We start from the raw sequence: 115343 nt of genomic DNA, 5'->3' as shown, positions 1-115343 counted from the left end.
CGGTATCATCGGCGGTAACGGCGCCGGTAAATCCACCCTGTTCCGAATGATTGCCGGCTACGATCAGCCCGATACCGGCACCATCACCATCGGTGAAACAGTCAAACTTGCCTACGTGGACCAGATGCGCGACCTGGACGACAGCAAAACCGTCTGGGAAGAACTGAGCGATGGCCAGGACATCATCCAGGTGGGCAATTACCAGACCCCTTCCCGAGCCTATGTGGGACGCTTCAATTTCAAGGGTGGCGACCAGCAAAAGCGTGTAGGCGACCTCTCCGGTGGTGAAAGAAACCGCCTTCACCTGGCAAAGTTGCTGAAGGAAGGCGGCAACGTCTTGATGCTGGACGAACCCACCAACGATCTGGACGTGGAGACCCTCCGGGCCCTGGAAGAGGCTCTGCTCAATTTCCCGGGCGCCGCCTTGGTCATTTCCCACGATCGCTGGTTCCTGGACCGGGTCGCTACGCACATCCTGGCCTTTGAAGGTGGCAGTGAGGTGGTGTTCTTTGAAGGCAACTTCACCGAGTACGATGAGGACCACAAGCAGCGCAAGGGCGACTCGGCCCTGGTGCCTGAGCGCATGAAGTACAAGAAGCTGGCCTGATGGCAAAAACCCGGACCGCATACGTCTGCACCGAGTGTGGCGCTGACTACTCCAAATGGCAGGGCCAGTGCACGGCCTGCCAGGCCTGGAACACAATCACTGAAGTACGTGGTGTAAGCGGTTCGTCCGGAGGTTCGGGGGGCAGCCGGGGCGCCCGGTTCGAAGGCTTCGCTGGCAGCCTGGCTGCGGTCCAGACCCTGGGTTCGGTCAGTCTGTCAGAGCAGTCCCGGATCAGTTCCGGCATGCAGGAGCTTGACCGGGTACTCGGCGGCGGGCTGATCAGCGGTTCCACTGTACTCATGGGCGGACAGCCCGGGGCGGGCAAGAGTACCCTGCTACTGCAGACGGTGTGTCATCTCGCCGGAACCCTGCCAGCCCTGTATGTGACCGGTGAAGAATCCCTGCAACAGGTAGCCCTTCGGGCCCAACGACTGGGCCTGCCCACAAGTGACCTGAAGATGTTGTCCGAAACCAGCGTCGAGCGCATCATTCAGATTGCCGAAATCGAAAAACCTCGCATTCTGGTGGTAGACAGCATTCAGGTCATGCACGTCAGTGACATTGAGTCCGCGCCGGGCAGCGTCTCCCAGGTTCGCGAAAGCGCCGCTTTCCTGACCCGCTTTGCCAAGCAGACCGGCACCATCCTGTTCCTTGTAGGCCATGTTACCAAGGACGGCAGCCTCGCCGGCCCCAAGGTGCTGGAACACATGATCGACTGCTCCATTCTGCTGGAAGGCTCCAGTGACAGCCGTTATCGCACTCTCAGGGGCATCAAGAACCGGTTTGGCGCGGTCAACGAGCTCGGCGTCTTCGCCATGCTGGAGCAGGGCCTCAAGGAAGTAAAAAACCCCAGTGCCATTTTCCTGAACCGGGGAGATGAAGCCTCGCCAGGCAGCGTCGTCATGGTGGTCTGGGAAGGCACCCGCCCCATGCTGGTAGAGATCCAGGCCCTGGTAGACACAGCCCAGGGCAGCTATCCACGCCGGGTCGCAGTAGGCCTGGACCAGAACCGGCTGGCCATGCTGTTAGCGGTGCTGCATCGCCACGGCGGGCTCCACTGCGCCGATCAGGACGTGTTCGTCAACGTCGTCGGCGGTGTCAAGGTCAGCGAGACCAGTGCCGACCTTGCGCTTCTGGCGGCGGTAGTATCGTCATTCAGGGACCGCACTCTGCCCCAGGATCTGGTGATTTTTGGTGAGGTGGGTCTGTCCGGGGAAATCCGCCCCGTGCCCAGTGGCCAGGAACGCATCTACGAGGCGGCGAAACACGGCTTCACCAGGGCACTGGTGCCCAAAGCCAATATGCCCCGCAAACCAGTGGAGAACATGAAAGTCATTGCCGTCAACAAGCTAAGCGATGCGCTCACGGCACTTGAGGAGTTCTGACCGGGGCCGTTGGCAGCACACGGTCAGAGTCACTCAAAGCTATTCAGTCCCCGAGCATATGCGCCAGCTCTCGCTCCAGAACCGCTTGATCGCCCAGGTTCAGCTCAACCAGTCGCTTCAGGTGGGATGCGCTTTCCAGGTCAATGTACTGGCACTTGAAACCAAGCCGGCCGTCCTCGATATGCCTGAGCTCAACTGCCATCACAATACCAGTGGCCGCGCCGTCAAGGTGGATGGTAATTTCGAAGGGTTGCTTCAAGGGCGCGGTCCACTGCGCCGGACGCCTTACCAGGACGCCCTTGAGCGAGATGTCGAGCACTTCACTTTGCCACACCTCATCCTGACAGTGTATGTCACAGGGCGCGTCAAACAGTACCCGGTGAAAACGGCGTTTCTCTGATCTTGCATTTACCACACACAATCTCCGCCAACAAAGTAAGAAGCAGGCTGCCCTCGACCAAACTATAGAGCTGCTGCTGCTTCCACGCCAGTGGTTACTGCTGCTTGTGGTAAGCCGGACTCAGTTCGACCACTGCTTCGATAAAGGCGCGGGCATGCTCAGGGTCAACATCCGGCGTGATGCCATGGCCCAGATTAAAGATATGGCCGGTGCCTTCGCCAAAACGGGCAAGGATATCCGCCACCTCCTGGCGGATCCGCTCCGGTGGCGCGTACAGCATGGATGGATCCATGTTGCCCTGGAGCGTTACGCGGTCTCCGACACGGGCACGGGCTTTACCGATATCGGTAGTCCAGTCCAGACCCAGGGCATCGGCCCCGGTCTCCGCCATGGCCTCAAGCCACTGGCCGCCGTTCTTGGTGAACAGTATGACGGGTACGTGGCGGCCGTCCTGCTCCCGGATCAGACCATTGACGATTTTTTTCATGTACGCCAGTGAGAATGCCTCATAGGCCCAGCTGCTAAGCATGCCGCCCCAGGTGTCGAAGATCTGTACAACCTGGGCGCCGGCCCTGATCTGGCAATTGAGATAGTCAGTCACGGCGTCGGCGAGGTGATCAAGCAGCCTGTGCATGACCTCCGGTTCGGAATACATCAGCCGCTTGGCCTCCCGGAAATCCTTGGACGAGCCGCCTTCAACCATATAGGTAGCCAGGGTCCAGGGGCTGCCTGAAAAGCCGATCAGGGGAACGCTGCCATTAAGCTCCTGGCGGATCATGCTGACAGCATTCATGACGTAATCAAGGTCCACATCTGCCTTGAGCACAGGCAGCGCATCCACATCCGCTGCCGATCTCACGGTGCGCCGGAACTTGGGGCCTTCGCCGGTTTCGAAATACAGACCCAGGCCCATGGCGTCGGGGATGGTGAGTATGTCGGAGAACAGAATGGCTGCATCCAACGGATACCTTTCCAGGGGCTGCATGGTCACTTCACAGGCCAGGGGCGTGTTCTTGCACAGGCTGAGGAAGTCGCCCGCTTTGGCCCGTGTCGCCCGGTATTCCGGCAGGTAGCGCCCGGCCTGGCGCATCATCCACACCGGCGTGCGATCAACGGGCTGACGCATAAGGGCGCGCAGGAAACGATCGTTCTTTAGTTCAGTCATGCAAATCCTGTTTAGTCGGGAATAGAAGCTCAGACATCGAGATAATCGAGGATACCTTCGGCTGCCTGGCGGCCCTCCCAGATGGCTGTCACAACAAGATCCGAGCCGCGGACCATATCACCGCCGGCGAAAATCTTGGGATTGGAGGTCTGGAAAGGGAACTCTTCGCCTTCCGGAGCCTGTACCCGGCCAGAATCGTCGGTGGTCACCTCCAGGTCGCCAAGCCAGTCAGCAGGGCTCGGTCTGAACCCGAAAGCTACGAGCACGGCGTCCGCAGGGATCACTTCCTCGCTGCCAGCCACCACCTCAGGACGACGGCGACCATTCTCGTCAGGCTCACCCAGTCGGGTCTGCACAACTTTTACGCCTTCCACCTGATCCTCGCCAATAATGGCAATAGGCTGGCGATTGAACAGGAACTTGACCCCCTCCTCCTTGGCATTGCTCACCTCTCTGCGGGAGCCAGGCATGTTGGCTTCGTCACGACGGTAGGCGCAAGTGACACTGGCGGCCTGCTGCCGAATGGATGTGCGGTTGCAATCCATGGCGGTGTCGCCACCGCCGAGCACCACGACACGCTTGCCTTTCATGTCGATCAGCTCATCCTCCGGCTTGCTATAGCCGAGGCGATGATTGACGTTGGAAACCAGGAAAGGCAGCGCGTCATAAACCCCTGGCAGATCCTCGCCCGGGAATCCGCCTTTCATGTAGGTGTAGGTGCCCATGCCCATGAAGACCGCATCGAACTCGTCATAGATGTCCTGCATCATGATGTCCTTGCCCACTTCCGTGGACAGGCGGAACTCGATACCCATCTCTTCGAAGATCTGGCGACGCCGGGTCATGACCGTCTTTTCCAGCTTGAATTCTGGAATACCAAAGGTAAGCAGACCGCCGATTTCCGGGTAGCGATCGAATACCACCGGCTTGACGCCGTTGCGGGCAAGTACATCGGCACAGCCCAGGCCCGCCGGACCGGCGCCGATAATAGCAACCTTCTTGTCCGTCCACTTGACGTGGGAAAGGTCCGGACGCCAGCCCAGAGCGAAGGCGGTATCAGTAATGTATTTCTCCACCGATCCGATGGTCACCGCGCCGTAACCGTCATTCAGTGTACAGGCGCCCTCACAGAGGCGATCCTGCGGACACACCCGACCACAGACTTCAGGCAGGGTATTGGTCTGGTGGCACAGGTCCGCTGCCTTCATCAGGTTGCCTTCCGCTACCAGCTTTAGCCAGTTGGGAATGTAGTTGTGGACCGGGCATTTCCACTCGCAATAGGGATTGCCACATTCCAGGCAACGGTGGGACTGGACCGCGGCCTCTTCCTGCTTGAATGGCTGGTAGATCTCGCCAAATTCTTTCTTCCGTTTCTTTGCCGGCACTTTTTTGGGGTCTACTCGCCCAACTTCGACAAACTGGAAGTCATTGTTCAGTCTTTCTTTCATCACGATGCTCTCATCAGCTCAATTTCGAAAGGCGCAGTCATGATCAGGCCGATCACCTGTCCGCGCCCCCGACAAAAGGGTCGTTGCTGTCGTTACTCCGGACGGCCGCGGGTGGTCGCCAGCAGACTCCGGAGACTGGCGGCTTTTGGTTTCACCAGCCAGAAACGCCCGATGTAGTCATCGAAATTCTCAAGAATATGACCGGCCCACTCGCTGCCGGTTTCCGAAACCTGCTCCCGCACCACACCCCGCAGGTGGTTCCGGTATGGTTCCATGTCCTCGCTGGATATACGCTGGATTTCCACAAGCTCGTGGTTGTACTTGTCCACAAAGGTATTGTTTTCATCCAGCACGTAGGCAAAGCCTCCGGTCATGCCGGCACCGAAGTTATGACCGGTGGTACCAAGCACGGTCACCAGTCCTCCGGTCATATATTCACAACAGTGGTCGCCAACCCCTTCTACCACAGCATGGGCGCCGGAGTTGCGTACCCCAAAGCGCTCGCCCGCGGTACCGGCAGCAAACAGCTTGCCGCCCGTGGCCCCGTAGAGGCAGGTGTTGCCGACGATAGAGGTTTCCTGGGATTTGAAGCTGCTGACCCTGGGTGGCTTGACCACCAATTTGCCGCCGGTCATGCCTTTGCCCACGTAATCGTTGGCATCACCTTCCAGGTTGAGGTTGAGACCGGAAACGTTCCAGACCCCGAAACTCTGACCCGCAGTACCCGTGAGCTCAAGGGTAATTGGTGCATCGACCATGCCCTGATTACCGTGCAGGGCGGCGATTTCGCCGGACAGCCGGGCCCCGATTGAACGGTCGCAATTGGTCACTCGATAGGTCCAGGTGCCGCCGGCCTTGTTGGCAATGGCGTCAGAGGTATCACGTACCATCTGCTCTGCAAGGCCACCCTGATCGAAAGGCTCATTGCGATCAACCTGGCAGGTATGCGGTTTATCGGCTGGTATGTGCTCGTTGACCAGCAGCCGTGACAGATCCAGTTTCTGCTGCCGGGCAGTGTCGCCAGGCAGGCGCTCGAGCAGATCCGTTCGACCCACCAGCTCTTCCAGAGACTTGACGCCGAGACGGGCAAGCCACTCCCGGGTTTCTTCCGCCACGAAGCGGAAGAAATTCATCGCCATCTCCACCGTACCCTTGAAATGCTCGTCGCGCAGGTACTGGTTCTGCGTAGCCACGCCGGTGGCACAGTTATTCAGGTGGCAGATGCGCAAATACAGGCAGCCAAGAGCCACCATGGGTGTGGTTCCGAACCCGAAACTTTCGGCGCCCAGAATGGCCGCCTTGACCACATCCAGGCCAGTTTTGATGCCACCGTCCGTCTGTAACCGGATCTTGCCACGCAGGTCATTGGAGCGCAGAGCCTGCTGGGCTTCACTGAGGCCCAGCTCCCAGGGCGAACCGGCATATCGGATGGACGTCAACGGACTGGCCGCGGTGCCGCCGTCATAGCCGGAAATGGTGATCAGGTCGGCATAGGCCTTGGCGACGCCGGCGGCGATGGTTCCGACCCCAGGCTCCGATACCAGCTTGACCGACACCAGCGCCTTGGGATTGACCTGCTTGAGGTCAAAGATGAGCTGGGCCAGATCTTCAATGGAATAGATGTCATGGTGAGGCGGTGGCGATATCAGCGTGACCCCGGGCACCGAATAGCGCAGACGTGCGATCAGGTCGTTGACCTTGCCGCCGGGCAGCTGCCCCCCTTCCCCGGGCTTAGCGCCCTGGGCAACCTTGATCTGCATGACGTCGGCACTGCGCAGATACTCTGCGGTTACGCCAAAACGGCCAGACGCTACCTGCTTGATCTTGGAGCGCTTGTCGGTACCGTAGCGGGCCGGGTCTTCGCCACCCTCACCCGAGTTCGAACGGCCACCCAGGGCGTTCATAGCCATGGCCAGCGCTTCGTGGGCTTCCGGCGACAGAGCGCCCAGGGACATGGCCGCTGAGTCAAAGCGCGGGAAGATGGCCTCGACCGGTTCCACCTCAGACAGCTCAATGGCCTTGAGATCCTTACGGATGCCCAGCAGATCCCTCAATGTCGACACCGGCCGCTCATTCACAAGCGCGGCATATTCACGGTAAAGCCCGTACTCACCGCTTCTGACTGCTTGCTGCAGGGTCCGGATCACATCGGGATTAAAGGCATGGTATTCCTGGCCGTGAATGTATTTCAGCAGGCCGCCAGGGCTGATCGGCTTGCGGGGTTTCCAGGCGACGCTGGCAAGCAGTTCCTGATCCTGCTGGAAATCGAAAAAGCTGGCACCCTGAATGCGGCTCGGTACGCCCTTGAAACAGAGATCGACCACATCGTCCGCGATACCGATGGCTTCGAAAAGCTGGGCACCCCGGTAGGAGGTAATGGTCGAGATACCCATCTTGGACAAGATCTTCAGCAGGCCCTTGTTGATACCCTTGCGATAGTTATTCTTGGCTTCGATGGGATCCATCAGAAGCTCGCCGGTACGGATCAGGTCGTTCAGTACCTGATAGGCCAGGTAGGGATAGACCGCCGTAGCACCAAACCCGAACAGCACGGCAAAATGATGCGGATCCCTTGCCCAGCCCGTCTCAACAATAATATTGCAGTCGCAGCGCAAACCCTTGGCAACCAGGTGATGATGCACCGCACCGGTGGCCATAAGCGAGCTGACCGGCAGCTCACCTTCCTTGAGTTTCAGGTCGGTCAGCACCAGCAGCACGCTACCGTTTCGGACGGCTTTTTCAGCCTGCTCACACACCCCCTCTATGGCCTGCTTGAGACCAAGCTCCGGCCGGTAGCCCAGCGGAATCTGGACAACCTCGAAACCGGGGCGGTCGTTGGTGATGATGCGCAGGAATTTTGCAGGCGAAAGCACCGGCGTCGAGAGAATGATGCGATTGGCATGCTCCGGGGTTTCTTCGAACACATTCCGCTCGGCGCCAAGACAGGTCTCCAGCGACATGACGATGGCTTCGCGCAAGGGATCGATCGCCGGGTTGGTGACCTGGGCGAATTTCTGCCGGAAGTAATCGCCTACATGCCGCACGCGGCTGGAAAGCACCGCCATTGGCGTATCGTCACCCATGGAACCCACCGCCTCCTGGCCGTTTTCTGCCAGCGGTCGCAGGATCTGGTCACGCTCCTCATAGGAAACCATGAACATCTTCTGGTGGACCTGCAGCTGGTCCGTATCCATAAGCCTGAACTCGGGTGTGTCCTGGTTCAGGGTCGCCTCGACGCGGAGGCCATTATCCTTCAACCAGCGCTTGTACGGCTGGCTGCTTTTCAGGCGGTCATCTATATCCCGGGTATGGAGCAACTCACCGGATCCGGTGTCGATCGCCAGCATCTGGCCGGGGCCAACCCGGCCCTTGGCCACGACATCCTCAGGCTTATAACCGTAGGTCCCGATCTCGGACGCAACCGTGAAGAAGTCATCCTTGGTGATCACATAGCGGGCCGGGCGCAGGCCATTACGATCCAGCATGCACACTGCATAGCGGCCGTCCGTGAGTACCAGCCCGGCCGGACCATCCCAGGGCTCCATGTGCATGGAGTTGTATTCATAGAAGGCGCGCAGCTGGGAGTCCATGGTGTCGACGTTCTGCCACGCCGGCGGCACCATCATCCGGGCTGCCCGGAACAGATCCACGCCGCCGGCCATCAGCACCTCCAGCATATTATCCATGCTGGACGAATCGGAGCCGGTGAGGTTAACCAGGGGCTGCAGAGTCTGCAGGTCCGGCAGTTCCGGCGAGCTGAACTTGGATGCACGGGCAATGGCCCAGTTGCGGTTGCCCGAAACTGTGTTTATCTCGCCGTTGTGGGCCAGATAGCGGAAGGGCTGCGCCAGAGGCCAGCGCGGCATAGTGTTGGTGGAGAAGCGCTGGTGAAACACACAGATCGCCGTTTCCACCCGTGGATCACCAAGGTCCTGGTAAAAATTGGTGATGTCCGCAGGCATCATCAGACCTTTGTAAGAAAGGGTCCGATGAGAAAGGCTGCAGATATAGAACTCCTCGTCCTCAACCAGAGCCATTTCAGCCTGCCGACGTCCCACGAACAGACTGATCGCGAATTCCCGCTCAGTCTTGCCCGCTGACTCCACGAAAACCTGTTCGATACGCGGCAGGCAATCGAGGGCCATGGGCCCCAGGCAGTTGTTATCGGTTGGAACCTCACGCCAGCCGACCACCTCCAGGCCCTGATCGGTCAAGTGACGCTCAACCGCAGCCCGTGCCGCCTGGGCGCGGCTTTCGTCCGGACTGAGGAAAACCTGACCTATGGCATAAAGGTCGCTCAGGGTCTTGCCGAAGGTTTCGTCAGCAATTTTGCGCAGGAACGTATCCGGCTTCTGGATCAACAAGCCGCAACCGTCACCGGTTTTGCCATCTGCTGCTATACCACCCCGGTGGGTCATGCAGGTCAGAGACTCTATGGCAGTTTGCAACAACTTGTGGCTAGGCTGCCCTTTCATGTGGGCGATGAGGCCAAATCCGCAGTTGTCCCTGAATTCATCGGGATGATACAAACCTGTGGTCATAAGCGTTCTCTCGCAAAGAAATTCTTTTTCAATCAAAGGGATAAGAGCTATTATCGATAAAACTGCCCTTTGACACTGAAAATGGGGGCTGGCTATTTTACACGCGTAGAAGTACCTACTCAAACGATAGAGGAGTAGACAGGGTTTTACGACCTACGGTATCGGGTAGATTCAACCCCGCTCAAAGGCTTGCGGGGGCTTCACCTGGCGGCTCTCAGCCAGTTCACGGCTAGAGCGTGCCGAGCGGCCGAATCCAGGGTTGTTGTTGTCTCAGGGCTGGCGGAAACGTGTCTTGGGCGGCCCGGGCTTCCTGTTCGGAGTCAAACCTGCCATAGAATACCACAAACCATGGCTGGCCTTTCCTTTCGCTAAGCGTGTACTGCAACTGGTCAATATTCTTGTGCCGATTGAGGAAGTCCTCCGCTGTTCCCTCTTCAAAGCCAGCGATGAACTGGGCTGTGAAGGCGGCACTGTCCCGAACCTCTTCTGCCGGTATGAAACGTCCCGGCAAAGCCGGCTCAAAAGAGCCAGGTACCTCTGTCTGCGCCGCTGGAATCGCCTGCTCAAGCGAGAGCTCAACAATGTCACTGCCCGGCTCACTATCGGCCTCAACCGCTTCTGCCTCGGAACCTGCGGACGCCGAGCCAGAATCCGCCGGGCCTGCCCCGAGGGCCAGTGTTTCGACAGCCGACTCCTCCAGCCCAGCCTGGGGCGCCGCCTCAGACGCTGCTGGAGGCACCGCAGTCTGGTCATTATTGTCCCTTGCCAAGGCTTCGTCACTTACCTGTGTTAAGTGGGGCCGATCGTCCTGACGGAGGGGCTCTGGTGCCGGTGGAGGCGCGTTGCCGCCGCTCCCTGACCCCGCAACCGTGTCGTTCGTCCGCCTTTTCCCTTCATCTCCCGTAACTGCTTGCCCAGGCAACTCCCCGACTGAATCAGCACCTGAGGCTGACCGTTCAGGGCCCACGCTGATCATCTTGCGCACCACCACCGGAGCCTCTGCCATCGACTCAGCAGGCTCAGATACGCTGTCGTACTGCTTGGAAACCAGCCACCAAGAGAGCGCGAGTAGAATCAAAGCGAGTGCTGGCCACCTCAAGGCAGCCAACCCCGGCCCCGCCGCCCGCCGAGGCGGTGAGGCCAAGTCAAGCCAGACCGCCGGAGCCACCCGCTTGAGCCTGCCAAAACTGCCCTGACTGAGCTCATGAATACGGGCAAGATTGCGCCCTGACAGCAGCTCTTCTGTCTTACCCCCTGCTACCTGGACCCTCGGCTCCAGGTAGCGTCTGACATCCTCTTTGCTGAGAGGTTTGAGATGGATCTGGTGCACCCCCTGATCAACCATCCCCAGGGCCTGCACCAGATCGTCGGAGCCGCTAAGTACGGGTACGGCAGCGGACGTTGCATCCGCAGCCCGAAACGCTAACGCCAGCAGATTAATAACCTCCTGAGGCACCTGATCAGCGTTATCAACGAGCAGGACCAGACGCTGGCCACGTCGTGTTGAGCTTTCGCTCCAGCGGAAGAAACCGTAGACCGCATCCCGGGGCGAGCTGTTGGCTGGCAATGATTGGTGAGCAATGTTCAGCAACTCTCGTGACAGAGCCTGAGTGCTGGTCAATGCGGCCGACGGCAGGCGATGAAACGACAGGCGGCTGGACTCACCCCGGATCAGCTCTGCCAGAATCCGGGTTTTCCCGGTTCCCTTGGGACCGGTCAGCAGGAGTACCATGTCTCCAAAACCGCAAAGATGCCGAAGCGTTTCCAGGGCGTGCTGGCGCTGGGCATCAGGAAAAAAAGGCGAGTCCATGTCCAGGGGATCTGCACGCAGCCCATAATGGGTCTGCAGGCGTGAAAACAGGCTGCCTGATTCTGTGCCTCCCAGGGTGTCGTCCGTCGCTGCCATGGGGTCTGCTATTCCTGACCGGCGCCGCAGAAAAGCGCCAGCGTTTCATCAAGACAGGCATGATCAAACTCCGAGGTAATCACCGCGTCACCAAGAGCCTGCAGCAGGACCAGCCGCAGTGAACCACTCACGTTCTTCTTGTCCACCGCCATCAGTTTCAGGAAATCGGCAGGCTTCATATCGACAGGTGGACGGGCAGGTAGACCTGCCCTGAGGATAAGGGTTTCGCCCCGAACTCGGTCAGACTCTGGAATCAGCCCGAGCCGGGCGGAGAGGTCCAGGGCCATGAGCATGCCGGTGCCGACGGCTTCACCATGCAGCCACCGGCCATAGCCGGCATAGGTCTCGATAGCGTGGCCGAAGGTATGGCCAAGGTTGAGTATAGCCCGCAGTCCACCCTCTCGCTCATCCAGCGAAACCACCTCTGCCTTGCAGGCACAGGAACGGAATATGGCCTCGACCAGCGCTTCGGTTTCAAGCCGGGAGAGCGCGTCCACTGACTGTTCCAGCCAGCCTAGGAAGGCCTGGTCCCGGATCAACCCGTACTTGATGACTTCTGCCAGGCCAGCCGGTAGTTCCCGTTCGGGCAGGGTCGCCAGAGTGTCGGTATCGATCAGCACGACCTGGGGCTGATGGAATGCACCAATCATGTTCTTGCCCAGGGGGTGGTTAATGCCGGTCTTACCACCTACGGAGGAATCCACCTGGGACAGTAAGGTGGTCGGAATCTGGATGTAAGCCACACCACGCTGATAGCAGGCGGCTGCGAAACCCGCCATGTCGCCTACGACGCCTCCACCAAGGGCAACGATCGTGGTGCTACGGCTGTGCTGACCCTCGAGTAAGGCATCAAAGATCAGGTTGAGGGTCTGCCAGTTCTTATATTGCTCGCCATCGGGCAGAACCACGGAATCTACTTTCTTGCCTGCAAAGCAGCGGCTGGCCTGATCCAGATACAGGGGCGCCACCGTTTCGTTGGTAACGATCATGACCCGGTCGCCAGTAACAAAGGGCCCCAGGTCCCTGATACCCAGCAGACCCTGGCCGATCAGGATCGGATAGCTGCGATCAGCCAGCCCAACTTCAAGGTCACGATGGGTTTCACGCATGTCTGGGCCCTTCCTTTCTAACCTGGCGCTTATGACGAGGTGTTTTCGGGTCCATACGATTGATCAATTGCCGGACCACCAGCCTCGGACTTTTGCGATCGGTGAACATCACTAGGTCGGCCAGCTCGTTATAGAGAGGGTCGCGCATGGTGAACAAATCTCTTAACACGGCTTCAGGATCGTCGTTCTGCAGTAGCGGCCTATTCTTGTCACGACGGGTCCTCTCCACCTGCTGATCAATGGAGGTCTTGAGGTATACCACCAGGGCATCCTGTTTAAGGGTCTCATGGTTTTCGGGCTTCATCACGGCCCCGCCGCCTGTTGCTACGACAACCGCTTGCTGGTGTGCGAGTTCAGCCAGCATGGCGGACTCCCGCTGCCGGAAGCCCTCCTCGCCCTCGACATCAAAAATCCAGGGAATATTGGCACCGCAACGTTCTTCTATCAGCCGGTCTGAATCAACAAAACGATACCCAAGCTCGCGCGCCAAAAGCCGGCCAATGGTGCTTTTTCCAGCACCCATAGGGCCCACTAATACGATGCGTTTTGGCAAAGACATGCTACTCGCTCTTGTTGAACCTGGCGGGTGAGAATAGCACAGAGCCCCGGCAACCATAAGATTGCACCTACCTCGCAGCCAAAAAAAAGCCGCCCTGAGGCGGCTTTCAGACAGTGCCCGACTAGTCGATCAAGTCGCCCTTGAGAATCTTCGGCGTGATGAAGATCAGCAGTTCACTGCGCTCGTCAATGGACGTGTTGCGTGTAAACAGGCGCCCCAGGTAAGGAATGTCGCCAAGGAACGGGGTCTTTACAGTAGTCGTTGAACGCTCTGACTGGAAAATGCCGCCAAGCACTACGGTTTCACCATCCCGTACCAGCACCTGGGTGGTCACTTCGTTGGTGTTGATACTGGGTATACCGGCCGTTTCCTGGCCCCGGGAATCCTGGGCCACGGTCAGATCCATGATGATCTTGTCATCCGGGGTGATCTGGGGAGTGACTTCCAGCGACAGGGCAGCTTCCTTGAAGGATACTGAAGTGGCACCGCTGGAAGAGGCTTCCTGGTAAGGAATCTCTTCACCGGACTTGATTTTGGCCGTCTGACGATCTGCCGTAACAACTTTCGGTTGCGCCACAATTTCGGCCTGACCATCGCTTTCGAAAGCAGACAGCTCCAGATCTACCAGGAAGTCAGAGCCGATATAACCGAAGGATACTGACGAGGTGTTGGCACGGGCGACGCCGAGATCAACGTTCAGCCCACCAAGATCCAGTGGCGATCCACCAATGGGTGTCTGGCCGATGTTACCGCCGAACCCGAGGTTGTTCTCGCCTCCGTTAGCATTGCTTCTTCCTGCAGCACCCCACTGTACACCCAGCTCTTCGGCAAGGTCGGTCTGGGCGCGAACCAGACGGGCTTCAATCAATACCTGGCGGACCGGCACGTCCCAGGTACTGACCAGTCGACGGATCTGCTCAAGCTTGTCTACCGTTTCACGGACGCTGATGGTATTGGTGCGCGCGTCCGATGACACGAAGCCGCGACTGGAGATCAGCTCTTCGTCCGACTGAATCAGACCAACGATGTCTGCGGCCTTGGCATAATTAACCTGAATAATGTCCAAGCTCACTGGCGCCAACTCAGCGATCTGCTTGTTGGTTTCCAGTTCCAGGCGCTCCCTGGCTGCAATTTCATCAGCAGGGGCAACCAGAAGGACGTTACCGATCTGACGCTTGTCCAGACCCTTGGTCTTCAGGATCAGGTCCAGGGCCTGGTCCCAGGGCACGTTCTGCAGGCGCAGTGTGATGCTGCCGCTGACGGTGTCACTGGCAACCAGGTTGAGCCCGGTAAAGTCAGCAATCAACTGCAAAACAGAACGCACTTCGATGTCCTGGAAGTTCAGGGAAAGCTTGTCGCCGGTGTAGGGGAACTTGTCTTCGCGCCGGCTCTCGGCCTCCTCTTCTGACAATGGCTCGACACTGACCGTAAAGGTGTTGTCTGCCTGGTATGCAAGGTAGTCATAGGCGCCCTGGGGACGGATCTCGACGACCGCATCATTGCCTTCCATAAAGGTGTCCACCCGGGTGACGGGGGTGGCAAAGTCAGTCACATCAAGACGCCGGCGGAGATCTGCAGGCACTGGCGTGTCTTCCATCACCAGCCGAATCCGGCCCCCTGACTCGGACAGATCCACTGGTGTCTTGCTGTCGGCAAGTTGGACCACGATCCGTCCCTCACCGTTTTCGCCACGACGGAAGTCAACATTGGTCACGCCTTGACTCCGGGCGTTCGAAGACCGCGACATTGCCTGGCCCGAGGCAGAAGAGGCAGAGGATGCCGATGCTGCTGTGGCGCCAGAGCCGTCACCGATGGTCAGGATGATGGAGTCACCACTGCGGGACGAGGTATAGGTAGTGAGTTCCACCAGGTTGAAAATCAGCCGGGTCCGGTCATTGGTCTCAACCACCGTCATACTCTGGGCATTACCTGAGCCCAGTGACATATTCCGGCTGTTTAAGCCACTGCGGGTGTCCCGCAGGTCCACCGCGATCCGGGCCGGACGCTCGATGGTGTAGCCGGTCGGCTCGGGTGGCTGGCCGTCAAACTTCAGCGTCACCTGGGTCCGGTCCCCGGACAATGTGGAAAACTCCACATCCTTCAGGGTCACAGCACTGGCAAGGCCTGACATTGTTGCAAATACAATCATGCTTACGCATAAGGAAAGTTTTCTTAACATCGCGAGCCTCGACCCCAACCTGTTTTTATCGTGCATTTTTCTTTCAGTATTCATAACTGGCGCTCCTCAACCCTCATTATCCAGCGAAAGGGATCGGGGGCGTTCAACCCAGCCTCCCCGGCCATTGGGTACAATCTCGACAAGCTCAATCCGGACCTCATTGACTCCGATGATCCTGCCGTAATTCTGTCCCATGTAATTGCCGGTGTTGACGCGGTGTACACCGCCTTCGTCATCGGCCACCAGGGCATATTGATTTCCGCCAGCACCTCGAAGCGTGCCAACCATTTTCAGAGACTTCAGGTCGAAGTTCTCCAGCACTTCCTTGGGACGGTCGAGGTCAGGTTCCACGTTACTCTGGGGCTGCTGGTCCACCATGGTGAGCTGCACTTCAATAGGTGGCTCGAAGGGCGACCGACGGTCCGCTGCCGAGTAGCTGAAAGCCTCATAGGCCTTGAACTCAGGAAGGGGGTCGACGTAGCCGCGCGGCTTCGCACGGGTCTCTTCCATAAAACGATCGATATCTGAAAAGCCGCTGCCTTGGGAACAGGCGGCCAGAAGCGACGCCATGCACACACTCAGCCAGGCTTTTACCGCATGCTGCTTTGCCATGCTTACTCTCCAGCCCGGTAACGGTAGGTGCGTGCCAGGACCTGCATATCCAGCCTGTCCGCCTCGCCCGCCGTTGGTTTGATGGTAAAATCATGCAGGGTCACAATCCTTGGCAGACTGGCCACGCTGCTGACGAAGGTCGCCAGTTCGTGGTACGAGCCTGATACCCGGATGTTGATCGGAAGCTCGACGTAGAAGTCCCGCCGTTGCTCGGGCTGCAGTTTGACTTCCTGCAGCGCCAGACCACTTCCTACTGCGGTATTGGTAATATCCTCAAGCAGACCCGGCACTTCGGTGTCGCTGGGGAGCTGCTTGACAAGGGCGCCAAAGGTTTCTTCCATCTCGACCATCTGGTTCTTGAATACTTCCAGGTTGGCGACCTTGTAGGCCTTCTGCTCGTACTGCTGACGCAGCTCGGCCTCCTTCGCCATGACCTGATCCAGCCTGCTGTACTGGTCCTTGATAAAGAACCAGTAGCCACCGCCGAGAATCAGCCCGAAAATAATCAGTACCACGATAGCCTTGACCGGCGCAGGCCAGATGCCGGCGTTGTTGACATCAAGGTCATTGACATCAAAGTCTTTCAGGCCTTTGAACGAGTCCGCGAGGCTCATTGTCCATCCTCCACTTCGGGCTCAGGTGTCTGCTGCTTCACCGACAGGTTGAACTGGCTGTAGCCTGCCCGCGCTGCATCGGCCGAGGCTACATTGGTCAGGTTGGGATCGGTAAACCAGTCGGATTCCTCGAACCGTCTCATCAGTGCCGAGATACGGCTGTTGGACTCAGCCATCCCCACAATTGAGATGATCTCATTGTTCTTTTTGAGATCCTGGTAATACAGGCCTTCCGGCAGGGTTCTGACCAGCTCATCAAACACCCGTACAATAACGGGACGCTTGCCCTGCAGATCTTGAATGACCCGCATGCGGGCGAGAAGCTCATCACGCTTGCGCTTGAGGTTTTCGATCTCGGTAATCTGGCTGTCGAGTTGCTTCATCGCGGTCTGGATGTAGGCGTTGCGGGATTCCTGGTAGGCAATTCTGGAATCCATATCCGACTTCCACAGGAAGGTGAGGCCAGCAGCGACAATGACAGCACCCAGAAGCATGACCACAAACTGCTGCTGCTTCTCGGCGCGAAGTTCCTCACGCCAGGGTCTGAGGTTAATCTTGGCCATTAGTCAAAGCTCCTCATCGCAAGTCCACAGGCAATCATCAGCGAAGGAGCGTCATTGCTGAGCGCAGATGCATTAACTCGAGAGCCGACAGCCATATCAGCGAAGGGATTGGCCACCAGGGTCGCCGTTCCGGTTTTTTCTTCCACCATCTCGGTCAGACCCTGGATGGATGCTGTACCACCCGCCAGAATCACATAATCGACCGTGTTGTACTGACTGGCGCCGAAAAAGAACTGCAGGGCCCGAGCGACCTGTTGAACCACCGCCTCACGGAAAGGCGCAAGAACCTCAGACTCGTAGTCGTCCGGCAGGCCGCCCTGTTTCTTGGCCAGGCCGGCCTCCTCCAGGGACAGGCCATATCGGCGCTGGATTTCCTCGGTAAGCTGCTTGCCGCCAAAAATCTGTTCACGGGTATATACGGTCTTGCCGTCGGCCAGCACGCTCAGCGTGGTCATGGTGGCGCCGACATCGACAATGGCCACGATCAGCTCTTCACCCTGGGCGTCGAGCTGAGGCTCGATCAACGAGAAGGCGCGCTCTAGGGCGTAGGCCTCTACATCGACAATCCTGGCAGTCAGAGCGGCAATGCCGAGAGCGTCTTCCCGGATATCAACATTTTCCTTCCGGCAAGCCGCAAGCAAGACGTCAACCTGATCGGGATTGGACTCGGACGCGCCCTGGACTTCGAAATCGATGGCCACTTCATCAAGGGGATAAGGAATGTACTGATCGGCCTCGAGGGCGATCTGATCTTCCATTTCAAACTCGTTGAGGCCGCCATTCATCTGAATGAGCTTGGTAATAACGGCCGAGCCCGAAACTGCGACCGCCGCCTGTTTAACGCCGGTACGGGCCTTTCCCGCCACACGCTTTAGCGCCTCGCCTACCGCTTCAACATCGGTGATATTTTTCTCTACTACAGCGTTCGCAGGCAGTGGTTCCACCGCGTAGCTTTCGACCCTGTAGCGCTCGCCCTGCTTAGAGAGCTCTAGCAGCTTGACCGAGCTGGAACTGATATCCACACCCAGGACTGCATTGGACTTCGTACCGAACAATCCGAACACGCGGTCACCCTATACCTGGTTACATGCACCCGGTTATATGTTTTTTAATTAAGAGAATTTCTGACACTTTATGTCTACAATGCCTGTTCATTATTTTGAGAGGCTATGTAACGGCGAGAGTTACTCGTCATTGCTAAAGCGGTTTCTCAAATGATAGACCTATATCCAACAGTTGTCAGAAAAATGTCCCGTATACTCCGTACATCTCGTGTCCTAATCTGGTTCTTCCTGGTCGGATTAAGCCTGGCCATCATGCTGGCCTCCAGCTTCTATCTTTATCTCCGGCCCGGCCTTCCATCTGTCGAACAACTTACGGACATCCGTCTGCAGACACCGCTGAGGGTCTACAGCGCAGACAAGAGATTAATAGCAGAATTCGGTGAAAAGAGAAGGGCTCCGGTCACAATAGAACAGATCCCTACAATCCAGTTACATGCCTTTCTGGCAGCGGAAGACGCCCGTTTTTACGAGCACTTCGGGGTCGATGTTAAAGGCCTGATGCGGGCTGCAATCGAGTTGGTGACAACCGGAAGTATTCAATCCGGAGGCAGTACCATCACAATGCAGGTTGCAAAAAATTACTTTCTGTCACGTGATCGGACGTTTATACGGAAGTTCAACGAGATACTCCTTGCTCTTCAGATTGAGCGCGAACTCACAAAAAACCAGATTTTCGAGCTCTACCTCAACAAGATCTACCTTGGCAATCGGGCCTATGGCATCGAGTCCGCCGCGCGGGTCTATTACGACAAAAGTGTCAGCGAGCTGAGCCTGCCGCAGATGGCCATGTTGGCGACCCTGCCGAAGGCCCCGTCCGCCTATAATCCCATTGCCAACCCGGAACGGGCCCTTATCCGACGGAATTGGGTGCTCGGCCGCATGCGGGACCTGGGACACATTACCGACGATGCGTACACGCTGGCTTCTTCTGCGCCAGTGACCGCTAGCTATTTTGGACCCTCAACCGAAGTCGATGCCGACTACGTTGCGGAAATGGCCCGCGCCGAAATGGTCGCCCGCTACGGCGAAGCTGCCTATTCCGATGGGTTCAAGGTCATGCTGACCGTGGACAGCACGGCACAGCAGGCCGCCACCGAAGCCCTCCAGGCCGGCCTGGAAGCCTATGACCAGCGCCACGGTTTCCGGGGCCCGGTGGGCAAGCTGGACGACGACACCCTCTCTGAAGGTGACCTAAGGCAGGCCCTGTCCTCTTTTCCGCGGGTCGAGCAGTTGTTCCCCGCCGTGGTGACCAAGGTCTCTGAAACCCAGGCAATTCTTTACTCCCCTCGTCTGAATGAAGTCGTGATGCCGTTCGACACCATGCTCTGGGCCCAGCCTTACAGAGATGAGAACCGCACCGGGCCGGCCCCTGAAAAACCGGCCGATGTTGTGTCCCGGGGCGACGTGGTCTACGTCAAGCCCCTGGGACCTGCCGCCCTGCTTGCCGACGAAGACCGGCCTAAGGACGAACTGGAGAACATCGAAGCGGCGACCGGGGAAGAAGACACCGCGCGCCCAGCCCTCAACGTGGGACCCATGAGAGTGGCACTGAGCCAGGTACCGGAAGTCCAGGGTGCGCTGATCTCACTGGCGGCCAAGACCGGAGCCATTGAGGCTCTGGCCGGTGGCTACAGCTTCGGCCAGAACAAGTACAACCGGGCCATTCAGGCCCGTAGGCAGCCTGGTTCTACCTTCAAGCCCTTTGTCTATCTGGCGGCCCTTGAACAGGGCATGACAGCAGCAACCCTGTTCAACGATGCGCCAATCGTCTTTGATGACATTGAGCTTGAAACCGCCTGGCGCCCACAGAATTCGTCAGGTCAATTCTACGGCCCGACCCGACTTCGGGAAGCGCTTTACCGGTCCAGAAACCTGGTCTCCATTCGACTGCTGAGAGACCTGGGCATCAATAACACCATCGATTACCTGGACCAACTCAAGATCCCCACCGGCGATCTGCAGAAAGACCTGTCCCTTGCCCTGGGCAGCGGCAACCTGACACCCATGGAGGTCGCCCGCGGCTTTGCAGTCATCGCCAATGGTGGCTACGACGTCACACCCTACCTGATAGAAGAAATCCGGGACGGCCAGCACAGGGTCGTCTACGAAGCACCTGAGGTTGTGCTCTGTGACCGCGACTGTGACGAAAAAGCCACCGAAGCGTCTGACCAGCAGCAGGACGAGCCCGGCGTTCGCATCGCTCCCCGCCTGGCTGATGAGCGCTCGGTGTACATTCTTCACTCAATGCTGCGGGACGTGGTCAAGCGGGGCACCGGCCGCAGGGCGCTTGCCTTGGGCAGGGACGATATCGCAGGCAAGACCGGCACCACCAATGAACAGAGGGACACCTGGTTTTCAGGCTTCAATCACAACCTGGCGACCACAGTCTGGGTTGGTTTCGACCAGCCCAAGCCCATGGGCCGCAGAGAATACGGAGCCACGGCTGCACTGCCGGTGTGGCTGGACTACATGGAGGTCGCCCTGGAAGGTGAACCTTCCGCTTTCATGCCCCAGCCCAACGGCATTGTAAGCGTACGCATCGACCCCGAGACTGGTGAACGCGCCCGCCCCGGCCAGGACAACGCCGTCTTCGAACTGTTCCGTGAAGAACAGGCTCCAGAGGCGCTGAGCAGCAGCGAACGGCGAGGCCAGCAGGACAGTGACGACTACGATGACCTGCAGCGGGAACTGTTCTAGCACACCAAGGCTGCTTGACCGGCATTACAGGCTGCCCTCTCCCCCGGGCAGCCATAAAAAAACCGGCACTCAGTGCCGGTTTTTTACTTTCTGACAGCTACTTACTTGATGTCTTCCAGAGACTTCAAAGGGTAGTGCTCAGGGTAGCCTTTACGCGCCACGCCGGAGTCTACCGCAGCGCGCGCAACCGCCGCGGGCACCACTTCCAGTAGACGGACATCCATGGGCTTGGGAATGATGTATTCACGGCCGAACTCGAATGACCCTACACCATAGGCTTCACAAATTTCCTGTGGCACCGGCATTTTCGCCAGCTCACGGATGGCGTTGACCGCAGCCACTTTCATCTCTTCGTTAATAGCGGTGGCACGGACATCCAGTGCGCCACGGAAGATGAAAGGAAAGCCCAGAACATTGTTAACCTGGTTCGGGTAATCTGAGCGACCGGTTGCCATAATGATGTCATCACGGGCTGCCAGTGCCACTTCAGGGCTGATTTCAGGGTCGGGATTGGAGCAGGCAAAAACGATGGGATTGGGTGCCATCAGTTTCAGGCATTCGACCGGAAAGAGGTCAGGACCGGACAATCCAAGAAACACATCGGCGCCGTCAATCGCATCTTCCAGAGTGCGCTTGTCAGTTTCGTTGGCAAACATGGCCTTGTACTGGTTCAGGTCATCACGACCCGCGTGGATAACGCCCTTGCGATCGAGCATGTAGATGTTTTCAGAGCGGATACCACAACTGATCAACAGCTTCATGCAGGCGATTGCGGCAGCACCGGCACCCAGGCATACAACTTTCGCGTCTTCCACTTTTTTGCCCTGAAGCTCCAGGGCATTCAGCATACCCGCAGCGGTAACAATAGCGGTACCATGCTGGTCATCGTGAAAAACGGGCACGTTGCACTTTTCAATGAGCGCTCGCTCAATCTCGAAGCACTCAGGTGCCTTTATATCTTCCAGGTTAATGCCACCAAAGGTATCGGCGATGCGCTCAACCGTTTCAATAAACGCCTGTGGACTCTCGGAATTCACCTCAATATCGAAAACGTCGATACCGGCAAAGCGCTTGAACAGCACCCCTTTGCCTTCCATGACCGGCTTGCTGGCCAGCGGGCCAAGGTTGCCCAGGCCCAGTATCGCCGTGCCATCGGAAATCACGGCTACAAGATTGCCTTTACCGGTGTATTTGTAGGCGTTTTCAGGGTCTTTTGCGATCTCGCGGACCGGTTCTGCAACCCCGGGACTGTACGCCAGGGAAAGGTCGCGGGAGGTCTGAGTGGGCTTGGTGATTTCCACACTCAGCTTACCAGGCCGCGGCTTGGCGTGATATTCAAGGGCTGCTGCTTTCAGATCTTGAGACATTGCCACTGTTCCGTTTGTCACGTTAAAAGGACGGAGATACGTTGTCGCTGACTTATATGCCCGACGGTTGCATCTGAACCGGGATCGGGCAGCCTTCCAGAGCTTGTGTCAGCGCTGTTCTCTCGATACTGGTGATGCTTATGCTTTCGAACCTTTTGAAATTTCAAACGTTCGATTCATTCGCTCTCTGCAAAATCTACGAGGCATGCGTAATGAACGCTCGTGGTATTCGCAGCACTCGCTGGCGGCTGGGCCAGCGGGAGCGCGACATTATGGCTTGAAGGTCTGATCCAAACAAGAGCTACTGTGTATCCGGTAATCAGCCCCGGTACCACATCTCCTTCCAATGGCGCATAAAAAAACGCGCCTCGGGGGCGCGTTTTTAACAGTTCCAGGTACTCTGAGAATAACGGTGTTACTCGGGCTTCTTGCCTGCGATACGGCCACCGAAGCGCTTCTGGAACCGGTCGATCCGGCCACCGGTATCCATCACTTTCTGCTTGCCGGTATAAAACGGGTGACACTGTGAACACACGTCCAGCTGCAGGTCATGGCCAACGGTGGAGCGGGTCTTGATCACATTACCACAGCTACAGTTAGCAGTGATTTCCTGGTACTTGGGATGAATACCTTCTTTCATGGGGATAACCTCTGTCGGTCATGCCGCTACCCGATCATGGCCTGGATATTTTCAGGCGAACTGTCAGGCACCGCATCGTTTGAATCAATTGGAAAGACGGGGCACAATCTGCCCTGCCGTAATCAGACCGCGAATCTTACGTGCAAAATGCGTGGTTCGCAAGCGCCAAAGCCTGCCCCGGATCCGCATTTTCCAGTACCCTGACGCAGCATTCTAATACGGAGTAGTCCTTGAGCCGATCCGCACGCATTGCCCTGGCCCGGCCGATCCGCCGCCTGTTTGACTACCAGGTCCCCGCCCACCTGAAGCTGCAGGCTGGGCAAAGGGTCCAGGTCCCCTTTGGCCGCCAGATATTGACCGGACTGGTGGTGCAGCCTGATGCGCAAGCGCCGGACCAGATCACGCTCAAGCCAATAACTGCCGCGCTCGAGGACTGGCCTGCGCTACCACCGGAAACACTGCAGCTGCTGACCTGGGCGGCGACCTATTATCAGCATCCGCTGGGAGAATGCCTGTTCATGGCCCTGCCGCCAGCACTGCGGCGGGGCCGCCCGGCGCAGAGGCGTCAGGAAAGCTGGTGGCAGGCAAACCCCCGGGGTCAGGCAGAACTGTCCCCCAACGCCAGGCGCCAGCGCTCACTGCTGAACTGGCTGCAGAGCCATGCTGGTGCACATTCAAGCGCGGAAATTATCGCCGCCGGGTTTACCCGTGCCCAGCTCAACGGACTCCGGGACAAGGGCCTGATAGAGGAAACCAGCCAGGACCGAATGGCGCCCCGGAAAGCCGATGAACTGAAAACACTGCCTCCGCTTTCCCCGGCCCAGCTCATCGCGCTCAAGGAGATACCGACCCCGGAGCAGGGCTTTTCAGCGGCATTGCTTTACGGCATTACCGGTTCAGGCAAAACCGAGATCTACCTCCACTACCTCAAGAACCACCTTCAGGATAAGCAGCAGGCCCTGGTGCTGGTGCCTGAGATTAACCTGACCCCCCAGACCGTTGCCCGGTTTCGCACCTATCTGGGCAACCGTATTGCTGTCTGGCATTCATCCCTCAACGACAGCGAACGCCTGGACACCTGGCTGCGAGTACGCCAGGGCGAACCAGTACTGGTGATCGGTACCCGCTCCGCGGTGATGCTTCCTTTCACTAACCTGGCAACGATTGTGGTGGACGAGGAGCACGACAGCTCCTACAAGCAGGGGGAAGGCTTTCGCTATTCAGGCCGCGACCTTGCCGTCTATCGGGCCAGCCTTAACCAATGCCCGGTTGTCCTGGGGTCTGCAACGCCCTCCCTCGAGTCCCTGCATAATGCCCGAACGGGCAAGTACAGCTTGATCAGACTGGAGGAGCGCGCAGGCTCAGCGGTACCTCCAGAAATCCGGCTACTGGATGTCCGCAGCCGGCCACTGGAGGGCGGACTGTCGACGCCTGCGATTCAGGCCATAAGGGATTGCCTGGCAGCAGGTAAACAGGCGCTGGTATTCGTCAACCGTCGTGGCTATGCGCCGGTCATGATGTGCTTTGACTGCGGCCACATGATCGAATGCCCCCGTTGTGATACTCGCCTCACCTATCACCGTCGGGACCGGGCCATGCGGTGTCATCACTGCGACTTCCAGGCTGCCGCCACAGACCAGTGCCCGAAATGCAAGAGCGAGGCATTCAAGCCTGTCGGACAGGGTACCGAGCGGACAGAAGACGTACTGGGCCAGGCTTTTCCGGAAACGCCTGTGGTCAGGGTCGACCGCGACAGTACCCAGCGCAAGGGCAGCATCCAGGCGATCATCAACAAAGTGGCCAGTGGTGAACCCTGCATTCTGGTAGGTACCCAGATGCTGGCCAAAGGCCATGACTTTCCAAACGTCACGCTGGTGGTCGTAGTCAACGCGGACGGAGGGTTGTTCAGTGTTGACTTCCGGGCACCGGAACAGATGATCCAGACGCTGCTCCAGGTCAGCGGCCGCGCCGGACGGGGTGTTGTTCCTGGCCGGGTACTGATCCAGACCTGCCACAGCGACCACCCGATGATGTCGAGTATGAGCAAAGGCAACTACCTGCCTCTTGCCGACCAGCTTTTGCAGGAGCGGGAGGCCAGTCTTTTCCCGCCGTTTCGCGCCATGGCGATGGTCCGGGCCGAGGCTCCGTCCATGGCTGACAGCCTGGCCTTTCTCGATGCCGCAAAGACCCAGGTCACCGAACCGGCCATTGAGGTCTGGGGGCCGCTGCCAGCGGTGATGGCCAGGAGAGCAGACCGTCACCGGGCTCAACTGGTCCTGGTCTGCCACAGCCGGAGCCGCCTGAACAGAGCGCTCGGGCAACTGTGTGAGTCCCTCGACAGCCAGCGCCAGAGCAAGTCCCTACGGTGGCAGGTAGACGTCGACCCCGTCGAGACAAGCTGAGTCCCGATTGGGCGCCGCCGGGGCGTGCTCATTGAGTCCCCCTGCCCTTTCCGCGATAATAGCGCCCCTTGTAAAATGCCCGGGGCACCCGAGCCTCCAACTTCCTACGAATCGAGTCGCCTGACAGCATGAAAGAGACCGTTACCCAACTTCTTGAGTCCGCGCTGGCCTCCCTGGCCGCCGAGGGTATCCTGCCCGAAGGCGCTACCTTTTCCCCAGCGGTGGGCAACACCAAGGACAAGGCCCATGGCGACTACGCCTCGAACATCGCTCTGATCGCGGCCAAATCTGCCGGCTGCCCGCCCCGGCAGCTTGCCCAGGCCCTGATAGAACACCTGCCCGCCAGCCCGGCTGTGGAGCGGGTTGAGATCGCCGGCCCCGGGTTCATCAATTTTTTCATGAGCACAGCCAGTGCCTTTTCCATCGTGGAAGACATTTTGAAGGAGGGAGCCGAGTTCGGCCGCAATGCCAGCGGTCAGGGTGCTGCGGTTCAGGTGGAGTTCGTCTCGGCCAACCCCACCGGCCCGCTCCATGTCGGACATGGCCGGGGCGCTGCCATTGGTGATTGTCTGTCGCGGCTATTGGAGGCCAACGGCTACCGGGTCACCCGCGAGTTCTACTACAACGACGCCGGAGTGCAGATCAGGAACCTTGCGCTCTCTGCCCAGGCGAGAATAAAAGGACTGACACCAGATCATGCTGACTGGCCCGCCGATGGTTATCGTGGCGAGTACATTGCAGACCTGGCCGACGCCTACCTGAACGGTGAAATGGTGGTGGCGGACGACCGCGAGGTTACGGGCAAGACCGACCCGGACGACCTGGCAGCCATTCAGGAATTCGCGGTGGCTTACCTGCGCCGTGAACAGGACCTGGACCTGAAAGCATTCGGTGTCGAGTTCGACGTTTACTTCCTGGAATCGTCGCTGTACCAGGACGGAAAAGTTGAAGCCGCGGTGAAGCGCCTGGTTGAAAACGGCTTTACCTACGAACAGGACGGCGCGCTGTGGCTCAAGACGACTGACTTCGGCGACGACAAAGACCGGGTCATGCGCAAGCAGGACGGCGGTTACACTTACTTCCTACCGGACGTCGCCTACCATCTGGATAAATGGCAGCGTGGCTTCAGCACCGTCATCAACGAGCAGGGGGCTGACCACCATTCCACCATAACCCGGGTGCGGGCCGGCCTCCAGGCACTGAATGCCGGCATTCCCCAGGGCTGGCCGGATTATGTGCTGCACCAGATGGTCATGGTGACCCGCTCCGGTCAGGAGGTGAAAATCTCCAAGCGTGCCGGCAGTTATGTCACCCTGCGGGACCTTATCGATGAAGTTGGCCGGGACGCCACACGCTTCTTCCTGGCGGCCCGAAGGGTGGACTCCCAGTTGACCTTTGATATCGACCTGGCTCGTTCCCAGACCAATGAAAACCCGGTTTACTACGTCCAGTATGCCCATGCGCGTATCTGCAGCGTGTTGCGCAAGCTGGTCGGCGAACTGGGCGTGGAGCGGGGTCTGAACGAGTGCGCAGGAGACCTGTCACTGCTGACCCTGGATGAGGAAAAAGACATTGCCAACCAGCTGGCGAAATACCCGGACCTGATCAGCAACGCTGCAAGCCTCAGGGAGCCCCATCATGTGACCCATTACCTGAGGGAACTGGCCGGGCAATTCCACACCTACTACAACGCCCATAAAGTACTGGTCGAAGACACCGCGATCCGGGATGCCCGCATAAGCCTTTACCTGGCCGTGCGCCAGGTCATAGCCAACGGCCTGGGCATCCTGGCCGTTGGTGCACCGGAAGAAATGTAACTGTTAGCCCTCAGGATAGCTGTACGTCATGCCTCGTGATTACGCCAAGAAAAACCGGCCCTCAGGCCCGGCAACAAAGACTTCTGGCTCAAGCCGGAAAAATACCGGCAGCCGGCCGGCGTCACGCGGCAGGGCTTCGGCCCCAGCCCGTCGCCAGGGGGGAGGCCTGTCGGTGAAATGGATCGTCTCCCTTGCTGCGGTCGGCGGTTTTATCGGTTTTATCGCCTACCTGAACTCCATGCCCGACCCTGGACAGAAAACCCGGACCGAAACGGTGACAGAAAAGCAGCAGATCCAGCCTCCGGCACAAACGGCCAAGGAAGAACCCGGTTTCCGGTTCTACGACATGCTGCCAGAGTCCGAGGTCATTGCGCCGAACGTGGAAGAGTACAACCCTGGCCCGACCGAACAGAATTTCACCTACCTGGTCCAGAGCGGATCCTTCCGGAGCCAGCAGGACGCTGAGCGGCAAAGGGCTGAAATCGCCTTCCAGGGACTGCGTGCCAAGGTCGACAGGATTGATCTCGATAATGGTTCGACCTGGTTTCGGGTCAACGTCGGCCCCTTCGAGAACCGCAGCCAGATGAATGCGGCCATTGACAAGCTTGTGGGCATTAACATCCAGCCACTGGTACGCCGCATCCCCAACAAAGAGGGGTAGTCTGAAGCCTTCTTCAACCGCCAGGCCAACGGCATGCCGATGACCAGGGATCTCAGGCCATCGTTGGCCCAGGCCTTGAAATGCTATCGGTTGCCGCCATATCCGATGAATCAATTCATCCTCCGGTTTATGGAGCAGTCATGACCACGATTCTTTCGGTAAGGCGCGGAGACACCGTTGCCATGGGTGGCGACGGCCAGGTTTCTCTCGGCAACACCGTCATGAAGGGCAACGCCCGCAAGGTCCGCCGCCTTTACGGCAATAAAGTGATCGCAGGTTTTGCTGGCGGCACAGCCGATGCGTTTACCCTGTTTGAGCGCTTCGAGGCCCAGCTGGAAAAGCACCAGGGCAATCTGACCCGGGCCGCCGTTGAGCTGGCCAAAGACTGGCGCACCGACCGTGCCCTGCGGCGCCTTGAGGCCCTGCTTGCGGTCGCGGACAAGACTGCCTCCCTTATCATTACCGGCAATGGTGACGTGATCGAACCGGAACAGGGCCTGATTGCCATAGGTTCCGGTGGTCCCTTCGCCCAGTCGGCCGCCAGAGCGCTGCTGGAGAACACTGAGATGGGCGCCGCAGACATCGTCGAGAAAGGCCTGGATATTGCCGCCGACATCTGCATTTACACCAACCACAACCGTACTCTCGAAGTGCTGTCTGCCAACGACTGACCGGAGCAACCATGCCTGCAATGACTCCCCGTGAAATTGTCCATGAACTCAACAAGCACATAGTCGGACAGGACGAAGCCAAGCGCGCAGTGGCCATTGCCCTGCGCAACCGCTGGCGCAGGATGCAGCTGGACATCAGTCTGCGGGACGAAATTACGCCCAAGAATATCCTCATGATCGGTCCCACCGGTGTCGGCAAGACTGAAATTGCCCGCCGTCTCGCCAAGCTGGCCGATGCGCCCTTCCTGAAAGTGGAGGCCACCAAGTTCACCGAAGTGGGCTATGTCGGTCGGGATGTTGAATCCATTATCCGTGATCTGGCTGATATGGCGGTGAAACTGCTGCGTGAAAAGGAAATGGCACGGCACCGCAACCAGGCCATGGATGCCGCTGAAGACCGGATCCTCGATGCGCTTCTGCCCCCGGCCCGCAACTTCGACGAAGACAGCAAGGCCCCTGAGGATTCCTCGACCCGGCAGCTGTTCCGCAAGAAGCTCCGGGAAGGTCAGCTGGATGACAAGGAAATAGAGATCGACCTGAAGAATCCCGGTTCCGGGGTCGAGATCATGGCGCCTCCTGGCATGGAAGAGATGACCAACCAGCTCCAGAGCATGTTCTCGAACATGTCATCGGAACGGCGCAAGACCCGCAAGATGAAGGTGTCCGACGCCCTTATCAGGGCCAGGGATGAAGAAGCAGCGAAGCTGGTCAATGAGGAAGAGATCAAGCAGAAGGCCATCGAGGCGGTGGAACAGAACGGTATCGTGTTTATCGACGAGATCGACAAGGTGGCCAAGCGTTCCGAAACCGGGTCAGGGGGGGATGTCTCCCGGGAAGGTGTCCAGCGTGACCTGCTGCCCCTTATTGAAGGCAGCACGGTCAGCACCAAGTTTGGCATGGTCCGGACCGACCACATCCTGTTCATCGCGTCAGGCGCGTTTCACCTTTCCAAGCCTTCCGACTTGATTCCCGAGCTGCAGGGTCGCTTGCCCATCCGGGTAGAACTGCAGGCGCTCACAACCGAGCAGTTCAAGCGCATCCTCACCGAGCCCGATGCCTCTTTGGTCCAGCAATACGAAGCTTTGATGGGCACGGAGGGGTTGACCCTGACCTTCACCGAGGGCGCTATCGAGCGAATTGCAGAGGTGGCCTGGAAAGTGAACGAAACCACCGAAAACATTGGCGCCCGTCGCCTGCATACGGTGCTTGAACGACTGCTGGAAACCCTGTCCTTCGATGCCGGTGACAAGGTTACCGAGCAGTTCGAAATCACCGCTGAGTATGTGGACGAGAAACTGGGTGAGCTTGCGGAAGACGAAGACCTGAGCCGGTTCATCCTGTAGCCGGCTACACGCACCCGGGTCAGAAGGCGCCAGGCGCCTTCTGTTCCTGCTTTCCGACCAAGGTTACCCATGACTCAGTCGACACGCCCCATTGATATCCGCCTGCGAAGAAAAAGTCGTCTTCTGCGTCTTGAGTACGCTGATGGCTCCTGCCATGAGCTGCCCTTCGAACTGCTAAGGGTCTACTCTCCCTCTGCCGAGGTTCGGGGCCACGGCACGGGGCCCGGGACACTCCAGACCGGCAAGCGCCAGGTTGATATCACGGGGGCGGAAATGGTGGGCAATTACGCGGTCAAACTTACTTTCAGTGACGGGCATGACTCGGGGCTATTCACCTGGGATTACCTTCGTGACCTGGGTGATCGGCAGCAACAGGTCTGGCAGGACTATCTCAGGCGGCTTGAGGAACAGGGCGGTAGCCGGGACTGACGGCCGTTACAGGGCCTTCTGGATCAGGCCAGTCACATTGTTCAGGCCCGTGCTCAGACGACCCTTCTGGGCCTTCTTCCTGCGCCCCTTTGCTACGTAAAGGGGGAGCATTTCACCGTACAGACTCGTACTGATGGTGCGTTGCTCATCCTCCAGTCGGTCCCGCCGCAACTTGATGCCATATTTCAACAGCCTTGGCTCAAGCTCATCAGCGCGGGCCAGCAGATCCCGGCGGGTCATCTGATAGGCGTGCTCGCAAACCATTCGCCGGGACTGGAAGCTGAATACATTGGAAAAGAAGAGTTTGGCGTCGTCCCGGGTAGGCTCGAACAGCAGGATGTCTTTCTCCGGGTAATCCCGGGCGTATTGGGCAATACCAGACTTCATGCGCGAATAGACCATGGTCCGGAATGTTTGTGACAGCAGCGTCGGCATTCCGGAACGGGTCAGCGCGCCTGGCGCCATGGAGCCTGACCGCACCGCCTCGCTGGCATCAATCGGCACCTGCGGGTTGACTGCCAGTACCAGGTCGGCGCCGTCCTCGAAGGCCACCGAGGCGTGTAGGCCTTTCCTCAGGGTACCATCGACGTAAAAGCGGCCATCGATATCCACAGGCACATACAGCCCGGGTGACGCCATACTGGCCTGGATGGCCCGGGAAATAGGCACATGGTCGAACCCGGGCGCCCCGAAACAGACCGCCTCGGTGCTTTCCACATCCGCCGCCACAATGTAGAGACTGCGACGGAGCTGGCGGAAATCATTGGTTCGACCCAGCATGCTGAAACTTCGCTTGAGGTACTCATGCAGGCCATCATTATCAAACAGGCCTGCCGGGGCAGCCTGGGCAAGAATGGTCAGGGCCTCAAGCAGACTCTGGTCGTAGGGATTATTGATAAAACGGCTGATCGCACTGGTCACCAGCCCCGGCACAGCCAGCAAGCGGCTGCCAAGTTCTTTCAGTGCCGGACGGTAGAAGACTTCCGGATGGAAAGGATGAACCTCGGCTTCATTGCGGACAAAGATCCGGCACAGTTGAGCGGTGGTCATCTGGTTAGCAAGATTGGCGGCAACAAAAGACCCGGCGTTAACGCCCACGTACACATCGAGATCGTTGAAATCGATGCCTTCGAGGGCCTCATCCAGCGCCCTCATTGCACCGATTTCATAGATGCCGCCCAACGGACCGCCACCGCCAAGGGCGAGGCCTATGCGGGGCCGGGGCTTGATGTCTGTGCGTGTTGCTGTCATTGATTGACCGTCGTTTTATTGATTACAGCCATCGGATGGCCGTTGGCTTCAAATTAGCAATGCATTCTAGAGTACACACCCTAGGAATGAAGCGCATCGTCCGGATGCGGATTTACTACCCGTGGTAACCGAATCACAACACTGGCTCAGGACGACTGGCTGAGGGCGTCTGCCGAGCTCCTGCCGGGCCGCAGGTAGCGGCCGAACCCGGCGCTTCGCAACGCAAGCTCAACACAGCTCTTGATGACATGGGGCGAGTCCAGCAACAGCACATCCTCCAGCAGCTGGGCTGCCCATTCGCGGCTGATGCTGCGAATAACCGACTTGACCTTGGGCAGACTGGCCGCATTCATGGACAGGGCGTCGTACCCCATGGCCATGAGCAGCACGGCACCGCCCGGGTCGCCTGCCAGTTCGCCGCAGATGCTGACCGGCTTGCCCACAGCATGGGCATCGTGAGCCACGCGCACCAGTGCCTGCAAAACGGCCGGGTGAAAGGAATGGTAAAGCTGGGCGACCCGGGGATTGTTCCGGTCCACCGCCAGCAGATACTGGGTAAGGTCGTTCGAGCCCACTGACAGAAAGTCCACCCGGTCCGCCAGTTCACGGACCTGATAAACGGCTGCGGGAATTTCAACCATGACACCCACCTTGGGCATATGGATATTAAAACCCTCCTCCCGAACTTCGTGATAGACCCGATAGATCAGGTGCAGTGACTCCTCCACTTCCGAGATATTGCTGATCATCGGCAGCATGATCTGCAGGTTGTTCAGGCCTTCGCTGGCCTTCAGCATGGCACGCACCTGCACCAGGAAGATTTCCGGATGGTCCAATGTGACCCGGATGCCTCGCCAGCCCAGGAACGGGTTTTCTTCGGAGATCGGGAAATAGGTCAGGGACTTGTCGCCGCCGATGTCCAGGGTCCGCATGGTCACCGGGCTGGGGGCGAAAGCTTCAAGCTGCTCCCGATAGTATTCCCTCTGCTCCTGCTCGGACGGGAAGCGCTCCTTGATCATGAAGGGCACCTCAGTGCGATACAGGCCTATACCCTCGGCACCGTGGTTCAGTGAGCGGACCACGTCAGTCATCAGGCCAGTATTGACCAGCAGCGAGACCCGGTGGCCGTCGGTGGTTTCACAGGGCTTGTCCCTGAGTTCTTCCAGCCCCCGGAAGAGCGCATCCTCCTCATCACAGATCTCCTGGTAGTAAACCCGCAGCTCCGCTGATGGCGAGGCAAAAACCTGACCTTCGAAGCCGTCAACCACCAGCTCTTTTCCGTCCAGCTGGTTGACCGGTATATCCACCATCCCCATGACCGTGGGCACGCCCATGGCGCGGGCGAGTATGGCAACGTGGGAGTTACCTGAGCCGCGAACCGATACCAGACCAACCAGCTGGCCCCGTGGCACCTCGCCCAGCATGGCGGGGGTCAGCTCTTCACTGATCAGGACCGTACGTTCCGGGTAGACCACTTCCTTCGGCTCACCCTCCTGCAGATGAGCCAGCAGCCGGCGACCCAGGTCCCGTATATCCACCGCCCTTTCCCGCAGGTACAGGTCACCCATCATCTCGAAGTGACGGACGTACTGATGCACCACCTGTTTGAGCGCGCCCTGGGCCCAGTAGCCCGCCCGTATGCGGTTGACCACCTCGCCCGGGAGGGCGTTGTCGTCCAGCATGCGCAGGTAGACCTCAAAAAGCGCCTGCTCTTCCGGCCGTAACTGCGGCGCCAGCCGCTCGGCCACACGCTCGATATCCTCCCGGACAGCAGTGACCGCGCCGCTGAACCTGGCAAGCTCTTGTTCGATATCATCGGTCTGTTTTTCCGGCACGGCGTCCAGATCCGCCGGCGGATATACCACGACACTCTGGCCAATGGCGACTCCGGGCGCGCCAGCCACGCCCTTGAAGCTGATATCCCGGGCTTCACGACCGGTCAGGGACAGGCCGCTGATGGCGCCGGTAGCTTCACTGTGGGCGATGACCCCAGCCAGTTGCGCCGACACCGTGACCAGAAAAGCCTCTTCACCCTCATCGAAACAGCGCGAACTTTCACGCTGCTGGACCACAAGCACGCCCAGTACCCGACGATGGTGAATGATCGGCACGCCCAGAAACGAGCTGAAACGCTCTTCACCGGTTTCAGGGAAATAGCGATAGCGGGGGTGGGAAGGGGCGTCTTCCAGATTAATGGGTTCTTCGCGCGAACCCACAAGCCCGATGAGCCCTTCGGAGTGGGCCAGGGTTACATTGCCCACGGCCTTTTTATAGAGGCCCTCGGTGGCCATCAGGATATAGCGGTTGGTTTCGGGATCCAACAGGTACACCGAGCACACTTCAGTGGACATGGCAGCCTGAACTCGCGTAACGATAATACCCAGCGCCTCCTGCAAGTCCCTGGCACTGTTGACTTCTTGTACGATACTCCGCAGCGTGCTCAGCATGGCCGGCTCAATCCGTCATTGTTGGGAAGTTCTGATCAGGCCGTAGCGCTGGCCCTGCCAGCTGAGCTGCCAGAACACTCCTTATGGCTGTGAACGGTACCGGCCCTGGACTGGCGTTGCTCCAGCCTCAGTCCGCTGCCATTGCTCCATCGTCCGGAACAATCGTGGTGCCAGTTCTCGCAGGGCACGCCGGTACACTTCCCGTTTGAACGATACGACCTGACCCAGGGGATACCAATAGCTCACCCATTGCCAGCCGTCGAACTCTGGTGAATCGGTGCCGTCGACGCATACCTGCTCGTCCGGCGAAAGCATCCTCAGCAGGAACCATTTCTGTTTTTGCCCGACACAGACCGGGTGCGAGTTATGACGCACCATCCGGCGAGGAAGGCGGTATCTCAGCCAGCCACGAGTACAGCTGATGATTTCCACATCCCCTGCACACAAACCAACCTCTTCCGACAGTTCCCGGTACAGCGCCTCCTCCGGTGACTCATGGAATTTGATGCCACCCTGAGGGAATTGCCAGGAGTCCTGCCCTATCCGCCTCGCCCAGAGAACTTCGCCCCTGTGGTTGACAAGAATGATTCCGACATTGGGTCTGAAACCGTCTGAATCAATCACGGCACAGTCCTGTTTTAGTAAGTCGGTCTAAAATCCAAGTTGACTTCATTCTTACAGAAAGCCCAACCTTCGGCAAACGAAGCTGTTATCTTTTCAGCATGTTAGAATTGGCGGCAGACAAGGGCCTCGTGTCATGCCCGGAATTCGATAAGCGTCATCTCCAATAATTCAGAAGGAGCTTCTGTTGACCCTCGCCATTTTCGACCTCGATAACACCCTTCTTGCAGGTGACAGTGACCATGCATGGGGCGAATTTCTGGTAGAGGAGGGAATTGTCGATGCCGAGGTTTACCGCCAGGCCAATGACCGTTTCTACCGGGAGTACCTGGATGGCGAACTCGACATACACCGCTACCTGAGCTTTGCACTGGAGCCCCTGGCCCGTCACGAACCTGAACAGCTTCTGCTCTGGCGGAAACATTTTGTGGACGTAAAAATACGGCCCATGATGCTGGCCAAGGCAACAGCCTTGCTGGACCAGCATCGGAGTCAGGGCCACACCCTGCTGATTATTACCGCCACCAATCTCTTTGTTACCGAGCCAGTGGCCGAGCTGCTTGGCATCGACCACCTGATTGCGACCGAACCGGAAATGGTGAACGGACGCTATACCGGTTCGGTGGCAGGCACCCCGAGCTTCCAGGAAGGCAAGGTGACACGGCTAGGCGAATGGCTGCGACATCAGGATATGACACTTGACGGTGCGTGGTTCTACAGCGATTCCCATAACGACCTGCCTTTGCTGAAAAAGGTGAGCCATCCGGTCGCGGTCGATCCGGACCCCATGCTGGCGGAAGTTGCCAGCCAGGAGGGGTGGGACATAATTTCTTTGAGGGACTGAGCCGATGCCTGCCTCGCTCCGTTGTGTCCCGGCACTGTTAGCCCTTAGTCTGCTGGCTGCCTGCTCAGACGAGCCCGATCCCCGGCCGGTGCTGACGGACCCCCTGCCGTTCGAGGCGCCTGAACCTGTCCAGATAGCCGTTACCCAACACACCGGGGAGGTCTGCAAAAGTATAGATCAGCTTCAGGAAAGTATTGGCGGCTTTCTGGATGAGCCTGCCGCCGGCGCCCTTCAACAGGCCCGCGCTCATTGGGTCCGTACCCATCATACCTATTCGGGGCTAATGGTCGCGTATCAGCTGGCCAATCTCCGCCCACCCCATGTCCAGGGCGACCGGGACCCCATCGATGCTTACCCGCTGCTGCCCGGATACCTGGACCGGGTGCCCGGTTATCCCCGTAGTGGGCTAGTCTATTCCGAGGTACCTTTGACGCCCGGCTATCTTCAGCAGGAGCACCAGTCGACCGATTTCTATTATCTTACTCTGGGCTTCCACCCGCTGGAGACCCTGCTCTGGGGCGGTATTGACCAGCGTCCCGAGTACCGCACCGAGCTTTTCATACCAGCACCCGTTGCCCAGGAAGACACGGTGGACGCCCGTGCGCGCCGAAGAGAACTGCTTCGCCTCATCGCCCACGCCCTGCCCCGGGATGCGTCCATTTTATGTGTGCACAGTAACCGGCTTGAGCTGATGCATTCCTTGAGCGAGCGCCTGGGCGAGCCGAGCAGTCAGCGACAGGCAGTGGCAGAAGCACTGACGGTGCTGATCGACCGCCCACTGGCTGAATGGCAGAGCCATCCGGACGGAGTTGACCGCAATGGCATGTCCATCTGGCACGCGATGTTCGCCAAAACAGACTTTGAACGTATGGCGATGCAGCTTCAGGCCTTGAGGACAGACTGGCTGCCAGCGTCGCCCGCATCAGACGAGTCCGCCCCCGATGCCAGTGGAGGTCTGTTCGATTCCATGGCAGCCCTGGAAACAACGCTGGCATCAATGGGAGAAACCCGCACTGCTCCAAGTCCCGAAGCGGTCTCCCAGGCCCGGGCCATGACTCAAACCCTTATTGCCCGGTTGCAGAACGCCGACGGGCAGGGCCCGGCCCTACCAGAGCCAGAACCATTAACGCCTGCACCAACGTCAGAGAAAGCCGGTCAGTGACCGGACAAAGCAGGATTTGATGTAGGAAGTTTCGGGAATGCCCGGGACAATGGGATGATCCGGTGCCTGGTGGCCCTGCTCAAGCAGTTGGACGAAGCGATCAATCTTGCGACCGCTGCTTCTGATGATGTCGATGAGGGCGTCCTGGGACAGATGCATTGAACAGGAAGCGGAGACCAGCAGTCCATCCCGTTCGAGCAGGCGCAGACCCAGCTGGTTGAGACGGGCATAGGCCTGCTCACCAGCCTTCTGGTCGCGGCGCCTGGGGATCAGGGCCGGGGGATCCAGTACCACAATGTCGAATTTCTGCTTTTCGTCACACAGGGCCTTGAGCGCCAGAAACGCATCACCCTCAAGGGTATCCACATTGGTGAGGCCGTTAAGGGCCGCGTTGTGATGAACCGAGTCCAACGCCTGCGTCGAACTGTCGAGGCAGGTGACCTGGGTGGCGCCCGCCTTTGCCGCCTGAATGCCCCAGCCTCCGACATAACTGAACACATCAAGTACCGTCTTGCCGGGGGCATAGGCCTGCAGACGCTGCCGGTTGGCCCGATGGTCATAGAACCACCCGGTCTTCTGTCCCTCTGACAGAGGCACCTCGAACACCGCCCCGTTTTCGCGCACAGTCAGCAACTCAGGCTCAGCCCCTTCAAAGGTTTCGGTATAGCTGGCAAGCCCTTCTACACTGCGCATTTTGCCGTCATTCTTGAAAATAATGGCCTTGGGGTGCACCAGACGCAACACGGCCCGACCTACTGCTTCCTTCATGGTTTCCATGCCAGCGGTGGATATCTGCACCACGACCACATCACCAAAGCGATCGATCACCAACCCTGACAGGCCGTCGCTGTCGCCAAAGACCCAGCGATAGAAGGGTTCGGGGAACAGGCGGTCCCGCAGCGAAAGCGCCGTTTCCAGACGCTGGGACAGCCGTTGCGGTGTCATGCCCTGAGTTGGATCACGACTGATCAGCCGGCCGCAGATGAGGGCGTGAGGATTCACAAACACGGTCCCCAGTGGCTTGTCCGCCGACGAGCGCAGCTCAGCCTGAACGCCTGCCTCAAATTGCGTCAGGGGCGATCGATGCATGTCCACTTCGTTGCTGTACACCCACAGATGACCCGCCCGCAGACGACGCTCTGCGCCCTTGCGCAGGTATAGGACCGGAAACTTCATGGAGAGACTTCCTGTTGAACGAACAGATGGCGCGCTGCTGGGAACCCCAGACGGCACGATTCGGCTGTAAACCGGGACTTACGAGCCAGCCCGCGCGAAAGCGGGCTGGCGAATTAACCAGTCAGGCCTCAGATTCCACATGAGCAGCATAGGCTTCCGGGTCCATCAGCCCATCCAACTCGCCGGGGTCTGAAAGCTGAACACGAAAGAGCCAGCCATCACCATAAGGATCCTCATTCACCTTCTCAGGCTCATCCTCAAGGGATTCGTTCACAGTCACAACCTCACCGGATACCGGACTGAACACATCTGAGGCAGACTTGACCGACTCGGCCACACCGGCTTCCTCGCCGCCGGTTACAGTCACCCCAACGTCCGGGACACCGATATAAACCACGTCCCCAAGTTGCTGTTGCGCGAAGTCGGTAATTCCCACAGTGGCGGTGCCATCGTCTGCGACCCGAACCCACTGATGGGTTTCAATGTATTTGAGATCCGCTGGAATTTCGCTCATTACTTTTATCCTTGACCGGCATTTCCGGGAAGTTTACCGAAAGCGGGAAAGATGAACAGCCTGGTGTTGAAATAAAGCGAGCAGAGGCGAGAGCAGTGCAAAAGTAGGCCGGGCCTTCGCGGATCCAATCGAATAGCTCAGTAGCCGGTGCTGTTGGTATCGAGTTCGTAGGTAAAGCCATGGGCCCGGGCGACATCGGTTTCATATGCCCCGGATGCGTACAGGTTAAACCAGCGATAGCCGGGCGCATTCTCCTCCACCGAAAATTGCTGCGAGCCTTTTTCAAACTGGATACAGGTAGAAGGCGTGGCGAGCAGCCGGACACCCTCTCGATAGCCATCGAACTCCTGGTGGATATGGCCCCAAAGCACGATCTTCACCTGGGGCCAGCGGTCAATTACCTGCCAGAATGCTTCCCGGTCGTGAAGCCCGATGTTGCGCATCCACTCGCTGCCGATATCCACCGGGTGGTGATGGAGCGTCACAAGCGCAGGCAAATCGGGGTGCTTGGCCAGGGCGGCATCCAGGAACGCCAGCTCATCATTGGCCAACTCGCCATGGACTTCGCCGGGAACGGAAGAGTTCAGTGCAATGATTTGCCAGCCACCCTCAACAAGATGACGCTGGTCAGACACCGTTCCTGCGATGGCCTTGTTGAAGTTGATTGGGCTATCGTGGTTGCCGGCAAGCCATACAGAGGGACAGGAAAAACGTGCCAGCTGCTCGGATACCGCACGGTAGGCCAGCTCAGAGCCATCCTGGGCAAGATCACCGGTGGCGAGGACAAGGTCTGGCTCGAAATGGTCCTGCTTAACCTGGGCCACCACCGCCGCCAGACTGTCTCTGGTGTTGACGCCCAGAAGCGCACCCGCCGGGTCGGCCATCAGGTGGGGGTCTGTCAACTGGAGCACCTTGAACGGCGCGGGGTTCTCATTCGGGGTCATATCGTCTGCTATCGGAACCAAGCCTGAGTCGAGGTTAGAGCCTAATGACATTAGTTTCCAGAAACCTCATCACAGTCCTGTTCATAGAGCAGACCGCCGAGTGCAATTTCCGGCTTTAATACATGAGATTACGAACCATCTTATTACGGACTATGACCCAGGATGGATGCAGCGACCATTCAACCTTCGTCCACCTCGTCAACTTCCCCGTTCCGGGGCCAGTTTGATAGCACGAGGGGAACCTGCCCGAAGTGGAGGCAGAACTCCAGCCAGTCTGCCAGGAAACCATTCACCTGAACCTTCTCGTCCGGATGGTGCATGTAGCGATTGGGGTAGTCATTAACCGCTGCTATCTGGCGACCGCGATTGCAACTGATAACCTCGACCATGGACGCGTCGTGATACACCCTTACCGTCAGTTGGGGGTTGTTGAGCCACTTGCCCACATTGTGAACCTGCTCCAGCAGCAGTGTCTCGGTGAAGCGCGCGGTCTGCAGCACCTGTATCCGGACCCGGCCAAAGTAGCGCTCGCCACTGTGAAGTTCAAACTCTGACACCAGGCGGCCGTCCGATTCCAGTCGCCGCAGGCGTGTGAGCCTGTGGTAGTTACCCTCGCAGAGTGCCCCTAGCCGTCTCAGGTCGGGAACATAGCGCCGACGTTTCATGACCCACTCAGACATGGTCAGGACCACTCTGAGCGCAGGCGGGCACGGTTTATCTGAAGCCACTGCAGTGCCAGCAGCCCGGCTGCATTGTTCACTTTGCCGTCTGCCATCATGGCGAACGCTTCGTCGGCCGAGAAAACGTGGGCACGTATATCCTCGTTCTCGGAGGCCAGCCCGTAAAGACCGCCCGCAGCCTCGGTACTTACCCAACCGCAGAAAAGGTGAACCATTTCCGTGGTGCCCCCGGGTGAAACCAGGTAGTCGCAGATCCGTTCCAGCTTACGGAAACTCAGTCCCGCCTCTTCTTCAGCTTCACGATGGGCGACCTCCTCCGGACTCTCTCCCGCCTCGTTCATGCCCGCCACCAGCTCCAGCAGCCAGGGTGACTGGTCGCGCCCCAGGGCACCAGGCCGGAACTGCTCCAGAAGCACAACCTCATCACGGCCAGGGTCATAAGGCAAAACACAGGTGGCATCGCCTCTTACGAATAACTCCCGGGTGATTGCCGGGGACAATCCGCCACCGAACAGGGCATGGCGCAGCGTCAGCTTTTCCATACCGAAAAAGCCGTCAAACACGGTTTCCCGGTGCTCAACCTGCACATCCTGCTGGGTAAACTGGAACGGGGGAGAACTGGACTGAGACATCGGTGCCCTACTTCTTTGATATGAAGCAGAACAATAGCTGGCCGGAGCCGGAACTTTCAAGTCCTGACTCCGGCTATGATAGTTCATTGTCGGATTTTGAGCCGCCAGCGCCCTTGCCGGTTTTTTAAGGGCCCGGCGCAGCGGCCCCGGAATCCCTAGACCTTGTCGTACAGCTTGCCGCCGGAAGCCCGAAACTGCTCAGATTTTTCCTTCATGCCCTCATCCATGGCCGCGGCATCGGCGATACCCTTGTCCCGGGCATATTCCCGCACTTCCTGGGAAATCTGCATGGAACAGAATTTGGGGCCGCACATGGAACAGAAGTGCGCCACTTTGGCCGAATCCTTGGGCAGCGTCTCATCATGGAAAGCCCTTGCGGTGTCCGGGTCCAGACCGAGGTTGAACTGGTCTTCCCAGCGGAACTCGAACCGTGCCTTGGAAAGCGCATTGTCACGGATCTGGGCGCCAGGATGACCCTTGGCCAAATCCGCTGCATGGGCGGCAATCTTGTACGTAATGATGCCGGTTTTGACATCGTCCTTATTGGGCAACCCCAGGTGCTCCTTGGGGGTCACATAGCAGAGCATGGCACAGCCATACCAGCCGATCATGGCGGCGCCGATACCGGACGTGATGTGATCGTAACCCGGCGCAATATCAGTGATCAGCGGTCCCAGGGTATAGAACGGCGCTTCGTCGCAGCACTCAAGCTGCTTGTCCATGTTCTCCTTGATCAGGTGCATCGGCACATGGCCCGGGCCCTCGATCATGACCTGGACATCGTGCCGCCAGGCGATTTTGGTCAGCTCCCCCAGGGTTTCCAGCTCCCCGAACTGGGCCGCATCATTGGCATCGGCAATGGAACCGGGGCGCAGGCCGTCGCCGAGACTGAAGGCGACGTCATACTGCTTCATCAATTCGCAGATGTCCTCAAAATGGGTATAGAGGAAGCTCTCGGTATGGTGGGCGAGACACCACTTGGCCATGATGGAGCCGCCGCGGGAGACGATGCCAGTGACGCGCTCGGCGGTCATGGGCACATGATGGAGCCTGACCCCGGCATGGATGGTAAAATAGTCGACGCCCTGCTCCGCCTGTTCGACCAGGGTGTCCCGGAATATCTCCCAGGTCAGGTCTTCAGCCACGCCGCCGACTTTTTCAAGTGCCTGATAGATGGGTACCGTCCCGATGGGAACGGGAGAATTACGGATGATCCACTCACGGGTCTCATGGATGTTCTTGCCCGTCGACAGGTCCATAACGGTATCGGAGCCCCAGCGAATGCCCCAGGTCAGTTTTTCCACCTCTTCCTCAATGGACGAGCTGACCGCTGAATTGCCGATATTGCCGTTTATCTTCACCAGGAAGTTTCGCCCGATGATCATGGGCTCAGACTCAGGGTGATTTATGTTGTTGGGAATGATCGCCCGGCCCCGGGCAATTTCCTCCCGAACGAATTCAGAGGTGATCTCGGCAGGGAGCGAGGCGCCGTGGGATTGACCCGGGTGCTGGTTGTCGACAAGACCCTGGGCCCGAGCTTCCTGAAGCTTCATATTTTCCCGAATGGCGACGAACTCCATTTCAGGGGTAATTATGCCTCGTCGCGCATAATGCATCTGGCTGACATTGTGCCCGGGCTTCGATCGACGGGGCTTGCGTTTGTCGAGGAAGCGCAAAGGGTCCAGGAGCGGGTCTCGCATGCGTCGGCGGGTAAATTCCGAGGTATAGTCCGGCAGCCGCTCGGTATCACCACGCTCCTCGATCCAGTTGTCCCGGAGCGGCGCAAGCCCCTGGCGCAGGTCGATCTGCGCGTCCGGATCGGAATAAGGCCCGGATGTGTCATATACCACCACGGGCGCGTTCTTCTCGCCGCCCAGCTCGGTAGGTGTATCACTGACCGTGATTTCCCGCATGGGCACGAGCAGGTCCGGTCGGCTGCCTTGCACGTACACTTTCCGTGATTGGGGCAAGGGCTTGATTGCGGCGGTATCAACGCTGGCTGCGTCGCTCAGGTATCTGGGTGTGGTCGTCATGGTTGCGTCCCTTTGGGGTAAGTTCGGGTCGCGTATGACGGAGAGTCACAGATCTCAGGCTCTTTACACACGGTACAAAAGGTACGCGGGTATGTCGGCCTGAAGATCGGTCTGGTCTTAAATCCCTACGCCGGTACTAGCCGGATCAGGTTCGCGGGTTCTGCAGTGCAATCTCAGCTGGCCATGCCAGCACCCCGTCAAGACGCGATAACATGATACCTGGCCATTAATATAGCGGCCTGCCTGGCAGCTTCCTGAATACTCAGCTGTCGGTATGGATAGGTACCATTTGCAAGTGTAGAGATCAGATGGATTATTGTCCATAATGATTGCCGCCGCCGCCTCGATGCTCAGGTTGTGAGCCCGACAGCTGGGTTTTCGGAGCCTTTCCCCGGCCTTTCCGCATAACACTGGCTCAAGCAGAGACGCTCTCGAGTAACCAGGAGTTTTCATGAAGAAACTTATGCTTTCCGGACTGATCGCGCTACTTTCGACCCAACCGGTCCTCGCACTTGACCTGGTTGAGACTTATGAGAAAGCGCTTTCCTACGATTCCGGCATTGCCGCAGCCCGCGCCTCCTTTGAGGCCCAGGATGCCAATATCAATGTCGTCCGGAGCAACCTCCTGCCCCAGGTGAGCGCCTTTGGAGACGCCAGCTACACCGATTCGGACAGCGACTTTCGGGACGTTGATTACACCACTCTCAGCTATGGCCTCCAGTTATCCCAGCCACTGTTTCGCGCGGACGCCTGGTTCAATTACGAGTCGAGCAAGTTTGAAACCGAGTCTGCCCAGGCAGAGTACAACCTGGCCCAACAGCAACTGATCCTGGACGCTGCAACGGCCTACTTCAACGTGCTAAGGGCCAACGATACCCTGACTACCGCCCGAGCCACGGAAGCAGCCATTCAGCGACAGTATGAGCAGGCCCAGGAACGTTATGAGGTGGGCCTGATAGCCATCACCGAAGTCTATGAAGCCCGGGCCAGCTACGATGATGCCAAGACCCAGCGTATTGTTGCCGAACAGGAACTCGACATTGCCCGTGAGCGCCTGGCGAGACTGACAGGCGAGTACCCCGAGCAACTGGAAAATCTCGAGCAGGACTTCCCGCTCCTGCGCCCCGAGCCCATGGATCCAACCGCCTGGGAACAGATTGCTCTGGAGCAGAACTGGCAGATCCAGTCGACTCTCTTTGAACTCAATGCCAGCGAGGCAACCCTTCGTAGCGCGAAATCCCAGCGCTTGCCAACACTGGACCTCAATGCGTCCTATGGCCAGAGTGAAATTAATGGCCTCGACCAGCCCGGAACCGCCGTCGCAGCCCAGCGCGCCGGTGACGGCACCACAACGGAAGCGGTTATCAGTCTGTCGCTGAATGTGCCCATCTACCTGGGTGGCGGGATCCAGGCGGGTGTGCGACGCCAGCGCTCCCTGGTGGATGTGGCCGAAGAGACACTTCGTACCGTCCGCCGTGATGTGCGGGTGAACACCCGTAGCCTGTTCCTGACGGTGAACACCAACATTGAGTCGGTTTCGGCCCTGGAACAGACCATTGTTTCCAGGCGCAGCGCCCTAGACGCCACCCGGGCAGGCTACGACGTGGGAACCCGAAATATCGTCGAGGTACTGGATGCGGAGCGCAATTACTACATCGCCCTGAGCAACTACGCCAACGCCCGTTATGATTACGTGATCAACACGCTGAGCCTCAAACAGTCAGCAGGGACACTCAGCCCCCAGGATCTGATCGCGCTCAATCAATGGCTGAGCCTGGCCGCGCCCGGCATTGAAGCCCTGGCGAATGAGGACGAAACCATTGAGGACCCCGTCACTACACCCGATCAATAATACCGGCTACGACCCTGTCCAGTGCCCCACGGTTGGCGTCCACCACCATGCGGGCATTGTGACCTGAGCGGGCAGCCGATTCGGGCGCATCAAAGAGCCCCATAACGCAGCTCGCCAGTTCCTCGGCATTCGCGACTGAATAAAACGCGCCGCCGTCGGCGAGCTGACCGTAAATGGTTTCAAAATTGAAGACATGGGGGCCCGAGACGACTGGCATCCCCCAGGCTGCTGGCTCCAGGGGGTTGTGCCCGCCCCGCTCAATGAGCGAGCCACCCACGAACGCCACATCTGCCGCCCCGTACAGCATCAGCAGCTCACCCATGGAGTCGGCGAGGTAGACCTCGCTGTGCTTGGCAGAGGCACCCTCTGACCGGCGCGCCAGAGTGAACGGCGACTGTTTTACCAGCGCCGCCACGGCTTCAAACCGCTCGGGATGCCTGGGCACGAGAATCAGCAACGCATCGGTATGTTTCGCCAGAAGCAGCCGGTGCGCTTCAAGAATCTGCTGGTCTTCGCCATCGTGGGTACTCGCAGCTATCCACACGGGCCGCTGCCGACCCAGGACATCACCTCTGAGCAAATCTGCGGCAGCCCGTATTTCAGCCGGAATTGCGACGTCGAACTTGATGCTCCCTGTCACCGATACCGATTCCGGCCTGGCTCCGATACTGAGGAATCGGCGGGCGTCTTCGCCGGCCTGGGCTGCAATCCAGGTGATACTGCCCAGCAGTGGCCGGACCAGAGACAGCACCCGCCCGTAGCCTCTGGCCGAACGCTCAGACAGTCGGGCGTTGATGAGAAAAATAGGCAGGCCCCGCTTATGGCTAAGAGAGATCATGTTGGGCCAGAGTTCGGTTTCCATGATCACCAGGGCCTTGGGCCGGGCCCTGTCCAGGAAGCGCCGTACCGAGCCTGGGGTGTCATAGGGTGAGTAGGCATAGCTGACGCGGTCACCAAACATCGATCGCGCCCTTTCGTTACCCGTGGCTGTCATTGCCGACATCAGGATGGGAGTCTGCGGGACCTGAACCAGAAGGGCCTCAACCAGGGGTGCTGCCGCGATTGTTTCGCCTACCGAAACCGCATGCACCCAGATAACTGGCTGCTCGGACCTTGGCAGGTAACCCAGACGCTGGCGCCAGTGGGTCATGGCTTCCCTGGAATCCCGACCCTGCCACCAGAGCCTTAAAAGAACGAACGGCAAAGCCATACGAAAAAACAGGGAATATAAAAAATGCAGCATGCAGGCTCCGGACTGATCAGTTCGTTGCCCGTTCGGGCAGGCGGACATTCTAACCAAACCGGCTGGCAATGGGGCAACGGAATCACAGGTTGCTGCCTCCGGGCTTCTGTCTATGGAGCAGGACCGGTAAACTGCCACTTTCAAGTCAATAGTCTGTTCCATCACTTCGGCCCCAATACGTGACCAAACCCAGATCCAGCACCAGAGAAACCCGCTACTCCTGCTACCGCCATCCGAAATGGTGGCCAACCTGGCTGATGATCAGTCTGATCTGGCTGATCTCGCGACTGCCTTTACGACTCCAGTGGTGGCTGGGGGCCAGTATTGGTGGCCTGGCCTATCACCTGCTCCCTTCTCGTCGCCACGTCACCGCTACTAATATCCGGGTATGCTTTCCCGAATACTCTGCCGCTGAGCAAGAGGCGCTGGTGAAGAAAACCTTTCGCTCAAACGGCATTGGCATCCTCGAGATTGGCGTTGCCTGGTTCCGCGACCCTACCGGCCTCAGGGAGATGACCCAGGTCCACGGGCTGGAGCATCTGGAAAACGGACTCGCCGGGGGTAATGGTGTCCTGTTGCTCGGCGGGCACTACAGCACCCTGGATCTGGGCGGCAGCCTTATTTCGCTCTACATCGACGCCGACGTCATGCAAAGGGACCATAATAACTCCCTGATGAACGCAGTCATGACGCGGGCGCGGGAGCGTCGCTATGGCATGGTGCTGGGCAACAAGGATCTACGGGGGTTGCTGAAAAGACTCAGGCTGAACCGGCCAATCTGGTACGCCACGGATCAGGACTACGGGCGCCGGGGGACGGTCTTCGCGCCGTTCTTCAATACACCTGCCGCCAGCATCACCACAACGTCCCGTATTGCAGAGCGCAGCCGATGCGCGGTAGTGCCCTTCAGTCATTTTCGGCGGGAGGGCAGCATCGGCTACGACCTGTATTTCCATCCGGCTCTGAGCAATTTCCCATCCGGGGATGATTTGACAGATGCTGCCCTGGTGAACCATACCATCGAGCAGGAGATCCGGCGCCACCCAGACCAGTACCTCTGGATGCACCGCCGCTTTAAAACGCGACCTTCCCGCCAGGACCCGAGCTTTTACGGTAAATCCCGAAAATGAGGAGGCGCGCGCGCCGGACGCCGGTCATCTGGCTGGTATCTGATCAGAGGCCGGGCCACCGCAATCAGCTCAAGGGGCTCGGCAACCGGCTGCGGGTGCTGTCCGGCGCCAGCACCCACTGGGTTGACGCAACCCAGGTTCGTACCCCGGTATGGCGCGCACTTTTAGGGGTGGCCCCCAAACTGGATTTACCCAAGCCGGACCTGGTCATAGGCGCCGGATCAGGGACTCATCGATTGTTGCTCGCCCTGCGACACAAGCGAAACGTCCGGACCCTGGTACTGATGAAACCGTCATTCCCGCTGTCATGGGTGGATGCAGCCATTCTTCCCGAGCATGACCAGGTCAAGCCGGGTAAACGGGTACTGCTGACTGAAGGGGTCATTAACAACATCATGCCCATGGCGAAGCTCACCACCAAGCCTGAAGCTCTGGTACTGGTTGGGGGGCCCTCAAAGCATTATGAATGGGATAACGACCTGGTCTTCAGCCAGCTCCTGCAACTTATGCAGGCCTATCCGAACTGGCGCTGGACCGTTAGCAGCACTCGCCGCACCCCTGCAGAGCTGGGGGCGCAACTGGAGGAGCTCGCAGGTCCAAAGACCACCGTCACCAACCCCGGTCGCAGCCACGAAGACTGGCTGGCTCACACCCTGGCCGCGGTAAGGGCCGTATGGGTCACCCCTGATAGTGGCTCGATGGTCTATGAAGCCCTCACAGCCGGCATCCCGACAGGTCTGTTCGAGCTTGCGCCGAAAGCCAACACGAGAATCGTCCGGAGCGTCGAGGCGTTGCTTTCCGGTGGTCGCGCGGCCCGATGGCAGGATCATCATGCGCTAATGGCCCCGCCCGGAGAAACGGGGGACTCCCGGCAGGTCGTCCCGACGCTGTGGGAAGCCGATCGTGCCGCCCGCTGGGTGCTGGACACGCTGGTGCCGGGGATGAAGCCGTGAGAGTCCTCCAGGTACTGCCCGCCCTGAACAGCGGCGGCGTTGAGAGGGGCACCGTCGAGTTTGCCGCAGAACTGGTCAACCGGGGCCACGAGTCCATCGTCCTGTCAGCGGGTGGGCCCCTGGTCCGCCAGCTCGAAGCCGGCGGGTCGAGGCACGTTACCCGTCCGGTCCATCGCAAGTCCCTGGCATCCTTCGGGCAGGTTCGCCCCATGCGCCGACTCCTGCGCGAGCTCAGGCCCGATATTGTCCATGTTCGCTCCCGAATGCCTGCCTGGATCGTTTATCTGGCATGGAAAGGGCTCCCCGAGAAAGAGCGCCCTCCACTCGTCGCCACCTTCCACGGCATGTATTCGGTAAATCCCTACAGCGCGGTGATGACCAAGGCGCAGCATCTGATTGCTGTGTCCAACTGTGTCCGTGACTATGTGATCGACAGTTATGATGTCGACCCTGACAGACTGACTGTCATCCAGCGAGGCGTTGATGTGGCGCGCTTCCAGCGTGGCCGGCTCAGCCCGGAGTGGTCACAGCGGTTTTTCAGCGAGCAGCCTCAACTGGTGGGCAAAAAGCTGCTGCTTATGCCTGGCCGTATTTCGCGATGGAAGGGCCAGCGCGACTTCCTTGAAGTGATGGCCTCCCTGGTTAAGCAACGCTCTGATGTTCATGGCCTGATAGTCGGCGGCGTTGAAGACGGCAAGATCCGTTTTATGGCAGAGCTGGAGGCACTAAGGGACAAGCTCGGGCTTCTCCATCACGTGACCTTCCTGGGCCAGCGCCACGACATGGCCGAGCTTTACCAGGTGGCCGACCTGGCTTGCCACATGTCAACCAAACCTGAGCCATTTGGCCGCACAGTAACCGAAGCCCTGGCCTCCGGCACCCCGGTTGTGGCCTACGAGCGGGGTGGCGCTGCCGAGTCCCTCAAAGCCTGCTTCCCCGATGGCCTGGTGGCACCGGATGACGCGCAGGCTTTGGCCCGCAAGGCTCTGGCACTGCTGGATATCGACGAGTACAGCATCCAAATTCCTGCACGCTTCCGGCTCGAAGCCCAGACCCTCGCCACACTTGCAGTCTATGAGCAGGCGCTGGCCCAGCACCATGACCCCACCCAACCCGGCAGGGGCACAGCTGACTGATGCCTGCGCCGCTGCGAATCCTGCTTGTGCTCGCCACCCCGGGCACTGGCTGGGGAGGGATGGAGACGCATACCAGCGTTCTGGCTGAAGGGCTTGCACGGGCGGGCAAAGAGGTTCATGTGGCTGCGCACCCGGCTTATCGGGACCGCTTTAATCCCGCGATCCGTTTCCATGGTCTGCCCATGAACCTGGGCCGTCGTAATCCCTGGCTCAGATTCAGGCTGCGCCAGCTTCTGAAGACAGTGCAGCCTGACATCTGCCATGCCCAGGGCAACAAGGCTGCCCAGCTCCTCAGCTCCCACCGGCGCGGTCATGTGCGGGCGGGGACGGTGCATGGCACCAAATCCTCCCATCGAAACTTCAGAAGCCTTGAGGGCGTCATCGCCGTAAGTCAGCAAATCCACGCTTCCCTTGACCACCGGCGTAAAGCACTGATCCATAATGGCCTGCCCTTCGTCGCCCCTGCCCTGGGCCGACCGGCCGCCATGCCCGGGACCAGGCCCGTGGTGGTCACGGCTGGGCGTCTGGAGACAGTGAAAGGCTTTGACAACCTGCTGCGGGCCTGGGCACAGGTTTCGGGCCCGGGACAGCTGGTCATCCTCGGCGAGGGAAGCCAGCGCCAGCGGCTTGAGCAGCTTCGCCACGACCTGGGTATTGAAGGCAGCGTTTCGCTCCCCGGTTATTGCGAGAACGTTCGCGACTGGCTCGCCCATGCTGACGCCTGCATTATCAGCTCGCAGCGGGAAGGGTTCCCCTTTCTTCTGGTGGAGGCTCTGCTGGCGGGATGCCCCCTGCTTGCCACTCCGGTCAGCGGAGTAACGGAATTCCTGCCCGCGGCTTGCCTGGCCCGGGACAGTTCGGCGCCGGCACTGGCCGAACTGCTGGCTGCCCACCTGGGTGATCTGGAGGCACTGGGACAAAACCAGTCGGAAGCATTTGCCAGGGCTGAGCGGTTGTTAACCTCCGACGCCATGATTCGGGGCACACTCGATTTCTACCGCTCTCTTCTGTCCGCCTCCCACTCCTGAAGCCTGGCAAGCATCTGCAGCTCCCGTGCCTTGGCCAGTCGCATGAAATTCCTGTTAGCGCCGAGTACGGACAGACTGAGCCCATACCAGCCATTGCGGAACTGGCCCCGCAACAGATAGTACTTGAGGAATTTTAGGGGAATTTCCAACGCCAGCCTGAGACTGGAGATGGCGCGCCCCTTGCGCGCCAGAAACCGGGCCTGCTCGTCGGAGAGCTGCATGTATTTCCGCTCGATCTGCCCAAGATCTACCAAGGTACGATGCAGCACATCGCCCGGCAGGAACTCCACCCTGCCCTCATGCACTCTGGGACGGTCATCATTGCTTCCTGGTTCGGCGGCAATCGAGGCTTTATTGCGGTTGTATAGGCGCAGGATCCGCTGGGGCTTGTCGAAGCGAAACGGGTGTCCGGCCTGGGGCTGAGAAAGTATCCAGCGCATCTTATAGCCCGCCAGGTCTGGCGGCTGGGGCTCAGCGAAGCGCTTGCGGATATTGGCCACAAGGGCATCTGATAGCACTTCGTCGGCGTCCAGGTCCAGAACCCAGTGGTTTCGGCACAGACTGGCAGCGTAGGCTTTCTGGCAGGCGAAGCCCTGCCAGGGATGGCGAACAAAACGTGCGCCATAGGCATTCGCAATAGCCTCAGTGTTATCTGTGCTACCGGAATCAACCACAATCACCTCGTCGGCCCAGTCGGCAACCTGCGCCAGGGACTCCCGCAGCCTGAGTTCTTCATTGAGGGTTATAAAATAGACCGATACCGGCTGCATAATGCCACGCTCTCCAGTGCCAACCGCAAGCCCCGCCTTTGAGGTACATTGCGCATCCTTCGGGACAATGGTAATTTTCTTTCGCCTTCATATAATTACACGGGAACGGGCGAATATGAGAGCGCTCAAGTATTTTCTTATCAGCGCCCTGCTCCGCGCTGCCGGCTCAATGTCATTGCGAGCCGCCCAGAAAATCGGCTCTGCCCTTGGTCTGCTGGGCTGGTATCTGAAGACACGCTACCGGGGGATTACCGAAACCAATCTCGCTCTGTGCATGCCGGAGCTGGATGCGGAAGCCCGCGCCGAGCTTGCACGCAATAGCCTGCGCCATACTGGTGAGACTCTGGTTGAAATCCCCTTGATGTGGGAATGGCCGGTGGAAAAGTGCCTCGGCCTGGTACGGGAAGTGGAAGGGGCACACCTTCTCGACGAAGTGCTTGAGAAGGGCCAGGGCCTGATTCTTCTTGCCCCTCACCTAGGCAACTGGGAACTTGCAGGCCTGTATTTCTCCTCCCGCTACAAGATGGCCGCACTCTACAGCCCGCCCCATATCAAAGAGTTCGAGGAGTATATGATCAAGGTCCGCGGTCGGCTGGGCTCTGAGCTGGTCCGTGGCGACAGACGCGGTCTCGGCCGGCTGGCGGCCATACTCCGGGAAGGTGGCGTAGCGGGCATTTTGCCTGACCAGTCGCCCCGGGGTAAGGGCAACGCATTCGCACCTTTCTTTGGCATTGACGTCAAGACCATGACCCTGGCTTCCAAACTGATGCAGAGGACCGGCGCACAAGCACTGGTTACCTACGCCGAGCGGCTGCCAGACAGCCGTGGCTTCCGGATCGTCATACGGTCAACAGAGCCCGGCGTTGACGATGCTGACCCGGTGGTTGCGGCCACGGCCCTGAACCAGTCGATAGAAGATTGTGTGAGAGCAATCCCCGCCCAGTATCAATGGGAGTACAAACGGTTTCGCCACAGACCACCGGGGCAGAGAGACCCCTACAACCCGGACCGGGTCTGTTGAGCTGCTACGCGCCGCTGCTAAAAACTGTATAATTCCCTGGCCCGACTAACAGCCCCACAACCCTCTGGTACCAGGTCCGACTTGATGCACCCCGAACGCATTGGCGTAGTGATCACCACCTACAATTCGCCTGAATGGCTTGCCAAGGTATTGACCGGTTATGAGAACCAGAGCCTCAGCGAGTTTCGGGTCATCATTGCTGATGACGGTTCGAGGGAGGACACAGGGCTGCTGATCGACACTTACCGGGAGCACGGCATACTGGACATCGACCACGTCTGGCAGGAAGACGACGGCTTCCGTAAGTGCGAAATCCTCAACAAGGCCATCGCCCAGACCGACTGCGACTACCTGATCTTTACCGACGGCGACTGCATTCCCGAGCCCGGTTTCATCGAGACCCACCGCAGGCTAGCGGAGCCCGGATACTTTTTATCAGGCGGCTACATCAAACTGACCATGCCCGTTTCAAAAGCCATCTCTGACGATGACATCCGCTCAGGCAGGGTTTTCGACGCCAGCTGGCTCGTGGCCCAGGGCCAACCGAAAAACCACAAGCTCTGGAAGCTTTCCCGCTCGGCCCTGGCCAGGAAACTGCTCAACGCGGTAACACCCGCTGCCGCCAGCTGGAACGGTATGAACAGCTCAACCTGGACAAAAGACCTTATGGCGGTCAACGGGTTTAACGAAGACATGCAGTACGGCGGCCTCGACCGGGAACTGGGCGAAAGGCTCTGGAACTACGGCCATAAGTCCAGGCAGATTCGCTACAGCACCGTGTGTCTGCACCTTGATCATGCCCGTGGCTATTCCAGGCCGGACGTCTGGGCCAAGAATCGGGCGATTCGAAAAGCGGTGAAGGAAAACGGGACGTTTTGGGCAGATAACGGTATTACGAAGCAGAGCACAACCGACGCCGGCAAAACCTAACCTTAGATCACTGGAGCACTCGATGAAGATAAAAGAGTACCCACCTTCCCTATGGCGCATGGTAAAGCTCAGACTAAAAATGCCGAGCGCCGATGGTTACCACGGCCAGCCGAACCCAAATATTATCGTTTCGCTGACATCAATTGCTCCGCGCTTGAAGCATGTTCACTTTGCAGTTCTCAGCATACTTAATCAGTCGATAAAACCGAAAAAGGTTATCCTCTGGCTGGGAGAACATTGCAAAGATGCGATCCCACCGAGACTCAAGCAGCTCATTGGGCCGCATTTTGAAATTCGGTTTCGGGAAGACGTCGGGCCTCACACAAAGCTGATACACAGCCTCAGCGAATTTCCTGATCACATCATCGTAACCTGCGATGACGATTTAATGTACCCGGCTGACTGGCTGGAGAGGCTGATGAGTGCGCATCAGGCTTTCCCTAGTGACATAATTGGACACCAATGTCGCACTATACAATTCCGTGACAACGGGAGCCCCAAACCATATAAACAGTGGGTAGACGAAGCCCCTGGACAATCTCACGACAACACCCTCCCCCTTGGTTACGGCGGTGTACTTTATCCCGTAGGTTCCCTGCCAGAGATTACTACCAATGCCGACCTGTTTAGGAAACTGGCACCCAAAGCTGATGATCTCTGGTTCAAAGCGGTTAGCTGGCACAATGGCACAAGGTCGCGCAGGTCGACGGAGCCAAGCGACAAGCCGTATCCCATACCTTTCTCCCAATCGGTATCTCTACAAAAAGCGAACGTTAAAGGGGATGCAAACCGTGATCAATGGATCAATCTTGCAAAGCACTTCAACCTCCCGCCATTGAAATCATGAGCTTCAGGATGCGCTACCTAGAGAGTCCGGCCTATAACCGCTTATTGAACGATAAAGCGCTGACCGTCTACACAGAGAAAGACACAGGGGGGGCGGCCGAGACGGAGTTCGAGTGGTTGATAGATGTGAAAAAAATGTTGGAACAGCCCATCAACAAAACAACAAGCACTGGTATTTATAAGGGAAAACCGGCAATCCTGAAAGTAAATACCTTACGATACTTGAGTCAGAGAGTAAGAGCCCGCCTCGGAATTAAACGACACGGCCGATATGAGTGGGCAACAGCCGAACTCCATACCGCTATTAGGATGCAGAAAAGACCTTACATACCTGAGTTATTCGCCTATGGATGGTCGACGAACAGAGCGGGACTCCCTGTAAAAACCTTTTCTGTAACACGCAATCTTACGGACACACTGACGCTCGAAGAGTTCGTCACCAGCCATCCAGAGTCCATAGGCCCCGCATTAACTCTCGCCTTCGATACGCTACTTATCGCTATCAGAGACCGACTCTTGCATCTCGACCCATGGGCTGGCAATTTTCTGCTAACAAGGGATTTGAAGAATTGCTGGCTAATAGATCTTGAATTCTCCAAACTGAATTCGTCCGCATGTATCGAACAACAGCTAGGGTTTTCTTTCGGATTCTTCTTTAACGGGAAATTCAGCACCCATGTGGACAGGACCGTATATCTGGCCTTCATAGAACGATGGGCACGGACGCAGACACTGAAGATGAACGTAAATACTCTTCTTAACCATACTCAATTTTATCTAGAGAACACGCTGAAACGAAAAAAGCGTTTCGCAGCCTTTTGATTGAGTTGGCTCCGAGGTTAACTTGTAACCTCGAAGACGGTATTGGAATTTAACGGTGCTGGAAGAAATGGAAACAAACGTCTACGTTATCATAACGACAAAAAATCGCCCTGCTTACGCGGCTAACGCCATCTCCTCCGCCACGGCTCAAACAGAACCGGCTGCCTCCATTATTGTGGTGGACGATGGCAGTGACCGACCAATTGAAGAATTAATCGATCCCAAACTTGCGGAAAGCTGTAAGTTCATACGCAATGAGAATAGTCATGGGGTTTCAGCTGCACGTAATATTGGAATGGGCTATGTCGAGGGAAAATGGGCTATCTTTCTCGATGATGATGACTGGCTTTCTCCCACCTATGTTCAGGAGTTAAACAAGTTTTTAGCCAGTTCGGATGGAAACGTGGACTTTTGTTGGCCATCAAGAACTCTTGTTTATGATCACACTGGTAAAAGAGTGGAGACGAACGCCCCGAAGGCATCTGCGGCGCCAATCCTGACAGACAAAAAAGCTCTGAACAGCCTTATGGAAACTGGTTGTTCTGGCTCTGCCTATCGAGTCAGTGCATTTAAAACAGTCGGTGGCTTTGATGAGACATTGGTTGTGTCTGAAGACAGAGATCTCACGTTCCGATTGCTTAATGCCGGTTACACTGGACGCCAGAGTGTTGATGCACGCGTCTACATCCGCATTCACACCGGAGACAGGCTAAGCACTCCTAGTGCGAGTACGGCCCAAGCTGAGTCTGACCTGTTAGTGCTGTCCAAAAATGCTGATTTTTTGCGAGACAACCCTGTACTCGCAGAAAGGTATATAGGTCGCGTTGCAAAACGGCTTTGGGCAAGAGGATATAAAAAAGAAGCACTAAACGCACTTAATACACTCTGTAAAATTAATCCGCTCTCGTTACGAACTCAAAAACGACGTCTTTGGTGGTCGATAAAGCTAAAGTTTTATTGATCAAGCAACGTCTTACTTAACAAAACCAAAATATCTATCTGGAAAAGAAGAAATGAGCCGGTCTTTGCTCTCAGAAAATGACTTTACTGACGCATAATCTTCAATTTTATTTACCGCATTTTTAAAATCGTCACGAGAGTCTATTGTCAAACATGATTCACCTTTAGCTTCAGTAGTCGAATAGTAATCTCTAAATTTAAAGCCGCCACCTGTCACTTTATTTGAAAAAGAAACCCATTTATTTTTAATTCCGTACGCATCCGCTAAAATAAGGCCATGGAGAGATGATGAGAGTATGTAATCACACATCAATAATTCACGTACAAACTCTTCCGGATCTTTTCTTACATTTATTACATGAACGTCAGACATTTTAACTATGGAGCTGGAACCAAAATCGACGTAATGCGGAATTACTCCAACTTTATATTGCTTTTCAACAGCGGGCTTATAAAAATCAGGCATCAAAATGGCCGGATCGCCAAGAACACATTGGTCTAAATAACCTTTTCCTCTATATAAAATTTCAGCTGTTAGATGCCCCCGTAGCGCGTGAACTTTCAACTCAGAAACATCAAACTGAGATCCGATAGTATAATCCAGCGTTCCTGTACCCCAGATATCGCTATTCCTCTTCGCACGATGTATCATGCTGCCGACACCGAGAAGATGGCCGAACTTCCGGCTTTTTACATTATGAACTGGTTTCCCCGTGATCTTTTCAACCAGATAAGGCGTTAGCAAATCACCTACGTTTTTTTCTTTATAAAAATAATAGACAGGAACCCGGCGACGGATCGCAATGTTGAAAAAATCCAAACAAATATGGAATAAATTCAAAGCTCTCACCATACCAGAAATTAGATCAAAAACTTGCACGACAACGTGATCAGAAAATAATTAACATTAGACCATATCTTGGCAACAAATTAATACTGGCCTTTCACAAAATCGAAGGTATAATTTTTTAAACGAGAAAATATTTTTTTTGCACCGGAAAATCAATGAGATACAGCTATCCCTCACGCGATAAAATTGTACACGCAGCGATTTTTAGCCCGCTCATCTACATCCTAACCATCATGTGGATGGTACATGATGGTTACAAATACGCTCCCGTAATTATTCTTATAAGCGCTGTCGTTTTTATTTCACTAAAAGGGTGGAACCTTTCCCATAAATCAACATTCAACCCTAGAAATCCCTACTACCTTACCTTACTAGTTACAACCGTTTTTTATTTTTTAAGCTATAAAATAAACGGCGGCAATATCTCTGAACTGAGGACTCTGATTTCAATACTTATTTACCTTTCCATTATATATAATTACGAAATAAAAGAGAAGCATTTTATATACATAATAGCCGCATCAGCGGCGCTTTTCATCACTGTCTGCTTTTATTTTTTTTATATAGAAGGCTCAAGAAGAGCAGCACTCAACTATAACCCCATTCCTTTCGCTACAGGTGTGGCATCAATACTAGTGGTCACTTTTTTTATCGCATATTCGATAAATTTAAATAAAAAATTTATATTTTATTGTCTGAGTTTTCTACTATTAGTGTCGCTTGCAATGACGGGAACCCGCGGGGTTATTCTACCCATAATGATTCTTGCCGCCGGGATCTTTTTATTTTTTTTGTACAGAAACTTAATAGATAAAAATTATTTGAGAGCTAGCGCTGCTATCCTGCTCATCGGACTTTCTTTTACTGTGCCCGCGTACATATTCAGTGATCGCGTAGAGAGCACTATTACTGATTTTAAGAAGATTGAAGCTGGCGACCTTACCGACTCGATTGGCCTAAGGCTACAGTTCTGGAAAGGCGCAATTGAAATTTCTAAAGCTAACCCGCTATTTGGTTCCGGGGAAAACCACCGTGAGATGTTTCCACAGTTAATTAATCGGGAAATTATAACGCAAGAAGCTGCTGACTATGCGCCCCGTCATTATCACAACCAATATTTAGACAATCTTGTTAAAAGAGGCGTCGTCGGCCTGGCTATTCTGCTAGCAACTTTTCTTATACCTATGATTCTGTCATATAAATTTTCAGGTTGTAAATCCTGGAAGTTCCACACTGTAGCAGCGCTCGCATTTTTATATGGTGTTGCAAGCCTTACCGACGTGCCCTTAAACCACCCTCCTGTTATATTTACTTATTACATTATTACTTTTATCTTAATACCAAACCGAGTAAAAGACCCTTCATTTAACTCGACGATAGCCTGCCAAGAAGCAAACTAAAGCTCCAAGCCTGCGGCGAATCCTTACGCCCCTTTTTTTAAACCTGGCCATAAGAGAAGGTTTGGAGGTACCTTTTAAAAGCAGCCGACTTTTTTCGATATGACTGCTTGAACGGTCATAGGGGTGTGATAACTTCTTAGTAAACAGGATATTTATATCTGTATCACGGAAAAACAGATTCCAGGCATCTGCTAGCTTTAAATAATCACTATGGGCATCAAGCATTGCCTTTGCGCTTGTCCGTGTCACGCCGTAGCAACACGTACGAAGTACATAGGAGTTTGAGTACGTTGGCAGCCTTAGAATACCGTTCATACCGGCTGGCTTACCGAATATATACTTACTCGATGGCATACCCTCTTGTCCGCCGAAAATAATGACCGAGTTCTCTGGCATCATTGCGACGTCATTAAGCACTGAGCCCAAGTCTGAATCTGTTCCAATAACATCATCCTCAATAATTAACGCGCTTGCTCGCTTCGACTCCAGAAATTTATTAATCGCTTTGATATGACTCAACGTGCAACCTATTTCCGCTGGTGACAGCATTCGGTATCCTGAAGAAACAGCAGGGAAAATATATTGAAAATATCTTTGAGGATCAAGTTTCCGACCGTCGACCGCCTCGACTAATTTCATCATATTGAAATGAATTGGGAACTTTTCAGAGAGCTGCAACCTACGACTCTTATCGCTCTCCAACGAAACACAATAAATAGGTGGTATCGCTCCCACTATTGAGTTACTCCTGTCCAGTGAGAGGTAAACTATAACTCATTTAAATACCCCTTCTGTATTAATCGAACTCTCGGTCGGGAGATATATTTTTCTGAACCCTTTTCTTTTTGAACATTTGCTTCCAAGAATAAACACTGGCCCAAAATTCTTCGGTATTCCATTCAGCACCTGCTTTATCATGCCTCTTTTCAAGATATGCGCCAAGCAACTCTTCAATCATTTCGTGATGCGCCAGCCTTGCTGCAACATTTGCAAGGTTTTGTGTTGCAACATTAACCGGAATCGCACCTGAATAAACACGGATATCGTCTTCGTCTATCATGGCAAACTCATCATCCGGCCCTAATAAAAAATTGGTCAGGTTGCCATCCGCTTGCTCAATTCCCATCTTGTGTATCATTGCCATGGCCCTCCCCAGGATATGGATTATCTCGTACCGCCTCTCCTGAAGTGGCTCATCTCGCAACGCGACCCTGACCGCGCGGTATCCAGCCAAGTACCTAGTTCCAAAGCCAAAGCATTTTTCAGAAGCCACCCAACCCGAAAAAACGATGGGAGGCACGGGCCCACCCGCGCGCCTGATAAGTTTTCCACGACGCAAGGCCCTGATACAGTGGATCAGCCCGAAAAAAGGCCGCTTGTAGCACTTTAATGCTGCCGTCTCCCCGTCAATTGTGGCCAAGTAGGTGATGCGCGTTCGGCGAATATTTGAATGAAGTTCTTCTTTAAGCTCGAGTGTTGTCATTTGGCTGGATCAGTTCTTTACTGATGGTGGTGGTAAGCTTTCAGAAAGTGTTGCCAAAGCTTGGGCTGCTTCGATAAGCATCGCTCCGGACATCGCTTTCGGATCGATCTATGGAGGCGTTCGATATTCCGCCGCTTCCAATTTGCGTCTAACACATTCCGGCTTTGAGGAACGACCCGGCAGCGATCAAAGTCGATGATATATATTTTCTCAGAAGCAATTAGCACGTTATCACAATTCAGATCGACGTGGTTTAACCCATGGTCGTGGAAGCGGCGTATCACATACCCCAGCTCTTCCCAGAGAGATGGTTCGCATAAATGTGTGCTAGAAAAGAACGTGACCGCACCAGGTATGCGCTTCAGCATAATTGCAGCTTGGTACCAGAGAAGTCCATGTAAACATGCCAAGGCACTAACAGGTTCCGGAACCGGGAGCCCAAGCGCGAAGAGATGATTTAGCAACTTAAACTCGGCGTGTGATCTCGTGCGATCAAAGCCTGTAAATAGATAGGTCTTTTCTATCAGCTTAGCCACAGCCCCGCCTCGTCTATAATGACGGAGGACCAAACTGGAAGGTTCCCGATCGATAAACCAGGCTCCTCCCCGCCCGCCCTTCTCAACCGGCTGCGCCTTGTCTGCCCAAAAAGTGGGGGAGAACCATTGTTCATCGATCTGTTCATAACCCGGAGCGCGAAGTATTGAGCACCTGCCGGTGCCGGACTCACATTTGTTTCCAGACTTCTGAGATGACACCATAACCGAAAAACCCAATTATTTTACAAGCCCTGGCCACCTTGTCAGGGGAGTACGCTAGAATGGCGACAGTTTAACAACCCCATTCCTCTGGCTCTACAGTAGCCAATGAAAGAATCGCAACGGACGCCAACTTGCCACAGCGCAGCCCTCATGACATCAACTCCATCTGCATTCTCAGGCTGTCGGCACTGGGCGATGTAACTCACGTGATTCCTGTGGTCCTCAGCCTTCAGGAGCATCTTCCGGGTGTCCGAATCACCTGGGTCATCGGCAAGCTCGAAGCCAGGCTGATCGGCGATCTGCCGGGAGTGGAATTCGTCATTTTTGACAAGAAAGCAGGGCGACAGGGCTATGCCGAGTTACGTCGCAGCATGAAGGGGCGACGGTTTGACGTACTCCTGCACATGCAGGTGGCCTTTCGGGCAAACATCGCCGCGGCGCTGATTCCGGCCAGGGTCAAAGTGGGCTACGACAAGGCTCGCAGCAAGGACCTGCACAGCCTGTTTATCAACCGCCGGATAGCACCGGTGCATGGCCAGCACGTCCGGGACGCCCTGGCGAGTTTTCTTGAGCCGATCGGGCTCGAAGCAGCCCCGCCCCGCTGGTTCATTCCCCTGCGAGAACACGATGAGGCCTTCGCCCGCGAGCACCTGGACCCGCAGCGGCTAAATCTGGTCATCAGCCCCTGCGCCAGCCATACCCTGCGTAACTGGCCGTCCGACCACTACGCCCGCCTGGCGGATTATGCCATTGAACGGCACGGCATGAAGGTGGTTCTGGTGGGCAGTCCGGCCGAGTTTGAGCTCCGGTTCTGCGCTGCCATAGAGGCTGCCATGACCCGAAAGGCCCATAACATTTGCGGCCAGGACACGCTCAAGCAGCTGACTGCCCTGCTGGGTCAGGCGGACGTGGTGGTCGCCCCTGACACTGGCCCCGCCCATATCGCCAGTGCCATGGGTACCGATGTGATCGGGCTGTTCGCGGCCAGTAACCCCTATCGCTCAGGACCCTACGGCTCCCTGAAATGGTGCGTTAACCGTTACCCGGAAGCGCTCCAGAGATTTACCGGCAAAACCGTCGAGCAGGCCCGGTGGGGCGCAAAGGCGGAGTTTGAGGGGGCCATGGAAATGGTGACCGTAGCGGATGTAACGGCCATGCTCGACCGGTGGGTGGCCGAGCACGGGATGGGAAAGGAGACTAAGCAGGAACCGGAAGCAACCTGACCCTCTTTCAGGACAGCCAGCTTCCATGGCAGCCGGGGCAACCGGCCTTTACTTCTTCGCGGTATAGTCCTGGTAGGATTTCTCTTCCACAAACCGTGATCCAAGGGCGAGGTTGATCTCTTTCTTTATTGCGGCACGTTTGTCGTTGGTCACGTAAACCGCACGGGCCAGCTCGATAAACCGGGGCCCGAAATCCTGCGCCGCTTCCTGGTCCCGGATGTCATCCTCAATCACCCAAAGCTCTTCGTTGACCGCCTTGAGTTGACTGCGGAGGCCGGCAATTGCGCCCGGGTCTGTCACTGCCGCGTCCCAGGTCTGGCTCAGCTCATCAAGCTCCAGACGAACATTCCTTACCTTCTGGGGGTCTGCCATGCGCTCGGACTTGATTTCCAGAATGGTGATCTTGTCGAGAACTTCGCCGAACGAAACCGGCACCTTGATTACGTCTGCCATAACTATACTCGCTGGTTTTCTGAACTGGATGGATCCCGGGAACAGCCTTGCTTCAGACAAAGGAGAGCCAGCTACTGTTGGCCTCACGCTTGCCTTTGACAGCATCGAAATACATGGACTGCAGCTTCTCGGTTAATGGTCCGCGCTTGCCCGTGCCAATCAGTCTGCCATCCAGCTCGCGGATGGGCAGAACTTCGGCTGCCGTTCCTGTGAAGAAGGCCTCGTCCGCGACATAGACCTCGTCCCGGGTAATGCGACGCTCCCGAACCGGAATATCAAGCTCTTTACAGAAGTCCATGATGGTCTGGCGGGTTATGCCTTCCAGGCAAGAGGTCAGTTCCGGCGTGTGCAGGACGCCATCACGCAGGATAAAGACGTTCTCGCCGGAGCCCTCCGCCACGTAGCCTTCGTTGTCCAGCAGCAGCGCTTCCTCACACCCGCTCGCGATGGCTTCGTTCAGCGCCAGCATGGAATTCATATAGTTGCCGTTGGCTTTCGCCTTGCACATGGTGATGTTCACATGGTGCCGCGTGTATGACGAGGTGCGAACCTTGATGCCAAGCTCTTTCGCCTCGGGCGACATGTAGGAGGGCCAGCTCCAGGCTGCCACCATTAGATGCACTTTCAGGTTATCCGCCCGCAGGCCCATGCCCTCGGCCCCGTAGAACACCATCGGCCGGAGATAGGCCTCATCTAGGTTGTTGTCGCGAACCGCCCGAAGCTGGGCTTCGTTGACCTCATCCTTGGAGAAAGGCATTTTCATGTTGAGAATATGGGCCGAACGGAACAGACGATCGGTATGCTGTTGCAGGCGGAAAATAGCCGGACCCTTGCTGGTGTTATACGCCCGCACGCCCTCAAAACAGCCCAGCCCGTAGTGCAGGGTATGGGTCAGCACGTGCACCTTGGCGTCGCGCCAGGGAACCATTTCACCGTCCAGCCAGATAAGGCCGTCGCGATCCGCCATCGACATTTGCTGTGCTCCTCAAGCAGGCGTAGTTCGGAAAAGCCGCATTCTAGCAGGAAAATCGGGGCTGACGAAGGGCTAGGTCCCGAGCATGACGCGGTCCCAGACCTGAGCGATATAGTCCCGCTCGGCCCTGAACTCATCAGCACCGACCTGACTGTTGTGGTTCTGCAGCGCTCGCCGATGGATGGTCGATCGTAATGTAATGTAGGCTTCCCTGAGCTGCTCCGTGTCCGCAACCGGCAGAAGGCCGGCCCGCCCCAATTCCTCCAGTTGGCGGATATTATCGGTCCACTGGGTAAGCTCGGGGTGTTTTGCCGAATGCGCCAGCATCAGATACTGGACCATGAACTCGATGTCGATAATGCCGCCCCTGTCATGCTTGAGGTGAAACACCTCGGCGGGCCGCTGGTCTGACTGGGGCGTGCCAAGGTTGGTTCGCATGCGTTCGCGCATATCGATCACTTCCTGGCGCAGCTTTTCGTGATCCCGCTGCTGGCAAAGCAGATCGTGGCGCAGTCGTTCGAACGACTCAAGGGTCTCGGGGCAACCTGCGACACCACGGGCCCGGGCAAGTGCCTGGTGCTCCCAGGTCCAGGCATCGTTGCGCTGGTATTTCTCAAATGACGTCAGGGTGCTGACCAGCAGGCCGGAGTTCCCCGAGGGGCGCAGCCGCATATCCACTTCATACAGCTGCCCAGAGGGCGTCTGGGTGCTCAGGATATGAACAATGCGTTGGCCCAGGCGGGTGTAGAACACGGCGTTGTCGATGGGCTTGTCGCCGTCCGTGATCTGCTGGGGGTCGGCGCTGCTGACAAAGACCAGGTCCAGGTCTGAGGTATAGCCCAGCTCGATCCCCCCAAGCTTGCCGTAGCCGATAACAGCGAAATCGGTCTCGCAGCCTGAGCCGTCCGCCCGCCGGGGACGGCCATGGCGGGCAACCAGGTTGGCGAAGGCCACGTCCACCACGTGATCCAGCACCACTTCCGCAATCCAGGTCAGGTAATCGCTTACCTTCATCAGAGGCAGGGTACCGCGAAGCTCCGATGCCGCGACCCGCAATATATGCGCCTTCTTGAAATGGCGCAGAGACTCCATCTGCTCTTCCAGATCCTCGAACGGAATCCGTAGCATCTGCTGGCGCAGGTCATCGAGCAACTCACTTTTGGCAGGCGGATGATAGAGGTTCTCCGCATTGAGAAGCTCATCCAGCAACAGGGGCGTTTCGGCCAGCTGGCGGGCAATCCAGGGGCTTTCACTGCAGAGCCTGACAAGCTGGGTCGAGGCGCCCGGGTTTTCCAGCAGCAGCACGAGGTAAGCGGTGCGCCGCAAAACCGCCTCCACCAGATGGAGTACCCGGGCCAGGGTTTGTGAGGGCTTATCCACCTGGGTCAGGGTTTCAAGCAATACCGGCATGAACTGGTTCAGGCGCCGGCGGCCCTGGGTCTGCATGGTCTGCACCGGCCGACCTTTGCGCAATTTTGTAAGTGCCTTGAGACTGGTGTCGGGATCCTCAAAGCCGTGGTCGTCGAGCCAGGTGGCAGCAGCCTCATCGTCCATCTCGCCCAGCCAGAGCTCCTGCCAGGCCTCATCCAGCTCAGCACCGGCCTCTTCGTCCTCTTCCAGGGTAATGATATCGGCAAAATGGTGGGCAACCCGGTCCCGGTGCTGGTCAAGGGCTGCAACGCAGTCCTGCCAGCTTTCATATCCCATGATCAGAGCCACCCTGGCCTGCATCCCGGGCTCGTCGGGAAGGAGTTGGGTCTGCTTGTCTTCGATGCCCTGGAGCGCGTGCTCAAGATCACGCAGGAAAATATAGGCCTCGCTCAGCTCGGTAACCACTTCAATCGGCAGGAGGTCCAGGTTCGCCAGTTCAGGCAGAATATTCAGCAGTTCACGCTGCTGCAATTCCCGATCCCTGCCGCCCCGGATGAGCTGGAAGGCCTGCACCACGAATTCGATTTCACGGATTCCGCCACGGCCCAACTTGATGTTGTTATCCAGCCCCTTCCGCCGTACCTCACGATTGATCATCGACTTCATACTGCGTAGGGACTCAAAAGCACTGAAATCGACGTACTTGCGGTAGACGAAGGGTCGCAGGCTTTCCATGAGAACCGCGCCGGCTTTCTGGTCTCCGGCCACGACTCGGGCCTTGACCATGGCATAGCGTTCCCAGTCCCGCCCCTGGTCCTGGTAGTAGGTTTCAAGCGCCGAAAAGCTCAGCGCAAGGGCACCACTCTGGCCGTAGGGCCGCAACCGCATGTCGACCCGGAACACGAAGCCGTCGGCGGTTCTCTGGTCCAGTGCCTGAACCAGCCGCTGTCCCAGACGAATAAAGAATTGTCCGTTATCGAGTGCGCGCTTCCCTCCCCTGGTTTCGCCCTTGCCAGGGAAAGCGAAAATCAGGTCGATATCCGACGACACATTAAGCTCGCGCCCGCCGAGCTTACCCATGCCCAGGACAACCATGCGCTGGGGAGCCGGCTCGCCGGTCACCGGGTCAGGGCCCCAGGGGGTACCGGAGTGCACGCAGCTATCTTCATAAAGCCAGTCCAGCGCTCCCTGGATACAGGTGTCAGCCAGGGCGCTGGTGGCGGCCATGGTCTCGTGCAGATCGGACCAGCCCAAGACGTCCCGCCAGATGATACGAAACTGGGTTTCATGGCGGAACCGACGCAGGGCACGGTGCAGCTCGGGCTCATCATCCACCTCTGCCAGATAGTCCTGCCATCGCTGCGCCACGAACTCCGGACTGACCACCTCTGAGAGAGGCCTCGCACTCAACATACGTTCCACTGCTCCGGGATGCCTGACGATGCCCTGTTGCAGGAAAACGCTTCGTGCCATGGCCTGCACAATGTCAGAGTCATTCAGCCCCTTCCAAGTGGCGACGCGGCCTTCGCGCTCAAGCTCGGACCAGGCCTCAGCAATATCGTCCTGCAAAAGTTCCGGAACGGCTTTCCAGGGCTCTGACATGATGCAAACCTCTGTCTCTGGGTTTAGTTTATCTTGCCTGATACTAAGGCGGTACGACGGCCTGATCAGCCGGCTTCGTTCTGGTCCACCAACAGAAGCTGGAACTGCCCGAGGCGCCGGTCCTCAAAAATGCCCTTTGGCTGATCTTCGAGACGCTGGCGCAACCAGGCAAGCTCCACGGCGCAGTTTGCGCTCTTTGCCAGCGGCTCAACGGCAGCAAGGGCATCCAGCACGTCCGCGACACCCTCCTCCTTCAGCCACAACAGACTGAGCGATTTCAAAAACCGCTCAAGGGGCGCTTTATCAGCAGCCAGTTGGGGACGGTGTAAACCAGCCCGGTAGTAGCCCTGCTCTGCTTTACTGATCAGGTTCAGGAAGACGGGCACATCCTGGGCCAGTTTGCTTGCCCAATATAATAGAGAAGCCTCGTCTCCTCCTTTCAGTTCAAGCTCAATTTCATGCAGCGGCCAGTCCGTGTCACTAGCGCGGATCACCCCCGCATCAAAAGCGCACTCGATGGAAGCTCTCCCGTCATCAAGCATGAGGGTACGGCGCCGGAAATTGGTTTCGAACACAGGCTCAAGCTCTGCAAGATTGACCCCCTCCCCAAGCGGTGTATCCGCCAGCAGGCCTATGTTCAGGTCACGCCCCAGTAGCGGCCACTCCCACTCCTGCCGGCGATGGGCACCATTGGAGAAGTCTCCCTGGGTTTTCAGGGTCTGTATGAAGCCGTCTCCGGTATCCCGAACCCGCAGCGCTGCTCGCTGCCGGTTCAGCTCAGCTTTGGGCGTATCATAGTACTGATTGACCAGCTCACGCGCCTCACCCGAGTTCGCGCAACTCTGGTTTTCAAACCAGCCATAGGCCTGCTCCAGACCGGCCGGCACCACCGTGAGTTTGATTTCCAGCTCCTGCGCCATGGGCGCTCCTTGAGAGAAGTACAGATAAGCATGTTAGCAGAACGGCTGGTGTATTGAGGAAGGCATAACGAACGGGTGTTGGAAGAAACCCGAAGCACATAAAAGCGGCACAATAAAAAACCGGCGGTCCGAGGACCGCCGGCTTGGCTACAACTTCAAGTCAGACTCAAGCCGTCATTAGAAGTAGTAAACAGCACCGATAGACGCGATGGAACGTTCATCGGATACGCCAATCGCATCAGCGGCGTCATCAACTGCACCATTCTCGTTGTACAGGTAAACATCATCACCACCACCCAGGTAGCCTTCGAAGTACACGTACATGTGGTCAGACAGGTTATGCAGGGCCTGGAAGGTGATGGTGTCACGCTCGAGGTCGCTGTTGTCAGCTTCCGCCATCTCGTATGACAGCGCAAAGGTGTTCGCGCCCAGCGTGTAGTAGCCAATCACACCGATGGTGTCAGACGAGTCGCTACGGGTGTGGTACTCGCCGGTCACACGGAAGTTATCCATGTCGTAGCTGGCACGCAGGCCATAGCTGTTTTCACTGTTGCCATCGCCGTTATCGTTGGAGTCCATGGCTACCGCCAGCTCCAGAGCGTCAACGGAGTAAATGGCTGCCAGCTGGAACGGGAAACGGCTGTCATCTACGCCCGGCTCGCCGTCACCGCGAACCTCAACCGCGGCCATCAACTTCAGGCCGCCGAAGCTGGGAGACATATACTGGACCAGATCGCCTTCGCCAGTGGTGTAGTCAGCGCCGATGTTCAGGATGGCTACTTCGTAGTATTGGGAAATCTCGTCAACCGCGCGCTCATAGGTAGAGTCGTCAGAACCGATCCAGATCTGGCCGAAGTTGTCGCCCTTGACACCGATGTAGGCTTCGTCGAGGCCGTCAATGCCATTGCTACGAGCTTTGTCGTCTGCGTTGATACCTTCCAGTTCCAGCTTGAAAAAGCCGGTAACGCCTGGGGCAAAGTCGTGCTCGTGGGAAACCCCCAGCGTGGTACCGTTATCGAAGTGCTCCAGAGTGCTCGGGCCGCCGTCGATGTCGTCGTAAGCGATTGCGTACTGGATGTTACCGTAAACTTGCGGCATGGAGTCCATGCGTGCAGCCAGTTCGTCTGCCCGAGAATCAGCGCTGGTAGCGGTAGCCTGGCCCATGGCGGTGCCAGAGAAAGCAACTGCAGCGATAGCCGTAGCGATCAGGGTCTTCTTCATTTTTGCGTCTTCCTATATGGAGTTAATTCAGGTTTTAGCGACGGGGTTGGCCCCGCTTTCTTAATGATCAGGCTTGTCATAGCGCCCGATTCTGGATCGGTAAAATGTCAGTTTCATGACATTTTGTAAATAATCAGAAAGTTCTCGGACCGGTTCCCTCTGCTCGACAGTTTCAGTCGTTTATCATGAACCTGTGCTACCAGGCTTGACCTTGAAAAATATCAAGGCAACGCAAGAGGTAACGCTATTTGATATTGTTCAATTACTTACATGCGCAACTTAAAGAAAGTAATGATGCGCTATTTTTATTACAACCTTCCGCTTTATGCAAACCTTTTTAGCAGAAGTTTTTGTCAGTTTTGTGACAGAGCCTACGATCACGTCATATTCTTCAGTCTGACCTTTCTGTTAATTAATCTTAGTACAAATACAGGGCCAATCCTGGTTAAACCATTACTTATCAATACGTTAAACCGGCCGTCATCCTGGGTCACCGGTAATGGACGGAGGCCGGGCGCCCCAAGGAAGTGCCCTCCTGCATTGGGCGCCCTAAGTTGGCGCAGACGTGGCTTCCAGCAGAAAGGTCACCGGGCCGTCATTGATCAAGGCCACTTTCATATCGGCGCCGAACCGGCCGATTCTGACTTTACCGCCACCCAATTGATCCCGGGCCTCTTGAGTAAAAAGTTCAAAAAGAGATCTGGCCTTGTCGGGCGGAGCGGCCGCCGAGAAGCCCGGTCGGGTGCCCGAGCCGGTGTCGGCAGCGAGGGTAAACTGGGGAACAACAAGTAGCTCGCCCTGCGTATCAAGCAGGCTGAGATTCATACGACCGGTAGGGTCGGGGAAAATACGGTAGGTAAGGATCTTGCGGCAAAGGGCTCGGACCTGGTCAGGCCCGTCATGACGCTCTATACCGAGGAGAAGAAGCAGTCCGGCCGATATATCGCCAATCAATTCGCCTTCAACGGTAACGCTGGCACTGCTTACACGTTGTACTAAGCCCTTCATTTACATCCCGTTTAGAAGACCAATCGTGCCCAGAAGAATAGCGCCTTGCTCCCGGCGTCGCAATGCTCATCCCGGGCCGACTCTCAGACCCGCCCTTCCAGCTGGTCCGCGAGCTCATCACAGGCTCGCATGAGGGTGTCAATAATGGCAGGCTCCGATGCGGAATGGCCAGCGTCACGGATAATCCTGAGGTCGGCCTCGGGCCAGACCTCACTCAAGGCCAGGGCGTTGTCCAGAGGACAGACCATGTCGTAGCGCCCGTGGGCAATAATGCCGGGAATACCCGCTAGCTGGCGGGCATTGCGCAGAATCTGGTCCGGCTCCAGGAAGGCATTATTCATGAAGTAGTGGCACTCGATACGCGCCAGGGCTATGGCCACATGGGGGTGGCCGAAATGCTCCACGACCCGGGGATTGGGATGGAGCGTTGCACAGCGGCCTTCCCAAATGGACCAGGCCTTGGCTGCCTGTATCTGCTCCAGCTCGTTGGAACTGGTCAGACGCCGATAATACGCCTCGACCAGAGCTCCACGCTCGGATTCAGGTATGGGCCCCAGGAAATCCTCCCAGTAGTCCGGAAACACGCGGTTGGCACCGTCCTGGTAAAACCAGTGAATATCTTTCGGACGACAGAGAAAAATACCCCGGAGAATCAACCCGAGAACCCGGTCCGGATGGGCCTGGGCATAGACGAGGCTCAGGGTCGAACCCCAACTGCCACCAAAGAGCACCCAACGCTCAACACCCAGCAGTTCCCGGACGCGCTCCATGTCTTCGACAAGCCGGGTGGTGGTGTTTCCCTCAAGTTCGGCCAAGGGTGTCGAGCGTCCGGCTCCACGCTGGTCCATCATAATGATCCGATAGCGTTCGGCATCAAAGAAGCGTCGATAATACTCCTCACAGCCTCCGCCAGGGCCACCGTGGACGACCAGTACCGGAAGGCCATCAGGGTTACCGCTCTCTTCTATATACAGATCGTGCGGCGGGTCCACCGCGAGCCGGTGGACAGCGTAGGGTTTCAGCTCCGGATAAAGGGTCAGCATTGCTCTTCCACTCTCAAAAGTTCAGTCCCGTGAATAGGCCGATCGCAACCAGCGATGCCGCTTTTGATTTGGGCATGACCATACCAGAAGCCAAGCATGCCAGCTCTGATACCGCAACTCCAGCCCGCCAGTAAAACTGCTCCCGGTCGCCGCCCCCTGTTTCGCACCGCCCTTTAGGCAGCAGCACGCCCATAAAAAAGGCGGCCATCTGGCCGCCTTTTTGAGCCTCAGGCTCAGGTTTTCTTGCTGGCGCGCTTGCGCTCGTTTTCCTTGAGAAACTTCTTGCGCAGACGGATCGATTTGGGCGTCACTTCAACCAGCTCGTCGTCGTCGATGAACTCCAGCGCCTGCTCCAGGGTGAACTTGACCGGAGGCACCAAGGCAATGACTTCATCCTTGCCGGAGGCGCGCATGTTGTCGAGTTTCTTGCCCTTGGTCGGGTTGAGCACCAGATCGTTGTCACGACTGTGGATACCACACAACTGGCCTTCATACACCTCCTGGCCGGGATCGAGGAACAGCTTGCCGCGGCTCTGGAGGGTTTCCAGAGAGTAGGTCAGAGCGGTACCAGTTGCCATGGAGACCAGCACGCCATTCTGGCGACTGGTGACGTCGCCGAGTTTGATCGGACCGTAATGGCTGAATGTCGAGGTCAGAATGCCGGTGCCTGAGGTCATGGTCAGGAAGGTATTTCGGAATCCAATCAGGCCACGGGCCGGAATGGTGTATTCCAGGCGCATACGGCCCTTGCCATCCGGCACCATATTGGTCAGATCGCCCTTGCGAAGGCCCATCTGGTCCATGGTGGCACCCTGGTGCTGCTCCTCGATGTCAACGATGACATTCTCATAGGGCTCCTGCTTCACACCGTCGACCTCGCGGATGACCACTTCGGGTCGGCCAACGGCCAGCTCGAAGTTTTCGCGCCGCATGTTCTCGATAAGAACCGACAGATGCAGCTCACCGCGACCAGACACCTTGAACTTGTCGGCCGACTCGCCTTCTTCGACGCGCAGGGCTACGTTGTGCAGCAGCTCCTTTTCCAGCCGCTCCCTGATGTTGCGACTGGTAACGAATTTGCCTTCCCTGCCCGCAAACGGTGAGTCGTTCACCTGGAAGGTCATGGAAACAGTGGGTTCGTCAACAGTCAGCGGCGGAAGCGCCTCTACGTGAGCGGGATCGCACAGGGTGTCGGAGATGAACAGCTCGTCCATGCCGCTGACGCAGATAATGTCACCGGCCTGGGCCTCATCCACTTCGACCCGGTGCAGACCGGAGTGCCCCATGATTTTGAGGATGCGCCCGTTACGCTTCTTGCCATTGGCACCAATAGCGGTTACCGGCGAATTGGTCTTGATTCTGCCCCGCGCGATGCGACCGATACCGATGACACCCAGGAAGCTGTTGTAGTCCAGCTGGGAAATCTGCATCTGGAATGGCCCGTCCATATCGACGTTCGGCGCAGGCACATGATCAACGATCGCCTGGAACACGGCATCCATATTATCGGCCAGGTTTTCGTGGTCCAAGCCTGCAATGCCGTTGAGGGCACTGGCGAATACAATCGGGAAGTCCAGCTGCTCGTCGGTGGCGCCCAGGTTATCGAACAGGTCGAACACTTGATCCACCACCCAGTCCGGGCGCGCGCCAGGACGGTCGATCTTGTTTACCACGACGATCGGACGCAGTCCGGCATCGAATGCCTTCTGGGTCACAAAACGGGTCTGCGGCATGGGGCCGTCGATGGAATCGACCACCAGCAACACGCAGTCAACCATGCTCATCACCCGTTCGACTTCACCACCGAAGTCGGCGTGGCCCGGGGTATCGACGATGTTGATGTCGTAGTCTTTCCACTTCAGTGCCGTGTTTTTGGCAAGAATGGTAATGCCACGCTCTTTTTCCTGATCATTGGAATCCATAACGCGCTCACTCTCGAGCTCCTTACGATCCAGCGTTCCGGATTGACGCAGCAATTTGTCCACAAGCGTGGTCTTGCCATGGTCAACGTGGGCAATAATGGCGATATTACGAAGTTTCTCAATCACAACGGTATCCTGCGGCATGCATGAGGACCTGAGAGGATCGTCTGGTCGCAGTCTTGCTGCCACGCGCATGCCATCTCAAATCTGATAAAGGGTCCGACGGCTGACGTACTTGGAACATGTACAGGCCGATCCGGGCCGCGCAGTATATAGGAAACTCGCGCCCGTAACTATGTAGGGATATGCCGATGTATTAGTGGATGGTACAGTCTACTGATTTATTCCAGTGCGCTTGGCGTCCAGGCCCCGTTCTTTTTACCCTTGATCATTATGCACAGAATCCACACTGCATCATTTTTGGGCACTGAACACCTGTTTGCACACTATTAGTGCAGGTAATCCTTCAGCCAGCAGTCCTTGCGTAGCGCCTGCGGTTTCACAAAGGCGCGAATCACGCTTCACTGCGCTCTTCTGGAGCATTTGCACCGAAATTGGCAAGCGGATTGCTTAAACCTACTCAGCCGAATTTACAGGCAAGCAGAAGAGGCTTTTGCTAAGCTGCCCCAACCTGAGAAACAGGTCGGATGTCGGAGCCAAGCCTACGCCTGGGCACAACACCGATCCGGCACGACGAACACAGAACTCTCCCGCCCGGCGGGCAACATACGGAGTATGCACAATGTCAAAGACGATTGATCTGATCAAAGAACACGAAGTCAAGTGGATCGATATGCGGTTCACCGACAGCCGTGGTAAAGAGCAGCACGTGACCATTCCCGCCACCGAAGCGGATGAGGACTTCTTTGCTGACGGCAAGATGTTCGACGGCTCCTCCATTGCCGGCTGGAAAGGCATCAACGAATCCGACATGATTCTTATGCCCGACGACAGCAGCTCGGTTATTGACCCGTTTACCGAAGAGACGACCGTCAACATTACCTGCGACATCGTTGAACCCACCACCATGCAGGGCTACGAGCGCGACCCCCGCTCGGTTGCCCGTCGTGCGGAAGACTACCTGAAGTCTACCGGCCTGGCCGATGGCGCCCTGTTTGGCCCTGAGCCCGAGTTCTTCGTATTTGACTCAGCGCGCTGGAAGATCGACATGCAGGGCGCGATGTACTCCCTGCACTCGGAAGAAGCAGCCTGGGTTTCCGGTGAAGAGTTCGACCGTAACAACATCGGCCACCGTCCCGGCGTCAAAGGCGGCTATTTCCCGGTGCCGCCGGTCGACAGCCTGCATGACCTGCGTGGCGCCATGTGTGCGGCCATGGAATCCATGGGTCTGGAAATCGAAGTACACCACCACGAAGTCGGTACGGCCGGCCAGTGTGAAATCGGTGTCGGCGCCAACACCCTGGTGAAGAAAGCTGACGAGGTACAGATCCTCAAGTACTGCGTGCACAACGTCGCGCACGCCTACGGCAAAACCGCCACCTTCATGCCCAAGCCAGTGGTTGGCGATAATGGCTCCGGCATGCACGTACACATGTCCCTGAACAAGGACGGCACCAACCTGTTCGCAGGCGACGGCTACGCCGGCCTGAGTGAAATGGCCATTTACTACATTGGCGGCATTATCAAGCACGCGAGGAGCCTCAACGCCTTTACCAACGCGTCCACCAACAGCTACAAGCGCCTGGTGCCAGGCTTTGAAGCACCGGTCATGCTAGCCTACTCTGCCCGCAACCGGTCAGCGTCGATTCGTATACCTTACGTCAACAGCCCGAAAGGCCGTCGTATCGAGGTGCGCTTCCCTGACCCGTCCTGCAACCCTTATCTGGCCTTTGCAGCCCTGCTGATGGCTGGCCTCGACGGCATCCAGAACAAGATCCACCCTGGCGATGCCATGGACAAGGACCTGTACGACCTGCCGAAGGAAGAAGCCCTGAACATTCCCACTGTGGCAGAAACCTTCCAGGAAGCTCTGGACACCCTGGAAGCGGACCACGAGTTCCTGACCCGTGGCGGCGTCTTCACCGAAGACATGATTGCAGGCTACATCGACCTGAAACGCGGTGAAGTCCAGCGCCTGAATATGACCACTCACCCGGTCGAGTTCGAGCTGTATTACTCGGTATAACGCTATCCGGGGCCTTGCCCCGCTGCAGCCTGACCGGCTGTAACAGCTACCGAGCAAAGCCCCGCCACTGGCGGGGCTTTTTTGTGGGTCAATGAACGTACCCTTCTTTAACGGTCTGTAACCAGGTAACTGCGTCGCCGACATTGCATTGCCCCGAGGCTGTGCCGATAATCAGACTACAGTTCCTGCATAGGTGTAGATAATGGACATAACGGGCAGAGTTCTAACAACCTGGCTTCTGATCACCCTGGCCCTCCCGGTCTCGGCGGAGGTTTATCGTCATGTCGATTCCGATGGCAGTGTTACGTTTTCCGATGAACCCCGCCACGGAGCAGAGGAGGTAGAGGTCAAGCCGGTCACCACCATTACCTTACCTAAAATGAAGGACGTAGTTGCCGATGAGGAACGCGGGGCGAATCAACGTAGTCGCCAGACGGATGACCCAAGCCCCTACGAGACCATACGGTTCACCAGCCCGGGAAACAATGAGGCGTTTCATAGTGGCAGCGGCGACATTGAGTTCAGTGTAACCAGTAGCCCTGCCCTGCGTCAGGGTCACAAGTACGAAGTCTCTCTGGATGGCCAGATTGTCGGCCAGTCTGCCGGAGGCAGTGTCTCGGTCCAGAATGTTTTCCGGGGCACCCACGAAGCCTCGGTAGCGGTAGTGGATAGCGAAGGGCGACCCATACAGAAAGGTGAAAGTATCACGTTCACCATTCACCGGCCCTCGGTGCTGAACTGACTCCACCCGCAAACCCGCCTCAAATCTAAAGCGCACTATTTTGGTGCGCGAGCACCATAAACGCGCCATACTCTGGTCAACCAGAGGGCGCGTCCTGTCCCAAAACAACCTTAGGCCTGCCAGCTGCCCACTGGCGGGGCTCGGCAACACCACTCCAGGCCGCCATTCGCCCACTGAAAGCGCATTGATCTGTCCGGATGAGTGTTTCGACTCATTCTGGTTCGCTTTTTGCATCGCAGGCAGATAGACAAGGGAGAAGCGCATGGCTCAACAGTCGGTACAGGCAGGGTACAAACACATATTGGATAATCTGGCCACGGCCGTCCTTGTGCTTAGCCCGACCTTGCAGGTCCGGTACCTGAACCCGGCTGCCGAAAGTCTGCTGGAAACAAGCCTGACCCGAATCCAGCACTCGCCTGTGCTAGGGCTCTTCGCCAACTCTGATCACGCGCTAGACACCCTGCAGGCAGCCGCAAGCAATGGTCAGTCTTATACCAAGCGGGAAGCCGAGTTCACGCTGATTACCGGAGCCCGGTTCACTGTGGACTATTCCGTGTCGCCGATCGGGCTGGAGCCAACGGACCTGCTCCTTGAGATCCAGCCCCGGGACCGGTTGCTCCGTATCAGTCGGGAGGAAGATCTTATCTCCCAGCAGGAAACCACACGCATCCTGGTGCGGGGCATGGCCCATGAAATAAAGAACCCGTTGGGGGGTATTCGTGGCGCTGCCCAGTTGCTGGACCGGGAACTGACCGGGGAAGGCCAGCGGGAGTACACGCGGGTTATCATTGACGAGGCCGACCGCTTGCGGGGCCTCGTTGACCGTATGCTGGGACCCAACCGCGCCATGCGCATGGCACCCACCAACATTCATGAGGTACTGGAACGGGTACGGACGTTATTGGAAGCCGAAAGCCGGGGCGAGCTGCGTTTCGAGCGCGATTATGACCCCAGCCTGCCCGAATTCGCCGGCGATAAGGAACAGCTGATTCAGGCCTTTCTCAACATTGCCCGCAACGCCATGGAGGCGGCCTTCGAAAACACCAGGGATGCCCGCCCGAGCGAGCCGCCCAACATTATTTTCCGTACCCGGGCGCTGCGCCAGTTCACCATCGGTCACCGCCGTTACCGGCTTGTGTGTCGGGTTGATGTTATCGACAACGGCCCCGGCATACCCCCAGAGCTGCTGCAGAATGTGTTTTACCCCATGATCAGCGGACGTGCCAACGGCACCGGCCTGGGGCTATCCATCACCCAAAGCATTATCGGCCAACACCACGGGTTGGTGGAATGCGAAAGCGAGCCCGGGTGCACCAACTTCATTATTTTCCTGCCTTTGGAGGACGCCCAATGACCCAACCGGCCAATGTCTGGATCATCGATGACGACCGCAGCATCCGCTGGGTACTCGAACGTGCGCTGACCCAGGCAGGCATGCAGCCGCGGACCTTCGAGAGCGGCGAAAGCATACTGATGCGCCTTGATCATGAGCAGCCGGAAGCCATCATCAGTGATATCCGGATGCCCGGAATCGATGGCATCGCCTTGCTTGCCGGCATCGTTGAAGCTCACCCTGATCTTCCGGTCATCATCATGACGGCGCACTCAGACCTGGAAAGCGCCGTCATCAGTTATCAGACCGGTGCTTTCGAATATCTGCCCAAGCCTTTCGATGTGGACGACGCTGTGGCCCTTGCCAAGCGCGCCGTGGCCCACAGCCATGAGCGCCGGGCGATCTCTGAGCCCATTCCGGATACCAGCCAGCGCAACACCGAAATCATTGGTGAAGCACCGGCGATGCAGGAGGTGTTCCGGGCCATCGGTCGTCTGGCACACTCCAATATCACCGTACTGATCAACGGCGAAAGCGGCACGGGCAAGGAGCTGGTGGCCCAGGCGCTGCATAACCACAGCCCCAGAGCGAAACACCCTTTTATTGCCCTGAATATGGCGGCCATCCCCAAGGACCTGATCGAGTCAGAACTGTTCGGTCATGAGAAAGGCGCCTTCACCGGCGCAGCGGCGGCTCGCCAGGGCCGTTTTGAGCAGGCCAACGGTGGCACCCTGTTCCTGGATGAGATCGGCGACATGCCGGCCGACACCCAGACCCGGCTGCTAAGGGTTCTGGCGGATGGGGAGTTCTATCGTGTCGGGGGCACCACGCCCATCAAGGTGGATGTGCGCATCATTGCCGCGACACACCAGGACCTCGAAAAACTGGTTCAGGCTGGTACCTTTCGGGAGGACCTGTTCCATCGACTGAATGTCATCCGTGTGCATCTGCCCAAGCTGGCCGAGCGCCGGGAAGACATACCCAGGCTGATGCAGCACTTTCTGAAGCAGGCGGCAAAGGAGCTTGCGGTCGAGCCCAAGCTTTTGCGGTCGGATGCCGAGGAATACCTCACCACCCTGCCCTGGCCCGGCAACGTACGCCAGTTGGAGAATACCTGCCGGTGGCTGACAGTGATGGCCAGCGGTCGCGACATCCATGTGGACGACCTTCCCCCGGAGCTGCTGCACCAGGCGGACGCATCCCCGGTTGGCCATACCTGGCAGGAAGGTTTGCAGAGCTGGGCCGAGCAGGAACTGAAGCGGGGCAAGAAAGGCATTCTGGACACCGCGGTGCCCGAGTTCGAGCGCATCATGATCGACTCGGCGCTCAAACATACCAGTGGCCGGCGCAGAGATGCCTCCATTCTGCTGGGCTGGGGCCGCAATACGCTGACCCGCAAGATCAATGAGCTCGGGATAGACAACGTGGACGAGGGCTGAAAGGCAGACGGGCAGCTGAGCACTGTCCGCCCTATTCCGAACTCAGCGCTCGCGCCAGTCGATAACACGGTCATGGCCCCGGTAGACCCCGAAGGTGGCCAGGGCGGAGGGGTTTTCCAGGGTTGCCGAGCCGTTCCAGAAATCCTTGAGCCAATCATCTACGTCCATAACCAGGGTATCGGTGCCTTGGGTGCCGCTTGGCTCAAGTACCAGCGGACCGCCAATGCCTCCTGCGACAGAACCTGCCCCTGCCTCCAGGCTGTGGTGATCATTGCTTCCGGTAATGTCAGTGGTCGACCAGCCGGTGCATCCATTGTCTACCGTATTCAGCTCGAAGCGCCCGCCGTTCCAGTATTCCACCTGAAGAGGCATCTCCAGAGCCGGAATGTTCTCCGGACCAAACACATTCTGCATGGCCAGGCGACCGTAACGCATCTCGAACGAACTCTGGGGCGACAGGACCCGGGGCAGGCCAATACCCGCAACACCGTCAGCATCCTGGATATTGTCGATGCTCAGGGTCAGGTCGGGGGTGAAAGGCGCCAGACGTGTTGACTCAAGCTTGTCGTAGGCGACTTTATCCGCCTGCGAAAATCCATAACTGAGCACTCCTGGACCGACCTCAAGCAGAGTCGCCGGAGCACTGACGTAGGTGACCGGCACGAGGTCCGAGCCATCGGAGAGCAGCTGGGCGTCATCCCTGGTGGGCAGTGTCCTCGAGACTCCGATTGCGGCCAGTTTCCGGAAGTCTTCATGGGTATAGTTTGTGGTGATGCTGCCATCGCGATTCAGGGCGCGAATCTGAACATCGGGCGCCAGGGACCAGCCCATGGCCTCCCCGGTATAGCTGAACGCCGTGCCAGCATCGCAAGTTGCAGCAAGAATGCCGTCGATTGTGGCCGCCGGACCAATATCGAAAAAAGCCGGGGTAAAGCGTCCTACCGCGTCACTCTGGCCCTTTGGAAGACTGCTGCCCAGATAGGGTTGCCCAGCTGGAACCTCCAGTGCGAACACACCGACTTCCGATACATCCTGGCTGAAAGCCACGACTCCCGCATCGGCTGCGGTCATTTCCACCGCCGTCACACCAAGCGCACCAGCCGCTCCCCCGATCGGTTCTACCAGTTCGTGGCCGAGAGTCAGTGAGGTTATCCGAAAATTCCGGGTAATACCGTTTCCGGTACAGAACTGCGCGCCCGACTCATCGGGTGTTTCCCAGGCCACAGCCCGTATGGATACATCAAAGGGATCTCCGGCCGCGGTTAGAACAGAGCATTCGCTTTGAGTTCCGGTACAGGCTGCCGCGGCTTCCGTAGCTTCAATACAGAAGCCGGCGGGAACACTCACGAAAAGATCGGCTCCCGGCATGGTCAGACCTTCATCTTCCGTGGCTGACGTACCGGAATACAGTGCCTCGATCTGCATCTGACCGGCCTCGGGATAATGAACTTCAATCTCGGCAACACCTGATGAATTGAAACTGAGGGGTAAGGCGGTAGCTGCCGCCGGGGACTGGCCCACCTCGGAGCCCGAGACTGACACGGAGGGCATGGCAGAAAGCCCACCGCCGCCGGGTTCCACAAATGTCGACCAGAAGCTGACATCGCGGGTCACGTCGGCAAAAGCCGGTACGCAGGCCTGGCTGGCGTCGTCCTGTCGTACGGCACTGACCTGTATGCTGCCGGATGTCCTGTTCGCCACCAGGTCTGGAACATCAAAGCTGAGGCCGGCGGCGTGGAAGGTCAGGTTACAGTTGGCGGCACTCAGGCCGCTGCCACCCACCTGACAGAGCGTGGTGGACTGTGGTCTGGTCGAGGGCTGTGAGCCGACCACATCCAGAACCACGGTTTCAGCGGTGGTATGGCGCAACATGGCGGTGGTTGTAACACCCTCGGTGATAGTCACGGTGTCGCCGCCAACCCAGCCTGACGGGCTCATGGTCGCTGACACAGGGTCGGTGAACAGCGTGCTGCAATCGGCGTCGGCACAGGCCCGAATGGTCACAGCCTCAGGCTGACAGGTCAAAGCAGTACCATCGTGGACGATTTCAAAATGGTCTACCTGGGCGCCCACGGGGTTGAGCTTCTGGGCGCATAATTGCACGTTGTCCAACTCGTGGATGTTATTCGAACCGCCTGTTGAACCGGTCAGGGATAACAGGAAGCTCTCGGGTACTGCTGGCTGCCCCGGCTGGGCGACGGCATCGAAGGGCGCTACCAGGGTCTGATAAGCGGTTCCGGTAGCCGTCAGATCACGTTCCACTGAGACCAGCGCCTGGTTGCTCAATCGCGAATCTACTGTGATCCGGTAACGATGTGGCGCCGGGTTGGCTATGTTGGGTTGGTCAATCCCGGGAGTCAACGAATTGGTGCCCGCGAGGTAGCGGTATTGGGGTGCCGCTCCACGAATCGCTACGGCGTCGCGGCGGAACCCCGGTCCCCCGATTCTGCCTTCATTCGAGTTGGAAAAATTACCATATTCGTCCAACCCAATGCCAAGCCATCCTCCAGCAAAGCCAGGGTCACCATTGTTTCGTTGAGCGTATCCGAGGGAACCACCATAGCTACCCGGTTGTGGGGTCACCGCCGCATCGGATAGCGCAATGGCCAAGCCATCTGCTCCGTTTCCGCCATAGGCGAAATAATTGAATTCAAGGATAATCAGATTATCTGCGGCCGGAATTTCCCGTTGCATAGTGGCGGCTGTGGCCTGATTACTTACAGCCTCGGTCATGCGCATACGGCCATTGGACGCGACCCCCGGGGTAAAATTGCCGCGCGAGACAGAGGTCACCCAATTATCTGGGTCTAACGTATTGACGGAAAAACTATCCTGAAAGCAGGTAAGCGCGCTGGGATCAATAACAATGATGACTATGTCGTCGCCTTGATCGTCTTCCCAACCCGTGGCGCAACCCCAGAACCGGAGGTTTCGACAGTACTCCGAGGTATAGCTCACCGTGTAGGTCCCGGCGGTTGAATAGCTGAACGTTCGACCAAACGACGGAACTGAGCAGGGGCTGCTTGCAAACACCTGTTCTTCAGGTTCACCCGCGTTAGACCAGCTGTCCCGCCAGACGGAATTACCACCTTGGACGTTCGAACACTCAGTAGCTGTGACTTCAAACGCGACCGTGTCACCCACGTTTACGGTCACCGGACCCACCGGGTCGCCGTTCCCCGACAGAATGACGACCCCTGCCGCCGGGGCCGACGCCAACGACAAAAGAACAATCCACAAACGCAAATAACCAGGAGTCACCTAACTCTCACCTCCAAGGTTCGCTCAGCCAGGTCCGATCCCGATCCGCAGCGCCCCGTGCTTGTTATGTTAAATACCGTTTCCGGATCGCTGTTGCCCTCGATGTCTGCCTGTACAGAGCTGCAGCTGAGCAGGGCCTGACAGCCATTGAGTCCACTGACGCTGAATATTTTTGGTGAACTGACTGCGCTGCAACTTGCTCCCGACAAGGCTTCGGCAACACCCGCCTGGGCGCCGCTCTCCGCCGCGAAAAATGCTCGTTGGGACTGGATCTGAAGGCTGACGGCTCCGGCTGAGCTCTGCTGCAGCTGCGCCATGCCGGCCACGAGCAAAGCCAGTACCGTAATAATGAACAGCGCAAGCGGAAGCCCTGCTCCGCGCTGATGGCCAGGGGATCGGTCAGGGTACATTACGAATTTGCACCTCCTGGCGGACAGTCATGGATTCGCCAGAATCCGTGTCTTCAAGCACCAACGTAAAGGCCACTACAGCGCCCCGCTGCAGGGTCGGAGGCGTCACCTCAAAGTTGAGCGAGCCGGTCTGCAATGTGGCCGCCAGCACTTCACGGTTGGGCATCGCAGCGGGCAAGCTGGTCCCGATGCTGTTCTGGATACCGTAATTGGCATACTGATACAGGAACCGGCCGGACTGGCAGAAGGTGACCGGATCGGTGACCACATAAAACCGCTTTTCCGGCGAGTTGGTATTGAACCGGTGAGTAGCGCCACCGTCGAAGGTGACTGTGACCAGCGATGTCCCGCCGGGCATGGTTGCGGGTGGCGAAATCGGCCCGGGGCTGGACGGGGTGTAAAGATCGCCGCCATAGCCATACACCACGACACGACCACTGGCGGCCAAGCCACCTGCCAGTGGCACGGCCTCGAAAGACACAGGATTGCCACCCCGGGGAAGATCAAGATAGTTCGATGCCGCCACCGTGGGCATCCACTCGATGCAGGACCCGTTGGTCCTGACTGATGTGGGCAGGGCTTCCCGCAGGGCCCGGCTGATCCGCTCACTGATGACCACGCCCGCCAGCGCGCGTTGCTGCCGGGCACTGGTGTCGATGGCACCGCTCGTTGAAAGCGCTACGAACCGAACCGAAACGGTGGCGACGATGGCCAGCAGAACGATCACGATGATCAGCTCGACCAGGGTAAACCCGTTGCGCGGGGCCATCAGAAGTTGGCCTTGTAGGCAGAAAAAATGAAGCTCTGGTCACCTGGCGCCGTGATTATCAGGTGTATGCGTTTGCCGTCGTCATTGGCAAGCCCGATTTCGCTGCCGGCACAGGTTACGGCAACCGTGACACTGAAGCCGTTGTAGCCGGTCAGAGGCCCGTCTGCTCCTGCAGGAGGAGTGTCAGACAGGCCGTCGTAGTCATCAACATCATTGAAGGTGGCCCGGGATTCACCGGAATCAGGACCTATAACGCAAAGATCGCTGGTCTGTTTCGGTACGCCACCCTGGGGTGTGTTGTGGTTGTATTTCCTGGTAATGATTTCGTCCATGTAGAGCTGGGCCAGCTCCACCGCACGGGTCTGGTTCAGGGGGTCGGCGCTGCGACCGGCAATCATGGCAAAGGCTCCTACCACCCCAGCAATGGCGATACTGATGATGACAATGGTCATGACCAGTTCCACCAGCGTGGCGCCTGACTGGCCTGAAGGCACCGGGCGCTTCATGGCTGACAGCTCCCAGCGTAAACAGACCCAAGGGAGCTCAGGCAAAGGGTAAAGGTGCTGTCACCGCTAAAGGTCAGCTGGGCGTTGCCGCCAATGTTCGGAGCCCCATCAGCGCCAAACACAATAGGAAAAGAGGCGCCGGCCACAGAGAAACTGGTACCGGCGCGGGGGATACTGAACTCCTGCACGGTCGTACCCCCGTTCTGGATGCGGAACATGAAGTCTTCCGCTCCCTGAACAACATCAAGCTGGCTGGCACCGTTACCCGCCAGTCCCGCCTGTTGGGCAAGCAGTACCGACGAGGCCAGCTGCTGGGTGGCCAGCAGCGGGGAGAAGGCGGAGCGGCCGGCAAACAGGCCAATACCCAGAACGGAGAGTACTCCAATCAGGATAATGACCATGACCAGCTCGACCAGGGTGAACCCCGATGATCTCGGGGCGATCTCTGTTCTCATGCCCCTCTCCCGGACTTCCGGCTGTTCATTCAAGGTAGGTCGGGTTAGCGCTAGCGTAACCCGACGCAAAGTGTATGGGCATCAAGCATGTCGGATTGTGCTGTGCTAATCCGACCTACATGGCTTGGCCCTGTTTATGAGCCTGCAGAGGTACCATCGCAAGCCGTGGCACTATCCATGGTTATCACTGCCGAAACGACCGGAGGCGTGTCAGCGTCAGTGGAATCAGTGAAAATGAAACATGGGTCTCCTGAAGCTGGAGAGTCAATTGTGACAATGTATGGCGAAGCAGTGCCTAGAATGTTGAAGTCTTCCAACTGTGCGGCGGCCTCAAGAGCACTTCCCGCAAGATAACCATTGATTGTCGCCACCGAAGTATTACCCTCCAATGTAACGGTGCCTGTAGCTCCGGTTGCATTAGTCGCGAGAGCTGTGGAACGAACAATGCCCGATGCAGACTTGACACTTCCCCTCGCAGCCTCAACGGTGGCAATCTCAGCCTCGCCACTCAAATCGGCAAACCGCGGCAAAGCAAACGCCGCCAGAATCCCCAAAATCACAATCACCATAACCAGTTCGATCAGGGTGAAGCCTTTGTTTTTTCTTGTTGCCATCTGATTCATTGCGCTCATTGCATTCATGGTTCTACTCCGTTTTAACGTTTTATTTAGTTGAGTTTTATTTAGTTGATTTTGATCAGTTGATGTCGGTTGTTACTTCACCTGTATCAGCGTCGTAACCGATGGTGCTGCCTTGGCCATCCAGCTGATAGGTGAACACACAGTCATCGCCCGGCTCGTTGCCATCGGCGTCGCCCTGCACAGTAACCACGTAGTCCGGGGTAGTGCCATTAACGCTGGGCGCATTGGCTTGCATCACGCCCTGCCAAACCTGTATGCAGCGGCCTGCGTTCAGATCGGCGTTGTTGTTGTCAGCGGTTGTGGAGGTTGGCCAGCCATCAGCACTAACGTCGACCTGATCGTTGCCGAATCCCTGCACATTGTCCGCAGCCGCAGTAAGCCCGTTAGACACCCATTGGGTCTTGGCCAGGGCCACACCGGCACTCAACGCACCCGCAGTCGCCCTGATGGTGGACTGGTGGGCCTGTTCCGAAAGCTGCGCGAAGCGTGGCAATGCGAAGGCGGCGAGTATGCCGAGGATGGCGATCACCACCACCAGCTCGATCAGGGTGAAACCCCTGTGTTTGTTTTTCTGGTTGTACTGCATCATTTACTAACCTCGTCCGGGTTCATTCGTTTTCCCTGTTATTTGCGGCACTGCTGGCACCTGGGCCGCCGCCTCTCCATTCAGCTCAACAGGGCCCAGCGTGAGACCTGTGAGTGGTTCGCTGTGGTCCCGGAGGCCGTTGCCGTTCCGGTCCACGAATTCTGTTGTTACCTGCCAGGCCAGGGATTCACCCGGACGGGCTTGCCGTCCTTTAAGGGTTATCGGCTGCCTCGGCGTAAAAATTAGCCAGCCCTGGGCTGAGCTTTTTTCCATAGCACTTTCGCTGACCTGTTCTGAACTAACCATTCCCTTAGCCGGAGATTGAAAACACCAGTCACCTGGCTCTGGCCTGATTCCTTTACAAGAGCCCTTATAAACCGACCATCGGTGGTCAAGCAGTTCGAAGGGGTTGATGCCCTCGTAGTCCTTCAGTTGCGCGGAACGATCCAGCCTGACCTCGGCCCCCTTGACCACCAGCGCGGAACCCAGCTGGCTGAGGATCATATTGGCCGACAGCTCATTGGCCCGGTCGATTTCCCGCTCCAGTGACGACAGCAGAAACCACACCAGTCCTGCCACCAGGCAGGCGACGAACCAGAACCGGAAGCTCCGGGAAACCTCAGCCCCATGGCCACCCACAGGCAGCGAAGAGGCCCCCATTCAGCCTCGACCCATGGCTGCCGCGCCCAGGTCCCATATGGGCAGGAACACACCCAGCGCAAGAATCAGCACCAGGACGCCCATGGCCACAATCAGAATGGGCTCGATCGACTCCGCCAGTCGCTTGAGGCCGTAATCCACGTCCTCATCATAAAAATCCGCCACGTTGATCAGCATCTCGTCCACGGAGCCGGTCTCCTCCCCGACGGCGATCATCTGCAGGATCAGCGGCGTGAACAGGCTGCTGGCACGGGCCGTTCGCAAGAGGCTCTCGCCCCGCTCGATACCCTGACGCATCTCCCGCATGTGGCTCGCCATCCAGGCGTTGTCGGTAGCATCCGCAACTACGGTCAGGGCATTGGTGACGGGCATGCCGGCTGACAGCATGCTGGCGAAGTTCCGGGCGAAGCGGCTGAGCATGATCAGCTCCAGCAATGGGCCGATAAGCGGCATCCTGAGTTTGTACCTGTCCCAGGTCAGGCGGCCGGATTCAGTGGCCTTCCACTGCCGCAGCAGCAGGGCGCAGGCAACCATAACGAACACGACAATGAACCAGAAATTGATCAGGAAGTTCGAGGTGCCAACCAGTACCTGGGTCAGAAACGGCAGGTCCGCCCCGAGCTTGGCAAAGACCGAGGCAAACTTGGGGATAACCAGGAAGTTCACCACCATCAAGGCCGCCAGCAGAGCCACCACCACAAAGGTAGGATAGCGCAGGGCCTGTTTCATACGGCGCTTGGTGTCCCGTTCCAGTTCCAGGATTTCACCCAGGCGCTTGAAGGCATCATCCAGCTGGCCAGTGTTCTCCCCTACATGGATCATGGCCACGAACAGTTCGGAGAAAACCTTGGGGTGGGCCTGCATGGCGGTGGCCATGGTGACGCCGCCTTCCAGCCGGTCGGTAATATCGTCAAGCACCTCAGCCATCACCGGAGAACGGGACGTGTCGGCCAGGCCCCGCATGGTTCGTATCAGCGGAATGCCGGCCCGGGTGAGCGCATGCATCTGGCGACAGAACACCAGCAGTTCGTCCAGTGTAATGCGCCGTCTGAAAATCGGCAGATTGGCCAGGTTGAAGCTGGCACCGGCGGATACCGGTTTTTCATGGATCTGCAGCGGGGTAATGCCCCGACGCATCAGTTCGGTGGCCGCCGCATCCACATTAGCAGCCTGGATAGCGCCCTGCTGGGGCCCGCCCCGATTGTCCTTGCCGCGATAGGTGAATTCCATGGTTAGCCCACCGTCCTGAACACGAGCCGTATCATTCGGCCAACTCCTCAATGGTGGGCACAGATACTTCGGCCGCAAAGTCGCTTTCCGACATGGTGGTTACCCGGGCCACCTCCTGCAGGGTGGTCACCCCTTCAATGGCATAATCCATGGCCCCTTGCCCCAGCGGCCGGTAAAGCTCGCTTGTACGGGCGGCCTTGCTGAAGCCAGCCACATCCTGCCGGCGCAGGGCGTCGAGCATGGGCTCGTCCAGCACCAGCATCTCGTAGACCCCGATTCGGCCCTTGTAGCCGGTGTTACTGCACTGATAGCAGCCCTTGCCCTTCACGAAACCGGTTGCGATATCCAATGGATCCCGGTGGAAGGTGTCGAGCCAGATTTTTTCCTGTTCCGTGGGTTCGTAAGCCACCTTGCAGTTGACACAAATCCGGCGAATGAGGCGCTGGGCAACCACACCAAGCAACGAGCTGGCCACCAGGAAAGGCTGGGCGCCCATGTCAATCAGGCGCATGGCACTGCTTATGGCATCGTTGGTATGGAGCGTTGAAAGTACCAGGTGACCGGTCATGGCCGCCCGCAAACCGATCTCAACGGTTTCACGGTCGCGCATCTCGCCCACCAGCATCACGTCCGGGTCCTGGCGCAGGCCAGCGCGCAGGACGGTGGCAAACTCAAGCCCGATCTTCGGATTGACCTGCACCTGGGTAATACGGGGCAGCCGGTACTCCACCGGGTCCTCGGCGGTGATGATCTTGACTTCGGGCCGGTTCAGTTCGGTCAGTGCACCGTAAAGAGTGGTTGTCTTGCCGCTACCCGTAGGGCCGGTGACCAGTATCATGCCGTGGGGTTTGTGGATCAGCTGTCGGAAGCGTTCCAGCAGGGCCGGCGGCATGCCGGTGCCGGAAAGATCGAGGGTGCCTTCGGACTGGTCGAGCAGGCGCATGACCACCGACTCGCCATACTGGACGGGCATGGTAGAGACCCGCACATCGATACTGCGGCCCTTGACCCGGATGTTGAAACGGCCGTCCTGGGGCAGCCGCTTCTCAGATATGTTCAAGCCCGCCATCAACTTCAGGCGCAGGACCAGGGCGGAGTTGACCCGCTTTTCCTTCATCACCTGTTCCTGGAGAACACCGTCAACCCGCTGGCGGATACGCACCACGCTTTCGTCAGGCTCGATGTGAATATCCGAACTGCGGGCCTGGACAGCGTCCTCGAACAGCGTCTGAAGCAGTTTCACCACGGGCGCCTCGGCGCTCTCGGATTCCGCAGAAAGATCCGCCAGGTCAAAGGCATCGTCCCCCAGCTCGTCTTCCAGTTCTTCCGCCAGGGAGGCAATTTCATCGGTGCGCCGGTAGACCAGGTCAAGGGTGGTCAGCAGCTCGCTTTCCCGCACCACTGCCTGCTTGACCGGCTGCTTGAGCACACGCACCAGCTCATCGTAGGCGAAGATGTCCATGGGGTCGGCCATGCCCACCAGCAACTCACCACTTTGCTCAGCAAGCACGATACTGCGAAAACGCCGGGCCAGGGCTTCCGGAAGCCGCCGCACCAGGTCGTTGTTGAACTGGAAGTGGCGTAACTGGACAAACGGAATATCCAGCTGACGGGACAGGAAGTTCAGCAGGTTGTCTTCTTCCACATAGCCCAGATCAATGAGCGTCCGGCCCAGCTTGCGGCCGGTGCTCTTCTGCTCTTTCAGGGCCGTCATCAGCTGCTGCTCGCTAATAACCTCGTTCTGGACCAGCAGGTCCCCGATGCGGATTTTCTTTTTCGGCTCGGCCGTGGTCTTTACGTCAGACATCGAAACGCTCGCCATCGGTAGTAGTGAATTCGTGAATCATCATCCTGCCCTCAGCGCGGCAAGACGCTGACGACAGTAGTCAGCCAGCGCCGTGGACAGGCCCGGCATCAGTACCGCCTGCTGGTAGGCCCTGAGGGCGCCCGCCTGTTGCTTGTCAGCTTCCAGGGCGATGGCAAGACCCGCCCACCAGGGGCCATTGCTATCATCGAACGCAATGAGCCTGGCCCAATGGCTGACCGCGGCGTTATGTCGTCCCTGCTGCTGCAACAGGGTGGCAAGGGTCACGGTGTAGTCGGTGCTCTGCTGCAGCGGCGGAATATCGGCCTCCAGAGTCGCCAGCGCCTGCTCAACCTCGCCACTGGCCAGCAGAGCCCGGGCCCTTAGTAGGCGCAGTTCTGATACGGAATGGACCTGATCGGCTTCGAGCCAGGTAAGGGCGCGCCGGGGCTGCCCCTGAACAATGAGATGCCGGGCCAGCCGAGCCCTGCTCTGGGGCGCCGCTTGAGTAGCGAGTCGTTGCGCCATCAAGGTTTCAGCCTCATCCAGCCGGGCACTGGCCAGCAGCTCTCGTATCTGCCTTTCGGTCCGGCGGTCCAGAACTTCCGGCGTTTCCTGCTGGTGTTTAACGGGCTGGGCCAAGGCGGCCTCGTCTACTTCCGCCACGGCTTCGTTCACCGTTACGGCAGGTTTAGCGTGCGTGCGCTCTTCTGCTTTATTATCTGAGGCTGCCCTGGTTTCAGCACTCGCTTCCACAGCCGATGCGACGGCGCCAGAAGAACCTGGCTCGGGTTCAGGCTCAGGCTCTACAGACTGAGTGCTTTGGAGCCTGGCCGTTAGGCTTTGCCTCTCCATGGGCCGCGCAGTCTCTGGCGCCTGGGCGATGGTAACGCCCGCCTCAACAGGTGCTTCGGCTTCCAGCGCTGGTTCAGGCTCAGGTTCAGCTGTCCTCACCTGCGGGACGGGCTCTGCCAGTAGCAGGGGGCGTTGTTCGGTACTTGAGAGTGCAACGCCGGATTGGCCTTCGACAGGCCAGAACGCCACAGCAGCCACAATCAGCGCAAGCGCTGATACGACCAGAGCGGCTATCAGTGGCAGACGGGGCTTGGGTGCCTGGGCTACTCCAGCCTGGCCCCCGGGGTAAGCAGCCGGCAGCCTGGATCGATCGTCCCGGCTCTCGACACCTCGGAGCGCGTCATTCAGCAGGCTCACAACCACCTCCCGAACAGACCGGGGCTCAGTGCGCTTTCGGTATCCTTCACCGCCTGCAGCACGTGCCAGCGCCCCACTTGATGGTCGCCACGCCCCCAGGCAGCAAGCAGTGATTTGTGGGCAAGAATATTGAGCAGCCTGGGAATGCCGCCGGATGTACGGGCAATTAACCGCAGGGCAGCCGGGGCGAACAGGTCGACGCCATTATAGCCAGCCTGAGACAGGCGGTGGCGTAGATACTGGGCAACGGAGGTCCTGTCCAGAGCTGTCAGTTGGTACTGAAAGGTGATGCGCTGTTTGAGCTGCCGCAAACTGGGCTTGGCAAGCAGCACATCCAGCTCCGGCTGGCCGAACAACACGACCTGTAGCAAACGGGTGCTTTCAGTTTCAAGATTGGTCAGCAGGCGCAGGGCTTCGATGGTTTCCTCAGGCATGGCCTGGGCTTCGTCAATCACCAGGACCACCTGGCGCCCTTCCCCGGCCAGTTCAATCAAACGGTGAGTGAGTGCCTTGAGGATGCGGTGGGTATTGTCCTGGTCGGGTACGGTCACCCCGAGCTCATCCGCTACTGCTTCGTAGAGATTATCCGGACTCAGGCTGGGATTGGGAATATAGGCCATGGTGGCCTGCTCAGCGAGGGCGTTGAGCAGCATCCGGCACAACAGCGTCTTGCCGGTGCCCACCTCACCAGTGATCTTGATGAAACCCTCACGCTCACGCAAGGCCACGAGCAATAGCTCGAGGGCGTCACTGTGACTTCTGGCATTGAGGAAATAGCGCGTATTGGGTGTCAGCGCAAAGGGTACTTCCTGCAGGCCAAAGTGGGCTTCGTACATAGTCATCCCCGACTAGCGCGCCGACCGGGCGGGTTCCGGTGTTACCGTCTCCGCCGACTCCAGCAACTCCCGCAGCACAGTCATTCGTTCACGACTGGCGCTGACATCATCAAGATAATCCTCGAGACCCGCCACCACTGGCCGCAGCAGAATCACCAGCTCGCTTTTCTGGCTTTCAAACCGGCGCTGCCGGAACAGCTCGCCAAGCACCGGGATTTCGCTGAAGAAGGGCACCGCCGCATTGCGGTCTTCGCTCTTGTCCTGGATGAGCCCGCCAATCACTACGATCTGGCCACTCTGGGCCCGGATCACGCTGTCCGTCTCCCGCACGGTGCTGAGCGCAAGTGGCAGGGTAACGTCACGCTCGCCAACGGTTATGACCTTCTCCTGATCTTTCACCTCGCTCACCGAGGGATGCACGTGCAGGGTAATGACGCCGTCTTCGGAGATCTGCGGCGTCACGTCCAGGGAGATGCCGGAGAAAAACGGAGTAAGCTCCACCGATGTACTGGTGCGGCTGGTGGCGCCCAGGGCGCCTTCGTCATCGTTGAAGTCGATGTCGGTTACAAAAAATTCGTCGGTACCGACCTTGATCACCGCTTTCTGATTGTTCACGGTGGAAATGCGCGGGCTGGACAGGATTTGCACGTTGCCCTGGCGGCCCAGCAGCTCGATCAGGCCGGTAAAGTCGCCCGCCCTGACGCTGGCCGAGAACACGCCACCGATGTCACCACTGGTAATTGCCCGTCCGGCCAGGCTCTGGGCAGTAAAATCGGAAGGTAGGCCGTCGGAGTCGGTGATGCTGGAGCCACTCTGGATATCCGCCCAGTTGATGCCCTGCTGATAACCCTGACTGAGGCTGATCTCGAGGATTTTGGCTTCCAGAACCACCTGGCGCTGCATGATCAGCTGTGTCTGGGAGAGATAACGCTCGACCTGTTGAAGATCAGCAGCCGAGGCGCGCACCATCACCAGGCCGGCGCCGGCATTGGTAATAACCTGACTGCCGTCACCCCTACTCACGATCATGCGGACGGCCTCATCAAGGCTGGCCCAGAAGTCCGACTCGGTGGTCGTGGAAATACGGGTGCCCACCAGGCTCGAGGCATTACTGCCACCGGTGTCATTGGCGCTGTCATTGAGTCCGGCGTTGCGCCCATTGTCATTATTGCCACTGCGTGCACTCGAGACCTGACCGGAACTCACCCGGGTCTCGGAGCCGCCCTGACGTTTGAAATGCAGGTAGTCAATAGGAAAGATGCGGGTCTGTATGCCACCGGGCAGGACCCTGTAAAGCTGGCCTTTACGCTGGATATCGAGGTCGTAGAGATCGCCGGCAATGGCCATGACTTCGGGCACGGTCACATTGTTCAGGTTGAAGCTGATGGTTTCGCTCACCTTGGGATGGACGGCCACGTTATAGTTGCTGCCTTCCACCAGGGCCGCAAAGAAGGTCGCCGCCGGCAGATCCCGGGCGTCGATATCAAACCGCTCGCTGTCAGCATGATCACCACCAAGGGAGGGAAGCAGTGCGTCGGTCACCAGGGCGGGCGCAGGGGCCGACGAACCCGTGGCGCCTGCCGGCTTCTCACCGGCAGCCTCTGCCAGGGCATCGTCAATTGCCCGGGCGGAGTCTGTTGACGTGGCCTGCCCTGTCCGCAGAAGCGGATTGTTGCTGCAGGCTGATACGGTCATCAACACCGCCAGACAGACCGCAATCTTGCACCTTGTCATATCAAGCCCTTTAAAGCCGGTCATCGCAACACCCGCACCTGGGGCGGCGTCTTCCAGTGGAGAGTTCGGGTCTGGTCGCGGTCGGATAGTTCCACCCGGCCGGGATGGATTTTCAGCAGTGTTAGCCCGTCAAATCGCTCACCCTCGGTTCTCGCGATGCCGTCTACCACGGCCACACGGCGTTCCGGACCGATCATGATCGAATCCAGGGAGTGGGTCCGCGCCGGTACTGCTGCCACCGCCACGCCGGGGCTGAAATCCGGTGGTCGTGTCGGGTCCTCAAGGGCGATGGTGGGCGTCGCCAAAGCCAGGGCCAGCAGAGCAAAACCTGTCATTTGTGTCATGGTCATCAAGTTACACTCCCAATCCGGCCTGGCTGAGACTGAGGGTGCGTACCCGCACCCGGGCCTCGGCCTTTGGAAATTCGTCTACCTGGTACTCCAGCCTGCCCCAGCCCAACCGCTGGTCGAGGCCTTCCAGGCGTGTCAGATACCCCATCAGATCCAGATAACGTCCGGCCACGGTAAACTCCACGTCATGGGCATAGAGCAGAGGCAGCTCTCCGTGGGTTTTGGCATCGGCATCGCTATAGACAGGGATAGGGTCAAGCAGCGTCATGCTGACCAGGTCCAGACCCTTCTTCATGACCAGCATGTTGCGCAGCAGACCGACCATGGCCTCTGGCTCTACCAGCCCATCGGTGGCCTGTGCAAGTTGGTCATCAAGGGCTTCAAGACGCTCCTGCCTTTGTCGGAGCTGCGCGATCAGCGCTTCGTTGGGGTCCTGTTGCACAGCCTGCTCAAGTGCCTGCTGCTGGGTCAGCCAGTCCTGTTGCTGCTGCTCAACCTGGAGTATCTGGCCTGCCAGGCGCTCGTTCTGGGCCAGCACCGGCGAAACCGCCAGCTCCCAGCCCACCAGAAGCACCACGACGACTGTGGTAACAAGCAACAGGATCCGTTCACGGTAGGGCCGATCGTTATACCACTGGGCGCCCTGGCCCAGGGACTGCTTCAAACCGCTCATGAACCCGCTCCGGACCGTCTGTCTGAGGCAATGTGGAAATCGATCCATCGCCCGGACTCTTCCCGCTGCAGGTTCAACTGTTCAAAACGACGACCGGTGAAGATAGGCTCCTGGCCCAGATGTTCCAGATAGAGCGGCACATGATCTCCGGACCGGGCACGCCCGGAGAGCTGGATCTCGCTCCTTGCCAGGTCCACCACAAAACCGGTGAGCCAGAGGTTCGCAGGAACCTGTCGGGCCATGGCTTTCATGTAGGGAGAAAAGCCGCTGCGCTCGTCACCTACAAGGCGCGAGACTTCCGCAAGCAGACGCTGGCGCTGGCCAATTTCGGCGGTGACCTTCTCGATGGCTTCGGTATTGCGGGGATCGATCCGCTGGCTCTGAACCTTTGCTGTCAGTTGCGCAACGCTGGTTTCGATCGCCGAGGTTTCGGTTTTTAACGCTCGCAGCCTGGCCTCACTTTCGCTGTGCTGCATTCGGACGAAAACTCCGCTCAGCAGCAACGCCACAATAACGACGCTGAGTGTCACAGCGAGGGTGGTGGCCTGTAGCGGGGTGCGACGGGGACGTAACTCATCGTTGTAAAGATTGACCTGCTGGACCGTCATGCCACGCCTCCCGCTATGGGCTGGGCGGCGCTCCATACGCTCAGGCAGCGGCTATCCAGGGGCTCTCCCAGGCCTTGGGCTGACCAGTCGATGGTTTCAACGACCGGCGCCATATACGAGGACAACATGGATGCCAGAGGCAAGACAGCGTCCCGGGCCACAAGGTGAATCGCCCGGGGCGGCACCTGGCCCAGCTGGCTTTCGAAATAATCCAGCGAACGCTGCATTTCAAGAGCCAGGGACTGGACAGCCTGCTCCTGCCGGGACGCATCCCTGAGATCGCCGGCGGTAACGTCCAGACGCCGGGACAGGTATAGGATAGGGCCTTTGCAGATAATCATCTGGCCGTAACTGTCACGAAGATGGACAAGCGCCACGCCCCGGTTCTGGGGGTCCAGGGCCGCGGCAAAGTTGCGCAGGGCCAGCTCCGCAATCGTGATATTGTCGAGGGTCAGCCCGGCCTGGCTGACCAGGTTGACCAGATCAGCTGCCAGAGCTTTACGGGCAGCGACAACGTTTACCAGGGTGCCGCGGCCTCTCGAGGCATCGCCGGGAAACGGAAACACGTCGCATACCGCTTCCGACGGGTTGTAATCAAGCAGATCTTTTAACTTCCAGCGCAGGGCACCGGCCAGTTCGGTATCGGCAAGCTCCTCTGGGCGCTCGAGCTGAAACACAGAGTAGTGGTTCAAGGGCAAGATCAGGGAGGTGGACATCCGGGACAGGCTGCTGGAAGACACCAGCTCAGCCAGGGCATCGGCACGCTTGGCTGTGTCGCAGGTAACAAAGCCGGCGGTGGTAGCAGAGCCATTTCTCGCAAGCGACCAGGAGAGGCCCTCCGGGCATACCTCCAGGTACAGTCGGCCGGAGCCGCCTGAGCGTTTAAGCAGTCGCTGAAAGAGAGACACCGTCACACAACAACCTTCTCTGCGAAATGGGTTCAGGCTCAATAGTAGTTTAAAAAGCGAACGTAACTGTACGATTCATGTGTAGTTTGGCTTGGTTTTGCAATTTATGACACCAGAGGCGACATATTTTTTTACGGACCGATACCGTTTACAGCTGCTTGCTCACTTGGCTGCTCTTCTGAAACAAAAAAGCTCCCAGGTCGGGAGCGTTTTAAGTCGATCAGAATCTCTTCCGTAAGTTTTACTTTCTGTGGGTTCAGACTGTCTCTGGTTCGGACTGTTTCGGCTGCCGATCTATCACTGTCCCACGCCAGCCAGGTACTGGCGCGCGAACACCCCCGCAGGCAAGGGCTCGCTCAGATAAAAGCCCTGGGCACCCCCACATTCATTCTCAACCAGAAAGTCCATAGCCTCTTTGCTGTCGACCCCTTCGGCGATCACCCGGCGCTTCAGACTTTGGGCCATGCGAATAACTGCCTGAACAATGGCGGCGCTGTCGACGTCCGAGTGGAGGTTATGGACGAAGCTCTGGTCGATCTTGAGCTCGTCGATAGGGAGCACTTTGAGGTAACTCAGGGAAGAATAACCGGTTCCGAAGTCATCAACGGCTATGGCGACGCCCATTTCCTTGATCCGCCGGACGCGATCGGCGGCGCCTGCTATGTCGCTCATAAGGACGGACTCTGTAAGTTCCAGCTGAAACAGCTCCGGCGGCAGCGGAAAGCGTTGCAGAAGCTCGTCGAGAAAATCCGTAAACCGGTCATCGCGAAGCTGAACTATGGAAATGTTGACCGATATTCGCACCGGGGTATGGCCGGCATCGAGCCAGGCCCTGGCTTGGGTGTAGGCGTTTTCCATCACCCAGTTGCCAATGGACACCATGAGGTCACCACTCTCCTCCGCAACCGGAATGAAGTCCGCTGGCGAAATCAGGCCCTTCTCGGGATGGTGCCAGCGCAAAAGAGCCTCAACCCCTATCAACTGGCCCGAAGCCGGGGCAATCTGGGGCTGGTAATACAAAGAAAGGTGTTCTTCCTCAAGCGCTGTGCGCAGGCTCCGCTCAAGCTCGTGGCGCTCAACTGCCCGTCGGTTCATTTCACGGGTAAAGAACTGTATGCCTCCCCGGCCCCAGGCCTTCGCCTGGTACATGGCGGTGTCTGCGTGTTTGATCAGTGTTTCCGCATCACGTCCGTCTTCTGGGTACAGACTGATGCCAATACTGGTCGATACATTCACCGTATCATTGTGCAGTACGAAGGGATCGCTCAAGCGCTTCGTTATTTTTCTGGCCAGTTCGCCTGGGATGCTCTCCTGCTCGACGTCCGATAGCAGGATAGCGAACTCATCGCCGCCCAGCCGGCTGACGGTATCCGTGCGGCGCACGCAATGGACAAGCCTGCCGGCAACCTGCCTGAGAAGCTCGTCGCCGGCACCATGACCTAGTACGTCATTGACCTTCTTGAACAGATCCAGATCCAGATACAAAAGCGCGAGCCGGGTGCCGTTCCGCTCTGCATGTGCCAGCTCCTGAGCGAGCCGATCATGAAGAAGAACACGATTCGGCAGCGACGTCAGGGCATCGTGGGACGCAAGATAGGTCAGCTCTTCGGTCAGCAAGCGGACTTCACTGATATCGCGAAAGGTGACAACGGCGCCAAGATCGTTGCCATTGGTGTCCCGCATCGGCGCCACGCTCTCTTCGATGGGCACCCGTTCACCGCTGCGCTGGTGCAGGGTGATGCCTCCTGCAGACTGCTGCTCACCCAGAGCCATAGCGCGGGACGCCATGCTGTCGCGGATCTTCCGCGTGGTTTCATCCTCGGTCACCAGCACCTTGTCTACCGGCCGCCCTATCGCCTCGTCCTGGGTCCACCCGCTGATGCGCTCGGCGGCAGGGTTGAGGAACAGAATATGGCCGCCAGTATCGGTACTGATGACGCCGTCGGTAATACTTGTCAATGTTGCACGCAGGCGCTCCTGCTCACTCTGAAGCTGGCTGTTGGCCTTCGCCACATAAGTGGACACGGATTCGTCAATGGCCTGGTCCAGTCCCTCATTGAGAAACACCAGCTCTCCCTGTGGAAGCTCACCCACCCGGGGGGAAAGTAGCTGGAGAATGATCACCCTCAGCAGAGCATACTCACGGGTGACCTCCTCCAATGAAAACTTCAGCTTCCAGCGATGCTCGGCGTGATGCTGGGGGCCCTTCTGTTCGAAGTTGATGTAGCGGCCGCTGGCCGGCGTGCGTTCGGATTGTTCCGCGAGGTCAACCAGGATGTCCGGCAGATTGTTTCGCAAATCCTTGCTGGTTAGCCTTTCGGCCGAGGCAAGAGTTTCCCGGTCCAGCTCCTCCCATTTCTGCAGTATGGTTTCATGCTGCTGACACAGGAACTCGTGAAGCCGTAATCTCGTTTTCCCTGGACCTTGCTTTGGCGGCATCTGAACTCCCTGTCAGAAAATTTCCTTAAATACTCTATCAGGTGAAATATGTATTAAAAACATACAACCGCGTTACCTTTGCTTCATTTACTAATCTACACCCTGCCTGATCCAAATGCTTCACTCGCCTGTCGCCGCACAAAGGCCTCGTAAAAAATCGATCATCATAAAAAACGGCTACCGAAGCAGCCGTTTTTTTTTACGCTTTTAAAATACCGGGAGTTAGAACGGGATATCGTCGTCAAAGTCGTCGACCGGGTCCGGCATGGAACCTTGTCCCGGAGCAGGCTGCTTATAGCCACCGCCCTGGTCGGCATTGCCCTGCTGGCCTGCGCTACCGGCATAGGCTGGCTGCTGGGGACGCCCCGCCGGCGCGCCCTGGCTTGCGCCGCCACCTTCGCCGCCACGGCTGTCCAGCATCTGCATCTGCCCGTTGATATCGACAACCACCTCGGTGGTGTACTTGTCCTGACCGTCCTGACCCTGCCATTTACGGGTCTGAAGCTTGCCCTCGATATAGACCTTGGAACCCTTGCGCAGGTACTGACCCGCCACTTCGGCGATCTTGCCGAACATGACTATACGATGCCACTCGGTCTTCGGGACCATCTGGCCGGTCTGCCGATCCTTGTAGCTCTCATCGGTGGCCAGATTGAGGTTGACCACCGCATTACCGTTAGGGGTATACCGGGTTTCCGGGTCCTGCCCGAGGTTACCGATTAGGATAACCTTGTTAACGCCTCGTGCCATGATTCCACTCCTACCATCAAACCACACTGATTGTCCGTCATTGCACGCAGGACGGTGGCAGTGCAGCTCTATCTTTTATATTCATCGGCAGTCCTTCGCCGACGCTCTGAATCCAGGTTTATACTGCTGGCCGAATAAACGGAAACGCCGCCAACTGTCCTTCGTCAAAGTGCTGACGGTCGATCTTGAGATAAGCCGTATCAGCCCCCTCCAGAATGACCACATCTTCCACGCCAGGCAGGTCTCGAAGGGTTCGGTCAACCTCGTCCAGAGGCACCCCTGCAGCATGCCGCAACTGTACCACGAAACTTGCTGTGTGGCTTGGGGGGGACATGGTCAATGCAACCCCGAGCCAGGCTAGGAGTACCGCTACCATCAGACCAAGCACGCCGGTAAAACCTAGGCTTTCCAGCATCAGTCCGCCAAAGGCACCACCGACAAAGGCACCAAAAAACTGGGACGTGGAGTAGACGCCCATGGCCGTACCCTTGCTTCCGGCTGGCGCCTCCTTACTGAGCAGTGATGGCAGGCTTGCCTCCAGCAAATTGAACCCCATAAAGAAGAGGAAGAGCACAAACCAGATATACACCAGGCCGAAAGAGTCGGCCCCGAGCCCGCCGATGGCAACCAGCAGCAGAACAATTGCCCCGCACAGAACCGGCTTCATTTGGCGTTTCTTCTCACCCAGAATAATGAACGGAACCATGGCAAAGAACGAGGTGATCATGACGGTGAGGTAGAGCCACCAGTGGGAAGCCGTTGGTAGCCCGACCTGGTCCGTCAGTAGCCTGGGAACGACCAGGAAGATGGCGGTAAGCACCATGTGAAGGGCAAAAATACCGAAGTCCAGCCGTAGCAGGCGGGCATCCGTCAGCACCCGCCGAAGCACGACCTTGGCAGGCAGGGACTCGGAGGCAAGAGTAACTACGTGTGGCTCCGGAACCACCCGGTTGACCAGCACCATGGCAACCACTGCCAAAACCGCGGTGAAATAAAAAATACCGGACAGCCCGAACAGGTTACCGAGCAGTGGCCCAAGCACCAGAGAAACGGAAAAGGACAGACCTATGGAGACCCCCACAAGGGCCATGGCCTTGGTGCGCTCCTCTTCCCGGGTCAGATCACTGAGCAATGCCATAAGGACGCTGGCGATGGCACCCGACCCTTGAAGAATCCGTCCTGCAATCACACCGTATATGGAGTCGGAGGTTGCGGCCAGCAAACTGCCCAGGGCAAAAACGACCAGACCGATATAGATCAGCCGCTTGCGGCCAAAACGGTCCGATAACATTCCATAGGGGACCTGCAGCAGGGCCTGGCTGAGGCCATAGGCACCGATCGCCAGGCCCACCAGCGCGGGAGTAACGTCATCCAGCTCATCCGCTAGCAGGACAAAGACCGGCAGTACCATGAAAAGGCCGAGCATTCGCATGGCATATACCGAAGCCAGGGCTGCTACCGAACGTTTTTCAAGGGCATTCATGGACACTGCGGTTTCCTCTGACCATTGACTGGCAGCGCGCAGGAGCTGACGCCGCGGCGCATTGTAACAGATGCAACTGATCGCGTTTGCATTTCACCGACTTCGGTCGAACGCGGTATACTGATCGCTTTTCTAACGGGGAGTACTATGGATCGTATCCAGATCAAAGGGGCTCGCACCCACAACCTGAAGAACATTGACCTGGATATGCCCCGGGATCGGCTGATCGTCATAACCGGGCTTTCCGGATCTGGCAAATCGTCCCTGGCATTTGACACCTTGTACGCCGAGGGCCAGCGCCGGTACGTGGAGTCCCTATCCACCTATGCCCGGCAATTCCTTTCAATGATGGAAAAGCCTGACGTTGACCACATCGAAGGGCTGTCTCCTGCTATTTCCATTGAGCAGAAATCAACGTCCCACAACCCACGATCTACGGTGGGAACCATCACTGAGATCTACGATTACCTGCGTTTGCTGTTCGCCCGCGCTGGCGAACCCCGCTGTCCGGACCATGGCCAGGCCCTTGAAGCCCAGACGGTCAGTGAAATGGTGGACCAGGTGCTGGCCATGCCGGAAGACAGCAAGTTGATGATTCTGGCGCCGGTTATCCGTGACCGCAAAGGCGAACATCTTAACGTGGTGGAGACTATGCGCAGCCAAGGCTTTATCCGTCTGCGGGTGGACGGCCAGGTCTACGATATCGACGACGTGCCGGCTCTGGATAAAAAGCGCAAGCACCAGATTGATGTTGTGGTTGACCGGTTCAAGGTCAAACCCGGCCTTGAGCAGCGTCTGGCTGAAAGTTTTGAGACGGCCCTAGCCCTGGCCGAGGGTATTGCGCTGGTCGTTCCCATGGAAGGTGAAGGCGAAGAGCACATATTCTCGTCCCGCTATTCCTGCACCCAGTGCGGCTATGCCTTGAGCGAACTGGAACCCAAACTGTTCTCCTTCAACAACCCGGCCGGCGCCTGCCCGACCTGTGACGGACTCGGGGTCAAACAGTTCTTTGATCCGGAAAAAATCATTCAGCATCCCGAAGCCACCCTCGCCGAGGGCGCAATCAAGGGCTGGGACCGCCGTTCGGTCTACTATTTCCAGCTTCTGAGCAGCGTCGCCGAGCACTACGATGTTGATCTGGATACGCCCTTTGTGGATCTCCCGGACGATTTCCGCAAGGCGATCCTCCATGGCTCCGGCTCGGAACATATTATCTTCCGCTACGTGAACTCCCGGGGCCAGGTGGTGGAGAGATCACATCCGTTCGAAGGCATTCTGCCCAACCTTGAACGCCGCTACCGGGAGACGGATTCCCAGGGTATGCGCGAAGAGCTCGCCCGCAACCTGAGCACTCAGCCCTGCGTGGATTGTGGCGGCTCTCGCCTGCGACGCAGCGCCCGCAATGTGTTTATTGACGAGCGGAACCTGCCCGACATTACCACCCTGCCCGTGGGTGAGGCTCATGACTATTTTGACCAGTTGTCCCTGCCCGGGCGGCGCGGACAGATTGCCGACAAGATTCTCAAGGAAGTACGCCAGCGACTCCAGTTCCTGGTCAACGTCGGACTCAACTACCTGACCCTCGAGCGTAGTGCAGACACACTTTCCGGCGGTGAGGCCCAGCGGATACGACTGGCCAGCCAGATCGGCGCCGGACTGGTCGGAGTGATGTATATTCTCGACGAGCCATCCATCGGCTTGCACCAGCGGGACAACGACCGCCTGCTCGCGACCCTTACCCATCTCCGGGATCTGGGTAATACCGTGATCGTCGTGGAGCATGACGAGGATGCGATCCGGGCTGCGGACTATGTCATTGATATTGGTCCCGGCGCGGGTGTTCATGGCGGCCAGATTATTGCCCAGGGCACGCCGGAAGATGTTATTGCCTGCCCTGACTCCCTGACCGGCCAGTACCTGAGTGGCATCAAGGAAATTGCCATACCTGACAGCAGGTCCGCGGGCACCGGGAAGTGCCTCACTCTCACAGGTGCCAGCGGCAATAACCTCCGCAAGGTTGATCTCAGCCTGCCTCTTGGCGTGATGACCTGCGTGACCGGCGTCTCCGGCTCCGGCAAGTCAACACTGATCAACAGCACGCTCTACCCGGTTGCAGCTACCAAGCTTAACAAGGCCACTACCATGACCCATGGCCCTTATGACAAGCTGACCGGGCTGGAACATCTGGACAAGGTTATTGATATCGACCAGAGCCCCATCGGACGAACACCCAGGTCCAACCCGGCGACCTATACGGGCCTGTTCACGCCTATAAGGGAACTATTCGCCGGCACCCAGGAGGCCAGATCACGAGGCTACAAACCGGGCCGCTTCAGCTTCAACGTCAAGGGCGGCCGCTGCGAGGCCTGCCAGGGCGATGGCGTCATCAAGGTTGAGATGCACTTCCTGGCGGATATCTACGTGCCCTGCGACGTCTGCAAGGGCAAGCGCTATAACCGGGAAACCCTTGAGGTCCGCTACAAAGGCAAGAACATTACCGAAGTTCTGGAAATGACCGTGGAGGAAGGCCGGGAATTTTTCGATGCGGTGCCTTTCCTGGCGCGCAAGCTGCAAACCCTGGTGGACGTCGGCTTGTCCTACATCAGGCTGGGCCAGAGTGCCGTCACCCTGTCCGGCGGCGAAGCACAGCGGGTCAAACTGGCCAAGGAACTGTCGAAAAGAGACACTGGCAAGACCCTGTACATTCTGGACGAGCCCACCACAGGCCTGCATTTTTACGACATCCAACAGCTGCTGACAGTGCTGCAACGGCTGCGGGATCACGGCAACACTATCGTAGTTATTGAACACAACCTGGACGTCATCAAGACCGCAGACTGGATCATTGACCTAGGTCCGGAAGGTGGCTCTGGTGGCGGGATGATCATTGCCGAAGGAACACCGGAAGACGTTGCGGAGAACACCGACTCCCACACCGGCCATTACCTCAAGCCCATACTGGCTCGTCATAATGAGCGGGTTAAGCAGACCGGCTGAAGCTGGTGAATATAGGCATAAAAAAAACCGGAGGCATTAGCCTCCGGTTCTTTTTGGCCAACTGCAGATGTTATTCCGCGTCGTCCATTTCTTCCGCTTCCACATCCAACGGACGTCCGATCACTTCGACGTATGCCATAGGGGCATTATCGCCGGCACGGAAGCCGCACTTCAGGACACGGAGGTACCCACCCGGGCGCTCGACAAAACGGGGACCAAGCTCGTTGAACAGCTTGGCAACCGCAGCATCGTCACGCAGGCGTGAAAATGCCAGACGACGATTTGCGACCGAATCTTTCTTTGACAACGTGATCAACGGCTCCGCTACACGGCGAAGTTCCTTCGCCTTGGGCAGCGTTGTCTTGATCAGTTCGTGCTCAACCAGTGACGCAGTCATGTTCCGAAACATGGCCTTGCGATGCGCACTGGTCCTGCTGAACTTACGACCACTTTTACGATGACGCATTGCTCTGATTCCTTACCTTAAACTACTAATTCGGCGATTAACCGCCTAATACCCGGTCGTCGCCACGAAGGCTCGCCGGCGGCCAGTTATCCAGACGCATGCCAAGGGACAGACCGCGGGAGGCCAGAACGTCCTTAATCTCGGTCAGCGACTTCTTACCCAGGTTAGGCGTCTTCAACAGCTCTACTTCTGTGCGTTGGATAAGATCGCCGATGTAGTAAATGTTTTCTGCCTTCAAGCAGTTCGCTGAACGAACCGTCAGCTCCAGATCATCAACCGGGCGCAACAGGATCGGGTCAACTTCTTCCTCTTCCTCAATGCGCTCTGGCTCTTTCTCGTGATCAAAATCAACGAAGACGGCCAATTGCTGCTGGAGAATGGTCGCAGCCCGACGGATCGCTTCTTCCGGATCAATCGTGCCGTTGGTCTCCAGATCGATCACCAGCTTGTCCAGATCCGTACGCTGCTCTACCCGTGCACTTTCCACGGCATAAGAAACGCGACGAACCGGGCTGAAGGTTGAATCCAGCTGCAGGCGTCCGATAGCTCGGGTCTCGTCTTCTTCGAGCCCCCGCTGATCGGCAGCCTCGTAACCGCGACCACGAGCGACCTTCAGGCGCATATTAAGTTCACCATTGGCGCTCAGGTGACAGATAACATGCTCAGGATTCGCAATCTCGACATCGTGATCAAGCTTGATGTCCCCGGCCGTTACAACGCCCGGGCCCTTCTTGCTGATCGAAACCTCAGCCTCATCACGGCTGCCCATGGTTACCGCAACGCCTTTGAGATTCAGAAGAATCTCGATAACGTCTTCCTGGACACCTTCGATGGCGCTGTACTCGTGCAACACGCCGTCAATCTGTGCTTCTGTAACCGCACAGCCCGGCATTGAGGACAAAAGTATACGGCGAAGAGCACTGCCCAATGTGTGTCCGAAACCCCTCTCCAGGGGCTCCAGTGTCACCTTGGCACGCGTGCCGCTTGATTCCTTCACGTCAATGGTACGAGGTGTCAATAACTCGTGTACTGAACGCTGCATAGACGCCCCTATCTGCTCTCGTTGCTAACTCGGCTTTACTTGGAGTAAAGCTCGACGATGAGGTTCTCGTTGATGTCGGCCGGCAACTCAGTGCGCTCTGGCAATGACTTGTATACGCCTGACATCTTGCTGGCGTCGACCTCTACCCAGGTTACCGGGGCGCGGTTGGCAGACAGATCAAGTGCGCCTTTAACACGCAACTGGTTTCTGGCTTTCTCACGCACGCTCACAACATCACCTGGCTGAACCTGATAGGACGGGATGTTTACCACCTTATCGTTCACCAGAATGCTCTTGTGAGACACAAGCTGACGGGACTCTGCACGGGTCGAACCAAAGCCCATGCGATACACTACGTTGTCCAGGCGGGCTTCAAGAAGCTGCAGCAGGTTCTCACCTGTTGCACCCTTGATACGTGCCGCCTCGGCATAGTAATTACGGAACTGCTTTTCCAGGACGCCGTAGATGCGACGCACTTTCTGTTTTTCCCGAAGCTGAACGCCGTACTCAGACAGACGACTGCGACGTGCACCATGCTGCCCCGGAGGGGTTTCGATGTTGCACTTCGAGTCCAGCGCGCGAACGCCGCTCTTCAGAAAAAGATCTGTCCCTTCACGACGAGACAGCTTACATTTTGGACCTATGTAACGTGCCATATCTAACTGTCTCCTTTAAACGCGGCGCTTCTTGGGCGGACGACAGCCGTTATGGGGAATCGGCGTCACATCGGTGATGTTGGTGATCTTGTACCCGCAGCCATTCAGCGCGCGTACAGCGGATTCACGTCCGGGCCCTGGACCCTTAACCTCTACATCCAGGTTTTTAAGGCCGTATTCAGCAGCCGCATTACCGGCTCTTTCAGCTGCTACCTGCGCAGCAAAAGGCGTGCTCTTACGTGACCCACGGAAACCTGAACCACCGGAGGTGGCCCAGGACAGGACGTTGCCCTGCCGATCTGAAATTGTCACGATCGTGTTGTTGAAGGACGCGTGGATGTGCGCGACGCCATCAACAACCGTTTTTTTCACCTTTTTACGGGTACGTGTACCTGGCTTTGCCATGATTGCCTACCTGTTACTTGCGAATAGGTTTGCGAGGACCTTTACGGGTGCGGGCGTTGGTCTTGGTGCGCTGGCCACGGACTGGAAGCCCATGACGATGGCGCAGACCACGGAAGCAACCGAGATCCTTCAAACGCTTAATGTTCATCTGAACTTCACGACGCAGATCGCCTTCAACAGACAGCTTGCCCACTTCAGTACGAAGTGACTCAAGTTGCTCGTCGGACAGGTCCTTGACCTTGACGTCCGGCTTGACGCCGGTTGCATCGCAAAGCTTCTGGGCTGCCGTCTTCCCGACTCCGAAAATATAAGTCAGTGAGACAACAGCATGTTTGTGATCGGGTATATTGACACCGGCTATACGTGCCATCCAAATTACTCCGCGTTCAAAGCTTTGCTGTGTGAATTTTCCGCCACAAAAAGGGCGCGAAATAATAGCGCCTGACCTCGAAAAGGTCAAGCGCTACTATTCCGTACCCCTTGCGATTCGGGAGAGTTCCAGTATGGATCTCAGCCCTGACGCTGCTTGTGGCGAGGCTCCGAGCAAATGACTCTCACTGAGCCATTGCGACGAATTACTTTGCAGTTACGGCAAATTTTCTTTACCGAAGCGCGTACTTTCATTGTCGACTCCAGTTTTCAAATAGAACTGTATCAGTTCCGACTATAGCCTTTGAGATTGGATTTCTTCATCAGCGATTCATACTGATGGGACATCAGGTGCGACTGAACCTGGGCCATGAAATCCATCACCACGACTACAACAATCAGCAGTGAGGTGCCACCCAGATAGAAGGGCACATTCCCGGCTACCATCAGAAACTGAGGAAACAGGGACACCGCTGCGATGTACATTGCACCAAACAGAGTCAGGCGCGTTAAAACACCATCGATGTATTTGGCTGTCTGATCACCCGGACGGATCCCCGGGATGAACGCCCCTGAGCGCTTGAGGTTATCCGCTACTTCCTTGGGGTTATACATCAACGCCGTATAGAAGAAGCAAAAGAACACAACCGCAGCAGCAAACAGGATGATGTACAGGGGCTGACTTGGCGCCAGAGCCTGAGACACATCACTCAGCCAATCCATACCCTCGCCCTGGCCAAACCACTGACCCAGCGACGCCGGGAACAACAGTATAGACGATGCGAAGATGGGCGGAATAACACCCGCCATATTCACTTTCAGCGGCAAATGGCTGGACTGTTGGGCAAACACCTTACGCCCTTGCTGCCGCTTCGCGTAGTTGATCGTCAAACGCCGCTGACCACGCTCCATGAACACCACAAAACCTACCACCGCAATCGCCAGAATACCGATACCCAGGACCAGCAGAAGGCTCATTTCGCCATTGCGGGCCTGCACCAGCGTCTGGCCGATCGCCCCCGGCAAGCCGGCTACGATACCTGCGAAAATCAGCAACGAGATACCGTTGCCAACACCGCGCTCGGTGATCTGCTCACCCAGCCACATCATGAACACGGCACCACTGACGAAGGACACCACCGCCACAAAGTGGAAGCTGAAGCTATCGTTAAACGTTACGCCCTGGGACGCCAGTCCGACCGATATACCCATGCCCTGAATCAGGGCAAGCACCACCGTGCCGTACCGTGTGTATTGGCTGATTTTACGACGGCCAGACTCACCCTCTTTCTTCAACTGCTCAAGGGTCGGGTTAACCGCCGTCATGAGCTGCATGATAATTGAAGCAGAGATGTAAGGCATGATCCCCAGGGCAAAGATACTCATTCGCTCCAGGGCACCACCAGAAAACATATTGAACAGACTCAGAATGGTATCCTGATTCTGTTCAAACAACGCCGCCAGACGATCCGGGTTGATCCCGGGCACTGGAATATGGGCACCTATCCGGTACACCAACAGTGCCAGGAAGACAAACCAGAGCCGCGATCGCAGCTCTGCCAGTCCTTTTCCCGCGCCCGCAGGCAATGATGCTGTCTTGGCCATTTAGCCCTCGACTCGTCTTAGTCTTCGACTTTACCGCCCGCGGCCGAAATGGCCTCGCGAGCGCCTTTTGTCACCTTAAGACCTTTGACGGTCACAGGACGGGTCAACTCACCTGACATGATCACCTTGGCGAAACGGATTTCGTCGCGAATGATATCAGCCTTTTTAAGGGCAGCAAGATCGACCACATCACCTTCTACCTTGGCCAGTTCGTGCAGACGAATCTCGACCACATAACGCGCCTGGCGTGATGTGAAACCGAACTTCGGCAGACGACGGGCCAACGGCTGCTGGCCGCCTTCAAAGCCTGGCGCGACACTGCCGCCTGACCGGGCCTTCAGACCCTTGTGACCGCGGCCGGCCGTTTTACCAAGACCGCTACCGATACCCCGGCCTACGCGCTTTGCGGAAGGCCGTGAACCGGGCTCTGGACTAAGCTCGTTAAGACGCATCTTAGTTCTCCTCAACCCGTACCATGTAATAAACCCGGTTAACCATGCCGCGAACTGAAGGCGTATCTTCCAGCTCTACGGTATGCCCAATCCGACGAAGACCCAATCCCTTTACACAGGCTTTGTGCTTGGGCTGGCAGCCGATTGGGCTGCGGGTCAGTGTTACTTTGAATGTTTTTGCGTTCGCCATGACTTCAACCCAGAATGTCTTCCACGGTCTTGCCGCGCTTGGCTGCGATATCTTCCGGCGCATGCATTGCCTGAAGACCCTTGATAGTGGCACGGACTACGTTGACCGGATTGGTCGAGCCGTAACACTTTGACAGTACGTTCTGAACACCTGCCACTTCCAGCACGGCACGCATGGCGCCGCCGGCGATAATACCGGTACCTTCTGAGGCTGGCTGCATGTATACCTTGGAGGCGCCATGATTGGCCCTGATGGCATATTGCAGTGTGGTACCGTCGAGCGGTACGTCGATCATGTTCTTGCGCGCAGCTTCCATGGCTTTCTGGATCGCAACAGGCACTTCACGTGCCTTACCTCGCCCAAAGCCCACACGGCCTTTGCCATCACCGACCACAGTCAGGGCGGTAAAAGCAAAGATACGACCACCTTTGACCACTTTCGCGACACGGTTGACCTGAACCAGCTTCTCCTGGAGCTCAGGCGCCTTCTGTTCGTTAACGCTCATCTTCTCCACCTCTTAGAATTGCAAGCCAGCTTCACGAGCCGCGTCGGCAAGAGCCTGTACGCGACCATGATAACGGTAACCGGAGCGGTCAAATGCCACCTGCTCCACTCCTGCCGCCTTGGCGCGTTCAGCGATCAGCTGTCCGACCTTTTTAGCGGCGTCCACGTTACCGGTTGCACCCTGGCGCAAGTCCTTATCCAACGTGGAGGCAGCGGCAATTACCTTACTGCCGTCTGCTGTTGTGATCTGGGCGTACATATGCCGCGGTGTACGATGTACACAGAGACGATTAGCACCCAGTTCACGGATCTTGATGCGCACTTTACGTGCGCGACGCAATCTTTCGTTATTCGCGCTCATAGTCCCGCCTTATTTCTTCTTGGCTTCTTTACGTCTGACCTGCTCATCCGCATACCGAACACCTTTACCCTTGTAGGGCTCTGGTGGACGGAAGGCACGGATTTCAGCAGCGACCTGGCCAACCTGTTGCTTGTCAAACCCACGGATAACTACTTCCGTCTGGGTCGGTGTTTCTGCGGTAATACCCTCAGGCAGCTCATACTCTACCGGGTGTGAAAACCCCAGCGTCAGATTGAGCTTCTTACCCTGGGACTGGGCACGATAACCAACGCCCACCAGCTGGAGCTTTCGCTCGAAGCCAACAGAAACACCAGTAACCATGTTATTTACAAGTGCACGGGTTGTGCCTGCAAGAGCACGGGACTGTTTCGCGCCGTCGCGGGCAGCAAAGCGAAGGGTATTTTCTTCCTGCTTGACTTCAACGACGTTATGCACGGTGAATTGAAGTGCTCCCATGGAGCCCTTCACATTAATTTCCTGTCCGTTCAGCTTAACCTCAACACCGGAAGGCAGCACGACAGGATTATTGGCAACCCTGGACATGTGATTCTCCTAAAAGACGGTGCAGATGACTTCGCCACCCACGCCTGCAACACGTGCAGCGCGGTCTGTCATTACGCCCTTGGACGTAGAGACAATCGCGACCCCCAAACCACCGGATACTTTCGGCAGTTCCCCAGCGCCCTTGTACTGGCGCAGACTCGGTCTACTGACTCGCTTGATTTCCTCAATAACCGGCTTGCCCTCGAAATACTTGAGGGTGATGGTCAGTTCGGGTTTCGCGTCAGCTGAAACGGCAAAATCCTGAACGTAGCCTTCGTCCTTGAGGACCTGGGCCACGGAGATTTTCATTTTTGAAGACGGCATGGCCACATCGGCCTTGGCTGCCATCTGGGCATTGCGGATGCGAGTGAACATATCCGCAAGCGTATCTTGCATGCTCATTGGTATGAGGCTCCTGATCTTTTTAGTTGTGCAGCGGTGATTTACCGCACCGCTTACCAACGGACACCGGATAACTCCAGTGTCGCTGTTACCAGCTGGCCTTGGTCAGCCCAGGGACGTCGCCACGCATGCCCGCTTCACGTAACTTGATACGTGACAGACGGAACTTACGCAGAACACCATGGGGCCGGCCAGTCATCTGACAACGGTTACGAAGGCGAACCGGGCTCGCATCACGGGGCAGCTTCTGAAGCTTTACCTGTGCGTCCCAGCGCTCATCGTCGCTGATATTCGGGTTCTTGATAATCGCCTTGAGTTCAGCGCGCTTGGTCGCATACTTCGCTACCGTTTCTTCACGCTTGAGCTCGCGATTCTTCATGGAAACCTTAGCCATTACATTCGTTCCTTATTTCTTGAACGGAAAGCCAAACGCTTTCAGCAATTCGCGGCCTTCGTCATCGGTTCCAGCAGAGGTCGTAATGGTGATATCCATGCCGCGGATCTTGTCGACTTTGTCGTACTCGATCTCCGGAAAGATGATCTGCTCACGCACACCCATGCTGTAATTGCCGCGGCCATCAAAGGATTTCGGATTCAGACCACGAAAGTCACGAACACGGGGAATCGCAATGTGAACCAGACGATCGAAAAAGTCCCACATACGCTCGCCGCGCAGCGTTACCTTACAACCGATCGGCCAACCTTCACGGATCTTGAAACCCGCAACCGACTTCTTGGCCTTGGTTACAACGGCTTTCTGACCTGCCAGACGCTCGAGATCTGCCACAGCATTCTCGATCAGCTTCTTGTCACCTACCGCTTCACCGACACCCATGTTAAGGGTGATTTTTTCAATACGCGGCACCTGCATGATGTTCTTGTAGCTGAACTCTTTCTGCAGGGCTGGTATTACTTCCTGTTTGTACTGCTCTTTCATATTAAGCATCGTAACCACCACCGCTTACTGGTTATCGACGACTTCTTTCGTGGACTTAAAGATCCGCGTTTTCGCTCCGTCTTCCTTGATCTGGAAGCCGACACGATCGGCTTTGCCGGTCTGCGGATTAAAAATAGCCACGTTGGAAGCCTGGATAGGTGCTTCTTTTTCGACGATGCCACCAGGGGTGCCGACCATCGGGTTGGGCTTGGTGTGCTTCTTGATCATGTTGATCCCGGAAACAACCACCTTACCATCGTCCTGAACTTTCAGGACTTTACCACGTTTGCCTTTATCTTTCCCCGTGGTGACGATTACTTCGTCATCTCGTTTAATCTTTTTCATAACCGGCCTCTAGTCCTTACAGTACTTCGGGTGCCAGCGAAATAATCTTCATGAACTTTTCATTACGCAGTTCCCGTGTCACAGGCCCGAAAATACGGGTACCGATGGGGGCGTCCTGGTTGTTCAGAAGTACAGCCGCATTACCGTCGAAGCGAATCAACGATCCGTCCGGGCGGCGTACGCCCTTACGGGTGCGCACGACAACAGCTTTCAGGACCTGGCCTTTTTTCACTTTACCGCGGGGGATGGCTTCCTTGACGGTTACCTTGATGATATCCCCAACGCTGGCATAACGCCGATGTGAACCGCCCAGGACCTTGATGCACATAACACGACGTGCACCACTGTTGTCCGCGACTTCAAGCATTGTTTGAGTCTGAATCATGGTTATTCTCCAGCAGAAACCACTTTGCCGTTACGACAAGACTCACCGTCCGGGCGAGTTACACCTTCGATGCGCGTTCGACGACATCGACCAGAGCCCAGCTTTTGGTCTTTGAGACCGGGCGGGTTTCTTCGATCGTTACGATGTCACCAATGTTGCACTGATTGTTCTCGTCATGAGCGTGAATTTTGGTCGAACGCTTCAGGTACTTCCCATACAGGGGGTGCTTAACCTGACGCTCCACCAGAACCACGATGGATTTCTCCATCTTGTTGCTCACGACCTTGCCGCTCAGGGTTCTGGCAGTTTTGGTAGCTTCGGTCATGTTACTGTCCTGCCTTTTCATTCAAAACCGTTTTGACGCGAGCGATGTCACGCTTCACCTTGCCGGCGAGGTGCGACTGATTCAGCTGGCCTGTCGCCTTACGCATGCGCAGGTTGAACTGCTCTTTACGCAGATCGATCAGATCTTTGTTCAGCTCGTCGACTGATTTATCACGCAGCTCTGTTGCTTTCATCACATCACCGTCCTCGTAACAAAGGTGGTCGACACAGGCAGCTTTGCAGCGGCCAGCGTGAAGGCTTCACGCGCGACATCCTCAGGAACGCCTTCCATCTCGTACAACATACGGCCAGGCTGAATTTCAGCTACCCAGTACTCGACAGAACCCTTACCTTTACCCATACGTACTTCAAGCGGCTTACCAGTGATCGGCTTGTCAGGGAAGATCCGTATCCAGATCTTTCCGCCCCGCTTGATGCGACGTGTCATGGTACGACGTGCGGCCTCAATCTGACGCGCATTTATACGCCCCCGAGACGTCGCTTTCAATCCGTACTCACCGAAGCTCACCCTGTTAGCGCGGTGCGCCAGACCGGTGTTACGGCCTTTCATTACCTTGCGAAATTTGGTGCGTTTTGGCTGCAGCATACGAGTGCCCCTTTACTTAGAACCTTTCTTGGGAGAGGCCTTCTTGTCAGCACGGACCTGCTCCATACCACCAAGAATCTCACCTTTGAAGATCCATACCTTGACGCCGATAATGCCGTAAGTGGTCTTCGCTTCATAAGTCGCGTAATCAATATCTGCACGCAGGGTGTGCAGAGGAACGCGGCCTTCGCGGTACCACTCGGAACGGGCGATTTCAGCACCCCCAAGACGTCCGCCTACCTGAATCTTGATACCCTTCGCGCCCTGACGGATAGCGTTCTGAACCGCACGCTTCATGGCGCGACGGAACATAACACGACGTTCGAGCTGACCGGCTACGTTTTGCGCAACCAGGCGGGCATCCAGGTCCGGCTTGCGGACTTCTTCGATGTTGATGTGCACAGGCACACCCATCATGTCGCTGACTTCGCGACGCAGACGGTCAACATCTTCACCCTTTTTCCCGATAACAATACCCGGGCGGGCGGTATGGATCGTGATACGGGCGTTCTGAGCAGGGCGCTCGATCACAATCTTGCTGACAGACGCCTTCACCAGACGCTTGTCCAGAAACTCACGAACCCTGATGTCGTTCAACAGGTTGTTCGAATATTCCCTCTTCTCGGCGTACCAGACTGAGTTGTGCTCTTTAATCACACCCAGCCGAAAACCGGTCGGATTTACTTTATGACCCATCTGAGCATCTCCTACTTGTCGGCGACCTTGACGGTTATATGGCAGGTGCGCTTGAAAATCCGATCAGCGCGCCCCTTGGCTCTCGCCTTGATACGCTTGAGCGTCGGACCTTCGTCCACCATGATGGTGGCAACCCGCAACTCGTCAACGTCCAGACCTTCGTTATGCTCAGCATTGGCAATAGCAGACTCAAGAGCTTTCTTGATAACTGTTGCTGCCTTTTTTGGGCTGAAAGTCAGAATGTTCAGGGCGTCCTCGACAGCCTTACCGCGAACCTGGTCGGCGACAAGACGTGCTTTCTGAGCAGAGAGGCGAGCGCCCTTGTACTTAGCCGCTACTTCCATTTTTATTCCCCTCGCGATCAGCGTTTAGCTTTCTTGTCAGCAGCATGGCCACGGTAGGTACGCGTTGCCGCGAACTCACCCAGTTTATGCCCGACCATATCTTCGGTTACAAAAACCGGCACATGTTGCTTGCCGTTGTGGACTGCAATCGTCAGGCCTACCATCTCTGGGAATACGGTAGAACGACGCGACCAGGTTTTGATTGGTCGCTTGTCGTTCGATTCCAGAGCTGCCTCGACCTTCTTCAACAGATGCAGGTCTATAAAAGGACCTTTCTTTAAAGAACGTGGCACAGCAATTACCTCTATGTAGTCGTTTACTTGGCCGAACGACGACGTACTATCATTCTGTCAGTACGCTTGTTCTTACGAGTCTTATGCCCTTTGGTCGGAACACCCCAAGGAGTAACAGGGTGACGTCCACCAGAGGTACGCCCTTCACCACCACCATGCGGGTGGTCAACTGGGTTCATAGCAACACCACGTACTGTTGGCCGTTTGCCGCGCCAACGTGATGCACCCGCTTTACCAAGCTGCTTGAGACTGTGTTCACTGTTGGAGACTTCACCCAACGTGGCGCGACAGTCCACAAGCACCTTACGCATTTCACCTGACCGAAGACGTATAGTTGCATACGCACCTTCACGAGCGACCAGCTGTACGGATGCGCCCGCACTTCGGGCCAGCTGGGCGCCTTTGCCAGGCTTGAGTTCGACGCAGTGAATTACGGAACCGACCGGAATATTCCGGAGCGGCAACGTGCTTCCCACTTTAATCGGCGCGTCGATGCCGGAGCGCACAGGATCTCCAATCTTCACACCTTTGGGAGCGATAATGTAGCGACGCTCGCCATCGGTGTACTTAAGGAGCGCAATGTGCGCCGAGCGGTTAGGATCATACTCCAGGCGCTCAATAGTCGCCGGAATGCCATCCTTGGTCCGCTTAAAGTCGATGATACGGTAGTGCTGCTTGTGGCCACCGCCAACGTGACGAGTGGTGATACGGCCAACATTGTTACGCCCACCGGATTTACTTTGCTTCTCAACCAACGGCTCGTAAGGGCTGCCTTTGTGCAGGTCAGGGTTGTAGAGCTTTACAACGTGACGGCGGCCAGGAGATGTTGGCTTGGTTTTGACGATCGGCATATTACGACCCCTTTACCTTATTCCACATCCAGAAAATCGATGTCCTGACCTTTCGCAAGCTGAACATAAGCCTTGCGAATGTCATTACGCTTACCGAACCCACGAGCAGTGCGCTTGAGCTTGCCCTTGCGGTTCATAATCTGAACACCTTCGACAGTAACGCTGAACAGCTGCTCAACGGCCTTTTTCACTTCCGGCTTGGTTGCGTCCGGCGCTACCCGAAAGACGACCTGGCTGTTTTCAGCAGCCATGGAGGTCTTTTCAGACACGTGCGGCCCCAACAGAACCTGATAGATTCGTTCCTGATTCATCCCAGCATCTCCTCAATCTTCTTAAGAGCCGGAACGGTCACCACTACCTTTTCAAAGGCCACCAGGCTAACTGGATCAAGTCCGGCCACATCGCGCACATCAATGTGAGGCACATTGCGAGCCGCCAGGTGAAGGTTCTGCTCAACACTTTCTGATAGGATCAGGGCATTGCTCAAGCCGAGATCCTTGAGCTTGGCACTGAAGGCTTTGGTTTTTGGGCTATCAACCGAGAAGTCGTCAACGACAACAAGACGCTCCTGGCGTACCAGCTCGGAAAAAATCGAGCAAAGCGCCGCACGGTACATCTTGCGGTTAACCTTCTGCTCATAGCTCCGGGGCTTGGCAGCAAAGGTAACGCCACCTGAACGCCACAGCGGACTGCGGATGGTGCCAGCACGGGCACGACCGGTACCCTTCTGGCGCCATGGCTTCTTACCACCGCCACGCACTTCTGAGCGGGTTTTCTGGGCACTAGTACCCTGGCGACCACCAGCCATATAGGCAGTGACAACCTGATGGACCAGCGCTTCGTTAAAATCTTTGGCGAATGCAGCTTCGGAAACCGAAATCCCCTTGCCGCTACCTGTAATTGTCAATTCCATCGCACCGCTCCTCAGGCTTTAACTGCTGGCTTGATGACAACGTTGCTGCCCGTCGCACCAGGAACGGCGCCACGAATCAGAAGCAAGTTGCGCTCAGCGTCGACACGGACCACCCGAAGGTTCTGCACGGTAACCTGTGCATTACCCATCTGACCCGCCATCTTTTTGCCCTTGAATACCTTACCCGGGGTCTGGTTCTGACCAATGGAGCCCGGTGCACGGTGAGACAGGGAGTTACCGTGAGTGGCGTCCTGCATGGCAAAGTTCCAGCGCTTCACGCCGCCCTGGAAGCCTTTACCCTTGGACTGACCAGTGGCATCAACCACCTGACCTTCTTCAAAGACTGTCGCGAGAATCTCGCCGCCCGCTGCCAGGTCTTCGCCTTCGCCATCAGCAAGACGGAATTCCCACAGCCCGCGACCAGCTTCAACGCCAGCTTTCGCGAAATGACCTGCCGCACTCTTGGCGACACGAGAGGAGCGACGCTTACCCACGGTTACCTGAACCGCACGGTAGCCATCTGTTTCGAGGGTTTTCAGTTGGGTAATGCGGTTGGCTTCAACCTCAATTACCGTTACAGGCAGAGACTGCCCATCTTCCGTAAAAATACGGGTCATACCGGCCTTGCGACCGACAATTCCAATTGCCATGTTTCACCTCTAAGTGTACGGGGCTCTCACCCTCTATGGCCTTCTGACAGTTACACTGGTTAACGCTAAAGCATTAACCGAGGCTGATCTGAACGTCTACACCCGCTGCAAGATCAAGCTTCATCAGAGCATCTACTGTCTTTTCCGTTGGCTCGACGATGTCGAGCAAACGCTTGTGTGTACGAATCTCGTACTGATCACGCGCATCTTTATTGACGTGCGGTGAAACCAGGACGGTGTACTTTTCCTTCCGCGTCGGCAGAGGGATCGGTCCACGTACCTGAGCGCCGGTACGTTTTGCTGTATCGACGATCTCCTGCGTTGACTGATCGATCAGGCGATAATCGAACGCCTTCAACCGAATTCTGATTTTTTGGCTTTGCATTTGCACCAAACTCCACTCGTAGCAGCTACTTTAGCCGACCTTAAAAAAAGGAGCCGCATTGTATGCAGAATGCCCAACCCTGTCAAGCAGGGTTATAGAGAACCAGCAGCGCAGACAATAGACTCCGGATAGAAAAAGGGGCTGCAACCTGCAGCCCCTCTTCTGCAATGAACCGAGCGAGTCTTACTCGACGATCTTTGCAACAACCCCGGCGCCAACAGTACGGCCGCCTTCACGAATCGCAA

General features: G+C 57.3%; 113 protein-coding genes and 1 riboswitch (1 of these 114 running past the window's edge). Of the genes, 28 read left to right on the top strand and 85 right to left on the bottom strand.

The annotated features are described in order from the left end of the window. Both ettA and radA read left to right on the top strand, forming a co-directional pair. A protein-coding gene (gene ettA / locus G7W63_RS13530; protein ID WP_166259027.1) for an energy-dependent translational throttle protein EttA crosses the window boundary here: on the top strand, positions 1-607 show its final stretch. Its footprint begins 1055 nt before the window's first position; only the last 607 of its 1662 coding nucleotides appear in the window; its start codon lies beyond the left edge, outside the window; its stop codon occupies positions 605-607. Further along, the gene (radA, locus tag G7W63_RS13525; protein WP_166259024.1) at positions 607-1992 is read left to right on the top strand and encodes a DNA repair protein RadA; all 1386 of its coding nucleotides are present in this window, start codon (positions 607-609) and stop codon (positions 1990-1992) included. Before ettA ends, radA begins: the two co-directional genes overlap by 1 nt. Before the next feature lie 43 nt (positions 1993-2035). On the opposite strand, the gene G7W63_RS13520 is transcribed toward radA, so the two are convergent. The 12 genes from G7W63_RS13520 to G7W63_RS13465 all read right to left on the bottom strand — a co-directional run bounded on the left by G7W63_RS13520 (position 2036) and on the right by G7W63_RS13465 (position 18152). Continuing rightward, positions 2036-2407 carry a PilZ domain-containing protein gene (locus tag G7W63_RS13520; RefSeq protein ID WP_166259021.1) on the bottom strand — a complete coding sequence of 124 codons (372 nt, stop codon included), beginning with the start codon at positions 2405-2407 and terminating at the stop codon, positions 2036-2038. A gap of 79 nt (positions 2408-2486) precedes the next feature. Beyond that, positions 2487-3557 (bottom strand): uroporphyrinogen decarboxylase, encoded by a 1071-nt coding sequence (gene hemE / locus G7W63_RS13515; protein ID WP_166259018.1) that lies wholly within the window; start codon positions 3555-3557, stop codon positions 2487-2489. A gap of 29 nt (positions 3558-3586) precedes the next feature. Further along, positions 3587-5005 (bottom strand): FAD-dependent oxidoreductase, encoded by a 1419-nt coding sequence (locus tag G7W63_RS13510; RefSeq protein ID WP_166259166.1) that lies wholly within the window; start codon positions 5003-5005, stop codon positions 3587-3589. A gap of 92 nt (positions 5006-5097) precedes the next feature. After that, a complete protein-coding gene (gltB, locus tag G7W63_RS13505) occupies positions 5098-9546 on the bottom strand; it encodes a glutamate synthase large subunit (RefSeq protein WP_166259015.1) in 4449 nt (1482 codons plus the stop codon). Between the two features lie 229 nt (positions 9547-9775). Next, positions 9776-11452 (bottom strand): AAA family ATPase, encoded by a 1677-nt coding sequence (locus G7W63_RS13500; RefSeq protein ID WP_242634424.1) that lies wholly within the window; start codon positions 11450-11452, stop codon positions 9776-9778. A gap of 8 nt (positions 11453-11460) precedes the next feature. Then, positions 11461-12561, bottom strand: a complete 1101-nt coding sequence (gene aroB / locus G7W63_RS13495; protein ID WP_166259012.1) for a 3-dehydroquinate synthase — start codon at positions 12559-12561, stop codon at positions 11461-11463. Further along, complete coding sequence (aroK, locus tag G7W63_RS13490; protein WP_166259009.1) at positions 12554-13120, bottom strand: shikimate kinase AroK; 567 nt, start codon at positions 13118-13120, stop codon at positions 12554-12556. The genes aroB and aroK overlap by 8 nt, the downstream gene beginning before the upstream one ends. Positions 13121-13241: 121 nt before the next feature. Further along, entirely contained in the window at positions 13242-15299 is a 2058-nt protein-coding gene (locus G7W63_RS13485) for a type IV pilus secretin PilQ (protein ID WP_423202293.1), read from the bottom strand. A 66-nt stretch (positions 15300-15365) separates the two neighbouring features. Continuing rightward, complete coding sequence (locus tag G7W63_RS13480) at positions 15366-15911, bottom strand: pilus assembly protein PilP (RefSeq protein ID WP_166259003.1); 546 nt, start codon at positions 15909-15911, stop codon at positions 15366-15368. Positions 15912-15913: 2 nt separating this feature from the next. Further along, entirely contained in the window at positions 15914-16525 is a 612-nt protein-coding gene (locus G7W63_RS13475) for a type IV pilus inner membrane component PilO (RefSeq protein WP_166259000.1), read from the bottom strand. Then, positions 16522-17088 carry a PilN domain-containing protein gene (locus tag G7W63_RS13470; RefSeq protein ID WP_166258997.1) on the bottom strand — a complete coding sequence of 189 codons (567 nt, stop codon included), beginning with the start codon at positions 17086-17088 and terminating at the stop codon, positions 16522-16524. The genes G7W63_RS13475 and G7W63_RS13470 overlap by 4 nt, the downstream gene beginning before the upstream one ends. Continuing rightward, on the bottom strand, positions 17088-18152 hold the full coding sequence (locus tag G7W63_RS13465; protein ID WP_166258994.1) for a pilus assembly protein PilM: 1065 nt from the start codon (positions 18150-18152) through the stop codon (positions 17088-17090). Before G7W63_RS13465 ends, G7W63_RS13470 begins: the two co-directional genes overlap by 1 nt. Before the next feature lie 183 nt (positions 18153-18335). Between G7W63_RS13465 and G7W63_RS13460 the strand changes: the two genes are divergently transcribed. Then, a complete protein-coding gene (locus G7W63_RS13460) occupies positions 18336-20849 on the top strand; it encodes a penicillin-binding protein 1A (RefSeq protein WP_166258991.1) in 2514 nt (837 codons plus the stop codon). A 101-nt stretch (positions 20850-20950) separates the two neighbouring features. Here G7W63_RS13460 and G7W63_RS13455 read toward each other — a convergent pair whose 3' ends face one another. Both G7W63_RS13455 and rpmE read right to left on the bottom strand, forming a co-directional pair. Next, entirely contained in the window at positions 20951-22216 is a 1266-nt protein-coding gene (locus tag G7W63_RS13455) for a malic enzyme-like NAD(P)-binding protein (RefSeq protein WP_166258988.1), read from the bottom strand. A gap of 415 nt (positions 22217-22631) precedes the next feature. Further along, the gene (gene rpmE / locus G7W63_RS13450; RefSeq protein ID WP_166258985.1) at positions 22632-22856 is read right to left on the bottom strand and encodes a 50S ribosomal protein L31; all 225 of its coding nucleotides are present in this window, start codon (positions 22854-22856) and stop codon (positions 22632-22634) included. Positions 22857-23086: 230 nt separating this feature from the next. On the opposite strand from rpmE, the gene G7W63_RS13445 reads away from it, so the two are divergent. From G7W63_RS13445 to G7W63_RS13420, 6 genes are all read left to right on the top strand, one after another. Continuing rightward, a complete protein-coding gene (locus G7W63_RS13445) occupies positions 23087-25258 on the top strand; it encodes a primosomal protein N' (RefSeq protein ID WP_166258982.1) in 2172 nt (723 codons plus the stop codon). A 128-nt stretch (positions 25259-25386) separates the two neighbouring features. Next, positions 25387-27075 carry an arginine--tRNA ligase gene (argS, locus tag G7W63_RS13440; RefSeq protein ID WP_166258979.1) on the top strand — a complete coding sequence of 563 codons (1689 nt, stop codon included), beginning with the start codon at positions 25387-25389 and terminating at the stop codon, positions 27073-27075. Positions 27076-27247: 172 nt separating this feature from the next. Continuing rightward, a complete protein-coding gene (locus tag G7W63_RS13435; RefSeq protein ID WP_341273686.1) occupies positions 27248-27736 on the top strand; it encodes an SPOR domain-containing protein in 489 nt (162 codons plus the stop codon). Between the two features lie 140 nt (positions 27737-27876). After that, entirely contained in the window at positions 27877-28407 is a 531-nt protein-coding gene (hslV, locus tag G7W63_RS13430; RefSeq protein ID WP_166258973.1) for an ATP-dependent protease subunit HslV, read from the top strand. Between the two features lie 11 nt (positions 28408-28418). Next, positions 28419-29750 carry an HslU--HslV peptidase ATPase subunit gene (hslU, locus tag G7W63_RS13425; protein WP_166258970.1) on the top strand — a complete coding sequence of 444 codons (1332 nt, stop codon included), beginning with the start codon at positions 28419-28421 and terminating at the stop codon, positions 29748-29750. A 69-nt stretch (positions 29751-29819) separates the two neighbouring features. Continuing rightward, positions 29820-30179 (top strand): gamma-butyrobetaine hydroxylase family protein, encoded by a 360-nt coding sequence (locus G7W63_RS13420; RefSeq protein ID WP_166258967.1) that lies wholly within the window; start codon positions 29820-29822, stop codon positions 30177-30179. 6 nt (positions 30180-30185) lie between these two features. Here G7W63_RS13420 and G7W63_RS13415 read toward each other — a convergent pair whose 3' ends face one another. From G7W63_RS13415 to G7W63_RS13405, 3 genes are all read right to left on the bottom strand, one after another. Beyond that, on the bottom strand, positions 30186-31430 hold the full coding sequence (locus G7W63_RS13415) for a patatin-like phospholipase family protein (protein ID WP_166258964.1): 1245 nt from the start codon (positions 31428-31430) through the stop codon (positions 30186-30188). 146 nt (positions 31431-31576) lie between these two features. After that, the gene (ptsP, locus tag G7W63_RS13410; RefSeq protein WP_166258960.1) at positions 31577-33877 is read right to left on the bottom strand and encodes a phosphoenolpyruvate--protein phosphotransferase; all 2301 of its coding nucleotides are present in this window, start codon (positions 33875-33877) and stop codon (positions 31577-31579) included. An 81-nt stretch (positions 33878-33958) separates the two neighbouring features. Continuing rightward, positions 33959-34501, bottom strand: a complete 543-nt coding sequence (locus G7W63_RS13405; RefSeq protein WP_166258957.1) for an RNA pyrophosphohydrolase — start codon at positions 34499-34501, stop codon at positions 33959-33961. A 184-nt stretch (positions 34502-34685) separates the two neighbouring features. Here G7W63_RS13405 and G7W63_RS13400 point away from each other — a divergent pair, with 184 nt between their 5' ends. Together G7W63_RS13400 and G7W63_RS13395 are read left to right on the top strand one after the other, a co-directional pair. After that, positions 34686-35342, top strand: a complete 657-nt coding sequence (locus tag G7W63_RS13400; protein WP_166258954.1) for a histidinol-phosphatase — start codon at positions 34686-34688, stop codon at positions 35340-35342. A gap of 4 nt (positions 35343-35346) precedes the next feature. Beyond that, positions 35347-36504, top strand: a complete 1158-nt coding sequence (locus G7W63_RS13395) for an imelysin family protein (protein ID WP_166258951.1) — start codon at positions 35347-35349, stop codon at positions 36502-36504. On the opposite strand, the gene G7W63_RS13390 is transcribed toward G7W63_RS13395, so the two are convergent. From G7W63_RS13390 to thiC, 6 genes are all read right to left on the bottom strand, one after another. Beyond that, entirely contained in the window at positions 36484-37680 is a 1197-nt protein-coding gene (locus G7W63_RS13390) for a class I SAM-dependent rRNA methyltransferase (RefSeq protein ID WP_166258948.1), read from the bottom strand. The two genes, G7W63_RS13395 and G7W63_RS13390, sit on opposite strands and share 21 nt — an antisense overlap. Before the next feature lie 121 nt (positions 37681-37801). After that, complete coding sequence (gene gcvH / locus G7W63_RS13385; RefSeq protein ID WP_166258945.1) at positions 37802-38194, bottom strand: glycine cleavage system protein GcvH; 393 nt, start codon at positions 38192-38194, stop codon at positions 37802-37804. 137 nt (positions 38195-38331) lie between these two features. Beyond that, positions 38332-39138 (bottom strand): 3',5'-cyclic-AMP phosphodiesterase, encoded by an 807-nt coding sequence (gene cpdA, locus G7W63_RS13380; RefSeq protein WP_166258942.1) that lies wholly within the window; start codon positions 39136-39138, stop codon positions 38332-38334. Between the two features lie 179 nt (positions 39139-39317). After that, a complete protein-coding gene (locus G7W63_RS13375; RefSeq protein ID WP_166258939.1) occupies positions 39318-39818 on the bottom strand; it encodes a DUF1249 domain-containing protein in 501 nt (166 codons plus the stop codon). Positions 39819-39820: 2 nt separating this feature from the next. Next, entirely contained in the window at positions 39821-40450 is a 630-nt protein-coding gene (locus tag G7W63_RS13370) for an NUDIX domain-containing protein (RefSeq protein WP_166258936.1), read from the bottom strand. 155 nt (positions 40451-40605) lie between these two features. After that, complete coding sequence (gene thiC / locus G7W63_RS13365) at positions 40606-42483, bottom strand: phosphomethylpyrimidine synthase ThiC (protein ID WP_166258933.1); 1878 nt, start codon at positions 42481-42483, stop codon at positions 40606-40608. A 104-nt stretch (positions 42484-42587) separates the two neighbouring features. Then, positions 42588-42690: riboswitch (TPP riboswitch) on the bottom strand. A 244-nt stretch (positions 42691-42934) separates the two neighbouring features. Here thiC and G7W63_RS13360 point away from each other — a divergent pair. Continuing rightward, positions 42935-44335 (top strand): TolC family outer membrane protein, encoded by a 1401-nt coding sequence (locus G7W63_RS13360; protein WP_166258930.1) that lies wholly within the window; start codon positions 42935-42937, stop codon positions 44333-44335. Here the strand turns inward: G7W63_RS13360 and waaA are convergent. Then, positions 44319-45578, bottom strand: coding sequence for a lipid IV(A) 3-deoxy-D-manno-octulosonic acid transferase (gene waaA, locus G7W63_RS13355; RefSeq protein WP_166258926.1), 1260 nt, complete (start codon positions 45576-45578; stop codon positions 44319-44321). The two genes, G7W63_RS13360 and waaA, sit on opposite strands and share 17 nt — an antisense overlap. A 179-nt stretch (positions 45579-45757) precedes the next feature. Here waaA and lpxL point away from each other — a divergent pair, with 179 nt between their 5' ends. Genes lpxL through G7W63_RS13335 form a run of 4 tightly spaced genes read left to right on the top strand, consistent with a single transcriptional unit; the run spans position 45758 to position 49825 of the window. Further along, positions 45758-46708: an LpxL/LpxP family Kdo(2)-lipid IV(A) lauroyl/palmitoleoyl acyltransferase gene (gene lpxL, locus G7W63_RS13350; protein ID WP_166258923.1), complete on the top strand. Its 951-nt coding sequence runs from the start codon at positions 45758-45760 to the stop codon at positions 46706-46708. Next, positions 46705-47661, top strand: a complete 957-nt coding sequence (locus G7W63_RS13345; RefSeq protein WP_166258920.1) for a mitochondrial fission ELM1 family protein — start codon at positions 46705-46707, stop codon at positions 47659-47661. Before lpxL ends, G7W63_RS13345 begins: the two co-directional genes overlap by 4 nt. After that, positions 47658-48797, top strand: coding sequence for a glycosyltransferase family 4 protein (locus tag G7W63_RS13340; RefSeq protein WP_166258917.1), 1140 nt, complete (start codon positions 47658-47660; stop codon positions 48795-48797). Before G7W63_RS13345 ends, G7W63_RS13340 begins: the two co-directional genes overlap by 4 nt. Then, the gene (locus G7W63_RS13335; protein WP_166258915.1) at positions 48797-49825 is read left to right on the top strand and encodes a glycosyltransferase; all 1029 of its coding nucleotides are present in this window, start codon (positions 48797-48799) and stop codon (positions 49823-49825) included. The genes G7W63_RS13340 and G7W63_RS13335 overlap by 1 nt, the downstream gene beginning before the upstream one ends. Here G7W63_RS13335 and G7W63_RS13330 read toward each other — a convergent pair. After that, positions 49792-50595: a glycosyltransferase family 2 protein gene (locus tag G7W63_RS13330; RefSeq protein WP_207308955.1), complete on the bottom strand. Its 804-nt coding sequence runs from the start codon at positions 50593-50595 to the stop codon at positions 49792-49794. The genes G7W63_RS13335 and G7W63_RS13330 overlap by 34 nt on opposite strands. 115 nt (positions 50596-50710) lie before the next feature. Between G7W63_RS13330 and G7W63_RS13325 the strand changes: the two genes are divergently transcribed. From G7W63_RS13325 to G7W63_RS13305, 5 genes are all read left to right on the top strand, one after another. Next, positions 50711-51616 carry a lysophospholipid acyltransferase family protein gene (locus G7W63_RS13325; protein ID WP_166258913.1) on the top strand — a complete coding sequence of 302 codons (906 nt, stop codon included), beginning with the start codon at positions 50711-50713 and terminating at the stop codon, positions 51614-51616. A gap of 84 nt (positions 51617-51700) precedes the next feature. Then, on the top strand, positions 51701-52546 hold the full coding sequence (locus G7W63_RS13320; protein WP_166258910.1) for a glycosyltransferase family 2 protein: 846 nt from the start codon (positions 51701-51703) through the stop codon (positions 52544-52546). Positions 52547-52568: 22 nt separating this feature from the next. Continuing rightward, on the top strand, positions 52569-53393 hold the full coding sequence (locus tag G7W63_RS13315; protein WP_166258907.1) for a glycosyltransferase family A protein: 825 nt from the start codon (positions 52569-52571) through the stop codon (positions 53391-53393). Positions 53394-53401: 8 nt separating this feature from the next. Next, positions 53402-54214: a hypothetical protein gene (locus tag G7W63_RS13310; protein WP_166258904.1), complete on the top strand. Its 813-nt coding sequence runs from the start codon at positions 53402-53404 to the stop codon at positions 54212-54214. Positions 54215-54269: 55 nt separating this feature from the next. Further along, the gene (locus G7W63_RS13305) at positions 54270-55175 is read left to right on the top strand and encodes a glycosyltransferase family 2 protein (RefSeq protein WP_166258900.1); all 906 of its coding nucleotides are present in this window, start codon (positions 54270-54272) and stop codon (positions 55173-55175) included. A 12-nt stretch (positions 55176-55187) separates the two neighbouring features. Here G7W63_RS13305 and G7W63_RS13300 read toward each other — a convergent pair whose 3' ends face one another. Continuing rightward, complete coding sequence (locus tag G7W63_RS13300; protein WP_166258897.1) at positions 55188-56054, bottom strand: polysaccharide pyruvyl transferase family protein; 867 nt, start codon at positions 56052-56054, stop codon at positions 55188-55190. Between the two features lie 125 nt (positions 56055-56179). On the opposite strand from G7W63_RS13300, the gene G7W63_RS13295 reads away from it, so the two are divergent. Further along, positions 56180-57424, top strand: coding sequence for an O-antigen ligase family protein (locus G7W63_RS13295; protein ID WP_166258894.1), 1245 nt, complete (start codon positions 56180-56182; stop codon positions 57422-57424). Here the strand turns inward: G7W63_RS13295 and G7W63_RS13290 are convergent. The 3 genes from G7W63_RS13290 to G7W63_RS13280 all read right to left on the bottom strand — a co-directional run bounded on the left by G7W63_RS13290 (position 57386) and on the right by G7W63_RS13280 (position 59665). Continuing rightward, positions 57386-58159: a glycosyltransferase family 25 protein gene (locus tag G7W63_RS13290; protein ID WP_166258891.1), complete on the bottom strand. Its 774-nt coding sequence runs from the start codon at positions 58157-58159 to the stop codon at positions 57386-57388. The two genes, G7W63_RS13295 and G7W63_RS13290, sit on opposite strands and share 39 nt — an antisense overlap. A gap of 61 nt (positions 58160-58220) precedes the next feature. Further along, positions 58221-58568: a hypothetical protein gene (locus tag G7W63_RS13285; protein ID WP_166258888.1), complete on the bottom strand. Its 348-nt coding sequence runs from the start codon at positions 58566-58568 to the stop codon at positions 58221-58223. Between the two features lie 356 nt (positions 58569-58924). After that, on the bottom strand, positions 58925-59665 hold the full coding sequence (locus tag G7W63_RS13280; protein ID WP_166258885.1) for a 3-deoxy-D-manno-octulosonic acid kinase: 741 nt from the start codon (positions 59663-59665) through the stop codon (positions 58925-58927). Between the two features lie 155 nt (positions 59666-59820). Between G7W63_RS13280 and G7W63_RS13275 the strand changes: the two genes are divergently transcribed. Then, positions 59821-60888, top strand: a complete 1068-nt coding sequence (locus tag G7W63_RS13275; RefSeq protein WP_166259157.1) for a glycosyltransferase family 9 protein — start codon at positions 59821-59823, stop codon at positions 60886-60888. A gap of 48 nt (positions 60889-60936) precedes the next feature. Here the strand turns inward: G7W63_RS13275 and G7W63_RS13270 are convergent, their stop codons facing one another. The 9 genes from G7W63_RS13270 to typA all read right to left on the bottom strand — a co-directional run bounded on the left by G7W63_RS13270 (position 60937) and on the right by typA (position 71527). Beyond that, entirely contained in the window at positions 60937-61341 is a 405-nt protein-coding gene (locus tag G7W63_RS13270) for a DUF6165 family protein (RefSeq protein WP_166258882.1), read from the bottom strand. Between the two features lie 52 nt (positions 61342-61393). After that, on the bottom strand, positions 61394-62314 hold the full coding sequence (locus G7W63_RS13265; RefSeq protein ID WP_166258879.1) for a branched-chain amino acid transaminase: 921 nt from the start codon (positions 62312-62314) through the stop codon (positions 61394-61396). 72 nt (positions 62315-62386) lie between these two features. Further along, complete coding sequence (gene glnE, locus G7W63_RS13260; protein WP_166258876.1) at positions 62387-65287, bottom strand: bifunctional [glutamate--ammonia ligase]-adenylyl-L-tyrosine phosphorylase/[glutamate--ammonia-ligase] adenylyltransferase; 2901 nt, start codon at positions 65285-65287, stop codon at positions 62387-62389. 65 nt (positions 65288-65352) lie between these two features. After that, positions 65353-66207 (bottom strand): CYTH domain-containing protein, encoded by an 855-nt coding sequence (locus G7W63_RS13255; protein WP_166258874.1) that lies wholly within the window; start codon positions 66205-66207, stop codon positions 65353-65355. A gap of 177 nt (positions 66208-66384) precedes the next feature. Then, positions 66385-67428 carry a porin gene (locus G7W63_RS13250; protein ID WP_166258871.1) on the bottom strand — a complete coding sequence of 348 codons (1044 nt, stop codon included), beginning with the start codon at positions 67426-67428 and terminating at the stop codon, positions 66385-66387. 549 nt (positions 67429-67977) lie between these two features. Continuing rightward, a complete protein-coding gene (gene dtd, locus G7W63_RS13245; protein ID WP_166258868.1) occupies positions 67978-68436 on the bottom strand; it encodes a D-aminoacyl-tRNA deacylase in 459 nt (152 codons plus the stop codon). An 83-nt stretch (positions 68437-68519) separates the two neighbouring features. Beyond that, positions 68520-69479 (bottom strand): prolyl aminopeptidase, encoded by a 960-nt coding sequence (gene pip, locus G7W63_RS13240; RefSeq protein WP_166258865.1) that lies wholly within the window; start codon positions 69477-69479, stop codon positions 68520-68522. Positions 69480-69492: 13 nt separating this feature from the next. Further along, on the bottom strand, positions 69493-69687 hold the full coding sequence (locus G7W63_RS13235) for a hypothetical protein (RefSeq protein ID WP_166258863.1): 195 nt from the start codon (positions 69685-69687) through the stop codon (positions 69493-69495). Positions 69688-69712: 25 nt separating this feature from the next. After that, on the bottom strand, positions 69713-71527 hold the full coding sequence (gene typA, locus G7W63_RS13230; RefSeq protein WP_166258860.1) for a translational GTPase TypA: 1815 nt from the start codon (positions 71525-71527) through the stop codon (positions 69713-69715). Between the two features lie 616 nt (positions 71528-72143). On the opposite strand from typA, the gene glnA reads away from it, so the two are divergent. The 4 genes from glnA to ntrC all read left to right on the top strand — a co-directional run bounded on the left by glnA (position 72144) and on the right by ntrC (position 77061). Beyond that, positions 72144-73547: a glutamate--ammonia ligase gene (glnA, locus tag G7W63_RS13225; RefSeq protein WP_166258857.1), complete on the top strand. Its 1404-nt coding sequence runs from the start codon at positions 72144-72146 to the stop codon at positions 73545-73547. 202 nt (positions 73548-73749) lie between these two features. Beyond that, positions 73750-74289 carry a DUF4124 domain-containing protein gene (locus G7W63_RS13220; protein WP_166258854.1) on the top strand — a complete coding sequence of 180 codons (540 nt, stop codon included), beginning with the start codon at positions 73750-73752 and terminating at the stop codon, positions 74287-74289. 262 nt (positions 74290-74551) lie between these two features. Next, positions 74552-75643 carry a nitrogen regulation protein NR(II) gene (gene glnL, locus G7W63_RS13215; RefSeq protein ID WP_166258851.1) on the top strand — a complete coding sequence of 364 codons (1092 nt, stop codon included), beginning with the start codon at positions 74552-74554 and terminating at the stop codon, positions 75641-75643. Then, complete coding sequence (ntrC, locus tag G7W63_RS13210) at positions 75640-77061, top strand: nitrogen regulation protein NR(I) (protein WP_166258848.1); 1422 nt, start codon at positions 75640-75642, stop codon at positions 77059-77061. Before glnL ends, ntrC begins: the two co-directional genes overlap by 4 nt. Positions 77062-77103: 42 nt before the next feature. Here the strand turns inward: ntrC and G7W63_RS13205 are convergent, their stop codons facing one another. The 19 genes from G7W63_RS13205 to G7W63_RS13115 all read right to left on the bottom strand — a co-directional run bounded on the left by G7W63_RS13205 (position 77104) and on the right by G7W63_RS13115 (position 98376). Next, the gene (locus tag G7W63_RS13205) at positions 77104-80322 is read right to left on the bottom strand and encodes a DUF6701 domain-containing protein (protein ID WP_166258846.1); all 3219 of its coding nucleotides are present in this window, start codon (positions 80320-80322) and stop codon (positions 77104-77106) included. 399 nt (positions 80323-80721) lie between these two features. Further along, positions 80722-81501, bottom strand: coding sequence for a type II secretion system protein (locus tag G7W63_RS13200; RefSeq protein ID WP_166258843.1), 780 nt, complete (start codon positions 81499-81501; stop codon positions 80722-80724). Next, complete coding sequence (locus G7W63_RS13195) at positions 81501-82007, bottom strand: type II secretion system protein (protein ID WP_166258840.1); 507 nt, start codon at positions 82005-82007, stop codon at positions 81501-81503. The genes G7W63_RS13200 and G7W63_RS13195 overlap by 1 nt, the downstream gene beginning before the upstream one ends. After that, on the bottom strand, positions 82004-82462 hold the full coding sequence (locus G7W63_RS13190; RefSeq protein ID WP_166258837.1) for a type IV pilin protein: 459 nt from the start codon (positions 82460-82462) through the stop codon (positions 82004-82006). The genes G7W63_RS13195 and G7W63_RS13190 overlap by 4 nt, the downstream gene beginning before the upstream one ends. 134 nt (positions 82463-82596) lie before the next feature. Then, positions 82597-83103, bottom strand: coding sequence for a type II secretion system protein (locus G7W63_RS20130; protein ID WP_278185423.1), 507 nt, complete (start codon positions 83101-83103; stop codon positions 82597-82599). Positions 83104-83158: 55 nt separating this feature from the next. Next, positions 83159-83692, bottom strand: coding sequence for a type II secretion system protein (locus tag G7W63_RS13180; protein ID WP_166258834.1), 534 nt, complete (start codon positions 83690-83692; stop codon positions 83159-83161). A gap of 3 nt (positions 83693-83695) precedes the next feature. Continuing rightward, a complete protein-coding gene (locus G7W63_RS13175) occupies positions 83696-84349 on the bottom strand; it encodes a hypothetical protein (protein ID WP_166258831.1) in 654 nt (217 codons plus the stop codon). Beyond that, positions 84350-85579, bottom strand: a complete 1230-nt coding sequence (locus tag G7W63_RS13170) for a type II secretion system F family protein (protein WP_166258828.1) — start codon at positions 85577-85579, stop codon at positions 84350-84352. Between the two features lie 31 nt (positions 85580-85610). Further along, positions 85611-87386 carry a GspE/PulE family protein gene (locus G7W63_RS13165; protein WP_166258825.1) on the bottom strand — a complete coding sequence of 592 codons (1776 nt, stop codon included), beginning with the start codon at positions 87384-87386 and terminating at the stop codon, positions 85611-85613. A gap of 39 nt (positions 87387-87425) precedes the next feature. After that, entirely contained in the window at positions 87426-88595 is a 1170-nt protein-coding gene (locus tag G7W63_RS13160) for a bacterial transcriptional activator domain-containing protein (RefSeq protein WP_166258822.1), read from the bottom strand. After that, positions 88592-89431, bottom strand: coding sequence for an ExeA family protein (locus tag G7W63_RS13155; protein ID WP_166258820.1), 840 nt, complete (start codon positions 89429-89431; stop codon positions 88592-88594). Before G7W63_RS13155 ends, G7W63_RS13160 begins: the two co-directional genes overlap by 4 nt. A 12-nt stretch (positions 89432-89443) precedes the next feature. After that, on the bottom strand, positions 89444-91189 hold the full coding sequence (gene mshL, locus G7W63_RS13150) for a pilus (MSHA type) biogenesis protein MshL (RefSeq protein ID WP_166258817.1): 1746 nt from the start codon (positions 91187-91189) through the stop codon (positions 89444-89446). Beyond that, on the bottom strand, positions 91186-91515 hold the full coding sequence (locus G7W63_RS13145) for a hypothetical protein (protein ID WP_242634422.1): 330 nt from the start codon (positions 91513-91515) through the stop codon (positions 91186-91188). The genes mshL and G7W63_RS13145 overlap by 4 nt, the downstream gene beginning before the upstream one ends. 4 nt (positions 91516-91519) lie before the next feature. Beyond that, on the bottom strand, positions 91520-92188 hold the full coding sequence (locus tag G7W63_RS13140; protein WP_166258814.1) for a type II secretion system protein GspM: 669 nt from the start codon (positions 92186-92188) through the stop codon (positions 91520-91522). After that, positions 92185-92796, bottom strand: coding sequence for a PilN domain-containing protein (locus tag G7W63_RS13135; protein ID WP_166258810.1), 612 nt, complete (start codon positions 92794-92796; stop codon positions 92185-92187). Before G7W63_RS13135 ends, G7W63_RS13140 begins: the two co-directional genes overlap by 4 nt. Further along, a complete protein-coding gene (locus G7W63_RS13130; RefSeq protein ID WP_242634421.1) occupies positions 92793-93710 on the bottom strand; it encodes a type IV pilus biogenesis protein PilM in 918 nt (305 codons plus the stop codon). The genes G7W63_RS13135 and G7W63_RS13130 overlap by 4 nt, the downstream gene beginning before the upstream one ends. Before the next feature lie 291 nt (positions 93711-94001). Next, the gene (locus tag G7W63_RS13125) at positions 94002-96143 is read right to left on the bottom strand and encodes a putative bifunctional diguanylate cyclase/phosphodiesterase (RefSeq protein WP_166258807.1); all 2142 of its coding nucleotides are present in this window, start codon (positions 96141-96143) and stop codon (positions 94002-94004) included. Positions 96144-96365: 222 nt separating this feature from the next. Beyond that, on the bottom strand, positions 96366-96893 hold the full coding sequence (gene ssb / locus G7W63_RS13120; RefSeq protein WP_166258804.1) for a single-stranded DNA-binding protein: 528 nt from the start codon (positions 96891-96893) through the stop codon (positions 96366-96368). A gap of 118 nt (positions 96894-97011) precedes the next feature. Beyond that, positions 97012-98376, bottom strand: coding sequence for an MFS transporter (locus G7W63_RS13115; protein ID WP_166259145.1), 1365 nt, complete (start codon positions 98374-98376; stop codon positions 97012-97014). Between the two features lie 147 nt (positions 98377-98523). Between G7W63_RS13115 and uvrA the strand changes: the two genes are divergently transcribed. After that, positions 98524-101373 (top strand): excinuclease ABC subunit UvrA, encoded by a 2850-nt coding sequence (gene uvrA, locus G7W63_RS13110; protein ID WP_166258801.1) that lies wholly within the window; start codon positions 98524-98526, stop codon positions 101371-101373. Between the two features lie 70 nt (positions 101374-101443). Here the strand turns inward: uvrA and rplQ are convergent, their stop codons facing one another. The 28 genes from rplQ to rpsJ form a co-directional block, all read right to left on the bottom strand. After that, positions 101444-101839 (bottom strand): 50S ribosomal protein L17, encoded by a 396-nt coding sequence (rplQ, locus tag G7W63_RS13105; RefSeq protein WP_166258798.1) that lies wholly within the window; start codon positions 101837-101839, stop codon positions 101444-101446. Positions 101840-101876: 37 nt separating this feature from the next. Next, positions 101877-102881: a DNA-directed RNA polymerase subunit alpha gene (locus G7W63_RS13100; protein ID WP_166258795.1), complete on the bottom strand. Its 1005-nt coding sequence runs from the start codon at positions 102879-102881 to the stop codon at positions 101877-101879. 35 nt (positions 102882-102916) lie between these two features. Further along, complete coding sequence (gene rpsD, locus G7W63_RS13095) at positions 102917-103537, bottom strand: 30S ribosomal protein S4 (RefSeq protein WP_166258792.1); 621 nt, start codon at positions 103535-103537, stop codon at positions 102917-102919. A 15-nt stretch (positions 103538-103552) separates the two neighbouring features. After that, entirely contained in the window at positions 103553-103942 is a 390-nt protein-coding gene (rpsK, locus tag G7W63_RS13090) for a 30S ribosomal protein S11 (protein WP_004580767.1), read from the bottom strand. Between the two features lie 13 nt (positions 103943-103955). Further along, entirely contained in the window at positions 103956-104312 is a 357-nt protein-coding gene (rpsM, locus tag G7W63_RS13085; protein ID WP_166258789.1) for a 30S ribosomal protein S13, read from the bottom strand. A gap of 140 nt (positions 104313-104452) precedes the next feature. After that, a complete protein-coding gene (rpmJ, locus tag G7W63_RS13080; protein WP_008174902.1) occupies positions 104453-104566 on the bottom strand; it encodes a 50S ribosomal protein L36 in 114 nt (37 codons plus the stop codon). Positions 104567-104596: 30 nt separating this feature from the next. Next, complete coding sequence (gene secY / locus G7W63_RS13075) at positions 104597-105916, bottom strand: preprotein translocase subunit SecY (RefSeq protein WP_166258787.1); 1320 nt, start codon at positions 105914-105916, stop codon at positions 104597-104599. Positions 105917-105933: 17 nt separating this feature from the next. After that, positions 105934-106368 (bottom strand): 50S ribosomal protein L15, encoded by a 435-nt coding sequence (gene rplO, locus G7W63_RS13070; RefSeq protein ID WP_166258784.1) that lies wholly within the window; start codon positions 106366-106368, stop codon positions 105934-105936. Between the two features lies 1 nt (position 106369). Beyond that, complete coding sequence (gene rpmD / locus G7W63_RS13065; protein ID WP_166258781.1) at positions 106370-106558, bottom strand: 50S ribosomal protein L30; 189 nt, start codon at positions 106556-106558, stop codon at positions 106370-106372. A gap of 4 nt (positions 106559-106562) precedes the next feature. Continuing rightward, a complete protein-coding gene (rpsE, locus tag G7W63_RS13060; protein ID WP_166258778.1) occupies positions 106563-107063 on the bottom strand; it encodes a 30S ribosomal protein S5 in 501 nt (166 codons plus the stop codon). A gap of 12 nt (positions 107064-107075) precedes the next feature. Beyond that, the gene (rplR, locus tag G7W63_RS13055) at positions 107076-107423 is read right to left on the bottom strand and encodes a 50S ribosomal protein L18 (protein ID WP_166258775.1); all 348 of its coding nucleotides are present in this window, start codon (positions 107421-107423) and stop codon (positions 107076-107078) included. A 9-nt stretch (positions 107424-107432) separates the two neighbouring features. Then, positions 107433-107966 (bottom strand): 50S ribosomal protein L6, encoded by a 534-nt coding sequence (gene rplF, locus G7W63_RS13050; RefSeq protein ID WP_166258773.1) that lies wholly within the window; start codon positions 107964-107966, stop codon positions 107433-107435. Positions 107967-107975: 9 nt separating this feature from the next. After that, positions 107976-108368, bottom strand: coding sequence for a 30S ribosomal protein S8 (rpsH, locus tag G7W63_RS13045; protein ID WP_166258770.1), 393 nt, complete (start codon positions 108366-108368; stop codon positions 107976-107978). Positions 108369-108456: 88 nt separating this feature from the next. Then, positions 108457-108762, bottom strand: coding sequence for a 30S ribosomal protein S14 (gene rpsN / locus G7W63_RS13040; RefSeq protein ID WP_166258767.1), 306 nt, complete (start codon positions 108760-108762; stop codon positions 108457-108459). Positions 108763-108774: 12 nt separating this feature from the next. Then, complete coding sequence (gene rplE / locus G7W63_RS13035; protein ID WP_166258763.1) at positions 108775-109314, bottom strand: 50S ribosomal protein L5; 540 nt, start codon at positions 109312-109314, stop codon at positions 108775-108777. A 15-nt stretch (positions 109315-109329) separates the two neighbouring features. After that, positions 109330-109650, bottom strand: coding sequence for a 50S ribosomal protein L24 (gene rplX / locus G7W63_RS13030; RefSeq protein ID WP_166258760.1), 321 nt, complete (start codon positions 109648-109650; stop codon positions 109330-109332). Positions 109651-109666: 16 nt separating this feature from the next. Continuing rightward, the gene (rplN, locus tag G7W63_RS13025) at positions 109667-110035 is read right to left on the bottom strand and encodes a 50S ribosomal protein L14 (RefSeq protein WP_152208450.1); all 369 of its coding nucleotides are present in this window, start codon (positions 110033-110035) and stop codon (positions 109667-109669) included. 58 nt (positions 110036-110093) lie between these two features. After that, positions 110094-110360: a 30S ribosomal protein S17 gene (rpsQ, locus tag G7W63_RS13020; RefSeq protein WP_166258757.1), complete on the bottom strand. Its 267-nt coding sequence runs from the start codon at positions 110358-110360 to the stop codon at positions 110094-110096. Between the two features lies 1 nt (position 110361). Continuing rightward, on the bottom strand, positions 110362-110553 hold the full coding sequence (rpmC, locus tag G7W63_RS13015; RefSeq protein ID WP_166258754.1) for a 50S ribosomal protein L29: 192 nt from the start codon (positions 110551-110553) through the stop codon (positions 110362-110364). After that, positions 110553-110966, bottom strand: a complete 414-nt coding sequence (rplP, locus tag G7W63_RS13010) for a 50S ribosomal protein L16 (protein WP_166258751.1) — start codon at positions 110964-110966, stop codon at positions 110553-110555. The genes rpmC and rplP overlap by 1 nt, the downstream gene beginning before the upstream one ends. Positions 110967-110978: 12 nt before the next feature. Continuing rightward, positions 110979-111662, bottom strand: a complete 684-nt coding sequence (gene rpsC, locus G7W63_RS13005; RefSeq protein ID WP_166258748.1) for a 30S ribosomal protein S3 — start codon at positions 111660-111662, stop codon at positions 110979-110981. An 11-nt stretch (positions 111663-111673) separates the two neighbouring features. Further along, positions 111674-112006: a 50S ribosomal protein L22 gene (gene rplV, locus G7W63_RS13000; protein ID WP_166258745.1), complete on the bottom strand. Its 333-nt coding sequence runs from the start codon at positions 112004-112006 to the stop codon at positions 111674-111676. 17 nt (positions 112007-112023) lie between these two features. Continuing rightward, complete coding sequence (gene rpsS / locus G7W63_RS12995; protein ID WP_166258742.1) at positions 112024-112299, bottom strand: 30S ribosomal protein S19; 276 nt, start codon at positions 112297-112299, stop codon at positions 112024-112026. A gap of 23 nt (positions 112300-112322) precedes the next feature. After that, on the bottom strand, positions 112323-113150 hold the full coding sequence (gene rplB, locus G7W63_RS12990) for a 50S ribosomal protein L2 (RefSeq protein WP_166258739.1): 828 nt from the start codon (positions 113148-113150) through the stop codon (positions 112323-112325). A gap of 17 nt (positions 113151-113167) precedes the next feature. Then, a complete protein-coding gene (gene rplW, locus G7W63_RS12985; protein WP_166258736.1) occupies positions 113168-113461 on the bottom strand; it encodes a 50S ribosomal protein L23 in 294 nt (97 codons plus the stop codon). Beyond that, positions 113458-114063, bottom strand: coding sequence for a 50S ribosomal protein L4 (gene rplD, locus G7W63_RS12980; RefSeq protein ID WP_166258733.1), 606 nt, complete (start codon positions 114061-114063; stop codon positions 113458-113460). Before rplD ends, rplW begins: the two co-directional genes overlap by 4 nt. Before the next feature lie 11 nt (positions 114064-114074). Further along, positions 114075-114713, bottom strand: coding sequence for a 50S ribosomal protein L3 (gene rplC / locus G7W63_RS12975; protein WP_166258730.1), 639 nt, complete (start codon positions 114711-114713; stop codon positions 114075-114077). Between the two features lie 73 nt (positions 114714-114786). After that, positions 114787-115098, bottom strand: a complete 312-nt coding sequence (gene rpsJ, locus G7W63_RS12970; protein WP_166258727.1) for a 30S ribosomal protein S10 — start codon at positions 115096-115098, stop codon at positions 114787-114789. Between the last annotated feature and the right edge of the window lie 245 nt (positions 115099-115343).

The sequence above is a fragment of the Marinobacter salicampi genome (assembly GCF_011074795.1).
In the GTDB taxonomy this organism is placed as follows: domain Bacteria; phylum Pseudomonadota; class Gammaproteobacteria; order Pseudomonadales; family Oleiphilaceae; genus Marinobacter; species Marinobacter salicampi.
This window is presented reverse-complemented; position numbering and strand designations above follow the sequence as displayed.

Coding starts and splice junctions, on each gene's coding strand:
- radA (WP_166259024.1), top strand. CDS start 607: ATGGCAAAAACCCGGACCGCATACGTCTGCACCGAGTGTGGCGCTGAC.
- hemE (WP_166259018.1), bottom strand. CDS start 3,557: ATGACTGAACTAAAGAACGATCGTTTCCTGCGCGCCCTTATGCGTCAG.
- G7W63_RS13510 (WP_166259166.1), bottom strand. CDS start 5,005: ATGAAAGAAAGACTGAACAATGACTTCCAGTTTGTCGAAGTTGGGCGA.
- gltB (WP_166259015.1), bottom strand. CDS start 9,546: ATGACCACAGGTTTGTATCATCCCGATGAATTCAGGGACAACTGCGGA.
- G7W63_RS13500 (WP_242634424.1), bottom strand. CDS start 11,452: ATGGCAGCGACGGACGACACCCTGGGAGGCACAGAATCAGGCAGCCTG.
- aroB (WP_166259012.1), bottom strand. CDS start 12,561: ATGCGTGAAACCCATCGTGACCTTGAAGTTGGGCTGGCTGATCGCAGC.
- aroK (WP_166259009.1), bottom strand. CDS start 13,120: ATGTCTTTGCCAAAACGCATCGTATTAGTGGGCCCTATGGGTGCTGGA.
- G7W63_RS13485 (WP_423202293.1), bottom strand. CDS start 15,299: ATGTTAAGAAAACTTTCCTTATGCGTAAGCATGATTGTATTTGCAACA.
- G7W63_RS13480 (WP_166259003.1), bottom strand. CDS start 15,911: ATGGCAAAGCAGCATGCGGTAAAAGCCTGGCTGAGTGTGTGCATGGCG.
- G7W63_RS13475 (WP_166259000.1), bottom strand. CDS start 16,525: ATGAGCCTCGCGGACTCGTTCAAAGGCCTGAAAGACTTTGATGTCAAT.
- G7W63_RS13470 (WP_166258997.1), bottom strand. CDS start 17,088: ATGGCCAAGATTAACCTCAGACCCTGGCGTGAGGAACTTCGCGCCGAG.
- G7W63_RS13460 (WP_166258991.1), top strand. CDS start 18,336: ATGTCCCGTATACTCCGTACATCTCGTGTCCTAATCTGGTTCTTCCTG.
- G7W63_RS13455 (WP_166258988.1), bottom strand. CDS start 22,216: ATGTCTCAAGATCTGAAAGCAGCAGCCCTTGAATATCACGCCAAGCCG.
- rpmE (WP_166258985.1), bottom strand. CDS start 22,856: ATGAAAGAAGGTATTCATCCCAAGTACCAGGAAATCACTGCTAACTGT.
- argS (WP_166258979.1), top strand. CDS start 25,387: ATGAAAGAGACCGTTACCCAACTTCTTGAGTCCGCGCTGGCCTCCCTG.
- hslV (WP_166258973.1), top strand. CDS start 27,877: ATGACCACGATTCTTTCGGTAAGGCGCGGAGACACCGTTGCCATGGGT.
- hslU (WP_166258970.1), top strand. CDS start 28,419: ATGCCTGCAATGACTCCCCGTGAAATTGTCCATGAACTCAACAAGCAC.
- G7W63_RS13420 (WP_166258967.1), top strand. CDS start 29,820: ATGACTCAGTCGACACGCCCCATTGATATCCGCCTGCGAAGAAAAAGT.
- G7W63_RS13415 (WP_166258964.1), bottom strand. CDS start 31,430: ATGACAGCAACACGCACAGACATCAAGCCCCGGCCCCGCATAGGCCTC.
- ptsP (WP_166258960.1), bottom strand. CDS start 33,877: ATGCTGAGCACGCTGCGGAGTATCGTACAAGAAGTCAACAGTGCCAGG.
- G7W63_RS13395 (WP_166258951.1), top strand. CDS start 35,347: ATGCCTGCCTCGCTCCGTTGTGTCCCGGCACTGTTAGCCCTTAGTCTG.
- G7W63_RS13390 (WP_166258948.1), bottom strand. CDS start 37,680: ATGAAGTTTCCGGTCCTATACCTGCGCAAGGGCGCAGAGCGTCGTCTG.
- gcvH (WP_166258945.1), bottom strand. CDS start 38,194: ATGAGCGAAATTCCAGCGGATCTCAAATACATTGAAACCCATCAGTGG.
- cpdA (WP_166258942.1), bottom strand. CDS start 39,138: ATGACCCCGAATGAGAACCCCGCGCCGTTCAAGGTGCTCCAGTTGACA.
- G7W63_RS13375 (WP_166258939.1), bottom strand. CDS start 39,818: ATGTCTGAGTGGGTCATGAAACGTCGGCGCTATGTTCCCGACCTGAGA.
- G7W63_RS13370 (WP_166258936.1), bottom strand. CDS start 40,450: ATGTCTCAGTCCAGTTCTCCCCCGTTCCAGTTTACCCAGCAGGATGTG.
- thiC (WP_166258933.1), bottom strand. CDS start 42,483: ATGACGACCACACCCAGATACCTGAGCGACGCAGCCAGCGTTGATACC.
- G7W63_RS13360 (WP_166258930.1), top strand. CDS start 42,935: ATGAAGAAACTTATGCTTTCCGGACTGATCGCGCTACTTTCGACCCAA.
- waaA (WP_166258926.1), bottom strand. CDS start 45,578: ATGCTGCATTTTTTATATTCCCTGTTTTTTCGTATGGCTTTGCCGTTC.
- G7W63_RS13345 (WP_166258920.1), top strand. CDS start 46,705: ATGAGGAGGCGCGCGCGCCGGACGCCGGTCATCTGGCTGGTATCTGAT.
- G7W63_RS13335 (WP_166258915.1), top strand. CDS start 48,797: ATGCCTGCGCCGCTGCGAATCCTGCTTGTGCTCGCCACCCCGGGCACT.
- G7W63_RS13330 (WP_207308955.1), bottom strand. CDS start 50,595: ATGCAGCCGGTATCGGTCTATTTTATAACCCTCAATGAAGAACTCAGG.
- G7W63_RS13325 (WP_166258913.1), top strand. CDS start 50,711: ATGAGAGCGCTCAAGTATTTTCTTATCAGCGCCCTGCTCCGCGCTGCC.
- G7W63_RS13320 (WP_166258910.1), top strand. CDS start 51,701: ATGCACCCCGAACGCATTGGCGTAGTGATCACCACCTACAATTCGCCT.
- G7W63_RS13315 (WP_166258907.1), top strand. CDS start 52,569: ATGAAGATAAAAGAGTACCCACCTTCCCTATGGCGCATGGTAAAGCTC.
- G7W63_RS13310 (WP_166258904.1), top strand. CDS start 53,402: ATGCGCTACCTAGAGAGTCCGGCCTATAACCGCTTATTGAACGATAAA.
- G7W63_RS13295 (WP_166258894.1), top strand. CDS start 56,180: ATGAGATACAGCTATCCCTCACGCGATAAAATTGTACACGCAGCGATT.
- G7W63_RS13285 (WP_166258888.1), bottom strand. CDS start 58,568: ATGGCAATGATACACAAGATGGGAATTGAGCAAGCGGATGGCAACCTG.
- G7W63_RS13280 (WP_166258885.1), bottom strand. CDS start 59,665: ATGGTGTCATCTCAGAAGTCTGGAAACAAATGTGAGTCCGGCACCGGC.
- G7W63_RS13270 (WP_166258882.1), bottom strand. CDS start 61,341: ATGGCAGACGTAATCAAGGTGCCGGTTTCGTTCGGCGAAGTTCTCGAC.
- G7W63_RS13265 (WP_166258879.1), bottom strand. CDS start 62,314: ATGTCGATGGCGGATCGCGACGGCCTTATCTGGCTGGACGGTGAAATG.
- glnE (WP_166258876.1), bottom strand. CDS start 65,287: ATGTCAGAGCCCTGGAAAGCCGTTCCGGAACTTTTGCAGGACGATATT.
- G7W63_RS13255 (WP_166258874.1), bottom strand. CDS start 66,207: ATGGCGCAGGAGCTGGAAATCAAACTCACGGTGGTGCCGGCCGGTCTG.
- G7W63_RS13250 (WP_166258871.1), bottom strand. CDS start 67,428: ATGAAGAAGACCCTGATCGCTACGGCTATCGCTGCAGTTGCTTTCTCT.
- dtd (WP_166258868.1), bottom strand. CDS start 68,436: ATGAAGGGCTTAGTACAACGTGTAAGCAGTGCCAGCGTTACCGTTGAA.
- pip (WP_166258865.1), bottom strand. CDS start 69,479: ATGCTGACCCTTTATCCGGAGCTGAAACCCTACGCTGTCCACCGGCTC.
- G7W63_RS13235 (WP_166258863.1), bottom strand. CDS start 69,687: ATGGCCGCCTTTTTTATGGGCGTGCTGCTGCCTAAAGGGCGGTGCGAA.
- glnA (WP_166258857.1), top strand. CDS start 72,144: ATGTCAAAGACGATTGATCTGATCAAAGAACACGAAGTCAAGTGGATC.
- G7W63_RS13220 (WP_166258854.1), top strand. CDS start 73,750: ATGGACATAACGGGCAGAGTTCTAACAACCTGGCTTCTGATCACCCTG.
- glnL (WP_166258851.1), top strand. CDS start 74,552: ATGGCTCAACAGTCGGTACAGGCAGGGTACAAACACATATTGGATAAT.
- ntrC (WP_166258848.1), top strand. CDS start 75,640: ATGACCCAACCGGCCAATGTCTGGATCATCGATGACGACCGCAGCATC.
- G7W63_RS13200 (WP_166258843.1), bottom strand. CDS start 81,501: ATGGCCCCGCGCAACGGGTTTACCCTGGTCGAGCTGATCATCGTGATC.
- G7W63_RS13195 (WP_166258840.1), bottom strand. CDS start 82,007: ATGAAGCGCCCGGTGCCTTCAGGCCAGTCAGGCGCCACGCTGGTGGAA.
- G7W63_RS13190 (WP_166258837.1), bottom strand. CDS start 82,462: ATGAGAACAGAGATCGCCCCGAGATCATCGGGGTTCACCCTGGTCGAG.
- G7W63_RS20130 (WP_278185423.1), bottom strand. CDS start 83,103: ATGAATGCAATGAGCGCAATGAATCAGATGGCAACAAGAAAAAACAAA.
- G7W63_RS13180 (WP_166258834.1), bottom strand. CDS start 83,692: ATGATGCAGTACAACCAGAAAAACAAACACAGGGGTTTCACCCTGATC.
- G7W63_RS13175 (WP_166258831.1), bottom strand. CDS start 84,349: ATGGGGGCCTCTTCGCTGCCTGTGGGTGGCCATGGGGCTGAGGTTTCC.
- G7W63_RS13170 (WP_166258828.1), bottom strand. CDS start 85,579: ATGGAATTCACCTATCGCGGCAAGGACAATCGGGGCGGGCCCCAGCAG.
- G7W63_RS13165 (WP_166258825.1), bottom strand. CDS start 87,386: ATGTCTGACGTAAAGACCACGGCCGAGCCGAAAAAGAAAATCCGCATC.
- G7W63_RS13155 (WP_166258820.1), bottom strand. CDS start 89,431: ATGTACGAAGCCCACTTTGGCCTGCAGGAAGTACCCTTTGCGCTGACA.
- mshL (WP_166258817.1), bottom strand. CDS start 91,189: ATGACCGGCTTTAAAGGGCTTGATATGACAAGGTGCAAGATTGCGGTC.
- G7W63_RS13145 (WP_242634422.1), bottom strand. CDS start 91,515: ATGACCATGACACAAATGACAGGTTTTGCTCTGCTGGCCCTGGCTTTG.
- G7W63_RS13140 (WP_166258814.1), bottom strand. CDS start 92,188: ATGAGCGGTTTGAAGCAGTCCCTGGGCCAGGGCGCCCAGTGGTATAAC.
- G7W63_RS13135 (WP_166258810.1), bottom strand. CDS start 92,796: ATGACGGTCCAGCAGGTCAATCTTTACAACGATGAGTTACGTCCCCGT.
- G7W63_RS13125 (WP_166258807.1), bottom strand. CDS start 96,143: ATGCCGCCAAAGCAAGGTCCAGGGAAAACGAGATTACGGCTTCACGAG.
- ssb (WP_166258804.1), bottom strand. CDS start 96,893: ATGGCACGAGGCGTTAACAAGGTTATCCTAATCGGTAACCTCGGGCAG.
- G7W63_RS13115 (WP_166259145.1), bottom strand. CDS start 98,376: ATGAATGCCCTTGAAAAACGTTCGGTAGCAGCCCTGGCTTCGGTATAT.
- uvrA (WP_166258801.1), top strand. CDS start 98,524: ATGGATCGTATCCAGATCAAAGGGGCTCGCACCCACAACCTGAAGAAC.
- rplQ (WP_166258798.1), bottom strand. CDS start 101,839: ATGCGTCATCGTAAAAGTGGTCGTAAGTTCAGCAGGACCAGTGCGCAT.
- G7W63_RS13100 (WP_166258795.1), bottom strand. CDS start 102,881: ATGCAGCGTTCAGTACACGAGTTATTGACACCTCGTACCATTGACGTG.
- rpsD (WP_166258792.1), bottom strand. CDS start 103,537: ATGGCACGTTACATAGGTCCAAAATGTAAGCTGTCTCGTCGTGAAGGG.
- rpsK (WP_004580767.1), bottom strand. CDS start 103,942: ATGGCAAAGCCAGGTACACGTACCCGTAAAAAGGTGAAAAAAACGGTT.
- rpsM (WP_166258789.1), bottom strand. CDS start 104,312: ATGGCACGTATAGCCGGTGTCAATATACCCGATCACAAACATGCTGTT.
- rpmJ (WP_008174902.1), bottom strand. CDS start 104,566: ATGAAAGTACGCGCTTCGGTAAAGAAAATTTGCCGTAACTGCAAAGTA.
- secY (WP_166258787.1), bottom strand. CDS start 105,916: ATGGCCAAGACAGCATCATTGCCTGCGGGCGCGGGAAAAGGACTGGCA.
- rplO (WP_166258784.1), bottom strand. CDS start 106,368: ATGCGTCTTAACGAGCTTAGTCCAGAGCCCGGTTCACGGCCTTCCGCA.
- rpmD (WP_166258781.1), bottom strand. CDS start 106,558: ATGGCGAACGCAAAAACATTCAAAGTAACACTGACCCGCAGCCCAATC.
- rpsE (WP_166258778.1), bottom strand. CDS start 107,063: ATGAGCGTTAACGAACAGAAGGCGCCTGAGCTCCAGGAGAAGCTGGTT.
- rplR (WP_166258775.1), bottom strand. CDS start 107,423: ATGAGCGCGAATAACGAAAGATTGCGTCGCGCACGTAAAGTGCGCATC.
- rplF (WP_166258773.1), bottom strand. CDS start 107,966: ATGTCCAGGGTTGCCAATAATCCTGTCGTGCTGCCTTCCGGTGTTGAG.
- rpsH (WP_166258770.1), bottom strand. CDS start 108,368: ATGAGCATGCAAGATACGCTTGCGGATATGTTCACTCGCATCCGCAAT.
- rpsN (WP_166258767.1), bottom strand. CDS start 108,762: ATGGCTAAGGTTTCCATGAAGAATCGCGAGCTCAAGCGTGAAGAAACG.
- rplE (WP_166258763.1), bottom strand. CDS start 109,314: ATGCTTAATATGAAAGAGCAGTACAAACAGGAAGTAATACCAGCCCTG.
- rplX (WP_166258760.1), bottom strand. CDS start 109,650: ATGAAAAAGATTAAACGAGATGACGAAGTAATCGTCACCACGGGGAAA.
- rplN (WP_152208450.1), bottom strand. CDS start 110,035: ATGATTCAGACTCAAACAATGCTTGAAGTCGCGGACAACAGTGGTGCA.
- rpsQ (WP_166258757.1), bottom strand. CDS start 110,360: ATGACCGAAGCTACCAAAACTGCCAGAACCCTGAGCGGCAAGGTCGTG.
- rpmC (WP_166258754.1), bottom strand. CDS start 110,553: ATGAAAGCAACAGAGCTGCGTGATAAATCAGTCGACGAGCTGAACAAA.
- rplP (WP_166258751.1), bottom strand. CDS start 110,966: ATGCTGCAGCCAAAACGCACCAAATTTCGCAAGGTAATGAAAGGCCGT.
- rpsC (WP_166258748.1), bottom strand. CDS start 111,662: ATGGGTCATAAAGTAAATCCGACCGGTTTTCGGCTGGGTGTGATTAAA.
- rplV (WP_166258745.1), bottom strand. CDS start 112,006: ATGGAAGTAGCGGCTAAGTACAAGGGCGCTCGCCTCTCTGCTCAGAAA.
- rplB (WP_166258739.1), bottom strand. CDS start 113,150: ATGCCGATCGTCAAAACCAAGCCAACATCTCCTGGCCGCCGTCACGTT.
- rplW (WP_166258736.1), bottom strand. CDS start 113,461: ATGAATCAGGAACGAATCTATCAGGTTCTGTTGGGGCCGCACGTGTCT.
- rplD (WP_166258733.1), bottom strand. CDS start 114,063: ATGGAATTGACAATTACAGGTAGCGGCAAGGGGATTTCGGTTTCCGAA.
- rplC (WP_166258730.1), bottom strand. CDS start 114,713: ATGGCAATTGGAATTGTCGGTCGCAAGGCCGGTATGACCCGTATTTTT.
- rpsJ (WP_166258727.1), bottom strand. CDS start 115,098: ATGCAAAGCCAAAAAATCAGAATTCGGTTGAAGGCGTTCGATTATCGC.